This window comes from Phytoactinopolyspora mesophila, assembly GCF_010122465.1.
Taxonomy (GTDB): Bacteria; Actinomycetota; Actinomycetes; order Jiangellales; family Jiangellaceae; genus Phytoactinopolyspora; species Phytoactinopolyspora mesophila.
Genome location: NZ_WLZY01000006.1, coordinates 114,587 through 229,929, shown reverse-complemented (window position 1 = coordinate 229,929; position 115,343 = coordinate 114,587). Strand labels below are relative to the sequence as shown.

General features: G+C 66.2%; 99 protein-coding genes and 4 tRNA genes (2 of these 103 running past the window's edge). 42 read left to right on the top strand and 61 right to left on the bottom strand.

The window, feature by feature from the left end; all coding sequences use genetic code 11:
- The 7 genes in view from F7O44_RS18205 to F7O44_RS18175 are tightly spaced (at most 41 nt apart) and all read left to right on the top strand, a layout consistent with a single transcriptional unit that may run on beyond the window.
- A protein-coding gene (locus tag F7O44_RS18205; protein ID WP_162451693.1) for an ABC transporter substrate-binding protein crosses the window boundary here: on the top strand, window positions 1-1,154 show its 3' portion. Its footprint begins 166 nt before the window's first position; the window shows 1,154 of its 1,320 coding nt (coding positions 167-1,320); the start codon falls outside the window, past its left edge; it ends in the stop codon at window positions 1,152-1,154.
- 41 nt (window positions 1,155-1,195) lie between these two features.
- The gene (locus F7O44_RS18200; protein WP_222851500.1) at window positions 1,196-2,080 is read left to right on the top strand and encodes a carbohydrate ABC transporter permease; all 885 of its coding nucleotides are present in this window, start codon (window positions 1,196-1,198) and stop codon (window positions 2,078-2,080) included.
- 38 nt (window positions 2,081-2,118) lie between these two features.
- On the top strand, window positions 2,119-2,895 hold the full coding sequence (locus tag F7O44_RS18195; RefSeq protein ID WP_162451860.1) for a carbohydrate ABC transporter permease: 777 nt from the start codon (window positions 2,119-2,121) through the stop codon (window positions 2,893-2,895).
- A gap of 5 nt (window positions 2,896-2,900) precedes the next feature.
- Entirely contained in the window at window positions 2,901-4,166 is a 1,266-nt protein-coding gene (locus F7O44_RS18190; RefSeq protein ID WP_162451859.1) for a glycoside hydrolase 5 family protein, read from the top strand.
- Complete coding sequence (locus F7O44_RS18185; protein WP_162451692.1) at window positions 4,163-6,346, top strand: glycoside hydrolase family 3 N-terminal domain-containing protein; 2,184 nt, start codon at window positions 4,163-4,165, stop codon at window positions 6,344-6,346. The genes F7O44_RS18190 and F7O44_RS18185 overlap by 4 nt, the downstream gene beginning before the upstream one ends.
- Window positions 6,347-6,356: 10 nt before the next feature.
- Entirely contained in the window at window positions 6,357-8,474 is a 2,118-nt protein-coding gene (locus F7O44_RS31975; protein WP_162451691.1) for a prolyl oligopeptidase family serine peptidase, read from the top strand.
- Window positions 8,471-9,586, top strand: coding sequence for a mechanosensitive ion channel family protein (locus F7O44_RS18175; protein ID WP_162451690.1), 1,116 nt, complete (start codon window positions 8,471-8,473; stop codon window positions 9,584-9,586). Before F7O44_RS31975 ends, F7O44_RS18175 begins: the two co-directional genes overlap by 4 nt.
- A 20-nt stretch (window positions 9,587-9,606) precedes the next feature.
- On the opposite strand, the gene F7O44_RS18170 is transcribed toward F7O44_RS18175, so the two are convergent.
- Window positions 9,607-10,032, bottom strand: coding sequence for an OsmC family protein (locus F7O44_RS18170; RefSeq protein ID WP_162451689.1), 426 nt, complete (start codon window positions 10,030-10,032; stop codon window positions 9,607-9,609).
- Window positions 10,033-10,139: 107 nt separating this feature from the next.
- On the opposite strand from F7O44_RS18170, the gene F7O44_RS18165 reads away from it, so the two are divergent.
- Window positions 10,140-10,529, top strand: coding sequence for a globin domain-containing protein (locus F7O44_RS18165; RefSeq protein ID WP_162451688.1), 390 nt, complete (start codon window positions 10,140-10,142; stop codon window positions 10,527-10,529).
- A gap of 38 nt (window positions 10,530-10,567) precedes the next feature.
- Here F7O44_RS18165 and F7O44_RS18160 read toward each other — a convergent pair whose 3' ends face one another.
- Window positions 10,568-11,086 (bottom strand): mycothiol transferase, encoded by a 519-nt coding sequence (locus F7O44_RS18160; protein ID WP_162451687.1) that lies wholly within the window; start codon window positions 11,084-11,086, stop codon window positions 10,568-10,570.
- Between the two features lie 120 nt (window positions 11,087-11,206).
- Between F7O44_RS18160 and F7O44_RS18155 the strand changes: the two genes are divergently transcribed.
- On the top strand, window positions 11,207-12,850 hold the full coding sequence (locus tag F7O44_RS18155; RefSeq protein ID WP_162451686.1) for an alpha-amylase family glycosyl hydrolase: 1,644 nt from the start codon (window positions 11,207-11,209) through the stop codon (window positions 12,848-12,850).
- A 195-nt stretch (window positions 12,851-13,045) separates the two neighbouring features.
- Here F7O44_RS18155 and F7O44_RS18150 read toward each other — a convergent pair whose 3' ends face one another.
- The 6 genes from F7O44_RS18150 to F7O44_RS18125 form a co-directional block, all read right to left on the bottom strand.
- On the bottom strand, window positions 13,046-13,684 hold the full coding sequence (locus tag F7O44_RS18150) for a DUF8185 domain-containing protein (protein ID WP_162451685.1): 639 nt from the start codon (window positions 13,682-13,684) through the stop codon (window positions 13,046-13,048).
- A complete protein-coding gene (locus F7O44_RS18145; RefSeq protein ID WP_162451684.1) occupies window positions 13,681-14,559 on the bottom strand; it encodes an acyl-CoA thioesterase in 879 nt (292 codons plus the stop codon). The genes F7O44_RS18150 and F7O44_RS18145 overlap by 4 nt, the downstream gene beginning before the upstream one ends.
- A 14-nt stretch (window positions 14,560-14,573) precedes the next feature.
- The gene (ettA, locus tag F7O44_RS18140) at window positions 14,574-16,250 is read right to left on the bottom strand and encodes an energy-dependent translational throttle protein EttA (RefSeq protein ID WP_162451683.1); all 1,677 of its coding nucleotides are present in this window, start codon (window positions 16,248-16,250) and stop codon (window positions 14,574-14,576) included.
- A 201-nt stretch (window positions 16,251-16,451) separates the two neighbouring features.
- Entirely contained in the window at window positions 16,452-17,129 is a 678-nt protein-coding gene (locus F7O44_RS18135) for a single-stranded DNA-binding protein (protein ID WP_162451682.1), read from the bottom strand.
- Between the two features lie 143 nt (window positions 17,130-17,272).
- Complete coding sequence (locus F7O44_RS18130; protein WP_162451681.1) at window positions 17,273-18,775, bottom strand: GTPase; 1,503 nt, start codon at window positions 18,773-18,775, stop codon at window positions 17,273-17,275.
- Window positions 18,772-19,701, bottom strand: coding sequence for a GTPase (locus F7O44_RS18125; protein ID WP_162451680.1), 930 nt, complete (start codon window positions 19,699-19,701; stop codon window positions 18,772-18,774). The genes F7O44_RS18130 and F7O44_RS18125 overlap by 4 nt, the downstream gene beginning before the upstream one ends.
- A gap of 56 nt (window positions 19,702-19,757) precedes the next feature.
- Here F7O44_RS18125 and F7O44_RS18120 point away from each other — a divergent pair, with 56 nt between their 5' ends.
- From F7O44_RS18120 to F7O44_RS18110, 3 genes are all read left to right on the top strand, one after another.
- The gene (locus tag F7O44_RS18120; RefSeq protein ID WP_162451679.1) at window positions 19,758-20,312 is read left to right on the top strand and encodes a YbhB/YbcL family Raf kinase inhibitor-like protein; all 555 of its coding nucleotides are present in this window, start codon (window positions 19,758-19,760) and stop codon (window positions 20,310-20,312) included.
- 103 nt (window positions 20,313-20,415) lie between these two features.
- The gene (locus F7O44_RS18115; protein WP_162451678.1) at window positions 20,416-20,964 is read left to right on the top strand and encodes a YbaK/EbsC family protein; all 549 of its coding nucleotides are present in this window, start codon (window positions 20,416-20,418) and stop codon (window positions 20,962-20,964) included.
- A gap of 50 nt (window positions 20,965-21,014) precedes the next feature.
- Window positions 21,015-21,087: transfer RNA gene (locus tag F7O44_RS18110), tRNA-Arg, on the top strand.
- Between the two features lie 12 nt (window positions 21,088-21,099).
- Here the strand turns inward: F7O44_RS18110 and F7O44_RS18105 are convergent.
- Window positions 21,100-22,548: an ATP-binding protein gene (locus tag F7O44_RS18105; RefSeq protein ID WP_162451677.1), complete on the bottom strand. Its 1,449-nt coding sequence runs from the start codon at window positions 22,546-22,548 to the stop codon at window positions 21,100-21,102.
- A 271-nt stretch (window positions 22,549-22,819) separates the two neighbouring features.
- Here F7O44_RS18105 and F7O44_RS18100 point away from each other — a divergent pair, with 271 nt between their 5' ends.
- The 3 genes from F7O44_RS18100 (at window position 22,820) to F7O44_RS18090 (ending at window position 25,193) form a co-directional block, all read left to right on the top strand.
- Complete coding sequence (locus F7O44_RS18100) at window positions 22,820-23,227, top strand: YciI family protein (protein ID WP_162451676.1); 408 nt, start codon at window positions 22,820-22,822, stop codon at window positions 23,225-23,227.
- An 8-nt stretch (window positions 23,228-23,235) separates the two neighbouring features.
- Window positions 23,236-24,390, top strand: coding sequence for an RNA polymerase sigma factor (locus tag F7O44_RS18095; RefSeq protein ID WP_162451858.1), 1,155 nt, complete (start codon window positions 23,236-23,238; stop codon window positions 24,388-24,390).
- A gap of 188 nt (window positions 24,391-24,578) precedes the next feature.
- Window positions 24,579-25,193, top strand: a complete 615-nt coding sequence (locus F7O44_RS18090) for a TM7S3/TM198-like domain-containing protein (protein WP_162451675.1) — start codon at window positions 24,579-24,581, stop codon at window positions 25,191-25,193.
- Between the two features lie 16 nt (window positions 25,194-25,209).
- Here the strand turns inward: F7O44_RS18090 and F7O44_RS18085 are convergent, their stop codons facing one another.
- The gene (locus F7O44_RS18085) at window positions 25,210-26,340 is read right to left on the bottom strand and encodes a DUF4185 domain-containing protein (RefSeq protein ID WP_222851468.1); all 1,131 of its coding nucleotides are present in this window, start codon (window positions 26,338-26,340) and stop codon (window positions 25,210-25,212) included.
- A 189-nt stretch (window positions 26,341-26,529) separates the two neighbouring features.
- Here F7O44_RS18085 and F7O44_RS18080 point away from each other — a divergent pair, with 189 nt between their 5' ends.
- From F7O44_RS18080 to F7O44_RS18065, 4 genes are all read left to right on the top strand, one after another.
- Window positions 26,530-26,955, top strand: a complete 426-nt coding sequence (locus tag F7O44_RS18080) for a hypothetical protein (protein ID WP_162451674.1) — start codon at window positions 26,530-26,532, stop codon at window positions 26,953-26,955.
- Between the two features lie 34 nt (window positions 26,956-26,989).
- A complete protein-coding gene (gene orn / locus F7O44_RS18075; protein ID WP_343073891.1) occupies window positions 26,990-27,625 on the top strand; it encodes an oligoribonuclease in 636 nt (211 codons plus the stop codon).
- 58 nt (window positions 27,626-27,683) lie between these two features.
- A tRNA-His gene (locus F7O44_RS18070) sits at window positions 27,684-27,759 on the top strand.
- A 320-nt stretch (window positions 27,760-28,079) separates the two neighbouring features.
- Window positions 28,080-28,346, top strand: a complete 267-nt coding sequence (locus F7O44_RS18065; RefSeq protein WP_162451672.1) for a hypothetical protein — start codon at window positions 28,080-28,082, stop codon at window positions 28,344-28,346.
- 59 nt (window positions 28,347-28,405) lie between these two features.
- Here F7O44_RS18065 and F7O44_RS18060 read toward each other — a convergent pair whose 3' ends face one another.
- Genes F7O44_RS18060 through F7O44_RS18050 form a run of 3 tightly spaced genes read right to left on the bottom strand, consistent with a single transcriptional unit; the run spans window position 28,406 to window position 30,589 of the window.
- Window positions 28,406-29,062, bottom strand: coding sequence for an alpha/beta hydrolase (locus F7O44_RS18060; protein WP_222851467.1), 657 nt, complete (start codon window positions 29,060-29,062; stop codon window positions 28,406-28,408).
- Window positions 29,059-30,003: a ring-cleaving dioxygenase gene (locus F7O44_RS18055; RefSeq protein ID WP_162451671.1), complete on the bottom strand. Its 945-nt coding sequence runs from the start codon at window positions 30,001-30,003 to the stop codon at window positions 29,059-29,061. Before F7O44_RS18055 ends, F7O44_RS18060 begins: the two co-directional genes overlap by 4 nt.
- A gap of 34 nt (window positions 30,004-30,037) precedes the next feature.
- Window positions 30,038-30,589: a YceI family protein gene (locus tag F7O44_RS18050; RefSeq protein ID WP_162451670.1), complete on the bottom strand. Its 552-nt coding sequence runs from the start codon at window positions 30,587-30,589 to the stop codon at window positions 30,038-30,040.
- Window positions 30,590-30,687: 98 nt separating this feature from the next.
- On the opposite strand from F7O44_RS18050, the gene F7O44_RS18045 reads away from it, so the two are divergent.
- Entirely contained in the window at window positions 30,688-31,206 is a 519-nt protein-coding gene (locus tag F7O44_RS18045; protein WP_222851466.1) for a MarR family winged helix-turn-helix transcriptional regulator, read from the top strand.
- A gap of 97 nt (window positions 31,207-31,303) precedes the next feature.
- Window positions 31,304-32,626, top strand: coding sequence for an AAA family ATPase (locus tag F7O44_RS30455; protein WP_162451669.1), 1,323 nt, complete (start codon window positions 31,304-31,306; stop codon window positions 32,624-32,626).
- Between the two features lie 7 nt (window positions 32,627-32,633).
- On the opposite strand, the gene F7O44_RS18035 is transcribed toward F7O44_RS30455, so the two are convergent.
- Window positions 32,634-32,948 carry a DUF3467 domain-containing protein gene (locus F7O44_RS18035; RefSeq protein ID WP_162451668.1) on the bottom strand — a complete coding sequence of 105 codons (315 nt, stop codon included), beginning with the start codon at window positions 32,946-32,948 and terminating at the stop codon, window positions 32,634-32,636.
- A 97-nt stretch (window positions 32,949-33,045) separates the two neighbouring features.
- Between F7O44_RS18035 and F7O44_RS18030 the strand changes: the two genes are divergently transcribed.
- Together F7O44_RS18030 and F7O44_RS18025 are read left to right on the top strand one after the other, a co-directional pair.
- Window positions 33,046-33,121: transfer RNA gene (locus tag F7O44_RS18030), tRNA-Lys, on the top strand.
- Window positions 33,122-33,329: 208 nt separating this feature from the next.
- Window positions 33,330-33,641, top strand: a complete 312-nt coding sequence (locus F7O44_RS18025; RefSeq protein WP_162451667.1) for an ACT domain-containing protein — start codon at window positions 33,330-33,332, stop codon at window positions 33,639-33,641.
- Here F7O44_RS18025 and F7O44_RS18020 read toward each other — a convergent pair.
- The 4 genes from F7O44_RS18020 to F7O44_RS18005 form a co-directional block, all read right to left on the bottom strand.
- The gene (locus F7O44_RS18020) at window positions 33,638-35,332 is read right to left on the bottom strand and encodes an AMP-binding protein (RefSeq protein WP_162451666.1); all 1,695 of its coding nucleotides are present in this window, start codon (window positions 35,330-35,332) and stop codon (window positions 33,638-33,640) included. The two genes, F7O44_RS18025 and F7O44_RS18020, sit on opposite strands and share 4 nt — an antisense overlap.
- Before the next feature lie 95 nt (window positions 35,333-35,427).
- Entirely contained in the window at window positions 35,428-37,035 is a 1,608-nt protein-coding gene (locus F7O44_RS18015; RefSeq protein ID WP_162451665.1) for a PH domain-containing protein, read from the bottom strand.
- Window positions 37,032-37,523, bottom strand: a complete 492-nt coding sequence (locus F7O44_RS18010; RefSeq protein WP_246221193.1) for a PH domain-containing protein — start codon at window positions 37,521-37,523, stop codon at window positions 37,032-37,034. The genes F7O44_RS18015 and F7O44_RS18010 overlap by 4 nt, the downstream gene beginning before the upstream one ends.
- Window positions 37,524-37,528: 5 nt before the next feature.
- Entirely contained in the window at window positions 37,529-38,155 is a 627-nt protein-coding gene (locus F7O44_RS18005; protein WP_162451663.1) for a TetR/AcrR family transcriptional regulator, read from the bottom strand.
- 221 nt (window positions 38,156-38,376) lie between these two features.
- On the opposite strand from F7O44_RS18005, the gene F7O44_RS18000 reads away from it, so the two are divergent.
- Window positions 38,377-39,180, top strand: coding sequence for a hypothetical protein (locus tag F7O44_RS18000; RefSeq protein ID WP_162451662.1), 804 nt, complete (start codon window positions 38,377-38,379; stop codon window positions 39,178-39,180).
- Window positions 39,181-39,237: 57 nt separating this feature from the next.
- Here F7O44_RS18000 and F7O44_RS17995 read toward each other — a convergent pair whose 3' ends face one another.
- Both F7O44_RS17995 and F7O44_RS30450 read right to left on the bottom strand, forming a co-directional pair.
- The gene (locus F7O44_RS17995) at window positions 39,238-39,534 is read right to left on the bottom strand and encodes a GroES family chaperonin (protein ID WP_246221220.1); all 297 of its coding nucleotides are present in this window, start codon (window positions 39,532-39,534) and stop codon (window positions 39,238-39,240) included.
- An 84-nt stretch (window positions 39,535-39,618) separates the two neighbouring features.
- Window positions 39,619-39,945 carry a DUF3618 domain-containing protein gene (locus tag F7O44_RS30450; protein WP_162451660.1) on the bottom strand — a complete coding sequence of 109 codons (327 nt, stop codon included), beginning with the start codon at window positions 39,943-39,945 and terminating at the stop codon, window positions 39,619-39,621.
- 146 nt (window positions 39,946-40,091) lie between these two features.
- Here F7O44_RS30450 and bcp point away from each other — a divergent pair, with 146 nt between their 5' ends.
- The 5 genes from bcp to F7O44_RS17965 all read left to right on the top strand — a co-directional run bounded on the left by bcp (window position 40,092) and on the right by F7O44_RS17965 (window position 44,110).
- Window positions 40,092-40,568, top strand: a complete 477-nt coding sequence (gene bcp, locus F7O44_RS17985; protein WP_162451659.1) for a thioredoxin-dependent thiol peroxidase — start codon at window positions 40,092-40,094, stop codon at window positions 40,566-40,568.
- A gap of 39 nt (window positions 40,569-40,607) precedes the next feature.
- The gene (locus F7O44_RS17980; protein WP_162451658.1) at window positions 40,608-42,293 is read left to right on the top strand and encodes a DUF8094 domain-containing protein; all 1,686 of its coding nucleotides are present in this window, start codon (window positions 40,608-40,610) and stop codon (window positions 42,291-42,293) included.
- Between the two features lie 46 nt (window positions 42,294-42,339).
- Entirely contained in the window at window positions 42,340-42,981 is a 642-nt protein-coding gene (locus F7O44_RS17975; RefSeq protein WP_162451657.1) for a class I SAM-dependent methyltransferase, read from the top strand.
- Window positions 42,982-43,098: 117 nt separating this feature from the next.
- Window positions 43,099-43,184, top strand: a tRNA-Leu gene (locus F7O44_RS17970).
- A gap of 47 nt (window positions 43,185-43,231) precedes the next feature.
- On the top strand, window positions 43,232-44,110 hold the full coding sequence (locus F7O44_RS17965) for a methyltransferase domain-containing protein (protein ID WP_162451656.1): 879 nt from the start codon (window positions 43,232-43,234) through the stop codon (window positions 44,108-44,110).
- Window positions 44,111-44,154: 44 nt separating this feature from the next.
- On the opposite strand, the gene F7O44_RS17960 is transcribed toward F7O44_RS17965, so the two are convergent.
- Window positions 44,155-45,315, bottom strand: a complete 1,161-nt coding sequence (locus tag F7O44_RS17960; RefSeq protein ID WP_174255956.1) for an FAD-dependent monooxygenase — start codon at window positions 45,313-45,315, stop codon at window positions 44,155-44,157.
- Window positions 45,316-45,401: 86 nt separating this feature from the next.
- Here F7O44_RS17960 and F7O44_RS17955 point away from each other — a divergent pair, with 86 nt between their 5' ends.
- Both F7O44_RS17955 and hrpA read left to right on the top strand, forming a co-directional pair.
- Complete coding sequence (locus F7O44_RS17955; RefSeq protein ID WP_162451655.1) at window positions 45,402-46,034, top strand: TetR/AcrR family transcriptional regulator; 633 nt, start codon at window positions 45,402-45,404, stop codon at window positions 46,032-46,034.
- 28 nt (window positions 46,035-46,062) lie between these two features.
- Entirely contained in the window at window positions 46,063-50,034 is a 3,972-nt protein-coding gene (hrpA, locus tag F7O44_RS17950) for an ATP-dependent RNA helicase HrpA (protein ID WP_162451654.1), read from the top strand.
- Window positions 50,035-50,080: 46 nt separating this feature from the next.
- Here the strand turns inward: hrpA and F7O44_RS17945 are convergent, their stop codons facing one another.
- Complete coding sequence (locus F7O44_RS17945; RefSeq protein ID WP_162451653.1) at window positions 50,081-51,016, bottom strand: RpnC/YadD family protein; 936 nt, start codon at window positions 51,014-51,016, stop codon at window positions 50,081-50,083.
- Window positions 51,017-51,123: 107 nt separating this feature from the next.
- On the opposite strand from F7O44_RS17945, the gene F7O44_RS17940 reads away from it, so the two are divergent.
- The 3 genes from F7O44_RS17940 (at window position 51,124) to F7O44_RS17930 (ending at window position 52,971) form a co-directional block, all read left to right on the top strand.
- Window positions 51,124-51,660 carry a histidine phosphatase family protein gene (locus tag F7O44_RS17940; protein ID WP_162451652.1) on the top strand — a complete coding sequence of 179 codons (537 nt, stop codon included), beginning with the start codon at window positions 51,124-51,126 and terminating at the stop codon, window positions 51,658-51,660.
- A gap of 136 nt (window positions 51,661-51,796) precedes the next feature.
- The gene (locus tag F7O44_RS17935) at window positions 51,797-52,114 is read left to right on the top strand and encodes an ArsR/SmtB family transcription factor (protein WP_343073890.1); all 318 of its coding nucleotides are present in this window, start codon (window positions 51,797-51,799) and stop codon (window positions 52,112-52,114) included.
- 2 nt (window positions 52,115-52,116) lie between these two features.
- On the top strand, window positions 52,117-52,971 hold the full coding sequence (locus tag F7O44_RS17930; RefSeq protein ID WP_162451651.1) for an SRPBCC family protein: 855 nt from the start codon (window positions 52,117-52,119) through the stop codon (window positions 52,969-52,971).
- 23 nt (window positions 52,972-52,994) lie between these two features.
- Here F7O44_RS17930 and F7O44_RS17925 read toward each other — a convergent pair whose 3' ends face one another.
- From F7O44_RS17925 to F7O44_RS17910, 4 genes are all read right to left on the bottom strand, one after another.
- Window positions 52,995-53,591 (bottom strand): TetR/AcrR family transcriptional regulator, encoded by a 597-nt coding sequence (locus F7O44_RS17925; protein WP_162451650.1) that lies wholly within the window; start codon window positions 53,589-53,591, stop codon window positions 52,995-52,997.
- A gap of 129 nt (window positions 53,592-53,720) precedes the next feature.
- On the bottom strand, window positions 53,721-55,262 hold the full coding sequence (locus F7O44_RS17920; RefSeq protein ID WP_162451649.1) for an MFS transporter: 1,542 nt from the start codon (window positions 55,260-55,262) through the stop codon (window positions 53,721-53,723).
- 254 nt (window positions 55,263-55,516) lie between these two features.
- On the bottom strand, window positions 55,517-58,510 hold the full coding sequence (locus F7O44_RS17915) for a ribonuclease E/G (RefSeq protein ID WP_162451648.1): 2,994 nt from the start codon (window positions 58,508-58,510) through the stop codon (window positions 55,517-55,519).
- Between the two features lie 117 nt (window positions 58,511-58,627).
- Window positions 58,628-58,783, bottom strand: coding sequence for a hypothetical protein (locus F7O44_RS17910; protein ID WP_162451647.1), 156 nt, complete (start codon window positions 58,781-58,783; stop codon window positions 58,628-58,630).
- Between the two features lie 285 nt (window positions 58,784-59,068).
- On the opposite strand from F7O44_RS17910, the gene F7O44_RS17905 reads away from it, so the two are divergent.
- Complete coding sequence (locus F7O44_RS17905; protein WP_162451646.1) at window positions 59,069-60,016, top strand: phosphotransferase enzyme family protein; 948 nt, start codon at window positions 59,069-59,071, stop codon at window positions 60,014-60,016.
- Window positions 60,017-60,060: 44 nt separating this feature from the next.
- On the opposite strand, the gene F7O44_RS17900 is transcribed toward F7O44_RS17905, so the two are convergent.
- Window positions 60,061-61,986: a TIGR03960 family B12-binding radical SAM protein gene (locus F7O44_RS17900; RefSeq protein WP_162451645.1), complete on the bottom strand. Its 1,926-nt coding sequence runs from the start codon at window positions 61,984-61,986 to the stop codon at window positions 60,061-60,063.
- Between the two features lie 193 nt (window positions 61,987-62,179).
- On the opposite strand from F7O44_RS17900, the gene F7O44_RS17895 reads away from it, so the two are divergent.
- The 3 genes from F7O44_RS17895 to ndk all read left to right on the top strand — a co-directional run bounded on the left by F7O44_RS17895 (window position 62,180) and on the right by ndk (window position 64,372).
- Window positions 62,180-62,683 (top strand): hypothetical protein, encoded by a 504-nt coding sequence (locus tag F7O44_RS17895; protein ID WP_162451644.1) that lies wholly within the window; start codon window positions 62,180-62,182, stop codon window positions 62,681-62,683.
- Window positions 62,684-62,689: 6 nt separating this feature from the next.
- A complete protein-coding gene (locus F7O44_RS17890; protein ID WP_162451643.1) occupies window positions 62,690-63,832 on the top strand; it encodes a hypothetical protein in 1,143 nt (380 codons plus the stop codon).
- 129 nt (window positions 63,833-63,961) lie between these two features.
- Window positions 63,962-64,372 carry a nucleoside-diphosphate kinase gene (gene ndk, locus F7O44_RS17885; protein ID WP_162451642.1) on the top strand — a complete coding sequence of 137 codons (411 nt, stop codon included), beginning with the start codon at window positions 63,962-63,964 and terminating at the stop codon, window positions 64,370-64,372.
- A gap of 28 nt (window positions 64,373-64,400) precedes the next feature.
- Here ndk and F7O44_RS17880 read toward each other — a convergent pair whose 3' ends face one another.
- The 4 genes from F7O44_RS17880 to F7O44_RS17865 form a co-directional block, all read right to left on the bottom strand.
- On the bottom strand, window positions 64,401-65,669 hold the full coding sequence (locus tag F7O44_RS17880; protein WP_162451641.1) for a hypothetical protein: 1,269 nt from the start codon (window positions 65,667-65,669) through the stop codon (window positions 64,401-64,403).
- Between the two features lie 509 nt (window positions 65,670-66,178).
- Window positions 66,179-66,787, bottom strand: coding sequence for a hypothetical protein (locus F7O44_RS17875; protein ID WP_162451640.1), 609 nt, complete (start codon window positions 66,785-66,787; stop codon window positions 66,179-66,181).
- Entirely contained in the window at window positions 66,784-68,817 is a 2,034-nt protein-coding gene (locus F7O44_RS17870) for a DUF6571 family protein (protein WP_162451639.1), read from the bottom strand. The genes F7O44_RS17875 and F7O44_RS17870 overlap by 4 nt, the downstream gene beginning before the upstream one ends.
- 62 nt (window positions 68,818-68,879) lie before the next feature.
- Entirely contained in the window at window positions 68,880-69,218 is a 339-nt protein-coding gene (locus F7O44_RS17865) for a hypothetical protein (protein ID WP_162451638.1), read from the bottom strand.
- Window positions 69,219-69,390: 172 nt separating this feature from the next.
- On the opposite strand from F7O44_RS17865, the gene F7O44_RS17860 reads away from it, so the two are divergent.
- The 3 genes from F7O44_RS17860 to F7O44_RS17850 are packed head-to-tail and all read left to right on the top strand — an operon-like array spanning window position 69,391 to window position 71,413.
- Window positions 69,391-69,705 carry a hypothetical protein gene (locus F7O44_RS17860; protein ID WP_162451637.1) on the top strand — a complete coding sequence of 105 codons (315 nt, stop codon included), beginning with the start codon at window positions 69,391-69,393 and terminating at the stop codon, window positions 69,703-69,705.
- A 6-nt stretch (window positions 69,706-69,711) separates the two neighbouring features.
- On the top strand, window positions 69,712-70,815 hold the full coding sequence (locus F7O44_RS17855) for a hypothetical protein (protein WP_162451636.1): 1,104 nt from the start codon (window positions 69,712-69,714) through the stop codon (window positions 70,813-70,815).
- Between the two features lie 16 nt (window positions 70,816-70,831).
- Window positions 70,832-71,413, top strand: coding sequence for a hypothetical protein (locus tag F7O44_RS17850; protein ID WP_162451635.1), 582 nt, complete (start codon window positions 70,832-70,834; stop codon window positions 71,411-71,413).
- A gap of 5 nt (window positions 71,414-71,418) precedes the next feature.
- Here F7O44_RS17850 and F7O44_RS17845 read toward each other — a convergent pair whose 3' ends face one another.
- The 8 genes from F7O44_RS17845 to F7O44_RS17810 form a co-directional block, all read right to left on the bottom strand.
- Window positions 71,419-76,083, bottom strand: a complete 4,665-nt coding sequence (locus tag F7O44_RS17845) for an FtsK/SpoIIIE domain-containing protein (RefSeq protein ID WP_162451634.1) — start codon at window positions 76,081-76,083, stop codon at window positions 71,419-71,421.
- A gap of 95 nt (window positions 76,084-76,178) precedes the next feature.
- A complete protein-coding gene (locus F7O44_RS17840) occupies window positions 76,179-76,841 on the bottom strand; it encodes a hypothetical protein (RefSeq protein WP_162451633.1) in 663 nt (220 codons plus the stop codon).
- Window positions 76,842-76,967: 126 nt separating this feature from the next.
- Window positions 76,968-77,639, bottom strand: a complete 672-nt coding sequence (locus F7O44_RS17835) for a hypothetical protein (protein ID WP_162451632.1) — start codon at window positions 77,637-77,639, stop codon at window positions 76,968-76,970.
- A 172-nt stretch (window positions 77,640-77,811) separates the two neighbouring features.
- Window positions 77,812-80,883: an alpha-mannosidase gene (locus tag F7O44_RS17830; protein WP_162451631.1), complete on the bottom strand. Its 3,072-nt coding sequence runs from the start codon at window positions 80,881-80,883 to the stop codon at window positions 77,812-77,814.
- Between the two features lie 121 nt (window positions 80,884-81,004).
- On the bottom strand, window positions 81,005-83,206 hold the full coding sequence (locus tag F7O44_RS17825) for an endo-beta-N-acetylglucosaminidase (RefSeq protein ID WP_162451630.1): 2,202 nt from the start codon (window positions 83,204-83,206) through the stop codon (window positions 81,005-81,007).
- Window positions 83,203-84,024, bottom strand: a complete 822-nt coding sequence (locus F7O44_RS17820; protein ID WP_162451853.1) for an ABC transporter permease subunit — start codon at window positions 84,022-84,024, stop codon at window positions 83,203-83,205. The genes F7O44_RS17825 and F7O44_RS17820 overlap by 4 nt, the downstream gene beginning before the upstream one ends.
- A gap of 74 nt (window positions 84,025-84,098) precedes the next feature.
- Window positions 84,099-84,971 (bottom strand): ABC transporter permease subunit, encoded by an 873-nt coding sequence (locus F7O44_RS17815; protein ID WP_162451852.1) that lies wholly within the window; start codon window positions 84,969-84,971, stop codon window positions 84,099-84,101.
- A gap of 74 nt (window positions 84,972-85,045) precedes the next feature.
- Window positions 85,046-86,329, bottom strand: coding sequence for an ABC transporter substrate-binding protein (locus F7O44_RS17810; RefSeq protein ID WP_162451629.1), 1,284 nt, complete (start codon window positions 86,327-86,329; stop codon window positions 85,046-85,048).
- Between the two features lie 182 nt (window positions 86,330-86,511).
- Between F7O44_RS17810 and F7O44_RS17805 the strand changes: the two genes are divergently transcribed.
- Window positions 86,512-87,570 carry a LacI family DNA-binding transcriptional regulator gene (locus F7O44_RS17805; protein WP_222851463.1) on the top strand — a complete coding sequence of 353 codons (1,059 nt, stop codon included), beginning with the start codon at window positions 86,512-86,514 and terminating at the stop codon, window positions 87,568-87,570.
- A gap of 118 nt (window positions 87,571-87,688) precedes the next feature.
- Here F7O44_RS17805 and F7O44_RS17800 read toward each other — a convergent pair whose 3' ends face one another.
- The 22 genes from F7O44_RS17800 to F7O44_RS17695 form a co-directional block, all read right to left on the bottom strand.
- Window positions 87,689-87,961 (bottom strand): WXG100 family type VII secretion target, encoded by a 273-nt coding sequence (locus F7O44_RS17800; RefSeq protein WP_162451627.1) that lies wholly within the window; start codon window positions 87,959-87,961, stop codon window positions 87,689-87,691.
- 186 nt (window positions 87,962-88,147) lie between these two features.
- Window positions 88,148-91,165: an AfsR/SARP family transcriptional regulator gene (locus F7O44_RS17795; protein ID WP_162451626.1), complete on the bottom strand. Its 3,018-nt coding sequence runs from the start codon at window positions 91,163-91,165 to the stop codon at window positions 88,148-88,150.
- The gene (locus F7O44_RS17790) at window positions 91,162-91,623 is read right to left on the bottom strand and encodes a pilus assembly protein TadG-related protein (RefSeq protein WP_162451625.1); all 462 of its coding nucleotides are present in this window, start codon (window positions 91,621-91,623) and stop codon (window positions 91,162-91,164) included. Before F7O44_RS17790 ends, F7O44_RS17795 begins: the two co-directional genes overlap by 4 nt.
- The gene (locus F7O44_RS17785) at window positions 91,620-92,045 is read right to left on the bottom strand and encodes a TadE/TadG family type IV pilus assembly protein (protein WP_162451624.1); all 426 of its coding nucleotides are present in this window, start codon (window positions 92,043-92,045) and stop codon (window positions 91,620-91,622) included. Before F7O44_RS17785 ends, F7O44_RS17790 begins: the two co-directional genes overlap by 4 nt.
- Window positions 92,046-92,053: 8 nt before the next feature.
- A complete protein-coding gene (locus tag F7O44_RS17780) occupies window positions 92,054-92,449 on the bottom strand; it encodes a TadE/TadG family type IV pilus assembly protein (protein ID WP_162451623.1) in 396 nt (131 codons plus the stop codon).
- Between the two features lie 8 nt (window positions 92,450-92,457).
- A complete protein-coding gene (locus F7O44_RS17775; protein WP_222851462.1) occupies window positions 92,458-92,691 on the bottom strand; it encodes a hypothetical protein in 234 nt (77 codons plus the stop codon).
- A gap of 105 nt (window positions 92,692-92,796) precedes the next feature.
- Complete coding sequence (locus tag F7O44_RS17770) at window positions 92,797-93,720, bottom strand: type II secretion system F family protein (protein WP_162451622.1); 924 nt, start codon at window positions 93,718-93,720, stop codon at window positions 92,797-92,799.
- The gene (locus tag F7O44_RS17765) at window positions 93,717-94,598 is read right to left on the bottom strand and encodes a type II secretion system F family protein (protein WP_162451621.1); all 882 of its coding nucleotides are present in this window, start codon (window positions 94,596-94,598) and stop codon (window positions 93,717-93,719) included. The genes F7O44_RS17770 and F7O44_RS17765 overlap by 4 nt, the downstream gene beginning before the upstream one ends.
- Window positions 94,586-95,893, bottom strand: coding sequence for a TadA family conjugal transfer-associated ATPase (locus F7O44_RS17760; protein WP_162451850.1), 1,308 nt, complete (start codon window positions 95,891-95,893; stop codon window positions 94,586-94,588). Before F7O44_RS17760 ends, F7O44_RS17765 begins: the two co-directional genes overlap by 13 nt.
- Window positions 95,894-95,913: 20 nt before the next feature.
- Entirely contained in the window at window positions 95,914-96,693 is a 780-nt protein-coding gene (locus tag F7O44_RS17755; protein WP_162451620.1) for a MinD/ParA family ATP-binding protein, read from the bottom strand.
- Between the two features lie 5 nt (window positions 96,694-96,698).
- On the bottom strand, window positions 96,699-97,430 hold the full coding sequence (locus F7O44_RS17750) for an SAF domain-containing protein (protein WP_162451619.1): 732 nt from the start codon (window positions 97,428-97,430) through the stop codon (window positions 96,699-96,701).
- Between the two features lie 173 nt (window positions 97,431-97,603).
- Window positions 97,604-97,942 carry a DUF4233 domain-containing protein gene (locus F7O44_RS17745; RefSeq protein WP_162451618.1) on the bottom strand — a complete coding sequence of 113 codons (339 nt, stop codon included), beginning with the start codon at window positions 97,940-97,942 and terminating at the stop codon, window positions 97,604-97,606.
- A 7-nt stretch (window positions 97,943-97,949) separates the two neighbouring features.
- On the bottom strand, window positions 97,950-99,269 hold the full coding sequence (locus F7O44_RS17740) for a bifunctional folylpolyglutamate synthase/dihydrofolate synthase (protein WP_162451849.1): 1,320 nt from the start codon (window positions 99,267-99,269) through the stop codon (window positions 97,950-97,952).
- Window positions 99,270-99,441: 172 nt separating this feature from the next.
- Window positions 99,442-102,084: a valine--tRNA ligase gene (locus tag F7O44_RS17735; RefSeq protein ID WP_162451617.1), complete on the bottom strand. Its 2,643-nt coding sequence runs from the start codon at window positions 102,082-102,084 to the stop codon at window positions 99,442-99,444.
- A 204-nt stretch (window positions 102,085-102,288) separates the two neighbouring features.
- Window positions 102,289-104,520, bottom strand: a complete 2,232-nt coding sequence (locus F7O44_RS17730; RefSeq protein ID WP_162451616.1) for a GAP1-N2 domain-containing protein — start codon at window positions 104,518-104,520, stop codon at window positions 102,289-102,291.
- On the bottom strand, window positions 104,517-105,737 hold the full coding sequence (locus tag F7O44_RS17725) for a TRAFAC clade GTPase domain-containing protein (protein ID WP_162451615.1): 1,221 nt from the start codon (window positions 105,735-105,737) through the stop codon (window positions 104,517-104,519). Before F7O44_RS17725 ends, F7O44_RS17730 begins: the two co-directional genes overlap by 4 nt.
- 12 nt (window positions 105,738-105,749) lie before the next feature.
- On the bottom strand, window positions 105,750-106,322 hold the full coding sequence (locus F7O44_RS17720; RefSeq protein WP_162451614.1) for a hypothetical protein: 573 nt from the start codon (window positions 106,320-106,322) through the stop codon (window positions 105,750-105,752).
- Window positions 106,323-106,384: 62 nt separating this feature from the next.
- Window positions 106,385-108,358, bottom strand: a complete 1,974-nt coding sequence (locus F7O44_RS17715) for a protein kinase domain-containing protein (protein ID WP_162451613.1) — start codon at window positions 108,356-108,358, stop codon at window positions 106,385-106,387.
- Between the two features lie 137 nt (window positions 108,359-108,495).
- A complete protein-coding gene (locus F7O44_RS17710) occupies window positions 108,496-110,448 on the bottom strand; it encodes a heavy metal translocating P-type ATPase (RefSeq protein WP_222851459.1) in 1,953 nt (650 codons plus the stop codon).
- Window positions 110,449-110,868: 420 nt separating this feature from the next.
- Window positions 110,869-112,305 carry a GuaB1 family IMP dehydrogenase-related protein gene (locus F7O44_RS17705; RefSeq protein WP_162451848.1) on the bottom strand — a complete coding sequence of 479 codons (1,437 nt, stop codon included), beginning with the start codon at window positions 112,303-112,305 and terminating at the stop codon, window positions 110,869-110,871.
- A gap of 171 nt (window positions 112,306-112,476) precedes the next feature.
- Complete coding sequence (locus F7O44_RS17700) at window positions 112,477-113,982, bottom strand: HTTM domain-containing protein (protein ID WP_162451611.1); 1,506 nt, start codon at window positions 113,980-113,982, stop codon at window positions 112,477-112,479.
- A gap of 182 nt (window positions 113,983-114,164) precedes the next feature.
- Window positions 114,165-115,343, bottom strand: the 3' portion of a protein-coding gene (locus F7O44_RS17695; protein WP_162451610.1) for a PucR family transcriptional regulator. It continues 423 nt past the right edge of the window; only the last 1,179 of its 1,602 coding nucleotides appear in the window; its start codon lies beyond the right edge, outside the window; it ends in the stop codon at window positions 114,165-114,167.

Genomic DNA, 115,343 nt, shown 5'->3' with positions numbered 1-115,343 from the left:
TCCAGACCTGGAATCTTCAGGGCGGCTACGAGGACTACTTCACCGACCTGATCGCCGACTTCGAGGCAGACAACCCAGAGACGACGATCAACTGGATCGACCAGCCGGCCGAGGGATACCAGGACAAGCTCTCCGCCGACGCCGCCGCCGGCACGTTGCCCGACGTCGTGGATATCGGCCCGGAGGCCGCCTACACGCTGGCCAGCGCGGACATCCTGCTCGACATCGCACAAGCCGACCCGGGAGCGCAGGAGGCCTACCTGCCGAAGTCGTTGGAGGCCATGACCTTCGACGGGCTCGGTGGCGGCACCTACGGATATCCGTGGTACCTGAACACCGGGCCGTCGTTCTTCAACACCGAACTGTTCGAGGAGTGCGGTCTCGACTCCGAGAACCTGCCGGAAACGTTCGACGAGCTCTTCGAGCAGGCCACTGTGATGGCCGACGAGTGCGCCGACACCCCGATGATCGGGCGGATGCCCGCGATCGAGACCTTCGGCATGTACGGGGTCGAACTGATGAACGCCGAAGGAACGGAATTCACGTTCAACAACCCCGACGGCGTGGAGCTCGTCGAGCACTACAAGACGCTCTACGAGGAGGGCGGGCTGACCGAGGACAGCCTCAACGAGCAGCAGACCGGCGAGCTCGAAGGCTTCAAGGCGGGTCTGCTGGGCTGGCTGCCCGGGAGCTCGTACACACTGCAGGACCTGCGCGAGACCGCGCCTGACGTGTACGAGAACGTCGCAATCGGGCCACTGATCGCGAACGCGGCGCCGAACATGTACATCCAGTCGATCGCGGTGAACGCCCAGTCAGAGAACCAGGACCTGGCCATCGCATTCGCCAGATTCGTGACCAACGCCGACAACCAGTTCGCGTTCTCGCAGGAGGCGGCCATCTTCCCGTCCGCCCAGGGCATCCTCGACGACCCGTTCTTCACCGAAGAGGACGACACCGACGACTCCCGTGTCCGGGTGGCGGCGGCGGAACAGGTCGAAGAGGCCGTCGTCTACTGGCCGCCGGCCTTCTCCGCGCAGTCGGCCGACTACCTGCGTGAGCAGATCGCCCTCGCCATCCAGGGCAGCAAGTCCGCGCAAGAGGCGCTCGACGACGCCGCGGACTACGCCAACGAGAGGCTCACGGCAGAGTGACTCGTACCCGGGAAGCAGCCCGGACCGGCTTCAGGTCCGGGCTGCGGACCCATCAGCGCTGGTATGTGCCATGGCTGTTCCTGGCGGCCGGGCTGGCCGTGGTCGTCACGTTCATTCTCTTCCCGTTCTTCAACACCCTGACGCTCGCGTTCACCGACGCCACGCTGCTGCGAGACGGGCGGTTCATCGGCCTGGACAACTTCCGGCGGATGTTCGACGACCCGCGCTTCGGCACGGCGCTGCTGAACTCGTCGCTGTACGTGGTGTTCGTCGTTCCTTTCATGGTGCTGCTGCCCTTGATCCTCGCCACGCTGGTCGCGGGGAAAGGGCGGCTGCTCGGCTTCTTCCGGACGGCGTACTACCTACCCGTCGTCATGTCGGTTGTGATCATCGGGCTGATCTGGACGAACCTGCTCGACAGCCGGGGCCTGGTCAACTCGCTGCTGGGCTGGCTCGGCGTCATCGAACGGCCCATCCCGTTCCTCACCGACCGCTGGCTGTTGCTGATCAGCGCCATGTTCGTCACCGTCTGGTCCGGCCTCGGCTACTACATGGTGATCTATCTGGCCGCGCTCGCGAACATCGATCAGTCGCTCTACGACGCAGCGGCCGTCGACGGTGCGGGCGTCGTCCGGACGTTCTTCCACGTCACGATGCCGGGAGTGCGCACGACCATGATGCTCATCGGCATGTTCTCCTCGATCGCGGCGTTCCGCGTGTTCGGCGAGGTCTATGTGCTCACCGGCGGCACCGGCGGGGTGGGCGGGCGCAACATCACCATGACCATGCTGATCCAGAACGAGGGGACGGGCCTGCAGGCCGAGACCGGGTACGCCGGCGCGATCAGCATGGCGATGTTCGTGATCATGGGGGTCCTCCTCCTCGGCCAGCTCTGGTTCCAGCGGCGTGACCGGGAGGACGCGTGAGCTCTCGTACCGTCGTCCGCTACGCGATCCTCGTCCTGATGTTCGTGTTGCTCGCCGGCCCTCTGGTGTGGCAGCTGTCGTTGTCGCTGAAGGGCGCCGGCGACAACATCTACGCCCGGCCGCCGCAGCTGATCCCCACCGATCCGACGTTCGACCACTACGCCGCCGTCACCGACCGGCTGCCGCTGCTGCGCTACGTCTGGAACTCCACGGTGGTCGCCGCGCTGGTCGTGGGGGGCAACCTCATCGGCGCGACGCTCGCGGGCTACGCCCTCGGCCGGCTTCGCTTCCGTGGCCGCGGCGTCGCGGCGCTCGTGTTCGTCGCGGCGCTGCTCGTGCCCATCGAGACGGTGATCATCGCCCAGTTCTTGCTGGTGCGCTCCATCAACGTCAACGACACCTTGGTCGGGGTCGCGCTGCCGTCGCTCGTCGCGGCACTCAACGTGCTGCTCATGCGTAACGCCTTCATGGCGATACCGCGGGAACTAGAGGAAGCCTCCGTCATCGACGGCGCCAACGCCTGGCAGCGTTTCCTGCGGGTCTGCCTGCCACAGGTCAAGGGCATGATGAGTGTCGTCGTGATCTTCTCCTTCATGGGGGCATGGAACGACTTCCTCTGGCCGCTCATCGTCCTGTCCGACCAGCAGAACTACACGCTGACCGTCGGGCTCAACCATCTTCGGGGCACGTTCGTCGACGATCCGCGCCTCGTCGCCGCGGGGACGATCATCGCGCTCGTTCCCATCGTCATTTTCTTCGTCGCTCTCCAGCGCTTCTTCTTCCGGGGCTTGGAGAGCGGAGGTATCAAGGGGTGAGTTCTCTGCGTTTCGGTGTCAATTACACGCCGTCCACCGGCTGGTTCTACTCGTGGCTGGAGCCTTCGTGGGACGACGTCCGGCGGGACTTCGATGCGATCGCCGCGCTCGGACTGGACCATGTGCGGATTTTTCCGCTCTGGCCGCTGCTGCAACCGAACCGGGCACTCATCCGGGAACAGGCGCTCGACGACGTCCGCACCACCGTCGAACTCGCCGGCCGGGCCGGGCTGAGTTCCGCGGTGGACGTCATCCAGGGGCATCTGTCCAGCTTCGACTTCCTGCCCAGCTGGATGTCGACGTGGCACCGCCGCAGCATGTTCACCGACACCGACGCCGTGGAAGCCCAAGCCCGCCTGGTCGAGGCGCTCCACGAGGCACTGACCGGCGCTCCCGGGTTCTTCGCCTTGACCATGGGCAACGAACTCAACCAGTTCGCCGACCAGCCACACCCCTCCCCGATGGCGGCACAGCCTGAGGACGTCACGGCCTGGCTCGGGGCGCTGCTGGATGCGGTCCCACCCGGGTCTCCCGTCGCCCGGCTGCATGCCGAATACGACGCCGCCTGGTACCTGGACGGCCACCCGTTTCTCCCCACCCACGCCAGCCGCATGGGCGACATGACGGCGATCCACTCCTGGATCTTCAATGGCACCGCCCAGCACTACGGCGGCATGTCCCAGGAAAGCCTCCGGCACGCGGAATACCTGATCGAGCTGTCTCGCGCCTTCGCCGTCCAACCCGACCGGCCGATCTGGCTACAGGAGATCGGCGCTCCGCTCAACTGCCTGGAGGAACACCAGGCGGCTGATTTCTGCGAGCACACTGTCCGGCATGCCGCCGACACCGCCCATCTCTGGGGCGTGACGTGGTGGTGTTCGCACGACGTCTCCCGCAGCCTCGCCGACTTCCCCGAACTCGAGCACACCCTCGGGCTCTTCGACGAGGATGGCAAACCCAAGCCGATCGGCCACCGGTTCGCCTCGGTCGCCGCCGAGTTCGCGGCGCGGCGCGCCCCCGTCCCCGCGCGGTCGGTAGCCGTCGAGATACCCGTGGACGAAAACGACGTGCCGCTGCGGCGCGGCGACCTCGCACCGGGCGGCGGCGTCTTCACTCGATGGATGGAGCTCGCTCGCTCAGGTGACCGGCCGGCGCTGGTGACGTCGCGGCACGCCTCCGACCCGACCACGCTGGCCGGGCGCGGCGTGCTGTCGGTGGTCCAGCCCGCGCCCGGCGGTCAGAGTGTCTACGCGCCGGTGAGCGAGTCATGAGCGTCGACGACCTGCTCGCGCGGATGTCGCTGCGCGAGAAGGTCGGCCAGCTCAACCAGCGCCTGTTCGGCTGGCAGTGTGTTGAGAAGCGGAGTGGCCGGTGGCGGCTCACCGCCACGTTCCACACCGAGCTGGAACGCTGGGATGGCCTCGGTGCACTCTACGGACTGTTCCGCGCCGACCCGTGGTCGGGCCGATCCTGGGCGGACGGCATCCATCCCGACGAGCGCGCCGAGGTCGCCGAGCTCGTCGTCGGCGCGGTACGCCGGGGCAGCACACGAGGCATCGCGCCGCTGATCGTCGAGGAGGCACCACACGGGCATCAGGCGCTCGGCGGCACGATCCTGCCGGTGCCACTCAACCTAGCGGCGACATGGGACCCCGACCTGGTCGAAGAAGCCTCGGCCGCCGTCGCCGCGGAACTCGCCAGCAGCGGCGTGGACATCGCTCTCGTCTCGGCTCTGGACGTGCTCCGCGATCCGCGCTGGGGACGTTGCGAAGAGTGCCTCGGAGAATCACCACTACTGGCCGCCCGGATGGCCGAGGCGATCGTACGCGGGATGCAGGGTCCGCAGCGGGCCCGGCTGGGCGCGGACGGCGTCGGCGTCGTACTCAAACACTTCGCCGCGCAGGGTGAGGCCATCGGCGGGCGCAACGGCCAATCCGCCGCGATCGGACCGCGTGAGTTACGCGAGATCCATCTACCTCCGGCGGAGGCCGGCGTGCGGGCGGGCGCGGTCGGCATCATGGCGGCGTACAACGACATCGACGGGGTGCCGTGCTGCGCGAACCCCGGCCTGCTGCGGGACCTGCTGCGGGACGAGTGGGGGTTCGACGGACTGGTCATGGCCGACGGCCACGCGATCGATCGCCTGGAAGAAGTCGCCGGATCGGCCCGCGCGGCCGCGCGCCTCGCGCTGTTCGGTGGTGTCGACCTGTCGCTCTGGGACGAGGCCTACACCTTGCTGGATGAGATCGCCGCTGCCGACGCCGGCGTGCGCGACGCCATCGATCAGGCGTGCCGGCGAGTCCTGCATGTGAAACAGCTGCTGGGTCTCCTTCCGAGGGCCGCTGCTCCCGCCTCCGCGACACGCGGCCGGGAACGGTTGACTGCCCTTCGGGCACGGACTCGCGAATGCTCCGCCGCGCTCGCCCGGCAGTCGCTGGTCCTCCTGGACGACGCGGACGGCCTCCTGCCGATCGACCTCGCCCGGCCACGCCGCGTGCTCGTCATCGGCCCGCACGCGGGCGAGGCCACCGCGCTACTCGGTGACTACGTTCCACCGCTGCCAGCTGGTGAGGCCCGAAGCGTCGTCGATGCCCTCCGTGACCGCCTGCCGCCCACGACGCGACTCGACGCCATACCGACGCCGCGCTCCGGGCTCGCCGCCATCGCGGCGGAAGCCGACCTCGTCATCGCTGTGCTGGGCGGGACCAGCCACCGCGAGTACAGCGACGCGTTCACCAACGTCGGAGCCGCTGACTTGACCGCGGACTCGGGCCGCGCCCGGGCCACCTCGGGGGAAGGTGTGGACCTCGCGGACCTCCGACTACCCGGGGACCAGGACGAGCTGCTCGCCCAGGTGCGCGCCGCCACCACCGCGCCCATCGTCGCCGTCGTCGTCGCGGGTCGTCCGCACGTTCTGACCGGTGTGCTCGACAACGCCGATGCCACCGTCTGGGCGGGATATCCCGGTCCGTACGGCGCCGACGCAGTCATCGACGCGCTCACCGCGGAGCGTCCCATCCCTGGCCGGCTGCCGATGACGCTGCCTGCCGCGGGTGGTGCCGTCCCGGTACGCCACGACGACCGGCATCCGCCCGGCGCCGTCTATACCGACTCCCCGGATCCCGTACTGCGCCCATTCGGACACGGCGGGCGGGCCCCGGCCGCTGTCACCATCGGCACGGCCGTCACCGAGGAGGCACCGGCCGGCAACACCGGCCCGCCGGTACACCTGCGCGTGCGGCTCGAGAATGCCGGGGCCGAAGATGCGGCGGACGTGCTCCAGGTATTCGCCTACCGGCGCGATGGACTCGTCGTCCCCCGCCGGCGCGAACTCGTGGGGTTCAAGCGGGTTCGTATCCCCGCGAACACGGCGCACACCGTCGAGGTTCCGGTACCGGTCGCCGACAGGTACATACTCCGGGTAGCGGAAGCCGAGGCGTGTATCTCATAGAGTCGGGCGGGTGGATTCCGTTACCTCGAACTCATCGTCGCAGTACCCACCCGCTCCAGAGGGCCACGACGCCGACGTCCTGCACGGCGTCACGGTGCCCGATCCGTTCCGCGCCCTCGAAAACCCGGACGCCCCGGAGACCACCGTCTGGGGTGAGGCACAGGACGCGCTGTTCAACGCACATCGCGACCGTTGGACCACGCGTGACCACTTCCGGGAACGGCTGAGCGAGCTGCTGCGCTCCGGCACAGTAGGGGCGCCGGTCTGGCGGGGTGAGCGCAGCTTCCACACCCGCCGTACACCAGACCAGGAACATGCGGTGTTGCTGACCACCGATCCGGGCGGCGAAGAACGAGTGCTCATCGACCCCGTCGCCCTCGATCCGAGTGGCACCACCACCTTGGACGCCTGGCAGCCCTCCAAAGAAGGCGATCTGCTTGCGTACCAGGTCTCCGAGGGCGGCCGCGAGGAATCGGTGGTCCGGGTGCTCGACGTCGTGTCCGGAGAGGTGATCGACGGGCCGATCGACCGTGCGCGGTACTCCCCCATCGGCTGGCTGCCTGGTGGCAAGTCGTTCTACTACGTCCGGCGGCTGCCGCCGGAGTCCGTGCCCGACGGCGAGGAGCAGTACCACCGCCGGGTGTACCTCCATCAGATCGGCACCGACACCGCGAACGACGTCGAGATCTTCGGCTCCGGGATGGACAAGACCAACTACTACGGGGCCTCGGTCAGCCGCGACGGCCGCTGGCTGATCGTCTCCGCCGCGCAGGGCACCGCGCCGCGCAACGATGTCTGGATCGCCGATCTGCACGCCGGTGATCCAGCCGCACCGGACCTGCGGCCGGTCATCGTCGGCGCCGACGCCCGCACCCACCTGCACGTCGGCCGGGACGGTCGCCTGTACGTCCTGACCGATCTCGATGCGCCCCGTCGGCGGCTGGCCGTCGCCGACCCGGCCACACCTGAACCGGAACACTGGCGAGACCTCCTGCCCGAAGACGGCTCCGCGGTGCTGGACGATTACGCGATCCTCGACGGCCCGGAGCTCGAGCGGCCAGTGTTGCTGGCGTCCCGGACCCGGCACGCGATCTCCGAGGTCACGGTGCACGATCTGGCCACCGGTCACCGGGAGAGTACGCTGGAACTACCCGGGCTCGGCAGCATCGGTGGACTCAGCGAGCGGCCAGAAGGCGGCCACGAGTCGTGGTTCGGCTACACCGATCACACCACGCCGTCACTGGTGCTCCACGTCGACGCCCGCAGTGGCGACGTCACCACCTGGGCGCCCAGTCCGGGCACGATCGACATCCCGGACGTGCGCTCCGAGCAGGTGACCTACCGGTCGAAGGACGGCACCGAGGTGCGGATGGTCATCGTCTCGCCGGCGGCCGGCGACGCCTCACGCAGGCCGCGCCCCACCGTGTTGTACGGATACGGCGGTTTCAACATCGCCCTCACACCTGCCTACTCGGCCAGCATTCTGGCCTGGGTCGAGGCCGGCGGGGTCTGGGCCGTGGCGGGCTTGCGCGGCGGCTCCGAGGAGGGCGAAGCGTGGCACCGCGCCGGAATGCGCGAGCAGAAGCAGAACGTGTTCGACGACTTCCATGCCGCCGCCGGATACCTCGTCGAGCAGGGCTGGACCACCCCGCGGCAGCTGGGCATCTCCGGAGGATCCAACGGTGGTCTGCTGGTGGGTGCGGCGCTGACCCAGCACCCCGGCTCATTCCGTGCCGTGGTGTGCTCGGCACCGCTGCTGGACATGGTCCGGTATGAGCAGTTCGGGCTCGGCGCCACCTGGAACGACGAGTACGGGACCGCTGCCGACCCGGAGGAACTGAGCTGGCTGCTCGGGTACTCGCCGTACCATCACGTCGAACCCGGCACCGCCTACCCCGCTGTGCTGTTCACCGTGTTCGATGGCGATACCCGCGTCGATCCACTGCACGCCCGCAAGATGGCGGCAGCCCTCCAGCAGGCGACGACGAGCGACGTCGCCGAGCGCCCGGTGCTGCTACGCGCCGAGCGCAACGTCGGCCACGGCGCCCGGGCAGTCTCACGTACCGTTGACCTCGCCACCGATCAGCTGGGGTTTCTCGCCGCCCAGCTAGGCCTTGATCCACAATGACTGTATTCATCCAGACCCAGAACGACGACCTCGAACGCTTCACCAGCGACTGGTGGGCTGATGTGCTGCTGGACCGGCCCATACACATCGCCGCGCTCGTCCTGATCGCCCTCGTCATCCGTTACCTGCTACACAAACTCATCAGGCGGCTGGTCGACCGTTCGGTCGAGAAGGAGCCGCGTACCCGGGTTCTCGGTTCGAAGACCGCGGCCCGCGTCGTGCTCGGGGGCGCCGGCGTCTACTCGGATCGCCGGGTGCAGCGCGTACAGACGCTGGGCTCGCTGGGCAAGAGCGTCAGCACCGCGCTCGTCGCCACCGTCGCGATCGTCATGACGCTGGAGATCCTGGGCTACCCGATCGGGCCACTGCTCGCCTCCGCGGGTATCGCCGGGGTTGCTCTCGGCTTCGGCGCCCAGAACCTCGTCAAGGACTTCCTGGCCGGCATCGCGATGCTGATCGAGGACCAGTACGGCGTCGGTGACGTCATCGACATGGGCGAGGCCGCCGGCGTCGTCGAGTCGGTGAGCCTGCGGGTCACCCGTCTGCGTGCGGTGGACGGCACCGTCTGGTACGTCCGCAACGGCGAGGTGATGCGGATCGGCAATTCGAGCCAGGACTGGGCCCGGGCGGTGATCGACGTCGGTGTCGCCTACGACTCCGACACGGCCGTCGTCCGGCGCCTGCTCGAGGAGGTCAGCAACGAGATGGCGGCCGAGGAGGTCTGGAGCGATCTCATCCTCGAGGAGCCGGAGGTCTGGGGCGTCGAGGCGCTCAACACCGACAGCGTCGACATCCGGCTGGTGGTCCAGACTAGGCCACTGGAGCAGTGGAAGGTAGCCCGTGAACTGCGGGAACGGATCAAACGACGCTTCGATGCCGAAGGAATCGAGATTCCGTTCCCGCAACGCACCCTGTGGCTGCGCCAAGACGGCGGCCCGCAGGACGAGACACCCCTGACGCCCGCCCCACCAGCGTCGGGCCCGGCGGCTGCCACGACCGAGCAGCCGCCGGCGGCCGCCGGCTCAGACGGCGAGGAAGAACTCACGCCCACGGCCGATACGCCGGACGAACAACAGCAAAAGGCCGAGCGCCCCCCGGCGCCGGAGGTGTGAGCTGAACGCGGCCCCGGCTATCAGGCGAGCGCCGCGTCCACGGTGATCGTGGTGCCGGTCAGCGCCTGGCTCACCGGGCAGCCGTCCTTGGCCGCCTCGGCCGCCGCCACGAAGTCTTCAGCAGACATACCGGGAACCACGCCGCGTACGCTCAGCTTGATCCCGGTGATGCCTTCACCGGGCTGGAACGTGACGTCAGCACTCGTGTCGAGCGACGTGGCCGGGGTGCCAGCCTTCGCCAGGCCGTTGGACAACGCCATCGAGAAGCACGACGAATGCGCGGCGGCGATGAGCTCCTCAGGGGACGTCTTGCCGTCCGGCTGCTCCGCACGGGCCGGCCACGACACGTCGTACGTGCCCAGACCCGACGACTCGAGGGTCACCCGCCCCGAGCCTTCGAACAGAGTGCCTTCCCAGCGCGTGCTGGCGGTACGAGTGGTAGCCATACGAGGGTCCTTTCCAGAGTGAACATGGGGTCCATACACGATCGAACATCTCCCATCCTGCCCCTCCGTTGTGGCAGCGGCGACGGCGGGCTTGCGACAATGGTGATGTGACCACGCGTGTAGACAACTTCTACGAAGCCATCGGCGGACATGACACCTTCGTGCGGCTAGTGCGCCGCTTCTACGAAGGAGTGGCGGAGGATCCAGAGCTGCGGGCTCTCTACCCTGAGCAAGACCTCGGTCCGGCCGAAGAACGGCTGCTGATGTTCCTCGAACAGTACTGGGGCGGCCCCACCACGTATTCGGATCAGCGTGGACACCCCAGGCTGCGGATGCGCCACGCGCCGTTCAAGGTCAACCCGGCGGCTCGGGACAGGTGGCTGAAACACATGAAGGTCGCCGTGGACGAGATCGAACTACCGCCGGTGTACCACGAGATGCTGTGGGACTACCTCGAACGGGCAGCTCACTCTCTGGTCAACACCTTCGAGGAATAACACGCCGCCAGCTCGACCTGGTGCGGCGAGCGCCGACGTCAGCGCTGCTTACGCCGTTGCAAAACGCCACGGATGAACGCCGCCTGGCCGATGTGCTGGGCGCTGTCGTCCACGATGCTCACCAGCCGCACACCGAGCGACACCGGCGGCTCCCACGACTCGTCGACGATGCGATCCAGGTCACGGTCGTGAAGGCCCTCGAGGAACCGAAGCGTCCGGTCGTGGACCGCGTCGTAGTACTCCGCCAGCAGCTCACCGGACTTCACCTGCACCTGCGCGACGTCGCGGCTGCTGTGGCCGTACCCGGTGGCCGACCGGTCGAACGGCAGCTCGAACCGATCGGACCAACCCTCGGCCGTCCAGGCCTGCTCGGTGCCGGCGGCGTCAGCCACGTGGTCGTCCTGCACCCGGGTGAGATGCCAGATCAGCCAGGCGATCGAGTTGGCGCGATTATCCAGCCGGGCCGCCAGTTGGTCCGGAGTCAGGTCGGCGACGACGTCATGTGTTCCGGTTCGGATCCTGTCGAACGCGTCGCTCAGCAGCTCAACGCTTCGCATCTGATCACATCTCCCCTTCGATCATGTCCATGTGATCGTCTTACCCACGCGGGCATGTGATTCACCACACACGAGCTCCGCTTTCGCCGAAATCACCGAGCCGTCATAGGCTGGCCGCTCGTGACAGCATCTCGCACCGACTGGTGGCGCAGCGCCACCATCTATCAGGTTTACATCCGGTCGTTCGCCGACGGCAACGCAGACGGCGAGGGAGATATCGCCGGCCTGCGCCAGAAGCTGCCGTATCTGCGTGATCTCGGCATCGACGCACTCTGGATCAATCCTTGGTATCCGTCCCCGCTGAACGACGGCGGGTACGACGTCGCCGACTATCGCGACATCGATCCACTCTTCGGTGATCTCGCGCAGGCGAAAGAGCTGATCGGCGAGGCGCATGCACTGGATCTGAAGATCATCCTCGACATCGTGCCGAACCACAGCTCCTCCGAGCACGAGTGGTTCCAGGCCGCGCTCCAGGCGCCGCCGGGCTCACCCGAACGCGCGCGCTACATCTTCCGGGACGGCCTCGGCCCCGACGGCGACCAGCCGCCCAACAACTGGCGAAGCGTGTTCGGCGGCCCCGCGTGGGAACGTATCACCGAACCCGATGGTTCACCGGGCCAGTGGTACTTCCACATCTTCGACGTCAGCCAGCCGGACCTCGACTGGAGCAACCCAGAAGTACATGCCGAGTTCCTCGATGTGCTCCGATTCTGGTTCGACCTCGGAGTCGACGGATTCCGGATCGACGTCGCACATGGCATGGTGAAGGATCTGGACGCGCCTGACCTGCCGTACGACGAGTCGAATCTGCTGGACTCTCCCAAGATCGCCGATCACCCGTTCTTCGACCGGGACGGCGTCCACGAGATCTATCGTGGCTGGCGCGAGGTGGCTGACTCCTACGATCCCCCGCGCCTGTTCGTCGCCGAAGCATGGGTGGAGCCCCCCGAGCGGCTGGCCCGCTACCTCCGCGACGACGAGCTGCACAGCGCGTTCAACTTCGACTACCTCAAGGCAGCGTGGTCGGCGTCGGATCTGCGACAGTCGATCGAGCAGTCGATAACCGTGCTCGGCTCGGTCGGCGCCCCGGCGACGTGGGTGCTGGAAAACCACGACGTCGAACGCGTCGTCACCCGGTACGGCCGGATCGACACCACGGGCGGCACCGTCCGGGAACGCCCCGCCGAGCGGGTGTTCGACGAGCAACTCGGCCGGCAGCGTGCCCGGGCCGCGGCATTGCTCATGCTGGCCCTGCCCGGCGGCGCCTACATCTACCAGGGCCAGGAGCTAGGCCTGCCCGAGGTGCTCGACCTTCCCGAAGAGGCTCTGCAGGATCCGGTCTGGGAGCGGTCGGAACACACCGAGCGCGGCCGGGACGGCTGCCGGGTCCCGTTGCCGTGGAGCACGGCGGGCACGTCGTACGGCTTCGGCTCCAATGGCTCCTGGCTACCCCAGCCGAGCGGATGGGGCCAGATGTCGGTCGAGGCGCAAACCGGCGATCAGAACTCGATGCTCGAGGTCTACCGCGCGGCTCTGCGCCTGCGCCGCCAGCACGAGGCTTTCCAGTCGGCGGAGATGACGTGGGCGGATCGCGGCGCTGATGTTCTCGCTTTCAGCCGCGAGCCTGGATTCGCCTGCGTGGTCAACCTCAGCGCCGAGCCGGTCACCCTGCCGGAACACCGCGACGTGCTCCTGGCCAGCGGGCCGCTCACCGACGACGGCCGGCTACCGGCGGACACTACCGCCTGGCTAGCCGTGTAGCGCCTTAACGGCTCCGGCGGATGGAATCTCTCCTCGCCCAGCAGACTCGGTCGGGGAGAGGCTTCGCCATCGACCTCCCTCGCTGATGCCCACCACACCATGGAGAGATTCCATCCGCCGGAGCCTCGTGTTGGGGCACCTCCACGTGTGAAAGCACGGTGGGCGGCGGTTTGGGCCTTAGCTTGTCGAGCGAGCTTAGAGCGCAAACAGGGCGAGGCCGCCGCGGGCCAGCACGGTGCCGTTGGGGGCGTCCAGGCGTTGCCACGGGCCGACGGAGCGCAGCACGACGTCTCCTTGGCCGCTGAGAAAGCCGTACGACGACGACGCGTGCGCCAGCCGCAGCGGTACACCGTGGGCCAGCTCGACATCCCATACTTGGGCCGCCAGGCCTTCCAGGGCGGCGCGGCCGGCTCGCAGATCCCGGCCACCGGTTTCCTCGGGCGCGCGCCGGCGGAACTCGGCGATGCCTTCCTCGACCTTGGCGGTGACATCGGCCAGCGGCAGCCGGCCCATCTCGGTCCAGCCAGAACGCGGCGGAAGGCTACTGGCCCAGCGCAGAGCGGGCAGCGCCGGCGGCAGCTCCAGCTTCCCGCCCGCGCCGACCGCTTTCGCGGCCAGTGTCGAAGCTTCGACGACGATGTCGAACTCCGCCGGTTCGGCCAGCGCTACCGCGCGCAGCGCCAGCGCGTCGAACGGAGTCTCGGCGAAGCATCCCGCTACCGATCCGGAGGCGACGATGCGTGCCACCGCTTCCGGTTCGAACCGGGCGACCCGCTGAGCGAACGTCGCCAGGTCCGCGGTGGCTCCTGGATATGCGGGCGCCAGATACGTCATGTTCCTACCTTCAGGAATGGTTCGAGCCCGGCCTGCTCGGTCGGTGTCAGCTGACGCGAACGATGCGCGTCGAAGTCGTACGCCACGATCATCGTGGCGCAGCGGGCGAAGACCTGATGCTCGTCGGCGACCTCGTAGGCCAGATCGAACGACGACGCGCCGATCCGGCTCACCCACACGTACACCTGGAGCGGCTCGATTCGAAACGGCACCGGTGCCAGGTATTCGATGCTCTGTCCGGCCACGACCGAGCCCCCATGATTGGCCACCCCGCCCGCGAAGCTGTGCTCGACGAAGTCGATCCGCGCCTCCTGGATGTACTCCGCGAACTGCACATTGTTGACGTGACCGTACGAGTCGAGATCGTCGAATCGCACCGCACACGAGTACACATGGGTCTTGGCCACCTCGCTGCGGGCCGGACGCGCCGCCCCACCGGCCCGCGGGCGGGCGCCGTCGGCATCCACATACGTTTCCAGGACGGCCCGCTCGTCAGCCGACACCCGCCTTGGTGAGCTGGTGGCCAGGTGGTACGGGACGAGGACCGTGGTCGCCCGCGCATAGACATGACGGTGCTCACTGTCCGCGTCGAGGATCTCGTAGCCAAGCGTGAACGTGGCGTTACGCACCTCGCGCACCCAGGTCTCGACCCGCAGCGGCGCGAGCCGGAACCTCAGCGGGGCAAGGTAGTCGATCTCGTGCCGATTGACCACCACGCCCGCGGCAAGCTCCGGCGCGCCCCGCTGCGCGGCATGCACGAACAGCATGTCGACCCGCGCCTCCTGGAGGTAGCGCAGGTAGGCGGTGTTGTTGACATGCCGGTACGCGTCCATGTCGGCCCACCGCAACGGGACCTCGGTGATGTGTCGAGGCATGTCGGCGGACCGGTTCAGTCGCGGGTGAGCTTGCGGTACGTCACCCGGTGGGGACGGGCCGCTTCGGCGCCGAGCCGCTCGATCTTGTTCTTCTCGTAGGCGTCGAAGTTACCCTCGAACCAGAACCACTTGGCTGGGTCTTCGTCGTCGCCTTCCCAGGCGAGAATGTGCGTGGCGACGCGGTCGAGGAACCAGCGGTCGTGCGAGGTGATCACCGCGCAGCCAGGGAACTCCAGCAACGCGTTCTCGAGCGACTGCAGTGTCTCGACGTCGAGGTCGTTGGTGGGCTCGTCCAGCAGGATGAGGTTCCCGCCCTGTTTGAGGGTGAGCGCGAGGTTGAGCCGGTTGCGCTCACCACCGGAGAGCACGCCGGCCGGCTTCTGCTGATCCGGGCCCTTGAAGCCGAACGCCGCGATGTAGGCGCGGCTCGGCATCTCGACCTGCCCGACCTTGATGTGGTCCAGCCCGTCGGAGACGACTTCCCACACGTTCTTGTTCGGCTCGATGCCGGCCCGTGTCTGGTCGACATAGGACAGCTTCACGGTGTCACCGACCCGCAACGACCCGGAGTCCGGGGACTCGTCGCCGACGATCATCTTGAACAACGTGGTCTTACCAACACCGTTCGGTCCGATGACACCGACGATCCCGTTACGGGGCAGCGAGAACGAGAGGTCGCGGATGAGCGGCCGGTCGTCGAAGCCCTTGTTCAGCCGTTCGGTCTCGACCACTACCTGCCCGAGCCGCGGACCCGGCGGAATCTGGATCTCGTCGAAGTCGAGCTTGCGGGTCTTGTCCGCCTCGGCGGCCATCTCTTCGTAGCGGCCGAGCCGGGCACGCTGCTTGGTCTGGCGCCCCTTGGCGTTGGACCGGACCCATTCGAGCTCGTCCTTCAGCCGCCGCTGCCGCTTCGCGTCCTTCTGGCCCTCGACCTTCAACCTGGCCTGCTTGTTCTCCAGGTAGGTCGTGTAGTTCCCCTCGTAGCCGTGCACCCGGCCACGATCGACCTCGGCGATCCAGCCGGCCACGTGGTCGAGGAAGTACCGGTCGTGGGTGACCGCGACCACCGTGCCCGGGTACTTCTCCAGGTGCTGCTCCAGCCACTGCACGCTCTCAGCATCGAGGTGGTTGGTGGGCTCGTCGAGCAGCAACAGGTCAGGCTGCTCCAGCAGCAGCTTGCACAGCGCGACGCGGCGACGCTCTCCGCCGGAGAGCACACTGACATCCGCATCGGCAGGCGGACAGCGCAGTGCGTCCATGGCCTGCTCGAGCTGCGAATCGAGATCCCAGGCGTTGCGGTGGTCAAGCTGCTCCTGCAACTTGCCCATCTCGTTGAGGAGCTGGTCTGAGTAGTCGGTGGCCATCTGCTCGGCGATCTCGTTGAAGCGGTCGAGCATCGCCTTGGTCTCCGCCACGCCTTCCTCGACGTTGCCCAGAACCGTCTTGGCATCGTCGAGTTCCGGCTCTTGGGACAGGAAACCGACCGTGTAACCGGGTGTCAGATAAGCCTCGCCGTTGGAGGGCTGATCGACACCGGCCATGATCTTGAGCACGCTCGACTTACCGGCGCCGTTGGGTCCTACCACGCCGATCTTGGCACCGGGTAGGAACGCCAAAGTGACGTCGTCGAGGATGACCTTGTCGCCGTGCGCTTTACGCGCCTTACGCATCACATAGATGAATTCCGCCATAGCGCTGTCCAGCCTACGGCCTCGGCGGCGTAATCCCATCATCGGAGGTAAGAGGCCGCGCAAATAGTGCGTCACCGGGGCGCTCACATGCTGCCCACCTGCGCGGCCTCCGGACGAGCGGGTGCCGGAGAAGCGGGGCACCGCCATCGCCATCGAACGTTGGTTCCACCCCGATGATGTCCTGCCGATGGATGCGCTGCTTCAGGCTGCCAGTCCGACCCCGGCCAGCTCTCCCGATTCGTCGTCGCCGGACTCGGATTCCTCGTCCGGGCCCGACTGCGGCGCGGCGCCGGCGCCCGGCTCAGCAGAGTTCACGCCGGCTCCGAGCGTCGCGTCGTCGGCCTCAGGCGTTGCCCACCCCGCGGCGTTGCGCTCGGCCCACTCGCTGTCATCGGTACTCGCCAGCGCCGGCACCACCTCACCACTTGCCCGGTCCACTCCGTTCGCGTCCACCACATAGGTGGACAGCTTCTCCTTGACCTCTTCGGCATCCGGCGAAGACTGCGATGCACGCAGGTTCTTGTGAAACGCGGAGACACCACGGAACAGGTCGTGACCGATAGAGGTGGCGGTGATCTCGGTGGTATAGCGCTGGACGTTGTTGTCGTCGCGCCACTCCCGGACTTTGACCTTGCCGTGCACGATGACCGGATCCCCCTTCTTCAACGAGGCGTCGGCGTTCTTGGCCAATTGCGACTGCCAGCACACAACGGTGTAGAACGACGGTTCACCGTCGAGCCACGTTCCGGTCCGGCTGTCGTAGCGACGCTCGTTGCATGCGATACGGAAATGCACCCACGGCTCGCCGGTGTCTTTCTTGCGCTCCCGCGCCACCTTCGTGGCGATGTTCCCGGTGACGGTCAAGGTTGCAGCGGCCATCTGGATCCTCCTGTGCTCGTAGCCGTTCGAGATGACGGTTACGACACTTCCCGCCACGGCGCGGGCCCGGAAGGCCTCACTCAGCGAATGTGGACAACTTCGTGTCCTTCAACGGCTGGACTGTGGACAACTCGGGGGCCGACCTACTCGCTCGCCTCGGCCAGCGCTGCACGAAACGTGTGATATCGATCAATCTCGACTCGAAGCGGGCTGATCACCATCTCATCCGCTACATCGGCCACCACGTCGCGGAGTAGCCGCTCGGCTTCCTCGGTCCGTTGCCGGCGCGCCCGCCGCGCCACGCCGAACCTCGCGGCTGTCAGAACGAGCCCGACGAACCCACCGGCTACCAAAAGGATCAACGGCAACGAGCTGCCGGCGACGTCGGGGTCAGGCAAGTCGATCTCGTTTAGCCACGCGAGATCCAGCCGGGCAGCCAGCTCGAGCAGAAGTGCCCACAACCCGCCGAAGAGACCCGCGATCAGCGCGAGCCACTCGAGCACGCCGGAAAGGCGCCACCGCCCGCTCGGTGGGCGGTAGAGGTCGACGGCCATCAAGGTGTCGTGTAGCGCGGCCGGCACCTTTGTGGCCTGTTCCGCCGCGAGCGCCCGGACGGACCCGCCCCATCCGCCGGCCAGCGAGCCCATGGCCGCCCGGCCCACCTCATGAACGGCGGCCTCAACCGTAGGGCGATCCACCGGCGGCGGCTCCGGCAGCACACCAGCGCTTCCCCTGCGCAGATAAGCCTCGCCGGCCTGCTCAGCCATGACGTCGATGCCGGCGGCAGCCCCCAACGACGCGACCAGCCTCTCGGTTTCCGTCTCGCCGATCTCGCCGGGTGAGGTGGATCCGAGTGCAGATTCCATACGGGCGGCGATGCGCTGGGCGTCGGCCTCGATCCGGTTCCGAATCGCCTGTCGTTCGAGCACCGCGACCCGCAGCCGTTCCGTCAGGATGTCCAGGCCGACTCCAGTGGCCGCGGAGACCGGCAGCAACGGCGCGGAGGCAAGCCCGTCTTCGTCGAGCAACCGGCGAAGGTCGTTCAGGCATGCCTCGGCATCGGCCTCCGGCAAGCGATCGACCTGGTTGAGAAGAACCACCGTCACATCGCTGTGCGCGGACAGCGGCCGGAGATACTGCTCGTGGATCACGGCGTCGGCGTACTTCTGCGGGTCCATCACCCAGATGAAAAGGTCGACCAGCTCAACCAGCCGATCGACTGTGTCGCGGTGCATGCTCTCCGTGGAGTCGTGGTCGGGCAGATCCAGGAGCACCAAGCCGTCCAGAGCGTCGTCCTCGCCTGAGTCGAGGACGCTCTCTCTTGAGACCCGGTTAAGGGCGGGTACCTCCAGCCAGTCGAGAAGAGGGTCAACGCCCTCGGCGCCCCAGATACACGCCAACGGCAAGGACGTCGTGGGCCGGCGGACGCCTACCCGCGCGATGTCCATGCCACAGATCGCGTTGAACAGTGACGACTTTCCGCTGCCGGTGGATCCGGCGAGCGCGACCACCGTGTGCTCGAGTGAGAGTTCCAGCCGGGCGCCGGCCCGTTCCAGCACAGCCCGCGCTTCAGTGGTGGACGGATCGAAAAACCGGCCGGCTCCGGCCTCCAGCGCGCCCGAGATCGCCCCGAGACGAGTGGTCATTCGGCCTCACCCCGGGCCCGCCACCCGGCCGCGACGGCTTCAGTCAGGTCGGCACGAGCAGCGTCGTCAAACACATCCACCTCAGCTTGGGCAAGTGAACTGGACACGCGACTGAGCACGTGGCTGACGGCCCCGTCCACGGTGCGCCGGACCACGGCCGCCCGCGCGGCGTCGCCGCCGGCCAACTCGTGGAGCCAGCGAGACACATGTTCCACGACATGCGGCGGCATCATCCCGGAACTGTCCAGTGTGGCTTCTTCCAAGGCGAACAACGGTGCATCACCGAGCCCTCGTGACGCAAGCAAACCGGCCAGATGAGATCTGATTTCGTTCACCGCGCCGGGTGGCACCCGGTTCACCACCGCGGCAACCGACATCCTGCGCTCTGCGGCCCTGGCCAGAACCTGCCACGGAACCGCGTCGGCATAACGCGCCGCCGTGGTCATGAAGATCCACAGGTCGGCCGTCTCCAGCGCGGCCGGTGCCTGCGAGCGGCTTTCGTCGGCGACCGAGGCCAGCGGAGGCGTGTCCATGAGGGTGAGTCCTCGGGGAATGCCGTCGACCGGGCGCTGCTCGGACAGAACATGCTCAGCCGGGAACTCGGGTGTGTCGTCGGGGTGATGCACCAGGACGGGGATGCGTGTGGTCGGCCGCAACACCCCCGGCGAAGTGACGACATCGCCGACGATGCCGTTGACCAACGTGGACTTCCCGGCACCGGTCGAACCACCAACGGCGACCAGCAACGGCGCGTCCATCCGGCGCAGCCGAGCCAACAAATAATGATCCAGCAGTGTCCGGGCATCGTCGAGTTCGCGCCGGGTCTTGGCTGAGCTGGCCGAGTCGAACGGAAAATCGATTTCGCCCACCAACCGCCGCAAAACACTCAAAGCGTCATACATACGTTCGTCGGATGGTTGCGCCACACCGCCATGTTTGCATTAACGTCAAGAACGACGCCGACAACACTCTGGAGGATTCCATGTCGCTCGAGCGACCGGCCGCTCCGAACCCTTATGAACTGCTGCCCGCCGTCGCGGAGTTCCACGTGGAGAGCGACGACGTCAGCGACGGCCAGCAGCTCGCCAACGACTTCCTCTTCAACGACTGGGGCATGACCGGCGTGAACCTTTCGCCGCACTTGCGGTGGTCCGGAGCCCCAGAAGGCACCCAGAGTTACGTCGTGACTTGTTTCGATCCCGATGCGCCCACACCATGTGGTTTCTGGCACTGGGTCGTCGTCGACATCCCGGCCCGGATCACCGAGATGCCCCGAGGCGCCGGCGCCGCCGACGGGCTGGGCCTGCCTGACGGCGCGTTTTTTGTGCGCAACGACACCGGCGGCATGGGTTACGCCGGAGCGGCGCCGCCCCAGGGCGACGGCCCCCATCGGTATTTCTTCGTCGTCCACGCGGTTGATGTCGAGTCCTTGGCGGACCAGGGCGTCACCGAGGACGCGACACCGGCCGTGGTCTCGTTCAACCTCGCCTTCCACACCCTGGGCCGAGGCATGGTCGTCCCCACCTACTCCCACTGACCCCACCCAAATGATCATGTTTGGTGGGTTTCCTCGTCCATCGACAGGTCTGCGGCCATGGTGACGCACGAGAAGCCCTGGTGGCGTCCCGAAAGCAGATGCCATGACGACGCCTAGCATCGGGCGGCTGCCGACCGCACCCGCCACACAGCGGCCTGACCTCCTGGCCGATCCCGTCCAGTTCGCGCTGAAGCACCAGCCCGCCACCGAGGCGTTCGTCGCCGAGATCGATCCAACTCTCGCGGACACCACCGAGTTCTGCGCGGCGTATGACGTCGCACCGGAGATCTCGGCCAACTGCGTCGTGGTTGCCGGTAAACGGGCCGGTGAGCTGCGGGTTGCGGCGTGTATGGTGCTGGCGACCACCCGTGCCGACGTGAACGGCGTCGTCCGGCGCCGTCTAGACGTGCGCAAGGCATCGTTTCTACCGATGGACGACGCCGTTGCCATGACCGGGATGGAATATGGCGGAATCACCCCGCTCGGTCTGCCCGGAAGCTGGCCCGTCCTCGTGGACCCCGCCGTCGCCGCGTTACCATACGCGGTGATCGGTAGTGGCCTGCGCCGATCGAAGATCGCGGTGCCCGGATCACAGCTGGCCGCCTGGCCAGGCGCTGAGATCGTCGACGGACTCGGTGTACCGGTGCACTGACATCGACCGGTGGGTCACAATAGTGACCGCACCATGCCACGCCATGACCTGCGCCTGTAGCTCAGTGGATAGAGCAGGAGCCTTCTAAGCTCTTGGCCGGGGGTTCGAATCCCTCCAGGCGCGCTCAGCTCAACCTCAGATGTACGCGGAGATCACGTCAGCCGCATTCCAGACCACATCGGCCGAGTCACGTTCGATGTGAGAGTCGACCCCGTTCATCGACACGATGACGAGCCCGGTTCGGTCGGGTTCGAATCCCGGCACTTGTGGCGCGCGGCGGTGCAAGACGGCAAGGTCGTGGCGGTCGAACGGCGATTTCAGCCACTTGATCGACCCAGCAAACCACAGCCGTCGAGCCACCGGATACCGATCCGCGCCGACGAGATCGACCTCAGGGTTGAACTGCCGGTTCCACCAGCCTCCGACCGTCTCTACTTCGGGCCATGGTAGCGCTCCAGACGCGCCTGCCAGCTCCAAGGAATCTCTCACGAGGGGCTCGACCGCTCGTCCGCGCCAGGTCTCCCAGCGTCGTGCGAACATCTGGAATGCGGCCTCGGGACGCCCACGCCGGACGAGCTCCTGGCTCGATCGTAGTGCTGCCAGATACAGGCGGAGGTTGGAGTCGGCAATGCGATAGAGATTGGGCTTTCCCGGCCGGGTGGAAAGCGGCTGATCGACAGCCACCACATGCTTCTCCCGGACGAGCTGTTGGAGCAACGGAGATAAGGCGCCCGATGCGAGCGGTCCCTTACCGCCGCCAGCTGCGGCCGCAATCGCTCCATATGTACGGTCCCCGCTACCGACCGCCTCTAGCACGCGCCGTGCCTGGTCCGGCAACGGAAACTCAGCCAGAAGCGTCGCTTCCGGCACGCTGAACAGCGGTGCTGCCGGATCGGCGCACTCTTGCTCAACGAACGGCAACGGAGACATCCCGACTGGCCAGCTGCGCAGGATTCCGGGCAGGCCTCCAGAGATCAGGTAGGCATCGACCGCGTCCGCGGCGTCGAGTCCAACAGCCTGGCCAGTCTCAGCCGGATTGAGCGGCCCCAGGACGAGATTGTCCGCTCGCCCGTAGAAGGGCCGGTCATAGGCGGTCAGGCGCTCCATCATGTGGATGTCGCTACCCAGCATGACCAGCAGCACCGGATGCCGGGAGAGTAACCGATCCCAGGCGGTCTGCAGTGCACCGTCGAACGCCTCGTCCTGCTCCGCTAACCACGGCAACTCGTCGAACACCACGATGCTCGGAGTGTCGGGCAGCGCGGCAGCGAGGACGCGCAACGCGTCCAACCAACTTCCAGGAGCATTCTCGGGGAGCGCACCAGGATCGGACGGAAGACCGGACTCCCGAACCTCCCGCAGGAACGCGCCAATCGCTTCGACGGGCGATAATCCCTTGGTTGCAGTGAAGAACACATAGGGAACGCCTGCCGCATCACAGAACTCTTGCGTGAGCCGTGACTTTCCAACCTGGCGCCGCCCCCGTATGGCCAGCGCGGTCCCGGTCCGGGACTGGGCAACCGAATCCAGCCGTTTGCGCAGCAAGGCAAGCTCAGATGCTCTTCCGACAAATCTCCCTGCCATGTCGCGCCTCCAATGTAGCCATAATCTAGGTAAATCGTACCTACGTAAATCTGTTCTACCTAGATGGGAACCACAAGTACGTGCACCATGCCCGGCCTCGACTACTTCTTCCAGGCTCGTGTAGCAAGGACCATCCAACGTGACCAACAGGAGATCCTGTGGCTGCGCCTACTCAAAAAAGGCCGGTCGGTCATGTCGAGAACCAGGATCTGGTTCCGTTCCTGTGGTGAACGCGACCACAATGGTCGCACCAGTAACGAGGAGGGCCACCATGGCCAAATACCTGTTGCTCAAGCACTATCGAGGTGCTCCGGCGCCGGTCAACGACGTGCCGATGGAGCAGTGGACACCCGAAGAAATCTCGGCCCACGTGCAGTTCATGCACGACTTCGCCGCCCGTCTCGAAGGCACCGGCGAATACGTGGACGGTCAGGCCCTCGCGCCTGACGGAGCGTGGGTGCGCTACGACGGCGAGGGGCGCCCGCCGGTCACCGACGGGCCGTTCGCCGAGACCAAGGACCTCATCGCCGGCTGGATGGTGATCGACGTCGAAACCTACGAGCGCGCCCTCGAACTGGCCGCCGAGTTGTCCGCCGCCCCCGGCGCCGGAGGGAAGCCGCTGCACGAATGGCTCGAGGTGCGTCCCTTCCTCAGCACGCCCCCCACCATCACAGAATGAACACTGGCCTGGATGAGGTCCTGCTGCGCAGCCTCACACCACGCGTGCTCACGATCCTCGTCCGCCGCGGAGCCGACTTCGCGGCGGCCGAGGACGCCGTTCAAGACGCCCTGGTCGAAGCCCTGCGTGTCTGGCCGGATAACCCGCCGCGTGACCAGCAGGGGTGGATGGTCACGGTGGCCTGGCGCAGGTTTCTCGATGCGGCTCGCTCGGACGCTGCCCGCCGCCGCCGTGAGAGCCTCATCAGCGTTGAGCCCGAAGCGCCCGACCCCGGGCCCGCGCCCGGCTCGGACGACACGCTCCAGCTGTACTTCCTGTGCGCCCACCCATCACTGACCCCGGCGTCGGCGGTCGCGCTGACGCTACGCGCCGTCGGTGGTCTGACCACCCGCCAGATCGCGCAGGCCTATCTGGTCCCCGAGGCGACCATGGCGCAGCGCATCAGCCGGGCCAAGCGCATCGTGTCCGGCGCGCGGTTCGACCAGCCCGGCGACGTCGCCACCGTGCTGCGCGTCCTCTACCTCGTGTTCAACGAGGGCTACTCCGGCGATGTCGACCTCGCCAGCGAGGCGATCCGGCTGACCCGGCAGCTCACGACCGCCATCGACCACCCCGAAGTGGCAGGGTTGCTCGCGCTCATGCTGCTCCATCACGCCCGCCGGGCAGCCCGCACCGCGCCTGACGGGAGTCTGGTGCCGCTCGCCCAGCAGGACCGCAGCCGGTGGGACACCCGCCTGATCGCCGAAGGCGTCGACATCCTGCAGGCAGCTCTCGCACGCGATCAGCTCGGTGAGCTCCAGGCCCAAGCCGCCATCGCCGCACTGCACGCGGACGCACCGACCGCGGAGGAGACCGACTGGCCACAGATTGTCGAGTGGTACGACGAACTCGTACGACTCACCGACAGCCCCATCGTCCAGCTCAACCGCGCGGTCGCGGTCGGCGAAGCCGACGGCGCACGAGCCGGTCTCGCCGAACTCGCGCTCCTCGACACCTCGCTGCCCCGCTACACCGCGGTGGCGGCATACCTCCGCGAACGCGACGGCGACCTATCGCGGGCGGCAGAGCTCTACGCCGAGGCAGCCCAGAAGGCGCCCAACCTCGCCGAACGCGACCACCTCACCCGCCAAGCCGCCCGGCTGAACACCTACCGGAGTCGCTGACGCCGTCACGCAGACTTGATGCGCGCGGGCGCATCCGCCAAGTGGTTCGTGCTGACGTGCGGCAGAAGTGGCTGCGTCGGTGTCATCATGGGCCATAGCGTCATCGGCGCCGCGATTGGCGTCAACCGGGATTTCTGCCGGGAGTCAGGTAGAGAACGGAGGGCGAGTACGCGATGACCGAAATCGTTGTGGGCCTGCTGGCCGTCATCATCGGCGCATTCCTGTGCCTGCGTGGGCAATGGGCGATGCGCCTTCTGCTGGCGATTTGGGGCGCGTTCGTCGGTTTCGCGGTGGGGGCCGGTCTCGTCGACAACCTCACCGACCAGGGGTATCTCGACACCGCGACGGGCTGGCTGGTCGCCATCTTGCTCGCCATCGTATTTGCCGCCCTCGCCTACCTGTTCTTCGCCGTCAGCATCATCCTGGGGATGGCGTCGATGGGATTCGTGCTCGGGGGCACCCTTGCCTCGGCGCTGGGCGTCACCGAAGCATGGGGGTTGCTGCTGATCGGGGCGCTGTGCGGCGCGGCGCTCGCCCTGCTCGCCATCGTCGCGAGCCTCCCCCAATTACTCCTGATCGTCATCAGTTCCTTCGCGGGCGCCAGCGTGGTGATCGCCGGCCTGATGCTCATATTCGACGTCATCGACATCGACGCCATGTTCGATGCCGAGACGACCGCCCGCGACCAACCATGGTGGTACGCGGGCGGTATCGCCCTCGCGATCATCGGCATCATCATTCAGCTGCGTCAGGCCGGCGCCATCCGCCGTTCGGTGCGGGAGACCTGGAGCCAGCCGGCCTGACGGCCTCGCTCGGGACCTACCCCTTCGAGAGCTCGACTTCGACGAAGCGCGGTCGGTAGATCGTCACGTCGTCGTACAGTTCGGCCGAGTCCAGGCTGTTGACGTTGTACGTCACGATCAGCTTGTTGCCGCGGCGTTGTTCGGGGTGTTCGTGCGCGTTGTACGTAATGATGTTCCCGCCGGTTTCGGGTGTTTGATACAGCGTGCCCACGGGCGTGAACGGGCCCCACGGCGTGCAGCTGACATAGCCGACGATGTTGGTGCTGAACAGCTCGTTGGTGTCCTGGGTGACCAGCAGGTAGCCGTCCTTGAACGACGTGACACTGTACTCGTTCGCCACCCCCGGCATGATCGGCGCGGAGTCCGTCTCCTCGTCCGACCAGCCGTCGCCGGTCCAGTACTCCCACGGCTTCGTGAGATCGCTGCCCCTGACCCGAGCCAGATGCATGTACTTCGAGGCACCCTGATCGTCCACGCCGTAGATGTAGGTGTAACGCCCGGCTCGCTCGATCCATGACGCCCACTGCACGCCCGCCTCGGACGGCATCGGCACGACGTCGCGGACTTCGTACGTCCAAGGGTCGAAGCGAACCAGCTTGTTCGCCTGCCATTCGAAGTCCCACATGCCGGGACCGAAGGTGCCGAACTGTAGGAACATGATGTCGAACGAGCGCGGTGTTGCGATACCGGCGCCGAGCCAGTTCCATGTGTTCGGCTCGGCCGGCGGCACCAGCGAGTCCGGCTCGTCAGCTGTCCCCCCGGTCACCGTCGTCAGCGAGTCACCCTTCTGGATCACGAATGAGTTGTTGAGGAACGGCGTCTCGATCGGCCGGGTCAGATCTGGTTCTACCGGGCCGAGGAAGGTGTCGGAGAACATCCATGCGGTGCGCCCGCCGGGCAAGCGCACCGAGTAGGTGCTGTCTCCACCCGTCCACCCGGTGCCGGAGTTGCCGTAGGTGTCGAAGAGTTCGGTCCGGTGGGGCTCTACACGGGAGCTCACCTGCCAGTCCGAATCCACGACACCGCAGGTTCCGGCGGATGGGTCCTCGGAGTCGGCCGCGGCCACACCGACCGGAATGGTCACAGCTCCGGCGGTGGCAACCGCCAGCAGCATGACTGGCACACGAAGCGGACGTAACGGGCGCATCAGACCTCCACAACAATCGACGTCGATTAGTTAGCTAGTGATTAGATCACTTGATGTCTCGCCTGTCGATAGTCAAAAAGTCCGGCGCCACGCACCACGTAGACAGCGCTCGCACCGCGGATCAGCGAGGGGCACTAGACTCGCTCTCCTTCGAGACTTCGCAACGGGGGCTTTCAATCAGGAGACAGGGTGCCCGCACGTCGTCATGCCACTCGCGGCCGTCGCGCGCCGAAACGGCAGGTCCCGCCGGCAGCGACACCGTCGATGGCCGAGATCACCGTGTACGCGCTGCTCGCGGCCGGCGTCGCGACGGCTCTACTGCTCGCCGCCGACCAACCCTGGTGGGCCGCGGCCGGTGTGGTGCTGGGAACGCTGCTCACCCTCGCGCTACTTGCGGTTGCCACCGCGCGCACCCGGCGACCTCCCCCGGCCGCCACTGATCATGGCGAGGAACCAGCACGTCCAAGCCGATCCGAGCCGGGTGAGCCGAACCGCCGGGACAGCCACCGCGCGCAGGATCATCGGCCCGGCTCGGATGACGATACCGACGAGGCGCCGCCCGTCGAGCCGGGTCCGCGACGGGCCGGAGCCCGGCGACGCCGACACAAGCGATGAGACAGCCTTGCCTGAGCCACGTAAGGTGGGCGCCGTGACCAACGACCGACTCGTATGGATCGACTGCGAGATGACCGGCCTCGATCTCACCCGCGACGCCTTGATCGAGGTCGCCGTGCTCGTCACCGACGGAGAACTGAACGTGCTGGGCGACGGCGTAGACGTCGTCATCCGGCCACCGAACGAGACCATCGAGCAGATGGGCGACGTCGTCCGCGAGATGCACACCACCAGCGGGCTACTCGACCAGCTCCACAGCGGGATCTCCATGGAGGAGGCCCGCGAGCGCACGCTGGACTACGTCAAGACCTTTGTGCCGGAGCCGGTGAAGGCACCGCTGGCAGGAAACACGGTCCACATGGACCGTCTGTTTCTCGCGCGCGACCTGCCGGACTTGGAGAGCTGGCTGCACTATCGCAATGTCGACGTCTCGTCCATCAAAGAACTGGTGCGGCGCTGGTACCCGCGAGTGTATTTCGCGAGCCCGAGCAAGACCGGCAACCACCGCGCCCTCGGCGACATCCAGGACTCCATCAACGAACTACGCTACTACCGGCAGACGGTGTTCGTGCCTCTCCCGGGACCTGACACCGACACCTCCCGGGCAGCGGCAGCCGCGACTCTCGAGCACGCTGTAGGCGCCGACGACGCCAAGCCCCCCGCGGTGTGACGAGCACACCCCAGGACCCCGTATACTTGTCCAGCCGCATCCTTACGGGTGCGCCATGGTGGCCGTAGCTCAGCAGGTAGAGCACCTGGTTGTGGTCCAGGATGTCGCGGGTTCAAATCCCGTCGGTCACCCCAGTGTGATGTCTCAAGACATCGTGGACGGCCGAACCCAATAGTGGTGGGTTCGGCCGTCTTTTGGTTTCAGTGGCGGGTGGGTCCGGGCGGCCGCCCGGTGCCTCGGCAGCGCCCTGCGCTCCTCTGGCTGAATCGCCCACCTGTTCGGTCAACTGCCCCGTGCGGCCGGTATGGTGAGTAAGTACTTACCCACCAATTCGAGCGAGGTAGCAATGCCGCCCCTGGAAATCCTCCGGCTGGCTCTTCTAGTTCTTCACTTCCTTGGCCTGGCAGCCCTAATCGGGCCGAGAATGGTCCGGCCACACCTGCAAGATCGCCCCATGCTGCGGATCATGCTCACCGGCGCCGCCGTGCAAGTCTTGACCGGCAACGGGCTTATCGCAGCGAACCGCCTCCAAGGCAACCACGTCGTGGAGGCCAAGATGGTCGTCAAGCTGGCCCTCGCGATCGCCGCGCTCACACTCCTGATACTCGCCGTCCGGGGCCGACGCTCACGTCGGCCAAGTGGTACGAGTTCGCCGGCCCTGACGGACGGCGCGGCCGGTCTCGGCATTGCTGCCGTACTGGTGGCCGTCGTCTGGACATGAGCCGAGCAAGCGCCGGACTCAACAACCAGGGGCCACGAAACCCGCGACGCACCGGCCGGTCAGGCGTTCGCTTGCAGGAATTCGCGCATCGCGGGCACGTGCTCGGGCGCGAACTGGTGTCCGCCGGCGTGGGTCAGCAATGTGACGGCCGCACCGCGAGCCGTGAGCTGTTTGGCGAGCAGATCGGCCTGCTCCGGTGGAGCCATCGGATCCCGCAGCCCGTTGGAGATCAAGACGTCGTGCCCGCTCAGCGCCCGTGCCTCCTCCGCGCCAGGCGGCTCGGCGAACGGCGCCACGGCGGCGATCAAGATGGCCGCCTTGAGCAGGCCTGGATGGGTCAGCAGCAGCGCGGCCGCCATATTGGCACCGTTGGAGAAGCCCACCGCCACGAGAGAACTCGACGCGAAGCCGTAACGTCCGGCCGCCACGTCGATGAACTCGGCCAGCTCATCCGCACGGACCCGCAGGTCGGCCTCGTCGAAGACACCTTCGCGCAGCCTGCGGAAGTGCCGCGGCATAGTTCCTTCGAGCACGGTTCCGCGCGGCGAGAGAAGAGGGGAACCGGGAGCGAGATGCTCCCCCAACTCGAGAAGCCCATGCTCGTTGTCTCCCGTGCCATGCAGCAGGAGCAACGGTGGACCCGCGCGACCCGGCTGCCATACGTGGGGCCGGGCCAGCGAACTTCCTACCTGTGGCGCGCCGTCTGGCGTGGTCACGGGACGATCTCCAGCGGCGGCAACGACGCCTGAATCGCTTCCCGGCTGGGCTCCAGCCAGGGCGGCAGCTTGAGCGAGCGGCCCAGCTCCAGCAACGGTTCGTCGATGTCGAAGCCCGGGGTGTCCGTGGCGATCTCGAAGAGGACTCCTCCGGGCTCCCGGAAATAGATCGACATGAAGTACTGGCGGTCCATGATCTCGGTGACGCTCACACCGGCGTCCACCAGCTCATCCCGCCACCGTGTCATGGTCGCAAGATCTGGTGCCCGGAACGCGACATGGTGAACGGTGCCGCCTGCCTGGAGACCACGGTCGTCATCGACGGCCGCGACATCGACGAGGGCCCCGGAGCTGCCCTCCGCCATCGTGAACCGCGCCCTGGCGCCCTCCTCACCGCCGAGATGCATTCCGAGACGGGAGGTGAGCATGTCGGCCGTCGGGTCGAGCAGCCGCTGACTCATGGTCACCGCGTGCAGACCCCGGACCGCACGGTCGGCTGGGATGCTGGCCACGCCGTCCCATCCGGAGCGGGCGTCGCCGGGCGCGGCGACGAGGTCGATCACCATTCCGTCCGGATCACGGAAGGTGACGACGTCTTCGCCGTCCCGGCTGTAGGGCGCTTCGACCGGGACCTCGTGCGCTTTCAGCCGGGCATGCCACCATCCAACCGAACCCTCAGGCACGCTGAAGGCGGTGGACGTGGCCATGCCAATGCCGTTGCGCCCTGCCGGCACACCGCGCCAGGGGAAGAACGTCAGCACACTGGATGGGCGGCCTGCTTCGTCGCCGTAATACAGGTGGTACGTATCCGGAGCGTCGAAGTTCACCGTCTGCTTGACGAGCCGCAGGCCGAGGACATTCGTATAGAAATCGACGTTGCGCTGCGGCTCGCCCGCGATCGCCGTCACGTGATGCAGACCGTGCGGGGCGACAGTACTCATGACACTTCCCCCAACAGCTGAGGCGTTCGGGTTCTCAGGAGGCGTTCTTGACGGCGGAAACCTCGAACTCCAGCGTGACCTTGTCACTCACCAGAACACCACCGGCCTCAAGTGCGGCATTCCACGTGACGTTGTAGTCCTTGCGGTCGATGGTGTGGGCGCCCTCGAAGCCGATCCGGAAGTTGCCGAACGGGTCGGTGGCAGCGCCGCCGTACTCGAAGGGGATGGTGATGGACTTGGTGACGTCCTTGATGGTCAGATCACCCGTCACCTCTACGGTGCTGTCATCCACCAGCTTCACCGACGTGGAAGCGAAGGTGATCTCCGGGTACTTCTCGATGTCGAGGAAGTCGTTGGCCCGCAGGTGGCCGTCGCGCTGTTCGTTGCGAGTGTCGATGCTGCCGGTCTCGATGGCGACCTGGGCACTCGAGTTCTCCGGGTTCGCGCCGTCGACATTGATGATTCCGGTGAAAGCGTTGAACGAACCGCGCACCTTGGTAACCATCGCGTGCCGGGCCACGAAGCCGAGCCGGGAGTGTTCGGGGTCGATGGTGTACTGGCCGGTCAGAGCGGTGAAGTCAGTCATTGCTCGTTACTCCTCATGTCGCTGCGTTCAAATTGGTTGACGTGTCACACAATACTCGTTTTAGGTGACGTGTCAACCTTTCTGCTAAAGTCTCCCCTGTGAGCGATCCGAGATGGCTGGATGAGGCTGAGCAGCGGGCCTGGAGAAGCTACGTTCGCATGCAGGCCAAACTGAACGCGCAACTCAACCGGCAGCTTCAGACCGATTCGCAGCTTTCGCTGTCTGACTTCGCGGTTCTGGTGCTTCTGACCGATGTCCCGGAGGGCCAGCTCCGAGCATCTCAGCTCGCACACGGGCTGCATTGGGAGAAGAGCCGAGTCTCACACCATGTCACCCGGATGGAACGGCGCGGGCTGGTCAAAAGGGTGGAGTGTCCCGAAGACGGACGCAGCGCGTTCGTCGTCATCACCGAGTGCGGCCGGCGTGCCATCGAGGCGGCCGCCCCGCTGCACGTCGAGACCGTCCGAAGGCTGTTCATCGATGATCTGACGCCGGAGCAGCTCAAGACGCTGGAAGCCATCGCCACCCAGGTACTGGCCCGCCTGGACGCCGAAGAAGATGCAGAAAGGGCGGTCCGCGGCACACCGCACTCCCCGTCGCGTCAACTGCGCACTTGAGCAATCCGGTCACGCCTGGAGCATCAACCGGTAACGTCTCGGCATCGCACACCGGCTTCCGGCTTATCGCGATCTCCGGCCGCTAACGTCGTCTCCCGTGACGTCCAGCACTGCCCTCAGCCTCGATACCAGCCAGCAGCCACCGGCTTGGATGGCGGACCTTCCGTACGGTTCGCGAGAAACGATCCAGGCCATCGCCCGCCTGCTGGGCCATGCCTCGCGAGAGCGCGACAATCCGGCGTCGTGGGCCGGGCGGGCCCTCGGCGCTTCCAGGGACGAACTTGCCTCCGCGGACAGCCGCCCGACGAGAACACTCCTCCGGGTGGCAGGCCTGATCCTCGGCAACACCATGGCCCGACACGACGACATCACCATCGGTGGCCCCGGACATGGCGATCCGCCGATGTGGGCGCCTTTCGACGCCGGTGGCGCAGAAGCCTTGTCCGTTCCCGTCAGGATGGTCATCCACTTCCCGGCGGGAACGCTCGCATCGGTCGACGCCTGCGTCTCGATCTTCGATGACGCGTTCGACCAGCACCTGCGCGTCTACACCCTCCGCTCCGAGCAAGGCGCGGGCGTCGAGATCCTCCAAGGACTGCTCGACCGCGCCGCAGGCGAGGACAATCCGCTTCGCGGCCGGGTGTTGCAGGCGAAGCTCGCATCGAACAGCCTCACATTCACGCCTCTCCCCCTACCCGTGGACCAGCGCGAACAGCTGATCCTGCCGGAGGCGATCTGGCGCGAGCTCGACCTGTGCGTCGCCTCGATGACACACCGCCGTGCAACTCTGGACCGTCTCGGCCTCGGCACGACGCGCGGCCTCCTACTGGTAGGACAGCCCGGAGTGGGCAAGACCAACCTTGCCCGTGTGCTTGCGGCCGAGCTCGCCGGCCGCTTCACGGTGATCTTCGCCGACGCCGCCACCGTCGCAACAGATGTTCTCGCCCTCTATGACGAACTCGATCACCTGGGCCCGGCCGTCGTTGTACTCGAAGACATCGACCTCGTCGTCGGCAACCGGCAACAACACGCGCGAACGCGCACTCTGGCGGATTTCCTGGCTGCCGTCGACGGCGCCAAACGCCGTCGCGACGTACTGACGGTTGCCACCACGAACAACCCACGCGGCATCGACCCGGCGGCGCAACGGTCAGCCCGCTTCGACACGATTCTCACGCTTCCGGCACCGGACGAAGCGGGCCGAGCCGCGATTCTCGGCCGATATCTCGATTCGATCGGCCTGGACCTGGACGTCGGCCGGGTTGCGCGAGCCGTCCCCGACGTGACGGGTGCGGATCTACGCGAGATTGTCCGCCGCGCCGTACTCGAGCATGGAGACTCGTTCACCGCGGACGACCTTCACGCCGTCGCGGCCTCCGGCCGGTGGAAGACTCGGGGGAACACCGGCCAGTACCTCTAGCGTCCGCTCAGGAACCCTCAGGGGGTCGCTGCTTCTTGCCGTAGCTACGCTCCCACATCGACAACTGCTTCTCGAGCCCCTTCATGATCTCGAACACTTGGCTCGGTGGGATCCGTACTCTGGTGACCACCCGCGTGGGTACCTTGGTCACCCGGTTTCCCTCGTCGTCGACCGTGGAGCGCGGGGGCCGCTTGACCACAGCGAAGTCAAGCACGAATGCGTCGGGCGTATGCCAGATCGACGCGAAGTCGGCATAGATGCCGGACTCGACGTCAGTGGGGATGTCCAGGTCGTATTCACGTCGGCTGGGCTGATTTGCCATGTGACAACAGTGCCACAAGCCCGTCGCCGCCCGGTCGGCACCCGGTGTCCATACGATTTCCGCAACGACCACCGCCGGTGCTAAGATTTCGGCGTTTGCGCCATTAGCTCAATTGGCAGAGCAACTGACTCTTAATCAGTGGGTTCGGGGTTCGAGTCCCTGATGGCGCACCATTTCGCCTTGCGGATGTTGCTACGCGTCCAGTATGCGGTCGGCCTATCCGCCATCTTTACGTTCTGTGGCACTCTCGTGTCCAATGTTCACACCTCGGATCATTATCTAGGCGCGCCGGCCCCGCCCAACGGCCCCGGCGCGCAAACCCTTCGCATCCTGCGGAGGGTTTTTTGCGTTCTGGTGTCCTCCTTCACCCCAGGAGTTTCGATGAACCCGACGACCACCCACCCCGCGGAGTCAACCACGCTACGCCTCGAAGCTACGGCCAGTTCCGGGATGCTGGCCCGCCTGACGGCAGTGCTCAACCCACACCCGGTCATCGGATTCTCGTTCTCGGAGTCAGCAGAGGGAGTGATCAACGTCACGGTCCGGGTCGGCCGTACTGAAAGTGGCGCCGCCAACTGGCACGTTCAGCGGGTCGCCGCCAGACTCCGCCGGATCGTGGGCGTCATGACCGTCGAAGTGGAAGCGCGGAGCCCGTCCGCGGACTCCGGCGCCGGTGTGCTTGTCGGCTCCTAACGTCGGCTGTCGACGAAGTCCTCTTCCCAGTACTCGCCCGGACGACGAGCCTCACCGGGGCCTCGATCCAGCTCAGCGGTCCGCAGCTCCACTCGCCTGATCTTTCCCGAGATGGTCTTGGGCAGCTCGCCGAACTCGACTCGGCGTATCCGCTTGAACGCAGCGAGACGTTTCCGGCAAAAACTCAGAATCGCCTCGGCCGTATCCGCCGTGGCCGGATGCCCCTCGGCCAGCACCACGAATGCCTTGGGCACCGCTAGCCGCAGCGCGTCCGGCGAGGGCACTACCGCGGCTTCGGCCACGGCCTCGTGCTCGATCAGGACGCTCTCCAACTCGAACGGGCTGATCCGGTAGTCGGAGGCCTTGAAGACATCGTCCGCGCGCCCCACGTACGTCAAGTATCCGTCCGCGTCACGGGAGGCGACGTCGCCGGTCCGGTAGTACCCGCCGGCCGCCGCATCAGCAGATCCGGACTCGGCGTCCTGATAGCCGGTCATCAGGCCGAGCGGGCGTTCGGTCAGGTCGAGTGCGACCTCGCCCTCGGCTGCCGGGTTTCCGTCCGGATCCAGCAGGACGACGTCGTAGCCAGGCAGCGGCCGGCCCATCGAGCCTGGCTTGACCACCATCCCCGGGGAGTTGCCGACCAGTGCTGTTGTCTCCGTCTGACCGTATCCGTCGCGGATCGTCAGTCCCCACGACCGGCGCACCTGCTCGATGACCTCAGGATTCAACGGTTCGCCGGCGCCGATCACCTCCCGCAGCGATGTGTCCCACCGGTTGAGATCCTGCTGAATGAGCATGCGCCACACCGTGGGCGGCGCACAGAACGTCGTGACCTCGCAACGGGCCAGCACGTCGAGTAACGCGGCGGCATCGAACCTCGCGAAGTTGAAAACCAGCGCGGTGGCCTCAGCGTTCCACGGCGCGAAGAAGTTGCTCCACGCATGTTTTGCCCAGCCTGGGGAGCTGACGTTTAGGTGGATGTCCCCTGGCTGCAAGCCGATCCAGTACATGGTGGAAAGGTGCCCGACGGGGTAGCTGGCGTGGGTGTGCTCCACCAGTTTCGGCTTAGACGTTGTGCCGGAGGTGAAGTAGAGGAACAACGGGTCCGACGCCTGGGTAGGACCGGTGGGTTCGAAGACGACCGGCGCGTCGTCGGCGTGAGCCAACGTCGTCCAGCCCGCCGCCTCCGCGTCCACCACGATCCGCTGGAAGCCGGCGCTCGGCCCGCTGAACTTGTCCGTCTGGGTCACGTCGGTGATCACGTGGCGCACATCGCCCCGTTCAAGCCGGTCGGCCACGTCGTCGGTTCCGAGCAGCGTGGTGGCCGGGATGACTACGGCCCCCAGTTTGGTCAGCGCCAGCATGATCTCCCACAGCGGCGCCACGTTACCCAGCATCACCAAGACCCGGTCGCCGCGCCGTACCCCGGATTCCCGGAGGAAGTTCGCCACCTGATTGGACCGTATGGTCAGCTCCGAGAAAGTCCGTTTCGTTTCGTGGCCGTCCGTGCCGACGACCCACAAGGCCGTTTGGTCACTCCTGGAGTCGGCCACGTGATCGAACCAGTCGAGCGCCCAGTTGAACTCGCCGAGTTCGGGCCAACGGAATTGCGCCTTGGCCCGCTCATGGTCGCCGCGATGCTCGAACAGCAGGTCGCGCGCCGCCTGGAACGAATCAATGGGGCCCATCGCTCGTCTCCCCTTCTGCCTCGCGTCGACGATCGTCCAATCAACATACCGGCCGACCGTTGCAGGCGCCGTGGCTGGACGGGCGCGGCTTGCGTCTAGTCGCGCACGAGGAACGGCTCCAGCAGGCCCGGAGCTGCGTCCAGCGCGAACGGCACTGCTTCACCGGCCCGGAGGTCGGCAGCCTCGTAAATGCCCCAGCCGGCGGCCGTCATCGCCGCAACCGTCTTGAGACCGAGCCGGCGCTGCAGCACGGACTCCCGGATGGCGACGGTGCTCACGGACTTTCGCTGCAGCGCGGCAGTGGATCGGCTCAGCAGTCCGGACCGGACCACCAGGTATTCGCCGCTGATGGCATGACCCAGCGCACGATAGGCCACCCAAGCGCCCCACAGCGCGATGGGCAAGAATGCCGCGGCGAACGCCACCGACCACCAGGGAACGACGTCGGTAGCCGCCAGCCAGACCAGCACCCCAGCAACCCCGGCGACCGTCAGCGACGCCCACACCAGCCGACGGCGCAACGCGGCCCGGGGGTGCCGTTCCAGCGGTGTCTCCAGCGGGTTCGGAGTCTTGTTCAGAATGCTGGCTGCCACCACCCGGGCAACATCGACTGGGCCACGCGGCACTATGGTCGTGGCACTCGACATCACCGACCCGTCCAACCCGGTGGTGATGATGGTGGTATCCGCCATCCCCATCCACCGCCACAGCAGCGGCTCGGCGATCTCGACACCGCGCAGGCGGTTGTCGTCCCGGTTGATTTCCCGCGTCTTGAACAGCCCTTGCCTGGTGCGCAGCAGCGTGCCCTTCTCCCCCGGGACTCTCGCGAGTTCGAAGTTCCAGTTCTCGGTGAAGAACACGACCGCCATGCCGACGACACCGATGGCTCCGGTGACGGCAACTCCGATCGCGATGGTCCATCCCCACCCCAGTGCTTCCCAGTCCGCCGCCCCCTGCACGAAGTCGGCCACATCCAGCCCGAACGTCGTCGCCAGCCAGTAACCGCCCCACAGAAGACCCGCTGCCAAGAGGTAGGCCCAGATGTTGAACATGTTGAAGATGACCCAGGAAGGCCGCAATCGCGCGAAGACCTGCTCAGCAGGGTCGGGGCTGAGAATGATTTCGCTGTCGGCCGTGGGTGCGCCGGCCGGGCGGGCGACCGCCTGCGCCGGGTCGCTCTGCTGTTTGCGTCCCCACAACAGCTCGTGCCGGAGCGCCTCGGCCTCGGCCTTGGAGATGGCGTCCAAGCTGAAGGCGGACTCGTTCGCAGCGGTCTGCTGCCCGGCACCGATCTCGACCACTCTGAGCCCGGCCAGCCGGTGGCGGAGCTTCGCCGTGGAATCCACGCTGCGGATCCGGTCCCGGCGAACCGACCGGTAGCTGCGCACGAGCAACCCGGTGCGTCGTTCGACATAGTCCGGCGTCACCCGGTAGCGAGTGAACACCCACCGCACAGCATCGCCGATCGCTCCGGCAAGACCGAATACGGCCACCGCGATGACCGGCCACATGCTGCCCAGACTCGGCTCCACCCCGAACACCCATATCGCCAGCGCGGCCGGGGTCAACGACAGCACGCTCTGGATCGCGTCCACCCAGATCATCCTGACGTGCAGACGTTGCCAGCCGTCGGACCGATTCTGCGGGCTCTGCGCCGGGACCGGCGGGGCGTAGTCGTTGAACTTGGGCAACTGCTCGGTCATGTCGCATCCCCGGGTGTGATCTGCGCGATCGTGGTGAGACGCTCGGCCGCTTGTTCGGCTACGTCCTTGTCGAGCCCGCCGATGTTGATGGCGCCGCTGGACGACGCCGTGGTCACCCTGAGCGTCGACAACCCGAGCAGCTGCTCTAGTGGTCCCCGCACCGCGTCGACCGTCTGGATGCGCGACAACGGAGCGACCCGCCATTCCCGCACGACCCATCCGGTCAGAGCGTAGACGGCTTGATCAGTGTCCTCCCACCGATGCACAGCAAAGCGCCACCACGGCTCCACGACGATGCCGATGAAGGCCAGCACACCAGCGCCGATCAGGAGGATGATCAGCCACGGACGGGCGTCCTCCCAGAGGGCATACGCGATGATCAGCCCTATCAGGATCGGGCCGGCAAACAGCGCCGACTGCAGTGTCCACCACACAATGGCTCGTCGTTCGACTCGATGCTTGGGTGGACGAAGCTGTGGCGTGGGCATGTGGGTCATCCTCTTTCCGAACGGATTGCGTGGTCGATGAAATCCACGAGAGCCAGGGCATGTGTATCCAGGTCGATCGTGTCGTCGGCGATCCACTGGCCGAGCGCACCCTCGACGGCTTGACCGATGATCACCGCCACGGCCCGGGGATCGAAGTCACGGAACTCTCCATCTTGTTGTCCCTTTCGCAGGATCCGGGCCAGTTCCGCGGCCTCTTCTTCGATGGCCTGCGCAAATGGACTGCTGCCCTCTTTTGGCTGGTAGTGCGTGACGATCTCCACCATGGCGAGGAACGAGACCCGGTGCGAGCTGAAAAACGACAACTGAGAGCGGACCCACTCCCTGATCTGCGCCCCAGCGGAGGTTTCGCCGTAGACCCGCGGCTCCATGTAGGCCCAGGTCTCCTCGAAGAGCCGCGCGGCCACCTGTTCGAGTAGCTCGTCCTTGCCCTCGAAGTGGTACGAGATGACGCTCTTGCTGATCCCGGCGCGCTGGGCGATCTCGGCTAGCGAGGCCCGGGAGTAGCCGACCTCGGCCACTGTTTCCGTCGCCGCTTCGATGATCTGCGCACGGCGCGCTTGTTCGATGAACGACGACCGCTTCCGGCCACGCGGACTACTTTCAGTTCGCATGGCCTAATACTAGGCCATGCGGCCTGTTTTTGTGCCGCCCGGCCGGTTGCGACGTCGCACCATGCGGATAGCCTCGAAAAATCGGCCGATCACCCCATATTCGGCGGCAACTCGGAGTCGGTACGCTGTCGCGCGAGTAGGTTGATCATGTCGCCCGGGCACATCACACCGGAGACGATCACCGCAGGACAGGAAAGGACTCCGGTTCCATCAGCCCGCCAGTGCACGGCCACCAGAACGAGCGCCGCCCTCATTTCGGTCATGAGCCCGGCGCCCACGCCCGCGACGGTCGGCTCTCGATCGCTTTGAGCTGGTTCGCAGCCAAAGGTCGCAGACATCCCGCCGCAGTGGCCTGCGTGGTCGGCGCCGCCATCGGCATCACCCTGGGTAATCTCGTCGTGCCCAGCACCGAAGACCGCATCGCCAGCGGCACCCACTTCGTCACCACTCACGCAGCCGTTGATCCCGCCGTCGGCTCCGATCCGACGGCTACTGGAACCCCGGCCCCGCCCCACGCCTCGGACGGCTCCGAGCCGACCGGCGAGCCTACGCTGCCCCCGGCGGCCGAGGGGGGTAGTGAACAAGGCAGCGCCGACGGCGGAGACGGACAGCCGGCGCAGGGTCAGGATCCGGACGACACCACCCGCGGAGACAGTTCCAGGGGCTCGTCCGACTCCGGCCGCACCGGTGGGAACGGCTCGGGAAACTCCGGGTCGGAGAACAGTACGTCGTTCAACTCCGGGACCGACGACGGTCGCGACTCACCACCCGTTGATCCCCCTTCGGAGGACAACTCACCAGAAGAGTCCGATCCGCCTGAGGACCCACGGCCGACCGAAACCCCCAAGAGCCCCGAGCCCACGCGCACCCTCACGCCGCCAAACACCCCTTCCCCTACGCCCACCCCCACCCCCACGCCGACGGAGACGACGGACAACGAGCAGATCTGTCTCGATCTCAACCTGTCACTCATCGAGTTGCTGCTCTGCCTGGGCAAGCAAGAAGCCCAGGCAGACGGGGAATAACGTCCTGGGGTCAGGCCTGTGCGGGCGCGGACCCGATTGTGACCGGCGCGGCCCGTGTCAGAGATACAGTCCGGTCTGGCCGTCAGGCAGGCGCTCCGAGGCGACGGCATGCAAGTCACGCTCGCGCAGAAGGATGTACGTCTCGCCGCGGACTTCGACTTCGGCCTTGTCTTCAGGGTCGAACAGCACCCGGTCTCCGGCAGCGACGGTACGCACGTTGGATCCGAGCGCGACTACACGTGCCCACGACAACCGCCGTCCCATGGCCGCCGTAGCGGGAATCACGATTCCAGCGGACGACTTTCGCTCACCGGCCTCGTGATCGAGCGAGACGAGCACGCGGTCGTGCAGCATGCGGATAGGCAACTTGTCCGGGTTCTCAGTGCTCACGTCGCCACACGATACGCGCTTGGGCATCGGATCAGCACATCACCGTGTTCAGCGCCGCCGGCGGGCCCTCCAGATGACGAACGCGGCGACCACCGCAGCGCCCGCGACGGCGCCGATCACTTCAAGTCTCGGACCGCCCTGTTCGGTGGTCATCGCTGAACCGACACGCTGCACGCCGTCTCGTGCCAGCCGACCGGGCTTCATCCGGTTGACCAGATCATCGACGTTGCGCGACAGTCTCTCGCTGCGCTCCGCCATCGCCTGTTCGATCTCGTCGACCGAACGCTTGGGACGCCGATCGGACTCCTCCTGTGCCGTTTCCTGAACACGCACCGGCTGCCGCGACTTGGGCAGCACAGGTTCGGGAGTGCTCACGTCCACCTCCAGTTCAATTCTCACCGGCCTGCGCGGAATCGGGGCTCACTCAAGAGCCGGCATCCCCACCGCCGTGTTGTAGATCCACCGTATCGGCGCCGACGCGCCATCGCTGGGATTTCGGCGCGGCTCGATACCGTAGAGCCGTGAACGATACTCGACTCTCCCCAGGCGACCCCGCACCCACCTTCACACTTCCCGACACCGATGGTGAGCCGGTCGATCTCGCTTCGTACCGGGGCCAGAACGTGATCATTTACTTCTACCCGGCGGCGATGACACCCGGATGCACCAAACAGGCCTGCGATTTCCGGGACAATCTGGCCTCTTTCCAGTCCGCCGGCTATGCCGTGCTCGGCATCTCCCCTGACGAACCGGACAAACTAGCGAAGTTCCGCGACCAGGACGGTCTCACCTTCCCTCTCTTGTCCGACCCCAATCTCGACGTTCTCAAGGCCTACGGCGCATACGGTGAGAAGAAGCTCTACGGCAAGGTCGTGAACGGCGTCATCCGATCCACCTTCGTCCTCGATGCGGACGGGGTGATCAACAAGGCTATGTACAACGTCCGGGCCACCGGGCACGTGGCCAAGTTGTGGCGCGAGCTCGGCCTCGACAACTGAAACCGCCCGAGATCTCGGGCTCACCATCCTCGGAGGGTCATGCGCACGTTCTTCGGCGTCTTGCTGCTTGTACTCGGCGCCCCGCTCCTGGTAGCCGGCGGCGTGGCAGCAGCCTACGTCGGCCCGGACAACACCGTGGAGGTCATCGAAGAGCAGATCACCACTGACGCCGCGGTGGTTGCCACCACGCCGTCGGCGCTGAATGCCACTGGCCCCACCCTCCACGTGACGGCCGACGCCGGCGAGGCTCCCACGTTCATCGGGATCGCCCACCCGGTACACGTCGACTCTTATCTCGACGACGTGACCGTCGAGCAGATCACCGGCATCGGCTGGCGTGGCGGCCTCACCCACAGCGTGCTCGGCGGCGGTGAGACAACACCCCGGGCCGACCCTGCCGGTCTCGATTGGTGGCGCGACCACGCAACCGGATCCGGCGCACAGCAGATCAGTTTCGAGATGACCGACGAACCCGTACGGCTGGTGCTGGCCAGCGCGGATCTGCGCACGCCGGTGACGGTCCAGCTCTTCGTCGACGCCGAGATCGAGGGGCTTTTCGTGACCGCGTTGCTGGTCGGGGCCGGCGGAGTGATCTTCATCGTCGGCGGGATCCTGCTGTTGCGGGCCGGGCGACGGCGCCGGGCCGAAGAGCGAGCCCTGGACGCCGACATCGAGACCGACACTGACACCGATCTCGCGGCCACGCTGGGCGAATCCGATCCGTCGCCGCCGGAGCCACCGCCGGCCCCTCCCACACCGCCCCAGCGTCCAGGCACGCTTCCCCGGCTGGCCGTGATCGGCGGTGCCGGGGCACTCTTCCTCACCGGATGTGCCCAGTTGCCGGGCACGGCCGAAACCGGGCCACACTCGACGGTGCCTGCCGTGACGCCGGATGCGGCCGAGGCGTTCTTCGAGCACTACACCGAGATCAACAACGAAGCCAACAGCCAGCAGGATCCGGAACTCATCAGCACGGTAGAGACCGGCCCACTGCTCCAGACCAGCCAGATGGGTTACGAGATCCAGCAGGTACAGGGCCGGGATCCGATCGAGCCGTTCACCATCGCGCCCTCGATCGTTGCGGCGCCGGGATTCGATGCGTACCCGATGTGGTTCGTCGCGGTGAGCGATCCGGCCGACGGCGCGGGCTACTACCTGGTGACGCGTGAAGACGCGTCATCACCGTGGCTGGTGTCGCTGTCGGTGTACCCGTCGGAGGACGCACCGCTGGTCGAACCCGCCATCGACGGCGGAGTGGCCGAGCGTGCCGGCGGCGACCTGCCCGTGCGCGGCGCCGATGTCCTCGAGTCCGTCGCCGAGTTCGCCGAGACGGGCGACGAGCCGGAGGACGTTGACGTCTCGCATGCCGGAGGACTGGACTCGCTGCACGAGCACGGGCTGCACCTGCCCGAGGGCGACGACGAGTACGTCGACGTCGAGCGCACATGCTCCATGGCCGACGACGACGTGCAGTGGCTGGCGGCCGAAGGCGGCGCCTTCGCCATGACCTCGATCAGCTGCACCCAAACAGCGGTGATGACCGACGACGATTTCCACATGCGCCTCGACGAGGACGGCTTCGGCATCCTGCCCGGCGACACCGAACTACGGGAGACCGAGATCACCCATGGGGTCAGCTTCATCGTGGCCGTCAGCGACGACGGCTCGGCCACTGTCATCGGCGAGTCGATGCTCCCGTACGACATGGATTACACCGAGCCCTGAAGTGACCTCGAAGATGCCCCATGAGCCGGGCGATACGCTTGACCATATGCCGAGGGCTCATGTGCGCCATCCGGTCTTCGCCCGCATCTACGCCAAGGCCAGCCGCTCCATGGAGCGCGAGGTAGGCGAGCACCGAAGCCGGCTGTTGACCGGGCTGAGCGGAAGAATCGTCGAGGTAGGTGCCGGCAACGGCATGAACTTCACGCACTACCCGCCGGAGGTCACCTCGGTGGTGGCCGTCGAGCCCGAGCCTTACCTGAGGCGACTGGCCTGGGAGGAGGCGCTTCGGGCTGCGGTACCCGTGAAGGTCGTCGACGGCATCGCCGAGCAACTACCCCTCGACGATGCCGAATTCGATGCCGGCGTCGCCTCACTGGTGCTCTGCTCAGTCCGCCATCCAGCCATCGCGATGGCCGAGTTGTTCCGGGTCATCCGCCCTGGTGGCCAGCTCCGTTTCTATGAACACGTCCGGGCCACCAGTCCCAGGTTGAGCCGCGTACAGCGGGCCATGGACGCCACCGTCTGGCCGTCCATCAGTGGCGGGTGCCACGCCCACCGCGACACCGGAACGGCCATTGCCGAGGCCGGATTCATCATCGAGCAGATGGACTCTCTCCGCGTCCCAGACACGCGCCTGTCACCTCCGACCTCGCCACACATCATCGGCGTCGCCACCCGGCCGCGGTGAGCCGCCTCAGCGCGCCCGACTGCCGGCGCCATGCACCCGCAGTCACGTCGTGTTTTACCTGCCCAAGGCTCCGGCCACGGACCTGCCCACTCGGTGGCGTACCATAGGTCGGCGTCAGCGGGAGTGGCGTAATCAGGCAGCCGCGCACGGTTTAGGTCCGTGTGTCTTCGGACGTGTGGGTTCGAATCCCACCTCCCGCACCACGCAGGCGTGAAGTGCCCATACCTACCGCGTCTACCGGAGACGAACAGTGTCGGCAGAAGATCCATCGGTAGTGATCAACTGGGCTGACGAAGCTGCCCATATCGGCGCCGCACTCGCCAGCGACAGCGCTTGGTACGCGGCTACCGCCGAAGCGCTCGTCAGTCCGTCAGACCGGCTCGCGATCGATGTCGGCTGCGGCGGAGCGGGTATGGCCATCGCCCTAACCCGTGCACTGCCGACCGAGGCGAGCGTCGTAGGTGTGGACGGCGACGACGACATTCTCGACGCCGCACAAAGCAACATCACCGAGGCCGGCCTCGGTGATGGCCGCATCCGGCTGGTGAAGGCCGACCTCGAACGCGATCTCAGCACGCTGGCCGATGCCGCTGCGGAGGCCGACATCATCTGGGCCTCCGGTTCCGTCCACCACCTCGCCGATCAGCAGGGCGCCATCGACGCCTTGGCCGGACTTCTCGCCTCCGGCGGCAGGCTCGCGCTGGCCGAAGGCGGACTGCCCAGCCGCCATCTACCTTGGGACCTCGGCATTGGGCAGCCCGGCCTGGAGATCCGGCTCCACAGCGCCGAAGACCGGTGGTTCGCGCGGATGCGGGAGTCCCTGCCGGGTCACGTCCGGATGCCCTACGGCTGGCCGGTTGCTCTCCGGCGTGCCGGGCTCGTCGATGTCACCACTCATACCTCCACCTTCGCCAAACCGGCGCCCCTGGATGATACGAACCTCTCCAGCCTGCTCACGCAGCTCGCACATCGTGTGAAGCGAGTCACGGACAGCGGTGAGCTGGGCGAAGACGACATCCAGGTGTGGGCCCGCATTCTGGACCAGGACGACTCCGCGTGGCTGGGCGCGCGCGACGACTTGTACTCGCTGAGCGCGCGCAGCGTCTACGTCGGTCACCGACCAGCGTGACAACTCTGCCCAGGGTGCCGGGTTGGCCGACCGCGCCCCTAGCGTCAGTGGTGGCCGAGCGCGATCGCTGATTTGACGTCGTCGAGCACCGGACCCTCGACCCTTGCCGGGTCGCGCCCCTCGGCCGCCGCCTTGTGCCGCTCGCCGCTGAGCAGAGCGAGCTGCTGGTTCTGCTCCACCCACGTCCGCATCCGCGACTCATACGCCGCATAGCCCCGACGGTGGTCACCGTTGGCTCGGTTGAGCTCATCCACCAGGATGTAGGCGCCAACCATTGCCACGCTGGTGCCCTGCCCGGACAGAGGTGAACCCGCGTAGCCCGCGTCTCCCACCAGACTGATCCGGTCCGACGACCACCTGTCCATCCGGATCTGGCTCATCGAGTCGAAATGGAAGTCCTCCGCTTCCCACATGAACTCCAGCATCCGCGGCACCTCCCAGCCGGCACCTGCCATCTGGTCGGCGAGGAGCCGCTTCTGGACGCCGATGTCACGGTAGTCATAGTCCAGCTGTTCAGAGCCGAACCCCAAGTACACCCTCGCTTCGGCATTGTCGCGAGCGCTCATGATGACACCGCCGCGGTCACCCATCTGCATCCACACCTGCCAGTAGTCCAGATCCAGGAAGTTGGGCGTCGTGAACACGCCTACGTAGTTGCCGAGGTGATGGAGGAAGCTCGACTCCGGCCCGAACGCTAGCCGGCGCACCGTGGAATGCAATCCGTCGGCACCCACGACCAGGTCGACGCTGCGCGGCGGCCCCGACTCCAAGGTCACCCGGACCTCGTCAACGTTCAGCTCGATACCCGCGACGGCGTCACCGAAGATGTACTCGACGTCCGCGCGCGTGGTCGCGTAAAGCGCCTCGCAGAGATCGTCTCTCATCACCTCCACGTCCGCCCCACCTAGTGCGCCGCCGGACAGCGTCTCCTCCGTCGATCGGGACAGCTCATTGCCGGCCTGATCGACGATCGACATCCCCCGCATGGACGTGCTCGCGTCGCGCAGACCGCCCAGGACACCCATGCGCTCGGCCACGTCCAGCGCGGTTCCGCGCACGTCGATTGCGTGGCCGCCGGGACGCAAGCCAGCGAATCGCTCGACAACCGTCACCGGAAATCCGTACTGGTGGAACCAGTAGGCGGCGGTCAGCCCGGCCACACTCGCGCCCGAGATCAGGACTCGCCGGTTCATCAAATTCGTCATGGCCAGGACCCTACGGCAGATTTGTCCATTTGGACAAACCAGTTGGTTAAACCATATGGCTCACTGGTCGGGTAGGATCTCCAGTCATGGGAAACCGTGAGGCTCTGCTCGCCGGCGCCAGGCACTGTCTGATGGAGAAAGGATGGGGTCGCACCACCGTCCGCGACATCGCTGCCGCAGCCGGCGGCATCAGTCATGCGGCCATCGGATACCACTTCGGATCCAAAGACGCGCTGTTGAACGCGGCCCTGGTCGAGGCCATGGACGAGTGGGGAGACCAGATCTGGGGCACCATGTCCGGCTCCGGCGACACCGAAGACATGTGGGCCGCAGTTGTGGACTCGTTCGCTGAGAACCGTGCCCTGTTCGCCGCCAGTTTCGAACTGCTCATGCAGGCCCAGCGCTCGCCTGAGCTACAGCGTTACCTCGCGACGGCGCAGGAACAAGGGCGGCGCGGGCTCGCTGCGCGGCTCACCGGCGTCGATGAAAGCGAGGTGCCCGACGCCACCGTGCGCACCCTGGGGGCGGTACAGATGGCCCTACTCAATGGGGTACTCACACAGTGGCTTTCCGATCCCGAGACCGCCCCCTCGGGCGCTGAGGTGGCCGCGGGTCTTCGCGCTCTTGCCGAGGCGACGTCCGGTCCCGAGAACAAGCAGACGGCCCGCCACCGCCCGTATCGAGCCACAGCAGCCAATAATAAAGAAGATGAGCCATAGGCCGGGCGCACCGTAGGCTAGACCTGGTATGTCCACTCCTTCCGCTGCTGATCTGCGCTCCCGGCTGCCCGAGCTCTCCCTCCGTGACGAGCATCGGCTGCGCCGGCGACTGGAAGGCATCCGCAAGATCCGCCGCGACGATGCGAAGGCAGCTGCGCTCTCCGAGGTCGCCGCCGAGATCGAGGCGGGCGAGAAGCGCCTGGCCGCCCGGGCCGCCTTGGTGCCGGCGATCACCTATCCCGAGCTGCTTCCGGTCAGCCAGCGCAAGGACGATATCGCTGAGGCGATCCGCCAGCACCAGGTGGTGATCGTCGCCGGCGAGACAGGCTCGGGAAAGACCACTCAGTTACCCAAGATCTGTCTGGAGCTGGGCCGCGGCATCCGTGGCGTCATCGGCCACACCCAGCCGCGCCGGCTCGCCGCCCGCACCGTCGCTGAGCGCATCGCCGAAGAGACGAAGACCGAACTCGGTGACGCCGTCGGCTACCAGGTGCGTTTCACCCGCAAGGCCGGGGACGACACTCTGGTCAAGCTGATGACCGATGGCATCCTGCTGGCCGAGCTGAGCCAGGACCGGATATTGCGCCGGTACGACACTCTGATCATCGACGAAGCGCACGAACGAAGCCTCAACATCGACTTCATCCTCGGCTACCTCAAACAGCTGCTCCCCCGCAGGCCCGACCTCAAGGTCATCATCACCTCGGCCACCATCGACCCGGAACGCTTCGCCGCACATTTCGACGGCGCACCGATCGTCGAGGTGTCCGGGCGCACATATCCGGTCGAGATCCGCTACCGGCCGCTCGTGCCGGACGCCGGTGATGCCTCCGACGACGATGAGCCCCGCGATCAGGTCCAGGCGATCGTCGAAGCAGTTGACGAACTCGCTCTCGAACCACCCGGCGACGTACTCGTCTTCCTCAGCGGCGAACGCGAGATTCGCGACGCCGCTGACGCTCTGCGCAAGCGATTCGACAACACCAGGCATCGCGGCGCGGAGACCGAGATACTCCCGTTGTATGCGCGTCTTTCGGCGGCCGAACAGCACCGTGTCTTCCAGCCGCATCGTGGCCGGCGGATCGTGCTGGCCACCAATGTGGCAGAGACATCGCTGACGGTTCCCGGCATCCGCTATGTCGTTGATCCCGGCACCGCTCGGATCTCCCGCTACAGTCATCGGACCAAGGTGCAGCGGTTGCCGATCGAGGCGATCTCACAGGCCTCCGCCCGGCAGCGAGCCGGACGGTGCGGACGGGTCGCCGACGGCATCTGCATCCGGCTGTACTCCGAGGAGGACTTCGACTCCCGGCCGGCGTTCACCGATCCGGAGATCCTGCGCACCAACCTCGCCTCGGTCATTCTGCAGATGACCGCCCTGGGTTTAGGCGACGTCGCAGCTTTTCCGTTCATCGACCCGCCGGACCGCCGCAGCATCTCCGCCGGCGTAGACCTCCTGCACGAACTCGGCGCGCTCGAGCCGAAAGCCAGCGACCCGCGCAAACGCCTGACCGATGTCGGCCGGACGCTGTCCCAGCTTCCCATCGATCCGCGGCTGGGCCGGATGATCCTCGAGGCCAACCGGCACGGCTGCACCCGTGATGTGATCATCATCGCGGCCGCCTTGTCTATCCAGGATCCGCGTGAACGGCCGGCGGAGCATCAGCAGGCCGCTGACGAGAAACACGCCCGGTTCCGGGATCCGACGTCGGACTTCGCTACTTTGCTGAACCTGTGGCGCTACCTGAGCGACGAGAAACGCGCCCGGTCTTCCAACCAGTTCCGGAAGATGTGCCGGAATGAGTTCCTCAACTACCTCCGCATTCGCGAATGGCAAGATCTCGACGCTCAGCTCCGCAGCCTGGTCAAACCACTGGGTGTCACCGTGTCCGACGCCCCGGGCGGGACCAAGAAGACCGGCGCGTCCTCCGCGCCCGACGAGAACGGCCCAGCGGAAGCGATCCACCGGTCACTGCTGGCTGGCTTGCTGTCCCACATCGGAGTGAAGGAAGGGCAGGGCAACGAGTATCTCGGGGCCCGCGGCACGAAATTCGGCGTCTTTCCGGGTTCCGGACTGTTCAAGAAGCCACCCCGATGGGTGATGTCCGCCGAGCTCGTGGAGACGTCGCGCCTGTGGGCCCGGATCAACGCCCAGATCGATCCCGAATGGGCCGAGTCACTCGCCGAGCACTTGGTCAAACGCAGCTACAGCGAACCGCACTGGGAGAAGAAGGCCGGCGCGGTGATGGCGTACGAGAAGGTCACCCTGTACGGGGTCCCCATCGTGGCCTCGCGGAAGGTGCAATACGCGAAGATCGATCCCGGCCTGAGCCGCGAACTGTTCATCCGGCATGCACTCGTCGAGGGTGACTGGGAGACTCGCCACCACTTCTTCCACCACAACCGCGAACTGCTCGAGGATGTCGAAGATCTTGAGCACCGGGCACGACGCCGCGACATCCTGGTCGATGACGAGACCCTGTTCGAGTTCTACGACGGGCGGATACCTGCCGGCATCGTTTCGGGACGGCATTTCGACAGCTGGTGGAAGAAGACTCGCCAGCAAGATCCCGACCTGCTGACGTTCTCCACCGAACTTCTCATCAACGACGAAGCCGGCGACGTCAGCGCCGCCGACTATCCGGACACGTGGCGCCACAGCGAGCACGAGCTACCGCTGACATACCAGTTCGAGCCCGGTTCCCAGGCTGACGGCGTCACCGTGGACGTGCCGCTTCCGGTACTCAACCAGGTCGATGCCAGTGGATTCGACTGGCAGGTACCGGGTATGCGCGAAGAGCTGATCACGGCTTTGATCAAGTCGTTGCCCAAACAGCTCCGCCGCTCGTTCGTTCCCGCGCCCGATACCGCCCGGCAGGTGCTTGCCAGGCTAGGCCGCTCCAGCTCCGAATCGGACCTGACGGCGGCTCTCGCCCGGGAGCTGACCCGGATGCGGGCGGTTCCCGTCGCACCTGGCGACTTCGACTTCGAGCGGGTCCCCGGCCATCTCAGGGTGACGTTCCGCGTCGTCGACGAGAATGGCCGCAAGGTTGCCGAGAACAAAGACCTCGCGATCTTGAAGCGCGAGCTGCAAGCCGACATGCGCAAGACCGTCTCGGCGGCAGGGGCCAGCATCGAACGCTCCGGACTGCGGGAATGGAACTTCGGTGAGCTGCCCCGCACCTTCGAGACCGTGCGGGGCGGCCACCCTGTCACCGGTTATCCGTCGCTGGTCGACCAAGGTGACAGCGCGGCCATCCGAGTCCTGCACACCGAAGCTGAACAGCGAACCGCGCACTGGGCAGGCGTGCGCCGGCTGCTCCTGCTGAGTATCCCGTCGCCGGTCGCGTTCGTCCAGCGACACCTCACCAACCAGACGAAGCTGGTACTCAGTCAGAACCCAGACGGCAGTGTGGCTGATCTGCTCATCGACTGCACCGAGTGCGCCGCCGACGTCCTGATCGCCGACGCGGGCGGAGCGGTATGGGACGAGGCAGGGTTCAAAGGGCTTCGGGAGCGGGTCCGGGGCTCGCTGATCGAGCAGGTGTTCGCCGTCGTCGACGAGGTCGAGAACGCTCTGAGCGTCGCGCATCGCGTGCGCACACAGCTGGACCGGGTTCCGGGCACCGCCAGCCGGGACTCCGTCACCGACGCCCGGCACCACCTCGAACAGCTGGTTCATCCGGGATTCGTGACCGCGACGGGGCGCGACCGGCTCGCGCACCTGTCCCGCTACTTACGTGCATTAGAGCGCCGGGTAGCCAAGATGGCAACCAGCCCAGAACGGGACCTCGACCAGATGGACACCATCGCCCGGGTCCAGGACGCGTACAACGACCTGCTGGACTCGATTCCGCCGGACCGGATGCCCACGAAGGCACACGAGTCGGTCCGCTGGATGATCGAGGAGCTCACGGTCAGCCTGTTCGCCCAAGAACTCGGCACCGCCCATCCGGTGTCAGAAAAGCGCGTCTTGCGCGCCATCAGCGACCTGCGCTGACATGCCCCAAACCTACTGGCCTTTGGTGGGCACGGCCGATCATTGTTCACTCAGCGAATAGTTCGTCAACCGAATCTGCGGTGGCTGCACGGCGGATCCAGTCGTCAAGCTGGTCGATGTCTGTGCACTGGGTTATACGCCGGCGCGTGGCGTCGGACACCTCGAAGCCACGCGCGACAAGCAGTGTCAGCAGCGCCCTGGCTTCACCTTCCGCACGCCCTTCCGCACGCCCTTCCGCACGCCCTTCCGCACGCCCTTCCGCGAGACCCTGGGTGCGCCCTTCCGAGAGTCCTTTGTCTCGCCAGCGGCGCAGAAACTCGCTCTGAACCTCGTAAGTCTCTGTGGCCATCAAGCCCTCCACGTAACGTCGTGCCGCCGCAGGTAATGCGCCGAACACGAGATCAGAATACTGAGTGGCGTGGTCGAAGTCGACACTGTCGAACGCGTGTACCAGTGCATCGAGCACCTTTCTGTGTCGCGGCCGCGATCCATGCGCGATCGCCGACAACACCACCAGCTCCGGACACCGTCGCGCCTGTTCAGGATCCGTGACGACCGGCACCTGGCTCGGCGCAAGCACCAAGGGCTGCAGTACCCAGCCAGGGTGGCCGAGTTCTACTGGTTCTGCGCACCACTGCGCCGTAGCCGCGTCCGCGCAGACCACCAGTAGAACTGCCGGGCATGAGAGCCTGGCACGCAACGTCGCGAGATAGACGGGCCACGTCCAGCGTTTTCGCAGGTCTTTTCGCAACTGGACCTCCACGACCACAGCCAATACCGGCGCACCGGTACTCGCCGTCAGCGTCACGACACCGTCGGCGCGGTACTCGGTCGGTGTGAGGTCGGGCAGATCACCCGAGCTCAGACGGACCTGGTCGTGAGCCGGGATGGGTGTCTTCAGCGGCCCGGCCAACAGCTCCGCGACTAGAGAAGGACGAGATCGGAAGATCTCGATCAGTCCTTCGTGCAGGTTCGACGGCATACCAGTGATGCTGTCCTGACGTGCCTGTGGATTGCAGCTGGCCTTCCACAGGCACACCGTGATAACGACAGACTCGTTCCCGGTCAGGCATCGGTTATCGTACGACGATGGCGGTCGAGTTGATCTACGAGACGCACTCCACCAGCACCGACAACGAGGCCGGCGTTGCAACCGGATGGCTGCCTGGAGAGCTGTCGGCGACCGGCCGGCAGGTGGCAGCTGAACTTGGTGAACGCCGCCGGAACGACGGTCTGGCTGCTGTGTTCGTCTCCGACCTGCGGCGCGCCGTTGAAACGGCCGCCATCGCCTTCGGCGACACGGACATTCCCGTCTACCAGGACGTTCGGTTGCGCGAATGCAACTACGGAGAGCTCAACGGCATGCCCGTAGCCCGTTTGGCCGCGGAGCGCAAGCACCGGATCGAGCAGCCGTTCCCGGAAGGCGAGAGCTATCTGGACGTCGTCGACCGTACGCGCGACTTCCTGGCTGACCTGGTCCGGGCCTGGAACGGCAGCCGCGTCGTCATTATCGCCCACTCGGCCAATCGATGGGCGTTTCAGGCGCTACTTACGGGCGTCGACCTGAACGAGCTGGTTGATTCCCCCTTCACCTGGCAGCCGGGTTGGCACTTCACAGCGTCCTGAACCTACCCATGGCTCCCTCGTCGCTGGTTCTCGCCGCCACCGCCGACGCCGCTGGACCGCGGCTCAACCCCACTTGAGCCCAGATTACTGGTTACATGCCATTGACAGTATATAACTGTGATGGCATATTAGGTGGGTGCCGTTCGATGTGCTTGCCGAACCAGTCCGGCGGCAGATCCTCGATCTGTTGCTGGAACGCCCACGCCTCGTAGGGGAACTGACCGAGGAACTCAACCTGAGCCAGCCCGGCACGTCCAAACACCTACGGGTCCTACGAGACGCCGGGCTCGTGCGGGTCCGGCGCGATGCCCAGCGCCGCTGGTACGAACTCGAGCCCGAGCCACTCCGGCAGATGGACGAGTGGCTGACGCCGTACCGGTGGTTGTGGGCCTCTCGCATCGACGCCCTCGAACAGCACCTCGAGACCATGCCTGACGAACCTGAGGACACGTGATCATGACCGAAACCCTGAACAAGAACGCTGACGGCCGCACGGTGCTGCGGATCGAACGCCACCTCTCGCACCCGCCCACGAAGGTCTGGCGGGCGTTGACAGATCCGAAAGAGCTCAGCCAGTGGTTCCCCGCCACGGCCACCACGGTTGACCTGAGGGCGGGCGGCACCGTCCAGCTCGAATACGGCGACGAAATGTTGATCAACACCGTCGAACCACCACACGTGGTCGAGTTCTCCTGGCATGGCGAGCTTCTACGATGGGAACTTCGCCCGGACGAGCACGGCTGCAAGCTTATGTTCACTCACACCTTCGACGACCACGCGGGCGCGGCCAGCTTCGCCTCCGGCTGGCAGCAATGCCTCGTGGCGATGGAGCTGCTGCTCGACGGCAAGCCAGTTGAGCACGAACGGCCGTCCGCCGAGCTCCATGACGCCTTCGTGGAAACTTTCGGGCTGGATGAAGGCATCCTCGAGCAGACGGCCGACGGCTGGCGGGTCCGGTTCGAACGGCAATTGACCGCGCCTGCCGCCCAGGCATGGGCCGTCCTGGCACCACGCACACCGGAACTCGGCGATCCCGCACCCCAAGCACTCAGCACTCCCTCGGTGACAGCCGGTCCCGTGACACACGTCGAAGCACCCTCGCGACTCGAATACCAATGGCTGCTGGAGGACCGTCCCGCGGGCTCGGTGCGGTGGGAACTGTCGGACGATCGAGGGACTGGGCACGGCGCGCGCCTGGTGATCGTTCAGACGGGCAGCACAGCGGCGTCCGGCCAGCAGTCCCTGGCACTTGAGGCGTGGCAGCGACCCATTCAAGATCTCGCCGAGAAACTACGCCAGATAACGCCCTGACACTCGCTCGGGCCAGGAATGGCCTAGAGCCTGCTCGGGTCTTGGATTCCCAACGCCCGAAGCAGCACCGCCCGCACCTTGACCACGTCCGGGCGCTCCCCTTCCAGCAGGATGGCTGTGCACATGCCGTCGGCGGCAGCCACCATCGCATCAACGGCCAGCGGATCGGTGGTGTGCCGCCGTGCGATGTCCGCGACCGTCTCCCGCCAGAGCCTGGCGATCGGGCGTAGCGCTGGGCGCCGTGCCGCCAAGGTCGAGAGTTCCCGCTCCGCGAGCGCACGCCGGCGACCGGGTCCGGCCGCCGCGGCGATGACCTCGGCAAGCCCGCCGATCTCATCCCGGCCCTGCTCAATGATGGCTCCGAGCTGTCCAACATACTCCTCGGCAACGGCGGTCAACGCCGCGACGAGCAAGTCGTCCAGGGTGGCGAAGTAGTAGGTCGTCAGGCTGGTCGGCACGTCCGCCTCACGGGCGACCGTGCGGTGTGTCACTCCGGCCGCTCCGTCGCGCTCCACCACCCGGAGCGTCGCGTCGATGATCTCGGCGCGGCGGCGCTCACCGCGGGCTCGCCGCCCATCGGTGATTGCCTGGTGCTTTTGCCGCGCCGCGCGCTCCGCCACAGGGAGATTCTCCTATCCGAACGTGGGACTGCGCCACCGGCGGGCCACTTCAATACCGTGAGGTGGCGCAAAGCTCGTTCAGGAGCCCCAGAAACCACCTCACGGTATCGAAGTGGTGCCGCGCTCTTGTCAGAGGCGCACTTCGTCGTCGTCGATCTGGCCACTACCGATCGTTCCGATATGCCTCAGCATCACCGCAGCCAGGATCGCGAGCGCGGTGATGCCGATCGCGCCGACCGCGGCCACGACGTTCATCCCGGAGGCAAACGCGTCTTTCGCCTGCGCCACCAGGTCTGTAGGCAATTGGTCCGCGACCGCCAGGGCACCCGGCAAGCTGTCGCCGGCGGCGTAGGCCGCCGCCTCCGGCACGGAAACCGGGACGTTGCCATCTATCCGGCCACGATAGATCGCGGTGGCCAGGCTCCCTAGCGTGGCCACGCCGACCGCGATCCCGAGTTCCTGGACGGTTTCCGACATCGCCGCAGCGGATCCGGCTCTTTCGGGCGGTGCCGCGCCCACCACCAGATCGGTGCCGAGCGCCGCGATCGCCCCGAGCCCCAGATACACCAGCGAGAATCCGATCACCACCAGCGCGATTCCGGGTGTGCTGTCCAGCTGCGTCAGCATCAGATAGCCGATGGTCGAGAGCGCCAACGTGATGGCGACCACGTATCCGGGTCGGATCCGCCGGGCGATCAACGGCGCCGAGATCGCCGCCACGAGCATCATCAACGCCGGAGGCCCCATCCATGCGCCGGCCACCAGCGGTTCCAGCCCCTCTACCAGCTGCAGGTACTGCGTGACGAGAAGCATTACACCGCCCACCCCGACCAGCCCCACGAGCAGGACCGCGAGCGCGACACTGAAGGTGCGGCTGGCGAACAACCGCACATCCAGCAGCGGGCTCACTAGCTGCCGCTGGCGGCGGACGAAGAACACCGCCGCGCCGGCCCCGGCCGCCATCGCCAGTATCGGCTCCGGCTCCAGCCCGTTCTTCGCGAATTCTTTCAGCCCGTAGACCACGGCCAGAATCGCGAAGAGCGACAACGCGACGCTCATCAGATCGACGGGCCCTGGCTGTGGGGCCCGATACTCCGGCAGCAGCACCGGCGCCACCACCAGCAGGAGCGCGACAACGGGGACGGCGACCAAGAACACCGAACCCCACCAGAAGTGTTCGAGCAGCACGCCACCTACCAGCGGCCCGACGGCCATTCCCAGCGCGAACATCGTCGCCCAGACCCCGATGGCCAGCGCACGCTGGCGCAGGTCGGCGAACATGTTGCTGATCAGTGCCAGGGTCGAAGGCATCAGCGTCGCCCCGGCTACACCCAAAGCCGCACGTGCGAGGATCAGCATCTCCGCGCTGGTGGCGTAGGCAGCCAGCACCGAGGCGACCCCAAAGGCGACGGCGCCGATCATCAGCAACTTCCGGCGGCCGATCCGGTCACCGACCGTACCCATCGTGATGAGGAAGCCGGCAATCAGGAAGCCGTACGCGTCCATGATCCACAACGTCTGGGTACTGCTCGGCTGCAGGTCGGCGGCCAGATGCGGCAATGCCAGATACAAGACCGTGACGTCGAGCCCCAGCAGAGCGGTCGGCAGGGCTAGAACCGCAAGGCCGGCCCATTGCCTACCGGTGGCCTTCTGGACGGCCAGTGCGCTCATCGATGCTCCCCATTTCCCGGCGGTGTCTCCGTCTCGTTCAGCCGGAGACACTTAAGTTGGACGATAGTTCTATTTGTACCATCGTCCAACTAATGAGGAGGCCGGATACAACCTGTGACCTCAGCCACATCTCATGGGCACTGATCGTCGACGTGAGACGCCTGAAGCCAGAAACGTCAGCGGGGATCCGCGCTGACGTGAGCGCGGATCCCCGCTGACTATGGGTCGTACGACTGAGGAGTGTGCCTGGGCAGCTACGCCGAGGCGGTCACGTGCTCGTCGGGGCTGCCTGCTGGGCGCTGGGCACGCCTGCGACCGCGACGGGTACGCGGTTTGGTGTCGTCGGCGGACGCTTCTGGCGAACCTGGCTCCGAAGCGGGCTGCTCCGCTCCGCCGGCGCCACCAGAAACCGCCTCGTGTCGGGCATCCGTACCGTTCACAGGACCGGCCTGGCTCGAGTCGGCGGCTGGGGCAGCCCCGGACGATGCCTGGGTATCCGCGCCGGTCCGCTCGGCGGGTGCGGAGTCTCCGTTGGTCTCGCCACGGGCCGCGACGGGGATCAGGTCAGCCGGCGACGCCTCCCCCGGATCCGCCAGCGCCTCGAGTTTCGGCGACAGCGCAGCTTCGGGTTTCTCGGCCGGCTGTTCAGACTTACGCCTGCGTCCCCGCCGGTCCGAGCGGCCCGACGGCTCGTCGGCGACGCTCGGCGGTTTGGCCGGCTCGCCCGGATGTGTGTGGACGACGACCCCACGCCCCTTGCACTGCTGGCACGGCTCGCTGAACGCCTCGAGCAGACCGGTGCCGATCCGCTTCCTGGTCATCTGCACAAGACCCAACGACGTCACCTCGGCCACCTGGTGCTTGGTGCGATCGCGGCCCAGGCACTCCACCAGGCGACGCAAGACCAGGTCGCGGTTGGACTCCAGCACCATGTCGATGAAGTCGACGACGATGATGCCGCCGATGTCACGCAGCCGCAACTGGCGGACGATCTCTTCGGCCGCCTCCAGGTTGTTCTTGGTCACCGTCTCTTCGAGGTTGCCCCCAGAGCCGGTGAACTTCCCGGTGTTGACGTCGATGACCGTCATCGCTTCGGTCCGGTCGATGACCAGCGATCCACCGCTCGGCAACCAGACCTTCCGGTCGAGCGCCTTGGTGATCTGCTCGTCGATGCGCAACGCGGAGAACAGGTCGTCCTTGCCGGCCCATCTCTCCACGCGGTCGCTCAGACTGGAAGCCACGCCGTTGACGTATTCCTCGATGGCGTCCCAAGCCTGCTGGCCGGAGACCACCAACTTGGTGAAGTCTTCGTTGAACAGGTCACGGACGACCTTGATAGCCAGGTCGGGCTCGCCGTGCAGCAAAGCAGGCGCGCTGCCGGACGCCTTCTTCTGGATCGCTTCCCACTCGGCCTGAAGTCTGGCGACGTCGTTGGTGAGTTCTTCCTCGGAGGCACCTTCGGCGGCCGTGCGCACGATCACACCGGCGTCTTCCGGAACGACCTTGCGCAAGATCTTCTTCAGCCGATTGCGCTCGTTGTCCGGAAGCTTGCGGCTGATGCCGCTCATCGAGCCGCTCGGCACGTACACCACATAGCGGCCGGGCAGGCTGATCTGGCCGGTCAGCCGGGCCCCCTTGTGGCCCACCGGATCTTTGGTGACCTGCACCAGCGCTGTCTGTCCGGACTTGAGGACATCCTCGATCCGTTTGGGTCCATCGGTGTGGCCCAGCCCTGCCCAGTCGACTTCGCCGGCGTAGACGACGGCGTTACGGCCCCGGCCGACGTCGATGAAGGCGGCTTCCATCGCCGGTAGCACGTTCTGCACCCGGCCGAGGTACACGTTGCCGATCATCGATTGCTGCGACGACCTGCTCACGTAGTGCTCGACCAGCACGTTGTCCTCGAGGACCGCGATCTGGGTGAAGTCTCCGTCCTGGCGCACCGCCATGACCCGATCGACTGCCTCACGGCGAGCAAGGAACTCGGACTCGGTGAGAATGGGCGGGCGCCTCCGGCCGGCTTCCCGGCCTTCGCGGCGGCGTTGCTTCTTCGCCTCCAGCCGGGTCGACCCCTTGACCGAGGTGACCTCGTCTTCGGAGTCGCGCGCATCCCTGACCTTGACCACCGTCTTCGCGGGATCATCGGGTCGCTGGTCGTCGCCCTCCGTATCGCCCTTGCGACGACGCCGGCGGCGACGCCGGCGGCTGCTCCCCTCACCGGATTCAGCGTCACCGGACTCCGTGTCGTCAGACTCCGCGTCAGCGGTGGCGTCGTCGGACTCACCGGATTCGTCCCGTGACTGCGCGGGGCCGTCGCCGGTTTCGGTGTCCTCACCGGATTCGCCGTCGTCGATGCCGCCTTCAGCCTTCTTGCGCCGACCGCGACCACCACGCCGACGGCGCCGTCGCGGGCTCGACTCATCCTCACCCTCGCCCGAGCCGTCTTCGGTGTCCTCCTCGTCGGCGTCACTCACCGGCTGAGTCTCGACCGAGCCGGCGGCGGCGGTAGCGCTGCCATCTGCCTTGGTGGCACGGACCGGCTCCGGCTCGGCAACCGCCGGCGGTGCGAACAGCGGCGTAGCATCGAAGGCGGGCGGCTGGAACAGAACGCTGGACCCAACCTGCTCGCGTTCTTCAGGCTGCTCATCGGCTTGAGGACTGGTCTCGGCCCCGGCCACCGGCTCAGCCGCGGGCGACGCTTCTGTGCTCGCGGCTTTCTTCCGGGACCGGGTGGTCCGCTTCCTCGGCTTCTTCTCCTCGGCTTCTGGGGCTTCGCCGCCGGTGCTCCCAGGTAGGTCACCAGTGAGTAGCGCATCGACCGGCTCGGCGTCCCCCACGGTGGCGGCGGGCTGCACCGGCGCGCCGGCAGGCAGCGGCTCGGCAGAGGTGGCGTCATCGGAACCAGCTGTCGCCGCCTTCTCGGCAACGCCCTTGCCGGCGGTGCTCTTCTTGGCGGCAGTCTTCTTGGCAGCTGTCTTCTTGGCAGCTGTTTTCTTGGCGGCGGTCTTCCTCGCCGTGGCCTTCTTCGCAGCAGCCTTCTTGGCAATCGGGGCAGGCGAAACCTCCGCACCGGCAACGCCAGCGGGCGCTTCAACCGACGGCGCGCTGCCTTCGTCGGTGGAATCCGCGGGGCCGCCGTCGACAGGCGGACCAGCGGCCCGGCGGACTGTCCGTTTTCTCGACGTTCGCGGGGCAGCCTGCGCCGGTTCAACCGACTCGTCGGCCGAACCTGTGTGTTCCTCTTGCATGTACGTGTACTCCCGTCAGCCGGGGCGCCCGGCGCGACACCGACACATACGGTGCGCAGCTCCCAACGCCCAGGCTTAGTTCGTGCGCCGGCACTTAGCACCGGCGAAAGCCTGTGGTCAACGACGCCCTCCGGCGTATCGCGTCAACGGCCGTGCCTGGGTGCCGCCGCGCCCGGCTGACCTGGTCCGGTCCGCCTCGCGGCTGAACACTGGCATCAGCGCCGCCGTGCCGATCACCTCAACGTCCGGGTTGTTCGCGAACAAACTACCCACACGAAGGACGTCGGCAAGAACGTCGTCCGATCAATCAGCAATCCCTGATCGACTAAAACGAGTATCGCACACGATCGGGCAAACCCGTGGATGACGACTCCCGGTGGCCCCGCCACTCCGCCACGCGCATTCCCAGCCAGACCCTAGAGCTGCGGCAATCCCGCAGGTAGCGGAGCCGTGATCGCATGCGCCCGGCCTTTGCGCCCGCGGGCTGAATTCCGCGGCGAAACCTGTCCCGCTACGGTACGAAGGTGAAACTCGCCGCGCGATCAAGAAGGGGGCATCATGGCTTCCGAAACGGCAGCTGATCATCGGAATGTCTTCGACTATTTCCAGGCCCGCGACGTGCCCACAACCTCGGTTTATCCATATGCGCCGGTATTCCCATGCCGGGTAGACGAATACGACGCCGTGATCAAACGTACCCGCCGCTCGTCCGATGCTGCCCAGGCCATCGCCGGCTGGACTCGGCAAGCAGTCGAGCGCGGAGTTTCGGTCGTCGCGCCGCTGGAGCTGAACAAGACCAACCCAGCCCTGATCCAGGACGAACACTGGGTCGCGTATCCATTCATCGTGGGTACCGTTTACACCGCGAGCCCTGATCAGATCAGTGCCGCCGGAGAACTGCTGGGGCAGCTCCACTCGGCGACAACCGAGCTGACGCCGCCACCGTTCTCCTGGCCGGACCCGGATGCCGAGTCCGTCGCAGAAGACCAGGAAGCACTGCGCAAGATCGTAGCGCCGCACGCACCGGCCGCGGCGCGGCGGCTCGGCGACCTGGTCAACCGCTTCCCCCAGGAGATCCTGCCGGTGATCCGCGAAGCCGGCCTCCCGGAATCGGCCATCATCACCGACTACAAGGCGAACAATCTGATCTACGGTGCCGACGGTCCGGTGTTGATCGACCCGGACAACGCCGATTTTGGTCCTCGCTTGTTCGACCTGGCTTTCGCCGCGCTACAGTTCCACACCGAGCACCCCCCTGGTCCCGGCTGGTTGTTCACCACCGAGGAGTGGAGCGCCTTCGTTGCCGGCTACAGCACACACGTGAGCTTGACCGACGCCGAGCGTGATCTGTGGCCCTTGGTGGTCGAATACGTGCTCAGCGAAGAGAGCGTCTGGACCCTGATCGAGTCCGACGACTGGGAGGATCCGCACGAGCGCGCGTTCTTACTCGACCTGGCAGCCGCCGAACCCGCACGGTTCCCGCTCCCCGCGCGGGACGTCCCATGATCATTGGCACTTAGCCACCGGATTCGGTGGTCAAGTGCCGATGATCATGAGACCACCGTCAGAGGCAGAAGCTTCGCTCCGGTTGGTCCGGTCTGGATCTCGGTGCCCATCTGCGGGCAGACACCGCAGTCGTAGCACGGCGTCCAGCGGCAGTCGTCGACCTCGATCCCTTCGACGGCGTCCTGCCAGTCTTCCCACAGCCATTCCCGGTCCAGGCCGGCATCGAGGTGGTCCCAGGGCAGAACCTCGTCGCGTTCGCGTTCACGGGTCGTGTACCACGCGAGGTCGACCGGCTCATCGGCTAAGGCCGACTCCGTGCGTTCGGTCCAGTGGCTGTACGAGAAGTGCTCACTCCAGCCGTCGAATCGGCCACCGTTCTCCCACACCGAGCGGATGACCCGGCCGACTCGGCGATCGCCACGCGAGAGCAGGCCTTCGATCATGCTCGGCTTGCCCTCGTGGTAACGAAGGCCGATCGCCTTGGCGTAGCTGCGGTCCGAACGGATCGAGTCCCGCAACTTGTGCAGCCTCGCGTCCACGACCTCATGATCAGCCTGGGCCGCCCATTGAAACGGCGTGTGCGGCTTCGGCACGAAACCGCCGATCGAAACGGTACAGCGGATGTCGCGGCGGCCGGACACCTCGCGTCCCTTGTCGATGACCCGCTTCGCGAGGTCACCTATGGCCAGGACATCGTCGTCGGTCTCGGTCGGCAGACCGCACATGAAGTACAGCTTGACCTGGCGCCATCCACTGCCGTAAGCGGTGGCCACGGTCTGGATGAGATCGTCTTCGTCGACCATCTTGTTGATGACTCGCCGCATCCGGTCCGTGCCGCCTTCGGGAGCGAAGGTCAACCCGGAACGGCGGCCGTTACGCGAGAGTTCGTCGGCCAGCGTCACGTTGAAGGCGTCGACGCGGGTGGACGGCAGCGACAACGAGGTGTTGGTGCCTTCATAGCGGTCCGCGAGCCCTTTGGCGATGTCGCCGATCTCACTGTGGTCGGCGCTGGACAAAGACAGCAGGCCGACTTCCTCGAAGCCGGATCTCTCGACACCGGTCTTGACCATGTCACCCACGGTGGTGATCGAGCGCTCACGCACCGGGCGAGTGATCATGCCGGCCTGGCAGAACCGGCACCCTCGGGTACAGCCCCGGAAAATCTCCACGCTGTAGCGCTCGTGGACGGTCTCGGCCATCGGGACCAGTGGGTTCTTGGGGTACGGCCAGCTGTCGAGATCCATGACCGTGTGTTTGTGCACCCGCTCCGGCACGCCGGGACGGTTGGGAACCACCTGCTTGATCCGGCCATCGTCCAGGTAGTCCACGTCGTAGAACTTGGGCACGTACACTCCGCCACTGGCAGCCAGGCGCAACAGGAGCTCGTCCCGGCCGCCGGGGCTTCCCTCCGACTTCCATTCCCGCACCACCTCGGTGATGGCGAGCACCACTTCTTCCCCGTCGCCGAGCACAGCGGCGTCGAGGAAGTCGGCGATCGGCTCCGGGTTGAACGCGGCGTGCCCGCCGGCGATCACCACCGGATGACGTTCGTCCCGCTCCGCCGCGTCCAGCGGAATGCCGGCCAGGTCCAGCGCCGTGAGCAGGTTGGTATAGCCGAGCTCGGTGGCGAAAGATACACCGAGCAGGTCGAACGCGCCGACGGGACGATGTGAGTCGACGGTGAACTGACCGATGCCGTGCTCGCGCATCAGCGCCTCGAGGTCCGGCCAGACCGAGTACGTCCGCTCGGCCAGAACGCCCTCGCGTTCGTTCAGCACCTCATAGAGGATCTGAACACCCTGATTCGGCAATCCCACTTCGTAGGCGTCCGGATACATCAGTGCCCAGCGCACCTGGGCCTCGTCCCACGGCTTCACCACGGCGTTGAGCTCGCCCCCGACGTATTGGATCGGCTTGCTCACCAACGGCAGCAACGGCTCCAGCTTCGGAAACAACGACTCGATGGGCATGATCGTGTTACTCCAGATGACCAGGGGACGGCTATCGAGTCTACGTGAATCCGCTGGCGAGCGCCGAAGGGACTTGCCCGGGTGCGTCACTTCAGGCCCAACGCCATCGGCGGTCTCACTTGCTTGTTCCACACAGGTATGTACGCTACGGGTAGTTATACCCAGAGTCAGACCGGCATGGAGGGCCGTACGCGTGTCGGATCCCCACTCCCAGGTGCCAGAGATCGACGTCCCTGTCCCGGACAGCCCGCCCGCGTGGGATGACGGCACGCTACCCAGCCATGGCCGGATCAGTCCGCCGCAGTTCGAGATTCCCGAAAGCCGGCCGCCTGATTTCCCCGAGGTGCCGACCGACCACGTCAGCCGCGAAGAGCTCGAGATCGCGCTGGAACGGGCCCGCCTCGTCGCTGACGACTGCGCGAGCATTCTCAAACCGGCCATCCAGGCGATGCACGACGGCGCTTGGGTGAGCCGCCGGGGGGACCAGTTCTCGTTGGAGCTGGAGGATCACGCCCGCGTAGCCGCGGATTCAGCGGCCGGCACGGTGCAGGTCATCCAGAACGCGCTCGACCAGTTGATCGGCACCGAACCCGACGTTGACGAGCCAACGGACCCGTTCGTGATCGTGGACCCGGAGTTCCAGATACCGGAGCATTGCACGCCGGACCTGTCCAGCTCACCGCGGACGGAGGTTTAACTCGCGATGCCGGCCAAAGCACGCGGAGATTTCTCCGACTCGAGCGGCAAGCTGGTCGGAGGGCTGGACAAGTCCCCCGTCGACGACCTCGCCGAGGCCGCTGGATACGACCCCGGGTACACCCCCTCGTCCAGGTCGTACGGCGGCTCAGGATCCAGCGGCGGTTCCGGATCGGGTAGCGGAAGCACTGGCGATTCGAGCGGCGGTTCCGGGCGGCACCGCAATTCAATCGACGACGACGCCGCCACGGACACGACAGATTCCAGCGGCGACGCGGGCAGCGATGACGATGCGGACGACGATTCCGAGTTCAGCGGCGAAGCGGACACGGACGAGGACACCGAGGACGTCGATTCCGACGATGCCGAGGACGACCCCCAGAGTGAGGACGAACCCGGCGACGACGGCTCTGACGACACACACGGGGAACACTCGCAGCCCGAAGACGACCACCACACAGGTAACGACAACGACGACGACACCTCGCACCACGGACGCGTCTCGATCGACATCCAGGCGATGACCGCCTTGATCGCCGCCATGGAACGGGCTCGGGACCAGATCCCTGAGTTCGAGGCCGAGCTCCGGAAGATCCTCAGCGACGTCGAGTTGATCGAGTTCCGCATCCCGGAGGCACGCGGGCTGGGCGCCGTTATCGCCTGGATCGAAGAAGAACTGCCTGGCCTGCGGCGTCGTCTCGCGCTGGCGCAGGCTATCGAGAACGGGGAATTCCGGATCGAGCCAGACGCCCCGCGCCAGCCCCGCCGGCCAGTGGCGTACCCGGAAGATCGTGTCCCCGACCACCAGCCGTACGTTTCCCGTGAGCGAGGGCAGGAGTCGGCGGTGTTGTTCACAGCCCAATCGGCTGACCCGAAGGCAGAGGACCTGATCGCCAAGCTCAAGGGGAATGAGCACGACCCCTACTTCGCGCACGCCTTCACCAACGACGCTGATCCCCGTGCCGTCGCCGAAACTGTCGAGGCTGCCCGGCGATCGGACCCGGCCAAAGCTGAGGAGCTCAACAGCCTGCTGGAATCCACCGTCCAGACAGCCGGGCGAGGCACCGGGGAACTCGCACCGGAAGACGATTTCGGTGACCAGTGGTCTCAGTTCGCCGACGACGCACCGCCGGCCGCCGCGCCTGCCTAGGACGTCACCTCCAGGCGACTGACGGCACGCTGGGCCAGGACCACCATGGCTAGTGTCACGGGGCATCGTCCTACCCGGTAAGCTCTGGCCTCGTCGCCGTAAGCAGACCTACTGAGGGGGCCCGCCGCCGTGTCCGAGCGCACGCTCGTCCTGATCAAGCCCGATGCCGTCAGCCGTGGACTCGTGGGCGAGATCCTGTCCCGCTATGAGCGCAAGAACCTGACCATCGTCGCCATGGAACAGCGCACGATCGACTCGGCGCTGGCTGATGCCCACTACGCCGAGCATGTCGAGAAGCCCTTCTATCCGGGCCTGCGTGACTTCATCACCAGCGCTCCGCTGGTCGCTCTCGTCCTCGAAGGCGACCAGGCGATCGACGTTGTCCGCAAGATGAACGGCGCCACCGACAGCCGCGTCGCCGACCCGGGCACCATCCGAGGAGATCTGTCGATCTCCAAGAGCGAGAACCTGGTACACGCCTCCGACTCCACCGAGTCGGCGAAGCGCGAACTCGCTCTCTGGTTCCCCGAACTGGATTGAGGCCGTCGACGGCAAGAACCGCGCAGCGTCACGCGTCTGATGACACCGTCGCGCGGAAGGTCACGATGATCGATTCGTTGGATGCATGGTCGTAGGCCGCCACCACTGCGGTGCCGTCATCCAGCAGAGTCATGCCATCGCCAACCAACGTGGCCGTCACCACCCGCTCCTCAGGTGACACGTAAACGCCGGCGAAGTTCTCGGCTTCATCCGCGGCCGCGTCCGCGATCTGCTGCGCGCGGTCCGTTCCGCCCTGGACGGACCACAAGTAGCGCTCACGGATGTCCGGGGCGGAAGGCGGGTCGCCGAATGTGGCCGCCAGAATGCCGCCGTCACGAGCCATTGACGGGCTGACGAAATGCCGCAAGTTGGAGCGGAATTCCACCGTAGGAGCGATCAAGGAATCCGCAAGCAATCCCTCCGCCGAAAGCCTCGGCAGGCGCGGGGATCCGCTCGGGGAACCGAGTCGCACCGAAAGTTCGGAGCCCTCACCGAGTTCAAGCACGCTGCGAGTGGTCTGGAGCAACACCTCACCTCCAGGGCTGACACCCAGCAGCACCGGACCGAGCAGCGGGATGGAGGTCGCTGGTGTGTGCTCGTCCGGAAAAGCCGCGCGATGCACCTCTCCCCGAGTGGGGAGAGGAGCGTCCGGTTCAGGCGGTGTGCCGGCAACCGTATGCAGGATTCCGTCTTCGACCCGGCGCACCAAACTCACAACTTCGTAGCCGGCCCCGGCGATTTGTTCAACAAACACAAGCCGGTCTTCGTGATCGACGGCAACATCGCTGACACGTCCAAGCGGTGCTTCGTCCGCGCGCTCACCATCCGGCGTGGCTGGACGCTCAGCGGCCCCTTCGGCAGGCACACCGAAGGCGGGTTCGATCTCGCCCTCGGTAGTCAACGAGTAGACCGAGGCATCTGCGAACTGGTCTCCTGGCGCCCCACGAAGCAACAAGTAGACCTGATCGGATGCGGGAGCAATGTCCACTATCTCAATCGCGCCAGGTGGAAGTTCAGGGGACAACAACGTGATGTCACCCTCCGCTGACACATGGGTCAGCCTGTCGTCGTCGAGAACGGCCCACACCGCGCCGTCCTCACCCGGCATCAGACTGGTCAACCGACCCGGCAGGAGCGCTTCGGAGCCCGAGACGGGCTCGTCGGCTGGTGTCTCGCCACCGCCGCCGGCGAGCAGATTCACCTCGAATCGCTCGGTGTCTGGATCGGAATCCGATGTACAGGCGGTCAACCCGGCAAAGGCCAACATGAGTGCACTCACTAAGATCCGACGAGACATAAGGCAGAGTGTAGGAGTCGCGTGTGCGCAACATGCGTACCGGGAAGCTCCTTGCCGCTCGGTCAAATCACGAGCCGTCCGCAAGATCATCGTGTTGACCCATGGCTTCCCCGCAACCCCGGCAAAACGCTCAGCCGGCTCCACCCGGCAAGCGTACCTGCGTTCTATCGGCGACACCGTTCTCATCAACTTCCTGGCCTCCCCCACCAGCGACCAGGGGCACCTCGAACCGCCCCGGATCGGAGTCCCCCGCACGCCACCGGGAGAAGAAGAGATACCGGAGCGGCCACAAGGATTCGCAGACGATGACGCATGCGGAGAATCTAGGTTGGCTTAGGCTCGTAGCAGCTAACCCAGGAGACACCATGAGCGGCGACAGCCCGGTCTGGACCGGGTCCAAGGCACGCGAGATTCACGACGACTATCCGGCGCCGCACGCGGCAATTCATGCGGAACCGGCCGATCTAACCCGCAGAAGGAGCCGCACACGGCGCGACTGCTCGCGACATTCACCGACTGGGCGGATCGCCCGGCAGCGTCCACTCGTCACTGATGTTCAACGTCTGAACCACCTGTTGAGCGATCGCCGCAGCATCGGCTTCGCCGTCACGGCCCTCTACGGGCATGGTGATCCATACGTCGATCAGCCGGTCGCCCCGTACCAGCCATGCCCTGGCGGTGTCGCCGCGTGAACCGTCCGGACGATTCGCGGTCTGTTTCCACGAAAAGCCCAGCCCGTCTTCCTCCGGCAGCTGGTTGAAGTCCTCATTGCGAAGGTCTTGCTCGAAGCCGCTCATCTTGGCGCCTTGAGCCCAGTCGACCGAGACATCCAACGCGTCAGCGTCCTGTCCGTCCAGCGCAACGTGGCAAGCCGCGTACACGAGTTCGCCCTGGCCGTCCCGGGGTGCGTCCCCGCGTGTCACCTCGAAATCGTCCGTGCCGAGAGCTAGCGCCACTGTCTGCCTGGGGAGGAACTCACAGAGCCGTTCCCCCTCAGGCGGGACGGCTGGTATATCCGACAGATCCATCTCGGTTTCGCCTCCGTTGTCATCACCGCTGCATCCGGCCAGCAAGAACGCCCCGGCCGCGACCACCAGAACGGCTACGCGCCGCATCATCGTTCAGCCATCCCCAACCCGTCGTTGAGACTCTCGGTGAACGACGGGTAGATGTGTGTATTCAGGAAGTCGTCCAACGGGAACTTCGTTCGCTTCCAGTGCAGGTAGGCATCGCTGTCGAAGTCGATCTGAGGCGGATCGCTGCCGGGAACGAGGGCATCCTCAGGAGGAGCCTCATACCGTGTCCCATCCGGGCCGCCATTGGCCTCCTCGATGTACTGCTCGTCCCAGTAGCCGCTGGCGAGCATCTGATTGATGATCATCTGCTCGAGCTGTTCCTTCTCCTGACCGGACAGGTCGGCGAAGTCTCCGCTGGCAGTCTGCTCGCTGCTGCCGATCTCGTCCTTGATCTGAGACGTGATCTGATCAAAGGCGAACTTGGACCATTTGCCGGCGGGGCCGACACCGGGCACCGAAGTGAGCGCGTCGAAAACCTGGGCCTTCATCTCCGCACGTTTCTTCTCGAGCTCCTCCTCGTCCAACGCCCCGTGATACGCACCATTGATCACCCAGCCGAGTGCCGCGGCCATCTCGTTGGTGGCTGTGCTCAGCAACGGCACGTTACCGCCGGTGAGCATCGCGACCGGCGCTGGCGGCGGGGTCTTGTCGTCCAACGATTCGTCCAGTGCGACAGCCATCCGCCATTGAGATGCGCCGGATACACCCGCCAGCACGGTCTCCAGCTGTTCCTCGTTGCCGTCCTCGCCGAACGTTCCGAGAATCTGCTCGATCAGCTCGGGATCCATGACCACGCCGTACGGTGCACCGTCACCGTACAGATCGGTCTCCGGTGACACCGTCCACGAACTCCCAAAAGCCGAATCAGTTTTTTCGCTGTTGGCGACCCGCAAGAGGTCCGGAGAATAGCTGGCCAGCATGTTCGCGACGCTGTCACGCATGCCGTTCCACATCTTCCAGCCGTCGTTGGTGCGGGTTTCCTCGCCAATCAGCGCAAAGGTCTGCCCGGCAAGCGCCGCCGAGAGTGACCCGTCCATACCGTCATCACGATAGTAGGTTGTGGCCGCTTCCAAGGCTTCGCCGAAGTACCCGCCGTTGGTGTGGTCGGTGGCGTAGTCCCAGGTCCGTTCCTGCAGCATGTACTGCATCCGTTCCCGGACCCGCACGTCTTCGCCGTTGATCTCGAGCGTGACCATCGGTCCACCGTTGAAGAAGTTCTGCGAAGCGTCCGGATTCTTGCCCAACGCTGCCATGTAGGACGCCATGACGTCGATGACCGGCTGGCCATTGGTGTCAAGGATGTTGTTCATCGGTGCTTTGGGGCCCCACACGGGACTGCCGTCCGCGTCACGCTCGTACGCGTAGATCTCGTCCCCGATATGTCCGAGGAAGTCGGTGCCGTACTTGCCCTGTTGCATCAACAAGGCAAGGTACTGTGCCTGGCCTTGGGGTGCGTCGCCGCCTTCTTGCCACGATTCGTCCGTCATCGCATCAGCCCACGACTGCGCGTAGCTCTCCGGCATCGCCAGGTCGCCGGTGTTGCGGGTAGCCGTGCCGATCGTTGCGCCGATCACCTCGAAAGCGCGGTTGCGGAGGTTCAGATCAACCTCGGTGGCATCCACGAGTGCATCCTGGAAGTCCATGAACTCGGCCAACTGCTCCGGGTCGGCATTTCGGGCGAACCCGGCTGCGAAGTAGGGATCGTCCATGTTGGCTTCGATCTCGGCTACGACGTCGGGATCCAGCGGCTCGTTGCCTTCGAGAAGTGCTTCGGCTGCGTCGGCGCCATTTCGCTCGGCTTCGTCGGGCGGAACGTCGGAAATATCGGTGTCGTCCGCCAGCTCGACATACCCGGCGGGCCATTCCGGCTTGGGCTCGAGTTCGATCGCTTCGGCTAATGCCAGCCGCCGCCGGACGTCCGGGAGCTGCTCATCCGCCCAGTCGATCGCCGCCTGAACGTCCTCGCCGACCGTGTGATCGACTTCGTAGGAGTGAAGTTGATTCCCGAGCACTCGCCGGGCGTCACGCAGATCCTGCCGGCCATCGTCGAGGGCAGTCACCAGGTTCTGCATCTCGGAAATGATGATCTTAGCTTTAGCCATCCGTCATCTCGCAGTCCGACGTCGAGGAGCCATCAGTAAGGAATGTTCCCGGAGCTGGGGTAGCTGCCGCCCACGCTCCAGCGCGCCTTCGGATGGTCGTCCGGCACCTCATCCGGCTCATTGTCATGAGCGGTCTGGAAGGCATCCTCGCAATCGTCACCCGCTTCGCTCGAGTTTCGCTTGTGGTCTCGCAACTCCTCGTCGAAGACGTCGGCTGTGGTGCTGACCCAGGCCTCGTTCTCCAGGGCCGTCACGACCGCTTCCAACGCACCGTCGATGTTTCTGACCTGTTCCCGGACACGCGGCAGCACGTCGCTGAGGGCGAGCTTGTATGCGTTGTCCACCAGCTCAGTTTCGTCATCACCACTCATCGACCGCTCATCACCATCCAGAGGTCACGACCTCATACTCACGCTTCGTGCAAATCATCATCAACTAGTCCCGCAGGCAGCAACACGCTACCCGGACATCCGTATTCTGTCAGCACAAGGCGGCGTATACCGGCTACGCCTAGAATGACGGCGTTTCCCGAGAGGAGAGCCGATGTGCGGCGAGGGCGAACGTCTGGTACCCAATCCCTACGTGACCGCTCTAGAGCGGTTGAAGTCGCGGGCCGAGACGGCTGTGGCCGACACACCGAACATGGACGGGCCGGCCGAAGCGATCGGCGACGGCCCGGCATGGACCGGCTCCGCCGCACGTGACGTCCACGACGACTATCTCGCGCCCCACGCGGATCCGGTGCGCTCCGCGCTCAATCGACTCGTCGAGGACATCGAGAACCGGAAGTCCGCGTTCGAGCCTCTGGTCACGGAGGGTCTCGCCGAAGTCCTCAGGATCGAACTGGAGATGTGGTGAGCGACGTTGACTGACGACTACGCTTCGATCGACGTCGACGCGCTCGAGGCCGCGGTCGACGATCTCGACGCGACCCTGACCGGCGTGCAAACCCTGATCTCACCGCTGGAACGCGATTTCGAGCGGCTCGGCGTGGACATGTCGAACCTGCGCAAGCTCCTCGATGCCCAGGAGGATCTCGAAGAGCTGATTCCGGAACTCCGGGAACGTCACCGCCTGGCCCGGCAGTTGCTCAGCGAATACAGTTCCCATCCCGCTTTGGGCGGCGGCACCGTCGTCGGGTTCACCGGCGATCTGGTCGACGACCTCGACCTGGTTCACCGTGCCGATGTCAACGAGAGCATTGAACTGCTCCAGGACGCCGGTGTCATCGACGAATACGCCACGGTGCTGCACCGGGAGTGGATCTCATGGACACTCCAGTCGGGTCTCAGCCCCGAAGACATGGTCGAGCGGGCCATTCAGGAAGGCGTCGACCAGAACACGTTCGACATCTTGCATGACGTGACCCTCTGGCGCACGCCGGACGGGCGGCCCTACGGCCGCATCGAGAACGCCGACGACGCTGAGGCGATCGCCCGCGCGATCGAGCTGCTGAACGGCGGCGAGCCGAGCCTCAGCGACGAACGCCGCGATGCCAACAGCTGGTCGTACTCGACGATGTTCGGAATGGGTAACGGCGACGCCGGCCTCGTGCTGAACAACGGCGGCGCCCTGGTCGCCACCCCCGAGGGAATCCTGATGGCCGCTCCTGGCCCCAAGTCTCTCGATGTCATCCCCAACACCGTCGACCTCTTCTCGCTCCGCGGTGGCACCATGTGGGGCGAGATCTTCGTGCTCAACGGTTCCCACGACGATCCCGCCAGCGTGCTCGAAGACACCATCACCGATGGAGTGCCGCCGCCTGGTTCGGGCGCGCCGAGCCTCGAACGGCTCCTCCGGCACGAACGGGTTCACGCCGAGCAGTGGGCCCGGCTGGGCTATACCCGCTTCATCTGGGAGTACGTCACCAATGGGCCGAATAACCCGTGCGAACATCCCCTCGAGATCGAAGCTGGGCTTGCCGACGGCGGCTACACCTGCACCTGCGGAAACAGCTGTGTCCCCTAGGCCCCCGCGCCCCAGGGTGGCGAATCGGACCCATTGGCGGTGGGCGGCCGCCGTCGTCGTCGGTGTGCTCGCCGCAGGGTGCGACGCACCGTGGTCGGCGCCACAGGGGCCGCTGACAGCAGGCGGCGCCAGAGTCGACGACGAAGGCCGGTTCGAGTTCTGGCTCGGCGCCGAATGCGGCGGCGTCGGCCGGATCAGCGTCGAGCTGACCGAGCGCGACGGCAACCGGCGTGTACTCGACACCTGGCATCTCAGCGCCGACGACGCCGGCGGCGAACTCGAGTACATCACCTTGGGGACCACGCCGGACGGCTTCACCGAAACCACGCCACTGAACACAGACTGGACCGAGGCGGACCTCGTACGCATCAGCGTCCACCCGGCAGACCCCGAGCGGTCCGCGGACGGCGAGGGCCGGTTCTACCCGGCCGTCCCCATCCGGGCAAACATCTCCGTCGATTCTTTTCTGCGCGGTGCCGACGACAACCACGATCAGTGGTACGTGCAGGACCAGGGCTGGTACACCGAGGCCGAGTATCTGGAACTCGGCGACAGCGACGACATGATCCACCCGTACTGCGATGTGCCCGACGCCTGACCCGCCTACTTTGCCTTGACCTCAGCCACCTGGACGAGCTGCCACTGCCCAGCGGCCACGTAGATGCCGCGGCCCGGGGGCATGCCGCTGGCCAGGGATCGCGGCAACTTGATGCCGAAGTGATCGCCGTCGCTCGCGGACCCCGGCGACAACAGCACACCGGATCGTGATTTCTTCAACGCCGCGACCGGACCACGATACGAACTACCCAGGTCATCCGTAGTGCCGGAGGCCACGATTACGCTCCCGGAATCGCGGAGCTTGCCCAGATGTTTGGTGATGGCGTCCACCAGCCAGCCGTCCACGCCAATCAGCTCGATGTCGTCGATCAGCAACGCCGACGGCGGCGCGTCCTTGGCCGGGACGATGCCTTCCATCAGCTCGAGCACATCGTCCTTCTTCGACTCGAGGTCGACGACGCCCAGGACGCCCTCGTGTTCACCCAGATCACGCAGCGGGCTGCGCCGCGGCGTCACCAGGATCACCCTCCAGCCGCGCTCGAGAATGGACGTCGCCACTGTCAGCAGAGTGGCGCTGCGGCCCGCCCGGCGCGGTCCGAGGATCAGCATGCCCGGCCCGTGATCGATAGCGTCCAGGGTTCGCAACGTGAGTGTGTCGCCGCCGACTGCCACCGGGAGCTCGGTATCGGCCAGCGTCCGCTCCGCCAGACCGAGAGCGTCGTCCAGGGTGATCTTCGTCGGCAGCGGGTCGACCCGGAACGGGCGCTGCGACCGCGGCAGGTCGGCATATCTCTCGGTTGCTTCCCGGCCGATCTCTTGCAGCGCGGCTACCTGCGCGGTACCGGCGTCGTCCTCGGTGAGCAGTGCGACCTGGGTCTCCCGGATGCCGTCGGCCCGGAACGCGCGGCCCGGCTCCATGTGTTCTGGAACCTCGCGGCTGATCAGACCGATCGCCCCGAAGTCGGACGCCTCGGTCATGCGCAGCATCAGTTTGTCGTCCAGCATCGCCGCCATCCGCCCGACGAGTCCGGAGCGATCCGCCGTCATGACGACCTTGATACCCGGCCCGGCGCCTTCCTGCAGGATCTGCTGCCACAGTTCCAGGAGACGGCCGTTGTCGTAGGTTTCGAACGCCTGCTTGAACCCTTCCCATCGGTCGAAGAGCACGATGAGGTACGGCAGCCGCTTGTCTTCCGGTGCGTGCGCCCGCTGTTCTCCCACGTCGGCATATCCCTGCTCGGCCAGCAACTGCTGCCGCCGTGCGATTTCGCCCCGTAGCCGTGAGGTGAACCGGCTCAGGCGATCAGGCTGGTCGCGGGTGACCACCGCTCCGGTGTGTGGCAGCCCAACCATCGGCAGCAGGGCGTTGTTGCCGCAGTCGACCCCGTAGAGATGAACGTCGCGCGGCGATACCTCGCGTCCGATCACGCCGGCCAGCGCCCGCAGCACCGTGGACCGGCCACTTCGCGGCGCACCGATCACCGACAGGTGCGATCCGTCGGAGACATCGAAATAGGCGACCGAACGGCGCTGCTCACTGGGGATGTCCGACATGCCGAAGGGCAATCGGATCTGATCGCCGGAGCCCACCGAGGCGCCTTCCTCAGTGAACAACTGGTCGAGGGTGATGATATCGGCCAGGGGCGGCAGCCACGGCGGCGGCGGGGCTTTGATGCCCGTGCGCTCGGACGCCTCGGTCACCGCCTCTACCAGACTCGCCAGGTCGGTGGGGATGCTGACGTCTTCTTCGGCCTGAGCTCCCCCTTTGGCCTCTGGCGGACGCCCGATACTCTTCCACGACATGTGCCGCGATCCGACGGACGCGCCCGCATCAGGCGCGAGTGGCCGGCCACCGACGCGAGCGGACTGGAATTGGTACAGCGCCGAATGCCCGAGCCTGGCGTAGGCCCGGCCGGGCAGCGACTTGGGGATCTCCGCCGACTCACCGGACTCGATCACGTCCTGGCTGTCAGTGCGGTCGGTGACCCGCAACGCGATGCGCAGGTTCGTGTTCGACTTGATCTCGGCGCTGACGACACCCGCGGGCCGCTGCGTCGCCAGGATCAGATGCACTCCGAGCGACCGGCCTCTACGCGCGATGTCCACGAGACCCTTCACGAAGTCCGGGAGCTCCGCGACCAGCGCGGCGAACTCGTCGATGACGATCATCAGCCGCGGCATCGGCTCGTCGTCGGGGTCCTTGCCGGCGAGATAGTCTTCGATGTCCTTGGCGTCGGCATGCGCCAGCTGGTGCTCGCGGCGATGCAGCTCAGCGGCGAGACTCGCCAGGGCGCGCGTGGTCAGGTGACCATCGAGGTCGGTCACCATACCGACGGTGTGCGGCAGGTGGTTGCAGTCTTTGAACGCCGCACCACCTTTGTAGTCCACCAAAACGAAGGTGAACTCGTCCGGCCGGTTGGCCACCGCCAGCGCGGCGATGATGGTCTGCAGCAGCTCCGACTTACCCGAACCGGTAGTACCCGCGACCAGGCCGTGCGGCCCGTCCGCGCGGATGTCGATGGAGAACGGACCCTCGGAACCCTCGCCGATGACCACCCTGGTCGCCCGGCCCACCTGGGACCACCAGCGTTCGATCGCCTCGGGCGTCACCGGATCGAGCTTGAGCACATCGAGCAGCCGGCTCGAGGTGGGCAGCGTCGAGGACAAGTCCTCAGAGCTGACGTCCTTGATGGGAGCTAGTGCGCGGCCCAGGCGCTCACACCAGCCAGGCGGAACGATGTCCGCGCGGACACCCTCAACCGTCTTGACCTCGGTGACCCGGACGGTGGTGGAGTTGCCGGGGCCGACGTGGACCACGGCGCGGCATTCCTCCGGCAGCTGTTGCTCCTCGGTGTCGATGCAGAGAAACAGCATGCCGAGCGCCGGGCCCTCGTGCAGCAGCGTCACGAGACCCGGGATCAGCCGGATCCGGCGAGCCCCGTCGAGGACCACCAGCACCGGCGGGAAAGTGGAGTTGCCGCTCCGGCCGCCGGAGAGCGCGCCGCCTTTGCCATCCCGAGCCGCCCGGCGGGCTTCCATGATGGACATCAATTCGCCCACTCGGCGATTGGTGGTCTCTTCGTCGCTGCCCACCTGTGCGATGATCTCGGCGTCGTCGCCGCGGCGCGCATGCGGCAGCCAGCGGACCCAGTTCCACGCTTCGTCGCCCTCCGGGTCGGACAGGACAACGATCTCGAGATCGGCCGGGCTGTGCAGGGCCGCCGCTTGGGCCACCATCCATTCCGCCACCAAGGTGCGGATTCCGTCCGGGCCGGCGACACCGGTGACACCCGCGGCAGCCATGTCGACGCCGATGGGGACGTCGGGTGCGGTCCAGTGCAGCACCCGCTCGTGGTCCTCCCGCGACGGATCGGTCAGCGCGACCTCACTGGCGATATCCGCGGTGCCGATACGGACCCGCATCCAGTCGGGATCGGTGCGCCGCCGTTCCCACAGCCGTGCTCGAGGGCCGGTGGCGAACAGCAGGATGGCAGCCGGATCCGGCATGTCGCGCCGCCGTGCCCCACGCTCGGTGACCAAGGCGTCGTACGCCTGCCCGCTGATGCGCTGCATCCGCTCGACGAAGTTCTCCATCTGCGTACGATGGCTGGCCCGTTTCTGTTTCTTCGAGCCGCTGTACCTCGCGAGCAGCATGAACGGGGCGAGAAGCATGATCATCAGGCTGTACGGAGACCCATTCAGGACGAACATGGTGCCGCCCATGAGCACCGGCGAGATGGCCATCGCCCACTGCATGGGCGACTTCTCCGGCTTCCGTGGCTCGGTAGGCAGTCTGAAGTCGGTCTGCCGCGGGGGTGGGAGCAACCGCGGTGGGCGGTTGTAGTCAAGCGTGACGCCGCTCGGGCTGGGTGACAGCGAAGCATCCGGGGTGCCGGGGACGGCCAGCTCGAACATCACCTCACCGATCACCAGAGCGGTACCCGGAGTCCACGTCATCGGCCGGTCCAGCGCCACCCGGTCCATATGCGCGTAGGGACGGTCTTCCTCGGGATCGAGCGTCAAGTGCGGCTGCTTGAGCCGGTCGAGCTCCTTCATCAGCTTCTTGTACCGGCGCTTGCGGCGCTGCTTCTTCTTTTTCTTCTCCTTCTCGTCCTTCGGGACGATGATCGGTCCCTCGAGACGGTGCTCACGGGCGGGCGGGGGGACCATCTCGCCGACGACGGCCGGATCGGGGGTGATCGTGACCGTGCCGTCGAGTTGGACATCCAGTCGGAAGACAGTGGCTGGCAACGCCGGATCCAGAACCTGGATCGCGGCCGCGGGGCTGGTGCCGACGTCGTAGCTCCCAGGCGCAAGGCTGTCGACCCGCCCCGCGCCGACACCAGAGACGGTTCTCAACTCGACGACACCCGTACGCTCGGCAAAAGCCTCCGGAAGCGGTGCGCCGAGACCGACCAGCACACCGTTGTGCAACGGCGATTCCCGGACGAGAACCTTCGGATCCAGCGCCAGGTTACCCACGAATAGTTGCGGCGGCTCAACTGTCTCCGTAGCCGGGCCCAGGCCGTCGTCGACCACACCGAGGTGCCGGCCCGCGGAGTGCAAGATCTGGGGCGCCCGAGCAGGAACATCCAGGGTGGACGCCAGGTGCTGCGCGATATCGGCCACGGTCGCGTTGTCGTCACACTCCACCGCCAAGTCGACGACGTCTCCATCCGTCGCCGTCATGGCGCTCAGCAACAGCCGCACGTATCCGCTCCAGCCTCGTGTCGAGCTCGGCTCATCTGCTCAGCATGGTACCGAGCCTTCGCCCCGGCCGCTGGCACGCGGAACGGTCACACCGCTCAGTGCACCACAGTCTGCATCTCCGCCACCGGAACGCTGACCTCGGTCTCGACCCGCAACGGGACGAAGTCTCCGGAGTGCTCGACGCCACTGACGTCCATGCCGACCCACGTCGCCGACCATTCGGCGCTCGCAGTGACCGGGAAACCCTGCGGGTAGCCCAGGGATGCACGAGAGAACTGCACGGTACAGGCGTCGGTATCGGAGCCGCCCGGCTCCCACTGCCGCAATGCGCGTTCAGGTTCGCACCGGGTTTCACCCGCAGGCGAGCCCAAGGCCAGGCCCGGCGTGGTAGCCGTGACCTCCACCCAAACGTCGTACTCCGGAATCGACGCACGGACGCTGCGTTCGCCTTCGGCACCGCCCACCGAGTCAGGGTCTGTGACCCAGAACCAGGTATCGAGATTGACGAAGGTGGCGCCGCCGGCGTCCGCGGCCTTGGGGTTACGGTCAACGTCCGGTTCGGGCAGATGAAGGTATTCACGCGCGGCCATGGCCAGCTCCTCCGGGTCGATCACCACCGGTGGCGTCTCATCGTGCACCGCGTAGGTGAACGGCGACGGCAGGCACAGGTCCGGGAAGAGCATCGCGCAGTGCCGGACGTAACTGCGGGCGTATTCAGGCTCCACGCCGTCCACGCACTCGAGGTTGTACCACGTCACGGGCGTCTCGCCATCGTCCCAAGCCTCGACGGCTTCGTCCAGCGCGTCCTCATTGGGCAGGATGAGACCCCAGAGGCAGAGCCAGGGCCAGCGTGAGGAGCAACCGTAACACCCTCATCGGGTTCATCAGCTGTCCTCCTGGCACGCCTCGACGTCATCGATGTTGATCGTCTTCGCGACCTTCCACTCTCCGTCAGTGACGACCAGATCGGTATCGAACTGGATCAGTTGGGCGACCGACGTCGGATTGCCATCTGTCACTCGAAGACTCTCGCCCGTGTCGACGCACACGAACAACCTCGCTTCATCGCCGTCAACTTCCACAGACACCACATGAACGTCGACCGGCGGGCCCACGACGACCCGTTTGAGCTCGTCCCTCTCCTGTGCGGAATCATGCAAGCCGTCCAGGCGTTCGCCCGTGGCCACGGCCTCATAGTCGGCGCCGTCGAGCGGCACACCCCACACGTGCTGCTCCACGATCGCGTAATAGCGGCCGAACGCCCGAATGACATCGGCTTCGTCATCGGTGGCGCCGTCCGGCACCTCGATCGGTACCTCGTCACGCAGTTCGACGACCGATTCCTCGGGCAGGTACGGCTGAGTGAACGTCGCCACCGGCTCCGGAGACTCGGTTTCGTCGGGTTCTGGCTCTTCCGCCGGCTCAGTCGGCTCAGGCGTCGGCTCTGCGGTCGGCTCAGCCGTCGCTTCCAAACCGGCCGGCTCTTCCCCGGAGTCGCAGGCCACGAGCAGCGCCAAACACGCGACGACACCCGCCACCACCGTCCGTGCGCGCATCCCGAAAAAGAACCTCCCACGTCCCGTATCACCGCAGTACCGACACGACAGAATGTCACACTTCGGTTGACCCGTCATGTCGTGCAGGTGAGCATCATGCTCACCTGCACGACAGCACGTCCCTGCAGAGTGGCTCACCGTGAGGTCAGCGAGGTGATCGTGCGGCGTTCACTCATTCGGCACCTGTTAACTGGAAGCGCAACGTCACGATCTGGAACGGTCCCAGGTGCAGCTCAGGAGCGCTCGCGTCGCTCGTACCCCGTAGAGCCGAAGATGCCACCGGCCGCTCGAGCAGGTCAGTCTCCACCACCGACGTGACCGGAAGGCTGGTCTGCAGCTGTGTGATGGACCGCCCGCCTGACGCTTCATAGAGGCGGACGACGACGTCCCCTGAACGATCATCGGCGAGTTTGACCGCCGTCACGACACCCGTGCCGGAGTGGACCTGCACGAGTGGCTGCACCGGCTGGTCGCCGGGAACAGCACGTTCGGGCAGGTTGATGGCGGCGCCCTCGCGGACCGCGTCCTCGATGCCGGCTCCTGGAACCAGTGCGTATCGGAGCAGGTGCCGGCCCTGGTCGGTCTCCGGATCTGGGAATCGAGGAGCGCGCAGCAAGGAGAGTCGCAGCGTCGTGGTGGTACCGCCGCCGGTCCGTGCTTCGCGACGGACGTCGTGCCCATACGTGGAATCGTTGACCAGCGCGACGCCGTACCCGGGCTCTGCCACATGGACGAAGCGATGGGCGCACACTTCGAACTTCATCGCTTCCCACGACGTGTTCTCGTGCGTCGGTCGCTCATGGTGGCCGAACTGGGTCTCGTACGAAGCGTGCCGGCTGTGCACATCGAGCGGGAACGCGGCCTTGAGGAATTTCTCGCGCTCGTGCCAGTCGACATCGACGCCCAGATCAACTCTGCGCACGTCCGGCGCAAGGCTGATCAACTGCGTCACGTGTGAGTCACCGAATGTCCGCCTGACCTTGACGGTCGCTATCCCGTCCGAACCCATCGGCTGCAACATGACGTCGTCGGCCTCGGTGAGCTCGACAACGGTATTGCGATAGAACCGGTCGACGTCCCACGCATCCCACATATTCGGGAAGTCCGGATGCACCTGAAGCAGGTTCCCGGCGGCCCCGGGAGCCAGCACCTCACGGGCAGCCTCGGCGTCGTGCACGGAGGTCAACAAGCCGCGCGCGTCGATCACCACCCGCAGGCGGCCGTTGTCCAGAACGTACCCTCCGTCGCGGGCTTCGACCTTGACCGGTTCCGGTGCCGGGGGCTGCGGCAACGCCCCGAACGCAGGCACACCGGCGCGTGTGTGGGGCGCGGCGTTGAAGACCACCGTGCCGTCGCCGTCCCCGGCCAGGGCACGCTGCGCGGCGACGATAACGTCGGTGAGTTCTGTCGCGATCTGCTCGTAGGTCTCAGCGGCCTCGCGGTGCACCCAGGCAATGGAAGAGCCGGGCAGGATGTCGTGGAACTGCTGAAGCAAAACGAGCTTCCAGATCCGTTCCAACTGGTCGTACGGATACTCGATCAACCCTTGGGCAGCCGCTGTGGTGCACCAGAGCTCGGCTTCGGCCAGCAAGTGCTCACTGCGCCGGTTGCCCCGTTTGGTCTTCGCCTGCGACGTGTAGGTGCCCCGGTGCAGCTCGAGGTACAGCTCGCCTGCCCAGACCGGTGCATCGGCGTATTCTTCCTCGGCCGCGGCGAAGAACGCGGACGGCTTCTCGATTGTCACGCGTGGCGAGCCTTCCAGGTCTGCCGTCCGGCTCGCCCGGGCGATCATCTCGCGGGTGGGACCGCCACCACCGTCGCCCCATCCGAAAGGCACGAGCGACCTGGAAGCGCCACCCTTGTCGCGGAAGTTGCGCACCGCATGGGCCAGTTCCCGCCCGGACAGCTCCGAGTTGTAGGTGTCCACCGGCGGGAAGTGAGTAAACACCCTGGTGCCGTCGATCCCTTCCCACCAGAAGCTGTGATGTGGGAACGGATTGCGCTGGTTCCAGGAGATCTTCTGGGTGAGGAACCAGCGCGAACCGGAGAGCCGGACCAATTGCGGCAGGGCAGGCGAATAGCCGAACGAGTCCGGCAGCCACACTTCCTCCGTCTCGACGCCGAATTTCTCCAGGAAGTACCGCTTGCCGTAGACGAACTGACGGGCCATCGCCTCAGAACCGGGCATGTTGGTGTCCGACTCCACCCACATGCCACCGACCGGGACGAACCGTCCATCCTTGATGTGTTCGGCCACTCGCGCGAACACCTCAGGGCGATGCTGCTCGATCCATTCCAATTGCTGAGCCGAAGACATCGCGAAGACCATCTCCGGATACTCGTCGAGCAATTGCACGACGTTGGAGCTGGTCCGCGCCACCTTGCGGACGGTCTCGCGGGTCGGCCACAGCCAGGCGGAGTCGATGTGCGCGTGACCCACCGCCGAAATCCGGTGCACGCTCGCGTTCGCCGGACTCGCGAGCACATCGCGCAACTCTTCCCGGGCAGAATCGGCCGTGCCGGGAATGTCCTGCAGATCCAGCACGTCCAGGGCACGTTCCAACGCTCGTTCGATCGACCAACGTCGGGGCTCCCCTTCGGGCAGCTCCCGCATGAGCCCGTCCAGGACCTCGATGTCCTGGACGAGCTCCCACACGTCGCTCTCGAATACACAGATGTCGATCCGGTTGAGCCGATAGAGCGGCTCGCCGCCCGCAGTGGTCTTCTCCCCCAGATCCGTGGGGCTGAAAGGATCGGAATCCATGATCAGCGGGTTCGCGGCCGCCTCGACGTAAAGATCGATCTGCTCGCCGCCGGTTGCAGTGTCACCGATCGGTACCCAGCTGTTGCGTGGGTTGAGGCCCTTGACCACCGATCCGTCCGGGCGATACACCAGCCCCTCGGCCTGGAATCCTGGCGAGTGGTCCTCCCATCCCAGGTCGACGACGAGCTCCACCCGCCGACCGGCCGCATCCGCTGGCACCTCGCCTGTGAGGTGGAACCACGACGTGCCCCACGCCGGCCCCCAGCGATCACCGACGCCGGCCGGGCGGTACTCGACACCACCTTCCGCACCCGGTCCACCGGGCAGCGCGGTGGGCGGGTCGACAGGCTCACCCTGACCTCCATTGACGTGCCAAGCCGCCACGGACAGCGGCGCGACAGTGCGGTGCACGGCAGGGCGCAGCCGCTGCCGGAGGACGCGCTCGATCCGGTTCTCGATCAGCGAGCGGTCATGATGCATACGGTGTTCAGCTCCTCATTTTGGCATGTTCTTTATCGGTGATCGGGAGGGCGTTGTGGTCGCGATTTGGTGATCGTGAGGGCGTTGTGGTCGCTGAGGAGCGACCACAACGCCCTCACGATCACCGGAGGGGGACGACGGCGGGAGCCGAGCGGGCGAAGAGCTGCGATACGGCGACCACTTCGATCACCGCAGCACCTGAACCCGCAGCACCTGAACCCGCAGCACCCGAACCCGCAGCACCCGAACCCGCAGCACCCGAACCCGCAGCACCCGAACCCGCAGCACCCGAACCCGCAGCACCCGGCCCCGAAGCATCGGAACCCGCGGTGCTTGGGGCGTCGGCGTCCGAGCCGGCCGGCAGATCGGGCACGTAGTACGCGCCGGAACCGGTCGCTCCGAGGAAACGTCGGGTCCTGCCGTGGCGGACGTAGACCTCGTAGTGGTGGGTGTCGCCGGCCCGGTCCCACAAGAGCCGGACGTGCCGTGCCTCGTCGTCGCCCACCCAGGTGTGCTGGACCCGCAATCCCCTGACCCGGGACGGAGGCCGGGGCGGACGGCGGCCGAGCACGCTCAGCTGGCCGAGATGCCAGGTGCCGGCCTGCCGCGCGGAGAACCGGAGCGCGAGCACGTGCAGCTTCTCCCCGGCGACGTCGTCGAGGCCGGCCCGGGAGATCGTCCATCCCGTGGCCTGACGCACCCGCTCGACCGGCCGGAATCGGTACGACGGTTCGGCCCCGGGCGCACGTGGAACCTCGGTGGCCACGCCGATCTCCAGATCGGCGTCCCCCTGGTGGACCAGCTCCACCACGGCGCCCGGTTCGACGAAGGAGCCGAACCGGAAGAGCTCCACCACCGACGGCTCCGGGTGGGCATCGAACGCCACGGATTCCCCGCCCTGATAGGCGACATCAAAGTCGAATCGCGGCGACGCGTCGGCTCCACGCACCACCCAGCGCCGGGCCGGCTGGATGTCCTGGACGCCAAGATGGTTCCACGCCTGGTCGCTCACCTTCTCACCGTCGACCCAGTACCCGGTGCCGTGGCCGGTCCCGAAGGCGGAGGCGAACGGGAAGCCGACCGCGACCGGCCGGTCGGCGACGAACGCCGCGAGTCCCGGCCAGTCCGAGCCCGGCTGCGCCGACGCCGGATCACCGGTCGGGCCGACCCAGTACCGATCGTCGCGCTCGTGGAACTCGGCCGGCTGATGATCGCCAGGAAGCGAGCGCCATGTCCATTCCGGACGGTAGATGCCGAGCGACGTGGTGTGGTCACCATCCACCGGGAACAGTGCTTCCCAGTCCACCGGCGTGGTGTAGCCGCGCGCCTCGGTGTCGATACCGGAATACAGCTCGTACGGGGACCGCCCCAGCTCCCGGGCATGCTCGGCCGAGCCAGCGAGCATGTTCTCGTTCCACCAGAAGTTCAAGAACATAGAATCGCTGACGCGCGCGTCCCCGTCCTGCAGAAACACATCGTTGCGCTCGTTGAGTTCGTTCTGCCACTGGATCTCTCCGGTGGTGATCATCGAGTCGTACCAAGTAATCCGCAGGTTGCTGTGCTGCTGGAGGTAGGCGAGGAAGGCGCGGGTCGCATCAGCGAGCTCGCCGTCGCCGCCTTCGGTCTCGGAGTTGATGAACCATCCGTCGAAACCGAGGACGCCGGCGACCTCGATGAGTTTGTCGGCTACCGGGAACCGGCCGTCGTCGTCCTGTTGAACGAGTTCGTCATGCCATTTCAGGTCCCCGCCGTATACGACAGGCGGCAGGAACACGTTACCGAGTACCGCGACCCCGGCACGATGTGCCGCGTCCACCACCGGTGCGTTCGGCGCGAGGATGATGCCCTCCCACCAAGAACCGCCCCAGAACACCAACTCCTCGATGTACGCCCAGTGGGTAAAGGCGTAGTACGACGCCGTCGCGCTGCCCTGGGAAGGATTACCCGCCGTACCCGCGAAGGCCACCAGTGATTGCACTGCACCCTGCCCGGCGCGAGCGCTCGAGTTGGCCGGCACCGGCGTGAACCGATCCGCAACAGGCACGGTCGCGGTGTTGAACGGCACGTCGGGTTCGGCCGCCGGGTCCCAGTCCAGCAGACCCTGCCAGACGATTCCTGGATCCGGCGCCCCTTCGGGAGGCGTCTCCGGGAACCAGTAGAAGGCCTGCGGCTCGGTGGCGAGGTCGCCGCTCTGGCGCTGCCGGCGCTGGAGCGGTGTCGCGGCGATCACCTGCGCTGGTGCCCCGACCAATGCGGCCGCACCGGCCGCCGTGGTGGACAGAAGCAAGCTTCGGCGAGAGATTCTCCTGCGATTCTGGCTCATCCTTTGATCGCTCCCTCTTCGACTCCTCGGAAAAAGAACCGCTGTAACACCGCGAAGACGATCACGATCGGAATGAACGCGATCATCGTGCCCGCGGCGATGACACGTGGGTTGGCGCTGAACGCACCGTTGAGGTATTGAAGGCCCACGGTCAGGGTGTAGTTGGCCGGGTCGGTCAGCACGATCAGTGGCCACAGGAAGTCGTCCCAGGCACCGATGAACGCGAAGATCGTGATGACACTGAGCATGCCGCGGACGTTGGGCAGGCCGACATGGCGCAACCGTTGCCAGACGTTGGCGCCGTCCACCTTCGCGGCATCGTCGAGCTCCTGCGGGATGGCCCGGAAGGCGGCCCACATCAGCAAGATGTTGAGCATCCCGATGGTGCCGGGCAGCGCAACTCCGATCAGCGTGTCTGCCAGGCCCATCTCCCGGATGGTGATGTACTGCGCGATGATCGTGACCTCGCCAGGCAGGATCAGGGTGGCGAGGATCAGCGCGAAGATCAGCTTGGCGCCGCGAAATCTCAATCGTGCCAGAGCGAAGCCGGCCAGAGTGGCCCCGATTGCGTTGCCGAGCACCACGACGAAGGCGACGAACAGCGAGTTCTGGGCGAACGTCCAGATCGGGACGGTCTCGCTGACCCGCACGTAGTTGGACAGGGTCGGTTCAGCCGGGATGAAGCTGGGGGTCGCGGTGTAGATGTTCTCCGTCGCGCCCTTCAACGACGTCGAGAGCTGCCAGAGGAAGGGGCCGACGGTGATCAGCAGCACCACGAGCATCAAGACGTACCGGAGGATTTTCTCGCGGGGTGACATCGAGTTGAAGGCGTAGGCTCGCCGGCGCGACCGCGGGCGGGCGTCCACCCCTGGCGTGGCGTGATCGGTTGCGCTCACGACGACCTCCGGTTCATGCGGGCCAGTACCAGCATCGGGCCGACGGTGATGACGAAGAGCAGGATGCTCAGCGCGGACGCGTAGCCAAGATCTCCGGTGAATCCCCGGCTATACATCTGGATCAGCATCACCACGCTCATCACCCGACCGCCCGGTCCGCCCGTGCCGTTGGTGAGAATGAACAGCTCCGAGAAGACACGCAGGGCGGAGACGGTGATCAACACCATGATCAGAAGCATCGTGTTGCGCACGCCCGGCACGGTGACGGCCATGAACCGCCGGAACACACCCGCGCCGTCCACGGCCGCCGCCTCATGCAATTCCCTGCTGACGTTACCCAGCGCCGATAAGTAGATGATCATGTAGTAGCCGAGGCCCTTCCACACCGTGAGGCTGATCGCGCTGAACAACAGCAGCCAGCGGTCGGTCAGGAAGGGAAGCGGGCCGCTGAGAAAGCCGAGCGACTGGGCGATTGCATTGATCGCGCCGCGGTCGTCGAGCAGCCAGTTCCAGATCAGCGCGACCACGACCGCCGAGGCGATCACCGGCGTGTAGAAGGCGGTGCGGAAGAAGGTGATGCCCGGCAGCTTCTTCTCCACGAGCAGGGCCAGCAGCAACGGCAACACTGTCAGCAGCGGCAGGCACACCAGCATGTAGACGATGCTGTTGATCAGCGCATAGACGAGTTGGTCGTCGCTGGCCAGCCGTTCGAAGTTCGCTGTACCGATGAACGAGCCGCCGCCGAGCGGTTTGGCGTCGGTGAACGCCAGCACAACGGTGTTGATCGATGGCCAGATGTTGAACAGTGCCAGCCACACCACGGCGGGGGCCACCAGCAGCAACGGCGCGAACCACCGCTGCTGCCGGATGGCCCTGGAGGCTGCCGGGGTGGCGCGGCGCCCCGTGCGCGCCGCGCCACGCTCCGGTTTCGCGGTCAGCGTCATCAGGACGTGCCGAGGAGGTTGTTGCATCGCTCAACGGCCGTATCGAGCGCTTCCTGTGAGGTCACCTCGCCACTGATCGCAAGGGATATCTGCTGATTGATGATGTCCGACATCGCGTCGTCGACCTCATAAGGCTGCAGCACCTGCGCTTCGGCGAGCGACTCGAAGGCGATCACCTTGGCGTCGTCGTCGTTCGTACCGGTGCTGTCGGTGAAGAACGGATCTTCAGCTGACGCTGTGGTACTCGGGAAGATGCCCGGCACGATCCTGGCGAACTCGGCTTGGTTCTCAGCGTTGGTGACCCATCGCGCCAACTCGACCGCGGCGGCAAGATTGTCGCTGTCGCGGGCCACCCCGAGGCCTTGCACGTACAGCGGCGGCGTGCCGAACGCGGGAGAAGGCACCACCTTCTCCGCCAGTGAGGGGTTACTCTCGCGTATACCGTTGATGAAGTTGCCACCTCCGGTGCTCCAGGCCACCTTTTCCTCCACAAAGAGCTGGCTGTTGCCGAGGTAGGCATCGGTCAACACGTCACGCGGCAGAAGTCCCTCATCGAAGGCGTCCCGGTACTCGTCCAGGAGCGCCGCGGCCTCGGGGGTGTTGAAAACGAACTCGCTGCCGTCCTCGGACAACACAGGGATCCCGGCGTTGACGAAATCACCCAGTTCCAGCTTGCGGCTCATCAGATGCGCGCTGCCGCCGGACTCCTCGGCCATGATCCTGGCCTGGTCGACCAGTTCCTCGAAGGATGTCGGCGGAGAGTCGCCGTCCAGGCCGTATTCCTCCAGCAGTTCGGCGTTCCAGTAGTTGACGTCCGTGTTCAGATACCACGGATAACCGAAGACGCCGTCCATCCCGGCGAATTCGTACGCCGCGACGCCCCCGTCAACATATTCCTCGCGTAATGCCTCATCCACCGAGTCGACATCAATAAGCATGCCCTGCTCCGCCAGCGGAAGGGCGAAGTCCGGCGGTAGGTTGACCACGTCAGGCAGGTCTCCGCTCGCCGCCTGGCTCAGCACTTTCTCCGAATAGCCTTCACCCGGCTGGTCGAGCCACCTCACGTCGACATCGGGATACTCTGCCTCGAACCCTTCGATCACTTCTTCGACGTAGTCGGTGAAGTTCGGTTTCAGCGCCCATGTCTGCAGGGTGACAACACCTTCGATTTCACCGGTTACCTCAACCGGTTCAGCTTGGTCGTCTCCGCCACCTAGGCCACATCCTGCCAACCCGGCAGCAAGCGCTGTTGTGGCGGCTATCCAGCAGATCGTCCGTGCCATCTGCCCTCCATCCGTGCGGTTTGTCGAGTCGGCCACCTGGTGACTCGCCTGAGTCCCGAAACAGCACGACAGGGATTTGATAAACCGGTCTAGTTCCGTAACTATGGACGTGGCAGACAGGACTGTCAAGAGATCAGCGTCGGTCGCCTGGGAGAATGGCTGCACAGGGAAGGGACGCACACGTGCCTCAGCACACCGGAGATGAAACCGTGGAGCCGAATGCCCCGGCCCGGCCAACCATCAGCGACATCGCTCGCCGTGCAGGCGTGTCGAAAGGCGCGGTGTCGTTCGCGCTCAACGGGCGCCCTGGTGTCAGCGCCGACACCAGGGGCCGGATCCTGCGAATTGCCGAAGAGCTCAATTGGCGCCCGCACCGTGCCGCACGTGCCCTCAGCGGAGCGCGAACCGACTCGGTGGGACTCGTCTTTGCCCGCCCGGCGCGGACGCTGGGCGTCGAGCCCTTCTTCGCCCATCTGCTCTCCGGCCTGCAGGCCGGCTTGTCCGCTGAGGGCATCGCCTTACAACTGTTGATCGTCGAAGACACCGAGGCCGAGATCGACGTCTACCATCGCTGGGCATCCGAGCATCGGGTCGACGGACTCGTACTCGTGGACCTCAAGGTCGACGATCCACGCATCCCGGCCGTGGAACAGCTCGGTCTGCCGGCCATCATCCTGGGCGGATCCGGTCCCCACGACTCGTTGTCGAGTGTCTGGGCCGATGATCACGCGGCAATGACGTCGATCATCGACTACCTCGGGGCACTCGGCCACACCCGTCTCGCGCACATCGCGGGGGTCTCCGCGTTCGCGCACACCCAGGAGCGAGTCCGCGCCCTCCAAGAGGGGACGCAACGCTTGGCGCTGGAGCATGTGCAGACGGTGCACACCGATTTCAGCGATTCCGAGGGCGCATCCACCACCCGCCGTCTGCTGTCTGGGCGGCCCCGTCCCAGCGCGATCATCTACGACAGCGACGTCATGGCGGTCGCGGGCCTGGGCGTCGCCATGGAGATGGGCGTCTCGGTACCGGGAGAGCTGTCGATCATCTCGTTCGACGATTCAGTGCTGACCCAGCTGATGCACCCGGCACTCACCGCGCTGACCCGAGACACCTATGCCCTCGGCATTCAAGTGGCCGAGGCACTTATGTCGGTGATCTCCGATCCGCATTCCCGTTGGCACGTCCAGGCAGACACGCCAAGTCTCGTGGTCCGGGAAAGCACCGCACCAGCCGCTTGACTACTTGATAAGTGCAACTCTCGCGAGTGCGCGCCCATCACCCCACAGACGATCAGCCGGGAAGAGGGGACGAAAAACCCGCCTCCGCTGAACGGAGGCGGGTTTTTGGTACGCACACTCAGATGCGGTCGTCCTCGCCGGTTGCCTGCGCGAGGTTGTTGTGGTTGATCTTCACGTCCTCGGCTGCATCCTCAAGCGCATCACGCAGCGTGTCGAGGTTCTTCTTGTAGTCGTCCCAGGCTTCCCTGAACTTGGTCGCGTTGGCACCGTCCCACACGGCGCTGTCCAGCGAGTTGGTGACCGCAGTCTTGATGCCGTCGGCGTCGTCCGCCTTCGCGACAAAAGTACTGTGCAGGTCCCGCAGTGTTTCGAGCTCGCCACCTACGGACATGTTTAACTCCTTATATCGATATTCAGGCACGCGCCAGAATCGGCGCGTGTCAAGCCAGATCCTACCGGTACTGTCACATGCGGCAACCGGTAGCAGTTCGGTTATGGTCCCTTTGGGCCGAATCACACGTTTCCATCGGCCAGGGCCCCCATTGATGTATGCCGGGCCATGTTGACCGTGGTGCGCTCAGCTCGCCGGACGACGCCGCCGGTGAGCGGACTGGGCGCCGTTCGAGCCCGGTAACAACTCGTCCAGCAGCGCTCCGGTTTCAGGCTCGATATCGTCGACGCCCAACTCGGTCAGCGCAGCCGACATCTCGTCGGCCACGGCCGGCACCCGCGTGGCGTCACCCATACGCTGAGCTTGCAGCAGATCGCGCCACAACAGTTGCTCACCGGGACGCACCCGTAGCCCCGCCCGGGCCGCGGCCGCCGCGGTCGCGGGATCACCGCCACCTCCACAGAGCATCGACAGGCGGTGGGCGGCGTCGACCAGGACGTCGGATGCCGTGCGCTCCAGCCGTGCGCGTGCAATCCACCCGTAGCGACCCTGCGGCCGCTCGGCCAGGACCGGCCCCCGGGCCACCCGGAGGGCCTGCCGGAGCAGATCGATCTCGTCCTTCGCCGCGTGCGCGTCACGCGCCCGCCTCAGCAAGGCGCAGACGACGTCCCAGTCGAGGACGACATCCTCGCTGAGTTTGAGCTTCCCATCGGCGGTCGTCAGCAGATAAGGAGAACCATCGGGATCGACGCCGAGCCAGTCCCGCACTCTGGCGAAGCTCGCCTCGCGCACCGCGGCCGTCACCCCCCGCGGCCACAACGCTGCCGCGAGGACGGTCGGATGTACACCCTCGGGATGTAGCGCCAGATACACCACCATCTCCGTCGCCAGCGCCCGCCGCTCCGGATCGATGTCCTGCGCCGCCTGCACCTCCACCGGGCCGAGCACGAACACCCGCACCGGCGCCGTTGCGAGATGAGCCACTTCCACGAACTTCGGTGGCTCAGGTACCTGAGGACGAACCTCCGGCAACCAAGCCTCGTGCAGAACCGGCGCTCCGGGACCATCACCCCCGCCGGAGCGGTCCGGCTCCACCAAAGCCGCGATCGCCTCGATGCTTCGCCAGGACAATTGGTTAGCGCGCAGGCTCAGCCCCAGCGCCGGCACTTCGAGGGTGCCTGACGAGTCGACCGACAGCCGCCACCGGGCTCCGGTCACCTCACCCGCAAACACCACGCCCAGCGGCGAGCGACTGGATGAACTGGTCAGCTGGAGCAGCTGTGCCACCACGTCCTCGCTGGGCTGAGTTCCGAGCACCAGATATTCGGGCATCCATGCGCCGCCCCGGCCCGGACGCAGCCGGCCACTGAGTACATCCGGCCCGAATCCAGCTTGCCGGGCGGCTACTTCCGGAAGCAGACCCTCGATGTCGTCCACCAGGCGAAGCTGACCCGGATCGAAGACTGTCAGCTCGTCCGGCAGGCCTTCGGCCGTCACCCTCAGTTGATCAGACCATCGGTTTGTCGCCAGTTCGACCGCAATCGCGGTGACCACCTCGAAAGCCACCCCTGGATCGCCCGCGATACTGATCGGACCGCCGGCCGCTTCGAGATCCACCAGCACGTCGCGGTCGCCGTCGCGGCCGAGGGAGACCAAGCCCGGATAGGGTGCCAGCATGTCGACGCCCGCCGGATCCCCCGATCCCACCATTCGCTCACGGTGCAGGGTCCATCGGCGCCCGTCGTCGGAGACCGACCATGGCGCCGGGGCTTCCGGGCGCGCCGGCGCCAGCATGAGCTCGACGGCCGTATTGTCCACGAACACGGCGTAAACCGGTGGCAGCGGCACGTCGCTCTCACGGCAGGCGGCAGCCAGCGAACGCAATGCGTAGTCCAGCCATCTGGCCCGGTCCGGATCCGCGCCGACGCGCAGCGCCACCTCGGCATCGGCTTCGTCGTCGCCCGGCTGCGGTGTACGCCGGCGGCGACGAACCAGTTCGATCGCGGCCAGCACCCCGGCGCTGAGCAAACCCGCCACCGCAAGATCGCGGTAAGTGCCATCCAGGATCGAGGTGGTGTCTCCGCTCTGTCCGCCTACCACACTGCCGCGGTTCTCCCCCGACAGCTCACGGCCGCCCGATTCCACGTCGGCGGCCTCAGTGTCGCTACCCGCGTGCGCGTCGCCGGACCCGGTGGCTTCGCCCTCGGCGCCGGACGACTCACCTCCGGCACCGGACGAATCGCCCGGCGAAGAACCCGCAGCCTCCTCGGCGGCCGACTCCTCGGGCTGCTCGACGGTCACGACGTCGGCGTCGGTGGCGTCGTTGGGCAGGATCAGCAGCCAGTTCGGATAGATGAGCCTCGCCAGCGACAACTCGTGGCCGTCAGGTTGGGTCCGGCCCCTGTTCAGCTCGAATATCTCCTGGTAGCGGCGCCCGTCACCCAACGTGCGCTCGGCAATGTCCCACAGGTTGTCGTGATAGCGCCCCTCGGGTGGCTGCACGACGTAGACCTTCTGGCCAACCAGCTCGGCGCCTTCGTCCGGGTCGAGCACCATGTCGCCCAGCCGGTAGATCTCTTCACCGGTGCGCTCGTGCGACGAGGACGATTGCGGTGCCGACTCGCTCTTTTCACCGCTCGCCTGGGCCATGCCGTCCGACGCGTCGGAGAGACTCGAAACGGAGACGCCGACCGACGCCGGCGCCTCGGCCGCGGTGGCCGGCACCGCCGCGCTCGCCTGGCCCACCGCCGTCGCGGCCAGCAGAACCGACCCCACGAGCACCCGCGCCAGACGCTGAGACGCACCGCCCATCGGCACCCGGGTCGGCAGGCCGATCCCTCGCACGGCACTACGCAACTCGACGAGCACGCAGATGGTGAACTGCAGCCATGCCAGCCACACGATCCAGAGCAGGACGCCGATCAGCTGGTCGGCCCCGATGGTCGCGGTGAGGTCGTCCCTGGTCGGCAGCGAGGTGGGGATCGGCGGATGCCCGGCGAGAACCAAGAGCCCGATCGGGACCCCCGCCACCAGCACCGCCAGCGCCAGCGCAGCTGCCAGCGCCCGAGGCAGGCTGCGCTGCTGTCCCGCTGGGTCAGGCTTGTGCTGAAAGCGCTGCGGGCCGGTCTCTCGAGGAGCGACAGGCTCGCCGTTCGCCGGAACCGGCGGCGGTGGCGGCGGTGGTGGCTGTTCCAGCTGGCTCACGGCCCTCCTCCAATTCCGATCTCCGGCTGCGACGATGCTTGTCCACTCACATCAAAGCTGTTGACGAAGACCAACTGCAACATTCCGGTCGGAACGGTACGCTCCGCGGTGACCTGCACCTCGGTCTCCGAGGCCACAACTGAGATACGTGCGGGGTCGTACGACCACGACCGGGTCTGGTTCAGATCGGTCAAATACGCCCTTGCCCTCTCAATGGCCGCGGCTTCGTCGATCCGGACAATGCCCGAACTGCGGAACAGATCCATATCGATCTGGTTGGCGCCGGCCCGGGCGGCCTGCTCGACGTCGTCGAAGGTCTGCTGCCGGGCGTTGATGGCCCGTCCGCCGTCGTAGATCAGTCCGGCCACCGCGAACAGCATGACGATCAGCACGATCACCATGGCGCTGATCGAGCCGCGCTCCGCGGCCCAGCGGGCCGGCCGCTCCGTTGTCCTCACGATGTTCTCCGCCATTGATCGAGCGGGGCTGCGCTGTCTCCGCTGAGCTGGACGCTGCCGGGCAGGCCGCTGAACCCGAGTTCGGACAGGTCAGCCCGGCAGGTGACCCGCACCCGAATCATCCCGCCGGCGCTGAAGTCAGTCCCGCTCAGGTCGACCGGTGAACAGCTCAACCCGCTCGGCAGGGACTGAGTGGCCGCGTGTTGTGCCGCTGCCTGCGCCGAGCCGTAATCGCGCTCGTACGACGCAGCGCGGGCCGCTTCCCGGGCCGCCGCCTCGACGTCACCCTGCCGGTCGATGAAACGCCCCGCCCCGATCACCAGCAGCATCACAGCGACCAGAACCGGCACGAGCAAGACGAGCTCGATCGCCATCGAGCCGCGCTCTGCGCGGCCACGTAATCCTCGTCGGTAGCTGATCATGCTGTGTCCTACACGTCCGGGCGGAACTGCTCGACGGGGCCTTCAGCGCGCTGGCAGACCCGGGGCGTGACTTTCTTGATGATCTCTTTCGGCCGTCCGCATACCTCGACCCAGACGGTCGCGCCGTCGTTGCCGGCGGTGACCCGTACATCGGTCAACTGGTTGCCGCCGAGCCTGGCTGCGTGTTCCGCTGCCCTCGCTTGGGCATGGTGCAGCCCTGGGTCGGTGTCGAAGGTGGTCCGGGCGATCCGAGCGCCCTCCCTGGCTGCCGCGTGCGCCACCTGACTCCCGTGGTAGTGCATGGCGAACTGAATGATCAGGAAGATCACGAAGAACATGATCGGCGTGTACAACGCCAGCTCGATTGCGCTGGCGCCGCGTTGTGAGCGCACCCGGCGGATCATCGTCCCAATCAGAGGTCGCCGCCCGGCGTATCTGGAATGTTGATCTCGTCGGCCTTGTCGGTGACGAGGTTGTAGATGATCAGACCCACGGCGGCGGCCAGAGCTACGAGCACGGCCGTGATGATCACGAACTCCATGGCCGAGGCACCCCGCTGCGAGTGGCGCTGCGCCCGGTCAACCCGGGTCCGCAAGAAGAGCAGCAACATGCCCTGTGGCGTGGATGGTGCGAAATAAGCATTCATCAGCGTGGTCTCCTGCTCGCTTTCCTGATACTGATTCCCGACATGACCGCCATCAGGAATGTTCTCCCCATGCGGCCGAATCGAAACTACGACGTCTGATCACGCTCACGCCCCTTCCAGGACACCCATCAACGCCGGATACAAAAGAAAGATCAGGAAGCCGAGGCACAGCAACAGCTGAGCGACCAGCATCGACTGTGATCTCTCACCCGCCTTGCCTTCGACTTCGGCCAGTTCGCGCCGGCGTAGCGAACTGGCCCTCGCTGCCAGCGACTCCCGCACCTTGGCGCCGTCCTCCGCGACGAGAGCAAGCGCCGAGGCAAGGTCACGCAGCTCCTCGATCCGGACCTCCTCCCCCAACTCTCCGAGGGCCGCCCACGGCGTCACACCGTGCAAACGCGCAGTCAACAGAGTGTCACGGATGCGGGTCATTGCCCACCCGTCGCTCAGGCTCGCCGCCATCGACAACGCCTCCGGCACCCCCCGCCCGCCGGCCAGGTTCATGGCCACGAGATCCAGGAAGGAGCCCACGACATGCCGGAAGTCGCGGCGACGCTCAACAGCCCTCGAGCGTACGTTCAACGTGGGAATGACCGCACCTAGCAGGGCGAAGACGAATCCGAGCACGAACGACATCGGGAGAGAGAACCCGACGCCGAAGACGATGAGCACCACGTCGAAGACGATGGGCGCGAAGAACCCACCCAGCGCCGCCAGAACGCTGGTCGCCAGGTGACCTTCAATAGATCTTCCGAGCAACGACAGGTCGCTGCGTAGAGCACCCAGGTCGATTCCGAAGCCCTCGAGTGACGCACGCATCCGGCCGCCGAACTTCCGGAGCGACGCGGACTCCCTGACCTGGCGCGGGTCGAACGCCGCGGCGGTGATCCGTTCCTGTCGCGCACGGCCCCGCCGAATGTCGAGTTCCGCCAACGCTGCGGCGGGGTTGGACTTCGGCTGGAAGAGAATCATCCCAAGGAGCAATACCCCCAAGCCGACCATCGCGCCAGCAATGATGATCATCGTCATGTGCGAGCCTCACCGCCCTGAGCAGTGGGCGACGACGCCACGAGGAACCGGTCCGGCACCTCGACGTTGGACAACCGTTTCATCCACATGAAGCCAGCTGCGAACAACGCCGCCACCACACCGAGTACCACCTGGCCCACAGGTTCTGAGTACGGCTCGACGTAATCCCGGTTCGCCACGGACAGGCCCACCATGAATGCCAAGCTCACGCTGACGACGATCTGGACCGAACGCCTGGTGCTGGCTCGCCCGGCGAACACTCGCTGGCGCATGTCCAGCTCGGCCCGTGCGGAGTCGGCGAGGGACGTCAGCACCTGCCGCAGACCGGGCCCGCGTAGCTTGGAATTGAGGATGAGCGATGCCACCACCAAGTCGGCGCTCGGATCATCGAGGTCGTCAGCGAAGCGCTGCAACGCCTCAGGCATCGGCACCCTGATCCGCAGCCGGTCGGCCAGCAGCCGCAACTCTGGCTGGATCGACGGCGACGCCGCATAGACCGTCGCCGGAATCGCCTGCTCGAGGCCGACCGCGCCGGCGATGGTGTCTCGCAGCGACTCCGTCCACGACGCCAGTCCTTCCAGCCGGGCGATGGCATCCTTCTCGGCTTTGGCGCCTCCGAACAACATCGGCCACACCCCGACCAGGATGCCGCCGCTGATGGCCGCGACCGGCCAGCGGGTGATGGCGAGCACAGAGATGCCCGTCGCCAGCGCGAATAGGGTCTGACGTCCGAGCCGTTCCACCAATGAACCGGCCCGCACCGGGGACGGCGTGCGCGGTTCCATCCCGCGGATCGACGCGATCAGCAGGACGACCCCAGCACCGACCACGGCACCGAGCAGGGTGACGATCAGGAACGTGGGCGTCAGGCGCTCCATTCGACCGCCATTCCGGGCTGATAACCCACCGCGGCGAGCTCATCGAGGCAGGCGATCGGTGCCGCGGCAACCGCCACGCCGTCAGGCCCGCTCGCGAAGATCTCGCTCGACAAGACCCGTCCGTCGACACCGTTGATCTCGCGGACGCTGGAGACGAACCGGCGCAACCGCCCGCCACTGGCGTAGTCGTTGCGTTTCTCCACGAAAACGACGAAGTCGATAGCACCGGCGATCAGCATCATCGTGGCGTCGACCGGAAGCCGCTCCACCGATTGGATCGCGTAGGTCGAGATCCGGTTGAACACCTCGATGGAGCTGTTCGCGTGGATCGTGGACAGGGAGCCGTCGTTACCTTGACTCATGGCGTTGAGCATGGTGACGATCTCGTCGCCCAGCACCTCACCGACGATCACCCGGCTCGGATTCATCCGCAGACTGCGGCGGACGAGCTCGGCCATAGTGATGGCGCCCATCCCCTCCGAGTTCGGCAGCCGCTCCTCGAACGCCACCACGTTCGGATGTAGATCGGGAAACTCACCGAGTCCGAGTTCCAGGGCCCGTTCCACGGTGATCAGCCGCTCGGAAGGCGAGATCTCATTGGCCAGCGCACGCAGCAGGGTTGTCTTTCCCGCGTTCGTGGCGCCGGCGATCATGATGTTCTTGCGCGCGGCCACAGCCGCTGATAGGAAGGCAGCCAGCTCCTCGGTCACCGTGCCGTAGCTGAGCAACTCGTCCAGGTGGACCCGCGACAGGCGCGCTCGCCGGATAGAGATCGCCGGCCGGGCGCACACGTCCATCACCGCGGACAGCCGGCTGCCGTCCGGCAGGCGCAGATCAAGCTGTGGGTTGGCCGAATCGAACGGCCGGCTCGCCAGGCCCGAGTAGGCACCGAGAATCTGCACGAGCTCCACCAGCTCGTCGTCGCTCTCCGCTACCTGGCCGCCGATCACCTCACGGCCATCGGCGTATTGGATGAAGACGTTGTCGAAACCGTTGATGTCGATGTTCTCGACCTCGGGATCGTCGAGAAGCGGCTGCAACCGGCCCACACCGAACAAGGCGGCATGGATGCCGGACGAGATCTCCTCTTCCTCTTCCGCGCTGGGCGGTGTGCGCCCAGCGGCGATCTCCGTACGCGCATGGCTGTCGAGCACCCGGCTGATCACTGCTCGGGCGAACTGGCGCTCGTCCTCCGCCGACATCGGCGCGACGCCGTTGGCGGCGTCGTCGCGGCGCTGCCGCGCCAGCGTGTCTGCGACCTCTTCCCGGAGCCTGCGCACCAGCCCTTGGTCCATGCCGGTCTGTTCCATCGTGCTCACCGCCTCGCCGCGCTCTCGATCCGGCTCGTTCCGAGCGAACGTACGGCGTTGGCGACCTCACGCGCCGACCGCACCAGCAAGGTGCGGTCCAGGCGCCGGCTCGCCTGCCCGTACAGAGCCCGTACCGCCTTGGGGTCATCCGCGATCCGGCCCAACACCGAGACCTGCAGCCCGGCGTACTGCAGAAGCCGGTCCAGATCACGTGCCGCCGACGTGTCAGACGGTGCGGTAACGAGGATGACGCCGACAGGCGTGCTGCCGAGCTCACCGATGCGCAGCGGTTCCGACAGCCAGTGCAGCCGTTCACGCAGATGTGCATACGACTCGATCGACGGCTGAGCCACAAAGACAACGGCGTCGGCCGACGTCAGCACCGGCATCAGCGGCGTGCCCGGCGTCACCCGCCCGCAGTCGACCAGGACGTCGGCCTCCGCCGTGCGCAAGCTGTGTGTCAGCGCCGGCCACGCGGCGCCGATCCCCGCCACCTGCTCCGGCCTGGAAATGCCGGACACGATATTCAAGCCACCGTCGATGGTCTGCACGTGATAAGTCAGTTCGTTCTGAGCGACCCCCCGCCGCGCCGCGGCGGCCAACGACAGCAGGCCTCGCTCAGGGTCGAGGGGCTGCCCGCTCGGATCGCGGTGACGAAGTGCCAGGTCTCCCCCGGCAGGGTCGAAGTCAGCCACGAGAACGTCGCCCGGCCACACGTCGCCGAGGACATTGACCGTGGTGGTGACGCCAGGCGCGCCCTTCGCCGAGGCAAAAGCGATCAGCACGTTCGTCAGCCCTCCCCGCCGACGGCGCTGCCCCGTTCGATCAGCACGACAGCGAGGATGTTGCTCGCCGCTGCTCCGGCCACCGCGGCGCGGTCGTCGTTGGTCACGATGAACGTCGCGGTGACCCCGGCACCGCCGACCGGATCGTCACCCGATCCGCCGCCGCGGGCGGAACCGACGCGGACCCGCTCGGCCAGCACCTCACCCGAGCCGTCGGAGCGCACCGCGATCAGGTCGACGATATCGCCCGGCTGCAAACCACCCGCCGGGAAATAGCCAGGGGCCAGCGACGCTCCAACAGCGGCGTGCCCATCTATCAGCATGCCGGTACCGCCGACCATCGTGGTATCGACCAACTGCCCTTCGTCGATCCGCACGGTGGTGAACTGGCCCACCACTCGATCGATCTGAGACGCCGGGATCAGCAACGTTCCCTCCGACGCGACCTGGGTGGTGGTCAGGTGGTCCTCGGTGATCTGCTGTCCTGCCGCGATCGGATGCTGCATCACCAGCACCGGCACGCGCTCATCAGCGCGCATGGCCAGGATCGCAGCGACGGTCGCACCGCCGACGATCAACAACACCGCCAGCGCGGCCAGCGCCGGACGCCGTTGACGAGGCGGCGTGGGCAAGCGATCACTGGCGGTAACTGCCTTTGTCCCCTTGATGCCGCGCTGTTCGCGCGTACGCTGGCGCTCGGTAGTGGTATCGCCAGACTGAGTTGTCGGTGTCGCCATTGATACGGATACTCTGCCATTTCGGTAGGGCCGATCGACTGGAGCGAGAATAGCTGGTCAAATCCGATGTTGCACAGTTTCCGGTGAACGCGGAGAAACATACGCACAACGACCAGGGCGGACTTCGGGTCCGGGACGCTAGCGACCGCGGCGTGGCGGCCGGCCACGGCCGATCAGCCCGGCCCCTCCGCTCGTTCCTCACCTCGCCGTTCCACTTCCGGGCCGTACCGCAGCAACACAAACCACATCGCCGCGAAGATCGCGCCGAGGACAAACATCATGGACACGACGAAGCCCATTCCGACGGCGCCCACCTGCGCCGCGGAACCAAGCACGTAGCCGATCCGTCCCCGCCGGACAGTTGCCGCGCCGGCGATGCACAACAGCACGACGAGGCCGGCCGACACCAACCCCAGCATGGTATTGACACCAGCCAGGTTGAGCGCAACGGGCACCACCAGGGCGACCATCACCGCCTCGAGGACCAGGACACTCGACGCTACCCGATTCATCGCCCCATCACTCCGCTCCGAACAGCGACCGGGCATCCCCGGCCGTCACCACAGAGCCGGTCAGCACCACACCATGACCACCGATCGCGCCCTCTTGCTCCGCTAGCGACAACCCCAGCTCCACCGCGTCGGCCATCGGCACCGCCTGGTGCACGCGGTCATCGCCGAAAACGTCGACCGCCACGGGAACGACAACATCGGGCGGCAAGCATCGCGGCGACGAGTTCATCGTGACCACAACCGCCTGAACCACCGGTTCCAGCGCCGCCAGGATGCCTTCGACGTCCTTCTCACTCAGCACGGCCACCACCGCTACCAGATTGGACGCCGCGAACTCCTCGTCCAGGGCGGTCGCCAGCGCCGCAGCGCCCGCCGGGTTATGCGCCGCATCGGCCAGCACCACCGGCCCGCGCCTCAGTGCCTCCAGCCGGCCCGGCGACGATACCCGTGCGAACGCCGCGCGGACCGCCTCCGGGTCGATTCCGTCGCGCCCGCCGCCGATGAACGCCTCGACCGACGCCAGCGCCAGCGCCGCGTTGTCCGCCTGATGAGCACCGTGCAACGGCAGGAAAACGTCGTCGTACTGCCCCGTCAGCCCTTGAAGCTGCAGCATTTGTCCGCCTACGCCCATATCGCGCTGCCGGACCCCGAACTCGACACCGGCCCGGGCGACCGTCGCGCCCACCTCAGCGATCCGCGCCAACAGCACTTCAGCGGCCGACGCCGGCTGGGCGCCCAGGACGGCAAACGATCCCGGCTTGATGATCCCGGCCTTCTCTGCCGCGATGCTCTCGATCGAGTCGCCCAGGTACTCCATGTGATCCATGGCGATCGGCGTCAGCACCGCGACCTTGGCGTCGATGACATTCGTCGCGTCCCACAAACCGCCCATGCCGGTCTCGACGACAGCAGCCTCGACGGGCGCGTCGGCAAAAGCCGCGTAGGCCATCGCCACCAGCGTCTCGAAGAACGAGAGGCGCACCTCGTGCTTGCGGTCAACGATCTCGAGAAACGGCTCCACCTCCGCGTAGATCTCGGCGAAGCGTTCCTCCGTCACCGGCTCACCGTCGAGGACGATCCGCTCGGTGACCGACTGCAGATGCGGACTCGTGAACCTGCCGGTGCGCAGATTCAGTTCGCGTAACAACTCGTCCACCATCCGTGCGACGGAGGTCTTGCCGTTGGTGCCGGCGACATGGATGCTGGCGAAAACCTGCTGGGGACTGCCCAGGATGTCAACGAGGTCGCGGATACGTTCCAGGGACGGTTCGATCTTCGATTCCGGCCATCTGGTCCGCAACGCGTCCTCGACGGCGTGAAACTCCATCCCGGTCACATCACACCTTCTCTGTCTAAAGCCCGTGATCGTGTCCGGATTTCTACCCATTGGCTCGGTGATCGTGTGCAGGATCCGGTCGCTATAGCGACAGAAACCCCATCACGATCACCGAGGAGGAGGGCGGAAAGCCGCACACGATCACCCCCACACACATTCATAATCACGAGCTCAGCCGGTTCAGCTGCGCCTCGAGCCTCGCGATCTCGGCCTCGGCCGTAGTACGGCGGGCCCGGACCTTGTCCACCTCGGCTTCTGGCGCCTTGGCGAGGAACTGCTCATTGCCGAGCTTGCGCAGGGCCTGCTCCAGCGCCTTACGCTCCGCCGCCAGGTCCTTGCTCAAGCGACGATGCTCAGCCTCGACGTCCACCGCACCGGACAGGTCGAGTTCCACACTCACCTCGCCGACGGTGATCGACGCGGTCGCCTCGAACCCGTCCTCTGGGCTGTTCAGCCGGGTCAGCGAACGGATCTCGACCTCGTGGTCAGCCCGGATCCCGGTTCCACCGGTTAGCCTGGCCGCCACCCGTTGCCCCGGTTTGAGGCCCTGTTCACTGCGGAAGCGCCGGATCTCGGTCACCAGCCGTTGCAGGTCGGCGACTTCCGCCTCGGCCGCGGCGTCCGCGTGGCCGCTGTCCGCCTCCGGCCACGATGCCACGACCACCGACTCCTCGCCGGTCAGCGTGGTCCACAGCACCTCCGTCACGAAGGGCGTCACCGGATGCAGCACCCGAAGCAGAACATCGAGGACGTGCCCCAGCACCAGCTTCGTCCGCTCGGCAGCCGCACCGCCCTCGGACAGCGGCGTCTTCGCCAGCTCAACGTACCAGTCGCAGAACTCGTCCCAGGCGAAGTGGTACAGCGCCTCACAAGCTTTCGAGAACTGGAAGTCCTCATAGAGCGCGTCCACCTCGGCCAATGTCTTGTGCAGCCGGGAGAGGACCCACCGGTCGATCACCGACAACTCATCGGCCGGAGGCAACTCGCCCGGCCGCGCACCGCTCATCAGCGCGAACCGGGTCGCGTTCCAGAGCTTGTTGCAGAAGTTGCGCGACGCCTGCACCCACGATTCGCCAATCGGCACGTCGACACCGGGATTCGCCCCACGGGCCAGGGTGAAGCGCAACGCGTCCGAGCCGTAGGCGTCCATCCACTCGAGCGGGTCGACGGCGTTGCCGAACGACTTCGACATCTTCTTGCCGTGCTCGTCGCGGACCATGCCGTGCAGCGCGATGCTCTTGAATGGGACGGCCCCCTCTGGGCCGTTGTCGGCGTTGGCGTACAGGCCGAACATCATCATCCGGGCCACCCAGAAGAACAGGATGTCGTACCCGGTCACCATGACCTGGTTCGGGTAAAACTTGCCCAATGCCGGTGTGTCGTCCGGCCAGCCCAGCGTGGAGAACGGCCACAGCGCCGAGGAGAACCAGGTGTCGAGCACGTCCTCGTCCTGGCGCCATCCCTCGCCCGTGGGGGGTTCGTCGTCGGGACCGACGCACACCACTTCACCGTCAGGGCCGTACCACACCGGGATCCGGTGGCCCCACCAGAGCTGGCGCGAAATGCACCAGTCGTGCATGTCGTCGACCCAGCCGAACCAGCGCGATTCCATGCTCTTGGGGTGGATTGCCACCCGGCCGTCCCGTACGGCATCTCCCGCGGCCTTGGCCAGCGGCGCGACCCGCACCCACCACTGCAGCGAGAGCCGGGGCTCGACCACTGTGTTGCACCGCGAACAGTGCCCCACGGCATGTTTGTAGGGGCGCTTCTCGGCGACGATGCGGCCTTGTTCGCGCAGCGCGGCCACGATGGCCGGGCGCGCCTCGAACCGGTCCAGGCCCTCGAACGGGCCAGGGGCGGTGATGATGCCGTGCTCATCCATGATCGTCAGCGCCGGCAGATCGTGCCGCCGGCCGATCTCGAAGTCGTTCGGATCATGCGCCGGAGTCACCTTGACCATGCCGCTGCCGAACTCGGGATCGACATGGGCGTCGGCGACCACCGGAATCTTCCGGCCGGTCAACGGCAGTTCAACCTCGGTGCCGATGAGATGTTTGTAACGCTCGTCATCCGGATGAACCGCCACGGCGGTGTCCCCCAGCATGGTCTCCGCTCGGGTGGTCGCGACCACGACGTCGTCGCTGTAGCGGATCGAAATCAGCTCACCGTCGTCCTCACTGTGTTCGACCTCGATATCGGACAGCGCGGTGTGGCATCGGACGCACCAGTTGATGATCCGCTCGGCCTGGTAGATCAACTCGTCGTCGTACAAGCGCTTGAAGATGGTCTGCACGGCGCGCGAGAGGCCGTCGTCCATCGTGAAACGCTCCCGGCTCCAGGCGACACCGTCACCCAGGCGGCGCATCTGGCCGAGGATCATCCCGCCGGACTTCTCTTTCCAGTCCCAGACCCTCTCGATGAAAGCCTCGCGCCCGAGGTCGTGCCGGGAAACCCCCTCTTTGGCCAGTTCCCGCTCAACGACGTTCTGGGTGGCGATACCCGCGTGGTCCATACCTGGCATCCAGAGCGCCTCGAAGCCCTGCATGCGCCTACGCCGGATCAGCGCGTCGATCAGCGTGTGCTCGAAGGCATGGCCGAGATGCAGGCTGCCGGTGACGTTGGGCGGCGGGATGACGATGCAGAATGGAGGCTTGTCGCTCTCGTCGTTGGCTTCGAAGTACCCGCGCTCGATCCACCGCTCGTATACGGGTTGCTCGACCGCCGATGGGTCGAACACGGTCGGGAGGGCCTGGTCAGCCGAACTGGCGGCACCGTTGGACGGAACGGAGCGAGTGGGATCAGTCACGGCGGTAGAGTTTACGGACTCCGGGCACGTCTTTGCACAGCGCAACCCCGCACCCACTCCAAATGATCATGTTTGGTGGGTTTTCTCGCGCGTCACCACCTCTGTAGGCATGGTGAGGCGCGAGAAAACCCACCAAACATGATCATCTAGGTGACGAGGCGAGGAGGATGCGCGAGTGGTCATACGACTTCACCGAGAGCGGTACTAATCGATCAGGGCTGTCCACCACCGCGACGTCTCATCGCCCGCGCGGCGAGCCAACACAGTGGCACGTGCGAGGTCGCGGCTGTTCATGCCTCGTGCGGCGCTCACCGCCAACCGCTGCCATATAGGGTTGCGCAGCCGCCGACGGCGGTTGACAACGCTGCGCGTCAGCTCAATACGGCCGTCACCTACCATCCGGATCACCGATGCGACGTACAGCAGAGATGAACGCCCATGGCCGACTCCGCCGTCCGCCGCCAAGCGCAGCAACGTCTCCGCAAACTGATCTTCGCCGGCGCCGGACACCAGCCGGATCCACGTGCAGATCTGTTCGGAGTACTCGACTCCGGCGGCGGTCTCCGGAAGCAGGCCCAGGGTCAGGTTGGCGAGCAGCTTGCGCTGCTCCCTGTCCTTGATGTCTGCGATGGCTTCCATCGCACAACGTAGCTGGTTCTCCGACGCTACCTGCTCTTTTTGCCCAACGGCGCCGGACAGGTGGTCGATGACGCGGTGTAAGGCCGACGAACAGGGACCACCCACCGTCGTCAGCAAAGCTCTGATCTGCGACGAGATCGCTTCTGCCGGCCGGTGACGTTCAAGCGCTTCGCCTATGGCGTCCAGCACCGCAGTGGTGGCGACGACGTCCCAGCCCATGCTCTGAGGCGGCGCACGACGCAGGGCTGCTGCCAGCTCGTGCGGCCGGCTCAAGGGATTCACCTTCTCGAGCACGGCCGAGATCAGCGAGATCCGGGCGTCTTCATTGAAACCTTCGACGGTGGTCAGGACGACCTGCATCACGGTCTGGTGTGGTTGTTCCTCCAACGCCCGGATCAGCGGCATCGGCTTGTCGAGCGCCTGTGCGGTAGCTATCGCCAACCTGAAGTCATGGCAGAGCCGTTCCAAGGCTGGCGCCGGATCCGCCCTTGTCATCAGCCTCCTGGCCAGGGCGTGCCCCCGCCACGACGTCGGGAGGTCGCGGCAATCAGCGATCCGCGTCAGGTCCCCGGCATCGCGACCGTAGAGCGCGTCGACCACTTGCTGGCTGACACGCATCTGCGCGGCCGCTCGTAGCAGTTCGAGCCGGTCGCTGAGCCGGAGCCGACCGAGCCTGACAGGGCTGCAGGAAGTGAGCAGCGCGGCGTGAAACGCGTGCTGGAAAGCAGGCGGTCCGGACCGTACCTGCCGGAGCATCTCCGCCAACGAGTAGCCGTCCTGCTTCAAAGCGAGCTCGGTACCGACGGCGACCTGCGTGCCGGGCGGCAGCCAGACGAGCGCAGACCAGGCAGATTGGTCCCCGGCCACCAAGAGACGTATGACCGAGCGCACCCCGAATGGGTATTTCAACAAGGTCTCGGCTGTGTCCGGGAAGCGCAGGACGAGCGCTGTGATCGTGTCGATGGCGTCGTCGTCGCTATGCCGCCGGAACGAGGGCAAGAAGGCGGCCATCCGGTCCACCGCGCTTTCAGTGCCGTCAACAGTCGCGGCGGCCAGCAGAATCCGGGCGAGATCCTGGTCCTCGGGCTGATCGGACAGCAACATCCGGGCGCCGAGTTCGACATCGTCGGCATCGATCGCCTCTTCCGCGACGGCACCACGTGGCGGCGGGTCTGAACTGTGCATCCCCACGAGGTCGAAACCGACGGCGTGCTGTGGCGCCTCATAGGTGGAGAACTGCAGGCCATCGAGCAGACCGGGCAATCGCCGGCTGATCACCGCGACACACGCGATAGTCACAGCCGGGGGTTCACGCAGAACAGCACAAGTGGTGCCGCGCCCACGCAACACCGTGGTCAGGAAAGACTCGAGTTGCTCACCACTGACCGGCTCCAAAGTAGCGGGCGGGATGTCCGCCAGCTCTACCCGATCCCAAAGCTTCGGTATCGGACCGCCATCCCACCAATGTGACGACCCGAAGCGCCCAGCCACGGCCGTCAATGGCAACGCATCACGGTGACCGGCGAGGATATGCGCAAAAAAGTTGCCGGGGCGGCCCGTGGGGTCGTTTCCGAGATGACCCCGGCGAAATACCCAGCGAGTGGACCCGTCGGTCCACCACCCGTATGAGATCGGCGCGTGCACGCCGGCGCCGAGGTGCGCCGGCGGGTAGTAACGGCACAGCCGTAGCGCCTGGTCGGCGAGCCAGCTCCGCGGCTTACCAAGATCACCTGTAGCGGCGACCGGCCGGAACCCTCCGTCGTGCCACGTGAACAACAGCTGATCGAGTGGCTTCACGACGCGGGCTCGGTCAGGGCGGGAATCCGGAACAGGACAGTCGCCAACGGATCGATACACCGCTGCGGAGCGAGGTCGACGATCTCTCCGTTCTGCGGGTTCGTGCCCAGAGCTGCGACCGCATGGAATGAGATCAGTTCCGGATCGATCATCCGCTGAGCGTTCAGCAAATCCCATTCCGAAAGACCTTGTAGCGCCCGGATCACCGTCTGTTCAAGATCCGACAGGTCTTGGTTCCATTCGTCTGGATCTTGCCGGTTGGGGGGTTCCACGAGAAAACGGCCGATCTCCGGCAGTGCATCGGCTACTAGATCGGATTTCGAGAGTGTCACCGCGATAGGCGTGCGGCGGCCCGATTCCAGCTCTTCGATGCAGGCCCGGAACAAAGGGCCTTGGGGATAATCGAGATCATCAGCCTGCAGAACTCCGCATTCCGCCCACGAACGGCCGTCCGGGCGATCGAGGCAGACCGGATCGATCAGGAAGATGATGGCATCGGCCCGGCGGATGAATCCACCGAAACGGCGGCGCATGCTCCTGTCCATCAGCATCTCCCCGCCGATGTCGTGCAGGAACAACAGCGCAGGGTCAGCGCCTTCGTATTGAACACGGCATACGAGGGGCTTCTTGGCCACATCCTCGTCGAACTGTGTTCCTGGGAGGATCTCCCTTTTCCGGAACAGCCGCCGGTGGTATTGCTGCCGATACGTCTCGACGGACTCCTCGTCCAGGGTGAATTGCTCGAAACCGAACCGGGCGAGGCGTTGTTCTCGCCACGCCTGGTGCAGCACAACTGTCAGATAGCTCGACTTCCCGGCGGCGACGGTGCCCACAACAGGCACGATGAATATCCGTCCGGTGTCGATCTCGGCAGGCAGCGGTGTGAGGCAGGCGTCGTGGGTACAGAGCCGGGCCGGGCTGTCTTCGAACGCGGCCATCTCCGCGGGATGTGGCAACGGCATGGCGCCGCGAAACGAGTCGCGGGCCCGTCCGAGAGGGCCCCGGCTCACAGATTTCGTCGACATCATCGGTGCTTCGGCCACCACGGGCCAGTCGCCGATCCACATCAGCGGCTCCGCGCCCGAGGCCGGCCGATCCACAGGCTCCCCGGCCAGCCGGTCGCCGAAGTTCGTAGCGACGACCGGAAGCTTGCCGAGCACGATGTCGCGTCCGCAGTACGGGCACGTGCGCGTGGTGTTCATCGGTGGCTGGGGCATGTCGTACTCCTGTCACCGGGGGATGAACGGGCCATCCTGACCTCGTCGTCGAATGGTGTGCGTGCGGGGATCGGGATCGGACGTCAGTGCGAGGTACAGGATGGCCGTGACGACGAAGGCCACGTTCGGAACGATCGACGGACCCAGGGACAGCCCTTCCTCCTGAATGGTGTGGGCGTAGACGAGCATGAACTCGATGGTGGCTATGGTGCCCAGGAAGACCAGGATCCGCACCACGCGTTTCTTGTCTTTCCAGATACGTCGCCGGGTCACCAACCATCCGACTCCGCCTCCCAGAGCGGCGGCGGGGATGGCGCTGAGAACCACACCGAGTGCGCCCGCGTCCGACAAACCGTCGACGGCAGCGCCGGCCAGAGTCACACCGGACGCGTTGACCGCCAGGTCAACCATGCCGCCGACCAAGACCATCGCCGCGAGGAGATAGCGGTCCTGGAGTTCGCCGGGTTGGGTCACGAGCCGGAAGAGCAGGTATATGAAAGCGAGAACGCTGAGCACGAGCAAGGCGTGCAACAGGAAGCTCAGAGCGAAGACGACCATGGGCACCCCCGCGAGGAACGTGATCAAGGAAACTCAAGCATGCCGGGCACCAGGCGCGTTGTCCATGCTGAGTGTCGCCGGAGAAGCGGCTAAGGTGCGAGGCTCCAAGCGTGGACCGAAGCGTCGGCACAGCCGGCTACCACGGCGGGGAATCCCGCTACCTGGGTGACAGCCAGCGCCGTGATCCGGTCAGCCTGCTGCCCTATGGGCTCGCCGATTCGATTCCCGGTGGCCAGGTCCCACACTCGCACTGAACGTTCTCCGCTGGCGAGCACGGCGGGACCACCGCCCAGCTCCGCCACCGTCATCGACTCCACCGCGCGGCGCAGAGTGGCCGATTGCTGGAGTTTCACCGGCTGTTCACCGGTGACGAGATTCCATACCCGGACCGCCCACCGCCGAAGTCCCGGTGTGCGGCCATAGGTGACCACGAATGGCTGTCCGTCACGCTGGACTACCCCCATGAGCTCTACCGACCCTCCAAGCGTCCGCCGCGGGGCGGGCACGGGGTCCCCCGATGCCAGATCGAACACCCAGGCCGCGCAGCGAAGCACCGCCTCCGCACGGCACCCGGCTACTATCACCTGCCGGCCATCTAGCTCCGCGACCGCTAGCTGACTGACAATGGGCCGCGCATCCGGATCATGGTGATAAAACGGAATCGTCAGCGGCCGCCGGATCAGTTCACCGTTCGAAAGATCGAATACCTCGATGACCGTGCCGCCACCTCGGACAAGAATTGGGCGCCCGTCCGACCGGCCGACCGTCACGATCTCACCTTCGTCGTCCCACGAACGCAGACAGGCGCCGGTCGCGAGATCCCAGGTCTTCACCCGACCGGTCCAGTCGCCGGAGACGACTACCGGGTGGCCCTCGATGTCCGTCACAAGGATCGTCGATATGCGGTCGACGTGTCCGCGCATCGGCGCCCCGACCGGCTCACCGCTGACCAGGTCCCACGCCCTGATGGTCTGGCCAAGATCAGCGGAGACGACGATGGGTCTGCCCTGCGAGTCGTCAACTGCCAGGGCGGTCACCACCGCGGTATGGCCGGTGTAGGCGGCACCGACTGGCTGGCCGAACAGCGGGACGACTTCGGTCGGCCGCTGCCGCGCTACGTTGTCCGTCGGCGACGCGCGAAGCGCCGTTGCGTCGTCCCCCACGCGCTGATGGGGAGTGGCAACCGCAGGCCGGGCGCCACCTGATGTGCGCTCCGGTGACAACGGCTGGCCCCTGTGCACCTCGTCGTCAGTGAGTGCCCCCAACAACTGCTCCACGCTGGGTCGCGAATCGGGCTGCTTGACCAGAGATTCAGCCAGCAGCGAGCGGATGCGTTCAGGCACTGCTGAAAGATCCGGATCTTCGTGCAGGACCGCATGGATGACCGCCGGCAACGCGCATCCCCGGCCGAATGCCACCCGCCCGGTTGCGGCGAATACCATCGTCGCCGCCCACGCGAACACGTCCGAACCGGTACCTGCCGGCTCGTGGCGGATCTGCTCGGGTGCGATGTAGGCCGGAGTGCCGACGATGGCCGAGCCCGTAGTCACCTGGTAGCCGGCGAAGCGGGCGATACCGAAATCTATGACGACCGGCCCTTCCGGGCCCATGATCACGTTTCCGGGCTTGAAGTCTCGATGAATGATGCCGGCCCGATGGATCGCGGCCAGAGCGGTCAACGTGGTGACGGCTAGCCGGTCGAGGCTGCTTCCGGTCCGCGGCCCGTCCTCAGCGACCAGCCGCTGCAAAGAAGGCCCGGCAATGTACTCGCTGACCACGTAGGGCAGGTTGGCCTCGAACCCGACATCGAGCACCTGTGCCGTACAGAACGCCGCCACCCGCTGCGCGATCTCGGCCTCACGGATGAAACGCATCCTCGCCATGGAATCTGCCACTAGCTGGTCGTGCAGCACCTTCACGGCGACGTTCCGGTTGCCCGACGCCCGCCCCAAGTAGACCGATCCTTGGCCGCCTCTGCCGAGTACCGCGGTGAGCTGGACGCCGCCGACCTGGGCGGGGTCATTGGCCCCGAGGGCCTGTCCTGGTTGCGACGAAATGGGCACAGGCACCACATCCGGCGGGTCGGCAGTGAGATGTCAGGTTCCGGGCAACACGATATCCCCAGCGTCCTGCAATGTGAGCCCCCTGAGCCTCGGGCAGCAGGACGCAGCGTAAGGTCCTGCAACCCGAGGCTGACGCGTCAGCCGGCGGCGTGTTCGGGCGTGAGGTCGACGCGGCGCAGCAGTTGGGCGTTGGCTGCGACGACGATGGTTGACAGGCTCATCAGCACCGCTCCGAGTGCCATGGGGAGGACGAACCCTGCCCAGGCGAGCACACCGGCCGCCAGCGGGATCGCGGCGAGGTTGTACCCCGCGGCCCACCACAGGTTCTGCAGCATCTTGCGGTAGCTGGCCGCGGACAGGCGCTTCACTGCGACGACGGCGCGCGGGTCGTCAGAGGCGAGCACGATGCCGGCGGACTCCATCGCCACATCCGTGCCTGCGCCGATGGCGATCCCGACGTCGGCGCGGGCCAGCGCGGGAGCGTCGTTCACCCCATCACCCACCATGGCCACCGTGTACCCGCGACCCTGCAGATCACTGACCGCCTTGTCTTTGTCCTCCGGCAACACTTCGGCGAAGACCTCGTCGATCCCGATGTCCGCTGCGACGGCGTCGGCCACCTGTTGTGCGTCACCGGTGATCATCGCCACCTTCACGCCAAGACGGTGCAGCGCATCGATGGCCGCGCGCGACTCCTCGCGCACCTGATCCTCCAGCGCAAGCGCCCCGACGACGGCGCCGCCGCGGATCACGTTGAGCACAGCCGCCCCACGCCCCTGCCACTGCTCGATCGTCTCGCCCAGCTCATCAGGGGCGGACAACTCCAGCTGCCGCAACAACGCCGGGCCACCCACGGCCACCGTCGTGCCGTCCACCTCGGCCTGGACCCCACGTCCGGTCATCGACCGGAAATCGCTGGCCTGAGGGATCTCGAGACTACGCTCCCGCGCCGCCGCCACGATCGCCCGCGCCAGCGGGTGCTCGCTGTCCGACTCAACCGCAGCGGCCAGCGCCAGCAGCGCATCGTCGTCCCCGTCGACCGCCGCGATCCCGGTCACCGCGTGCTCGCCCTTCGTCAGCGTGCCGGTCTTGTCGAACAGCACGGCATCGACGTTGCGGGTGCGCTCCAACGCCAGCCGGTCCTTGACCAGAATGCCGTTTCGCGCGGACTTCGACGTCGAGATCGAGATCACCAGCGGGATCGCGAGGCCCAGGGCATGCGGGCAGGCAATGATCAACACCGTCACCGACTGCGTGATCGCGGTGTCCGCCCGACCGAGCAGCGCCCACACCGTCACGGTCAGCGCAGCGGCCGCCACCGCCACGTAGAACAGCAACGCGGCTGCCCGGTCCGCCAGCACCTGACTGCGCGAGCTGGACTCCTGTGCCTCGGCGACCAGTCGCTGAATCCCTGCCAGAGCGGTGTCGTCGCCGACCGCGGAAACCCGCACCCGCACCGAACCATCAGCAGCGACACTCGCCGCGATGACGTTGTCTCCCTCGCCTCGTGCCACCGGGTTCGACTCCCCGGTGATCATCGACTCGTCGAACTCAGCCGCCCCCTGCACGATCGTGCCGTCAGCAGGTACTCGCGCCCCCGGGCGGACCAGTACCACATCCCCCACCGCGAGATCGGCGATCTTGACCGTCTCGGTCTCGCCGTTCTGCGTCACCCGCTCTGCTTCGTCAGGCAACAGCTCCGCGAGAGCAGCGAGCGCACCTTGCGCCTGCCCGATCGCCCGCATCTCCATCCAATGCCCGAGAAGCATGATGACGATCAGTAGCGACAGCTCCCACCACACCTCGACGTCGAACAGCTCGAGGCTGGCCGTCCAGCTGGCCACGAACGCCACCGTGATGGCCATGCCGATCAGGAGCATCATCCCCGGTTGCCGCGCCCGGATCTCATGCCACGCACCAACGAGGAACGGCTGGCCGCCGTAGGCGAAGATCACCGTTCCCAGGACCGGCCCGACCCACTCGATGCCGGTGAAGTGCAGCGAGTAGCCGAACCACTCCATGATCATGTGGCTTGTAAGAACCACCGGGAGTGATAGGACCAACGACAGCCAGAACCGGTCCCGAAACATCGCCGGACTGTGCCCGGCATGTTTGTCGTGGTTGTCGTGACCGCCATGAGCGGATTGCCCGCCGCGTTCCGCATGTTCGCTGTGAGCGGCGTGCCCGCCGTGTTCCGCATGTTCGCTGTGGCTGTGCTTATTTGACTCAGGACTTCCACCGTGGTGGTGGCCATGGACCTTTGCTTCGCGCTCTGGCATCTCGAACCTCCGGTCGCTACCTTATACCCCCTACGGGTAGCTAGTAACAACACAGCGCGCGGTTCATTCCCCGATTCGGCGAGATTCTTGGCGGCGCGTCTGGCAGGACGGCCCGCTCGCCGGGTGATCGTCAGTGTGTTGTGGTCGTCACCCCGCAACCACGGCGTACTGTCGATCACCTCTCAGCGACCACAACGTACTGATGATCACCGAGGAATGAGTGAGACGGTGTCACCAACTGGTGGGCACGGGCATCCCTTCGGTGAATCCGGCGGCTGTCTGAACACCGACAACGGCCTGCCGGTGGTAAGCCTCGAGATGGTCGGCACCTGCATAAGTACACGCGCTGCGCACGCCGGCGACGATGTCATCGAGCAGATCCTCGACGCTGGGGCGTTCGGGATCGAGGTACATACGCGCTCGCGAGATACCCTCGCCGAAGAGACCTTTGCGGGCCCGCTCGAACGGGGTTTCGTCGACCGTGCGCGCTTGCACCGCTCGTGCCGAGGCCATGCCGAAGCTCTCCTTGTACAGCCCGCCGTTGCTGTCACGCTGTGCGTCGCCAGGTGACTCGTACGTGCCAGCGAACCAGGAACCGATCATGACGTTCGACGCACCCGCGGCAAGGGCCAGCGCCACATCGCGCGGATGCCGGACACCGCCGTCGGCCCACACGTGTTTGCCTAGTTGACGCGCCCGCTCGGCACATTCGAGTACGGACGAGAACTGCGGGCGGCCGACGCCGGTCATCATTCGCGTCGTGCACATGGCCCCGGGTCCCACTCCCACCTTGATGATGTCTGCGCCGGCCTCGACCAGGTCCGTGACGCCGTCGGCGGTGGTCACGTTGCCTGCAGCCACGGGGACACCCGGGTTGATCTCACGCACGGCCCGCAGCGCTTCGAGCATGCGTTCCTGGTGCCCGTGCGCGGTATCGATGACCAGCAGGTCGACGCCGGCATCGAGCAGAGCCTTGGCCCTGGTGGCGACGTCGCCGCTGATACCGATCGCGGCCGCTACGCGCAACCTGCCCTGGCTGTCGACAGCCGGGACGTAGAGGCTGGCGCGCAGGGCGCGCTGCCGGGTGAACACGCCCACGATCCGGCCGGCGTCGTCGACCACGGGCGCCAGCCGGTGTCCTCCGCCGTGCAGCCGGTTGAAGGCTTCCTCGGCACCGATGCCGTCCGGCAGGACCAGGAGATCGGTCGACATGACGCTGTGCACCTGCGTGAAGCGGTCCACACCCTCACAATCGCCCTCGTTGACGACCCCCACGGCACGGCCGTCCTCGACGACGACAGCCGCACCGTGCGCACGCTTGGGCAGCAAGTTCAATACCTCGCCGACGGTGCCGGTGGGCTCCATCCGCAGCGGAGTGTCGTACACGACGTGGCGTTGTTTCACCCAGGCGATGACGTCGGTGACGACGTCGACCGGGATGTCCTGCGGGATCACCGCCAGGCCACCGCAGCGCGCGATGGTCTCCGCCATGCGCCGCCCGGACACGGCCGTCATGTTGGAGGCGATGACCGGAATGGAGGTGCCGCTGCCGTCCGCTGTGCTCAGATCGACGTCCAGCCGCGACGTCACCGCCGATCGCCGCGGCACCAAGTAGACGTCGCTGTAGGTGAGGTCGTGCTCTGGAACGCGGTCATGGATGAAGCGCATACGAACCCCCTGATCGGCAGCCACCTCCCCCAGAGTACGACCGACGATCAGGCCGACCCCGGCCGAACGCGCGGGAGGGGCGGGTCCATCCGTTGATCAAGTACGAGTTGTCGGGCCTATAGCACCCATAACTCGCACTTGATCATGGCCGAAGATGTCCTGGCAGCCGGTTCAGTCCCGGCGGAGCGGTTCCTCCAACGGCAGGATCCAGTCCGCATGCCCCCACCAGACCAGCGGCACTTCGGAGAGATCGACCTCCGGATCCACCAACGGCACCCGTTCACGCCCGTTCAGCGACACCGACGTCTCGACCCGAACCTCGGCGCCGTCGTGCAGGTCGGACAGATGATGAGCGAAGCGCGCCAGCCGCTCGGGATGACCGTACATCCGGAACTCCTGCTTCCAGCTCAGATGCTCCGAGGCGTCGACCTCCCACGTCCGGCCGTCGGCCGTGAGATAAAAGGTGGCCGTGCCTTGTTTGTCGCGCAGCTTCATGTGCCAGGCGAACCGGTGGGCTTCCTCGGTCCAGTTCGGCGAGCCCGGGATCAGATAGTGCCGCAACGGCGCCACAATCTGCACCACGGCCCAGCCCACCAGGAACGCGGCCAGCAGCTTCGAGATCGGCCGCACCGTAGTGCCCGCACCGGTGCGGGGCGACGACGTACCGCCCGAGCCGGCCTGCTGAATGCCATCACCGGACTGATCACCGGATCCGGTGCGCCCAGCGGTACTGCTTTCCGATCCGGCGCTCGGGCCCCCAACGCCACCATTGACGCTGTGCGGCGCTGCCGCGACCGACGCCAGTTGCGGATCGGAAGCGTGTCCAGTGGCGACGATGCCACGACGGCGCCTGAACCAGGCCCACGCCAGCTCCGGCCAATCTGGCCGGAAGTAGATGGTGGTGGCCGCGATCATGGTCCACGGGAAGATGTAAAGCCCGAAGAGCCTGGCGTTGAGCAGATGGAAGCACGTCGCGATGATGAACGCCGGTACCCGGGTACGCCGGTAGAGAAGCAGCCAGACAATGGCGAGGTCGAAGATCAGCGAGCCGTACGTCATGATCCAGATGACCGGCTCGTGCTCGAACAGTGGCCCGATGATCTCGATATCGGTGCGCCGGTGCAGCCACATCCGCAGCGGCTCGCCCTGCAACCAGTCAGCGTTGAGTTTGGCGACACCACCGTAGAAGTAGACGATGCCGAACTGGAACCGGATGAGCCAGACCACCCATGCCGGCACGGTCTGCGAGGCGCGGGCGGGACGCCGTCGGGCATCCACCGACCATCGGCGCTCGAGCGGCATGAAGATCATGAAGAACGAAACCAGCGAGATCAGGTACTCGTGGTTCTGGAAGAACGTGGAGTCGATCAGGAACACGTAGGTGTGCAGCACGAAGAATGCCGCGATGGCGAACCGGTACCACAACCCGATGGCGATCAAGACGGCCAGCGCCGCCTTGGCCACGTATACCGCCTGGATACCGAAGCCGGGCGGGGGCTCGATGAAGGTGAACCACGCGTACGAGAAGTGGAAGGTCGTGTCGATGAAGTAGTCATGCACCAGGTACGGCAGGTACAACCAGACGTTGACGAACATCGCGATGCCGAAGGCGATCCGGAAGAATGCCGAACTCGCACCGCTGACCGGCTGCGCCGCCATGACTCGGAACCGGTTCACCGAAGACCCCCTCTGACCACCACAACTCGCGATCATATCTATTCCCGGTCCTGCGTACGCAGATGTGGTCCCGTTGTCGTTTCACCAGCTCGTGGCTGTTTTGCCGGCGCGATGAAGTGTTCCCATCGGTTCCGTTACAGAAGGGTCACGAAACTAGGCACGGGCTGTCGGCGCGACCGTGGTCACGGAGTGAGGCGCAGCTCGAGCATCGCGGCGAATCGCGCCTCGGCGTCGTCGAGATCGATCCCGCTGATCTGGCTGAGTCGTCGCAGCCGGTAGCGGAATGTGTTCGGATGTACGTGCATCACTGCCGCCGCTTTGCCGACGTCGCCGAACGCGTCGAGCCACGCCCGCAGCGTATGGACCATCTGCGCCCGGTGCCGGGCGTCATACGCGGCGAGGCGGGAGACCGGTCCGGCGAGCTGCTGCCGCTCGGCTGCCATCAGATCCCCCAGCTCGAGGAGCAGCGACGCGGTTTGCACATCCTCCGAGCGCGCCACTCGCGACGACGAGCGCCCGGTCCGGAGCACCCGAAGCGTCCGGTCGGCGTCGGCACGCGAACGCGGCAGCTCCACGGCGTCGTCGACGACCCGGCCGATACCCACAACCACGTCGCGGTGGTCACCGATCCGATCGAGGAACTCCCGGGCGATCGCCACCGCACGCTGGTCGGTGGCTGGCCCGATCCCGGACACGGGGATGACGCCGTAGATCACGCCGCCCACGAGGGCCACGGCCGAGCGCGGATGTACGGCGCCCAGATGCAGCGCGAACGCACCATTGATTCGCTGCATCTCCGCTTCCAGGCTGGACGCATCCTCGACGCCACGAAGTGCCAGCGCGAGAACACAGCTACGTGCGGTGTCGACGCCGAGCCGGGCGGCCGCATCCGGCGAGTTCGGCCCGCCTTCCAGGAGGCTGGCGACGAGTTCGGCGCGCAGCCGCCGCTCGACGTCGGCGCCCGCGCGGTGCCGCAGCATGTGCAGGGCGACCAGTTTCGCCGCGTCGGCGAACGCCTGCCGGCGCTCGCCGGACAACGGCCCCGGCACTGCCGCCCACATCGATCCGAGGATCTCGTCGCCGGCGCGTACCCGGATCGCTACCCGGGGTAAATCCACGCCGGGCATGTCCGTCACATAGACCGGATGGTCGGACCCATAGAGCTGCCGGAACACGCCACGTTGCTCCAGCTCGCGCAGGTAGCGGTCAGGAACTTGACGACCCAGCACGGTTTCCTTCCGCGGCCCGTCGGCCCTGTCCTGATTCGCCGAGAACGCCAGGACTCGCGAGTTCAGATCCTCGATGGTCACGGGTGCGTCGAGCAGTGCCGAAACCGCGCCGGCCATGGCGAACAGGTCCCC

What these genes read in the sequence shown, in the direction of transcription:
- F7O44_RS18195 (WP_162451860.1), top strand. Translation starts at nt 2,119, where the DNA reads ATGTTCGTGTTGCTCGCCGGCCCTCTGGTGTGGCAGCTGTCGTTGTCG.
- F7O44_RS18185 (WP_162451692.1), top strand. Translation starts at nt 4,163, where the DNA reads ATGAGCGTCGACGACCTGCTCGCGCGGATGTCGCTGCGCGAGAAGGTC.
- F7O44_RS18175 (WP_162451690.1), top strand. Translation starts at nt 8,471, where the DNA reads ATGACTGTATTCATCCAGACCCAGAACGACGACCTCGAACGCTTCACC.
- F7O44_RS18170 (WP_162451689.1), bottom strand. Translation starts at nt 10,032, where the DNA reads ATGGCTACCACTCGTACCGCCAGCACGCGCTGGGAAGGCACTCTGTTC.
- F7O44_RS18160 (WP_162451687.1), bottom strand. Translation starts at nt 11,086, where the DNA reads ATGCGAAGCGTTGAGCTGCTGAGCGACGCGTTCGACAGGATCCGAACC.
- F7O44_RS18150 (WP_162451685.1), bottom strand. Translation starts at nt 13,684, where the DNA reads ATGACGTATCTGGCGCCCGCATATCCAGGAGCCACCGCGGACCTGGCG.
- F7O44_RS18145 (WP_162451684.1), bottom strand. Translation starts at nt 14,559, where the DNA reads ATGCCTCGACACATCACCGAGGTCCCGTTGCGGTGGGCCGACATGGAC.
- ettA (WP_162451683.1), bottom strand. Translation starts at nt 16,250, where the DNA reads ATGGCGGAATTCATCTATGTGATGCGTAAGGCGCGTAAAGCGCACGGC.
- F7O44_RS18135 (WP_162451682.1), bottom strand. Translation starts at nt 17,129, where the DNA reads ATGGCCGCTGCAACCTTGACCGTCACCGGGAACATCGCCACGAAGGTG.
- F7O44_RS18130 (WP_162451681.1), bottom strand. Translation starts at nt 18,775, where the DNA reads ATGACCACTCGTCTCGGGGCGATCTCGGGCGCGCTGGAGGCCGGAGCC.
- F7O44_RS18120 (WP_162451679.1), top strand. Translation starts at nt 19,758, where the DNA reads ATGTCGCTCGAGCGACCGGCCGCTCCGAACCCTTATGAACTGCTGCCC.
- F7O44_RS18115 (WP_162451678.1), top strand. Translation starts at nt 20,416, where the DNA reads ATGACGACGCCTAGCATCGGGCGGCTGCCGACCGCACCCGCCACACAG.
- F7O44_RS18105 (WP_162451677.1), bottom strand. Translation starts at nt 22,548, where the DNA reads ATGGCAGGGAGATTTGTCGGAAGAGCATCTGAGCTTGCCTTGCTGCGC.
- F7O44_RS18100 (WP_162451676.1), top strand. Translation starts at nt 22,820, where the DNA reads ATGGCCAAATACCTGTTGCTCAAGCACTATCGAGGTGCTCCGGCGCCG.
- F7O44_RS18085 (WP_222851468.1), bottom strand. Translation starts at nt 26,340, where the DNA reads ATGCGCCCGTTACGTCCGCTTCGTGTGCCAGTCATGCTGCTGGCGGTT.
- F7O44_RS18065 (WP_162451672.1), top strand. Translation starts at nt 28,080, where the DNA reads ATGCTGCGGATCATGCTCACCGGCGCCGCCGTGCAAGTCTTGACCGGC.
- F7O44_RS18055 (WP_162451671.1), bottom strand. Translation starts at nt 30,003, where the DNA reads ATGAGTACTGTCGCCCCGCACGGTCTGCATCACGTGACGGCGATCGCG.
- F7O44_RS18050 (WP_162451670.1), bottom strand. Translation starts at nt 30,589, where the DNA reads ATGACTGACTTCACCGCTCTGACCGGCCAGTACACCATCGACCCCGAA.
- F7O44_RS18035 (WP_162451668.1), bottom strand. Translation starts at nt 32,948, where the DNA reads ATGGCAAATCAGCCCAGCCGACGTGAATACGACCTGGACATCCCCACT.
- F7O44_RS18025 (WP_162451667.1), top strand. Translation starts at nt 33,330, where the DNA reads ATGAACCCGACGACCACCCACCCCGCGGAGTCAACCACGCTACGCCTC.
- F7O44_RS18020 (WP_162451666.1), bottom strand. Translation starts at nt 35,332, where the DNA reads ATGGGCCCCATTGATTCGTTCCAGGCGGCGCGCGACCTGCTGTTCGAG.
- F7O44_RS18015 (WP_162451665.1), bottom strand. Translation starts at nt 37,035, where the DNA reads ATGACCGAGCAGTTGCCCAAGTTCAACGACTACGCCCCGCCGGTCCCG.
- F7O44_RS18010 (WP_246221193.1), bottom strand. Translation starts at nt 37,523, where the DNA reads ATGCCCACGCCACAGCTTCGTCCACCCAAGCATCGAGTCGAACGACGA.
- F7O44_RS18005 (WP_162451663.1), bottom strand. Translation starts at nt 38,155, where the DNA reads ATGCGAACTGAAAGTAGTCCGCGTGGCCGGAAGCGGTCGTCGTTCATC.
- F7O44_RS17995 (WP_246221220.1), bottom strand. Translation starts at nt 39,534, where the DNA reads ATGCTGCACGACCGCGTGCTCGTCTCGCTCGATCACGAGGCCGGTGAG.
- F7O44_RS17980 (WP_162451658.1), top strand. Translation starts at nt 40,608, where the DNA reads ATGCGCACGTTCTTCGGCGTCTTGCTGCTTGTACTCGGCGCCCCGCTC.
- F7O44_RS17975 (WP_162451657.1), top strand. Translation starts at nt 42,340, where the DNA reads ATGCCGAGGGCTCATGTGCGCCATCCGGTCTTCGCCCGCATCTACGCC.
- F7O44_RS17960 (WP_174255956.1), bottom strand. Translation starts at nt 45,315, where the DNA reads ATGACGAATTTGATGAACCGGCGAGTCCTGATCTCGGGCGCGAGTGTG.
- F7O44_RS17955 (WP_162451655.1), top strand. Translation starts at nt 45,402, where the DNA reads ATGGGAAACCGTGAGGCTCTGCTCGCCGGCGCCAGGCACTGTCTGATG.
- hrpA (WP_162451654.1), top strand. Translation starts at nt 46,063, where the DNA reads ATGTCCACTCCTTCCGCTGCTGATCTGCGCTCCCGGCTGCCCGAGCTC.
- F7O44_RS17945 (WP_162451653.1), bottom strand. Translation starts at nt 51,016, where the DNA reads ATGCCGTCGAACCTGCACGAAGGACTGATCGAGATCTTCCGATCTCGT.
- F7O44_RS17940 (WP_162451652.1), top strand. Translation starts at nt 51,124, where the DNA reads ATGGCGGTCGAGTTGATCTACGAGACGCACTCCACCAGCACCGACAAC.
- F7O44_RS17930 (WP_162451651.1), top strand. Translation starts at nt 52,117, where the DNA reads ATGACCGAAACCCTGAACAAGAACGCTGACGGCCGCACGGTGCTGCGG.
- F7O44_RS17920 (WP_162451649.1), bottom strand. Translation starts at nt 55,262, where the DNA reads ATGAGCGCACTGGCCGTCCAGAAGGCCACCGGTAGGCAATGGGCCGGC.
- F7O44_RS17915 (WP_162451648.1), bottom strand. Translation starts at nt 58,510, where the DNA reads ATGCAAGAGGAACACACAGGTTCGGCCGACGAGTCGGTTGAACCGGCG.
- F7O44_RS17905 (WP_162451646.1), top strand. Translation starts at nt 59,069, where the DNA reads ATGGCTTCCGAAACGGCAGCTGATCATCGGAATGTCTTCGACTATTTC.
- F7O44_RS17900 (WP_162451645.1), bottom strand. Translation starts at nt 61,986, where the DNA reads ATGCCCATCGAGTCGTTGTTTCCGAAGCTGGAGCCGTTGCTGCCGTTG.
- F7O44_RS17890 (WP_162451643.1), top strand. Translation starts at nt 62,690, where the DNA reads ATGCCGGCCAAAGCACGCGGAGATTTCTCCGACTCGAGCGGCAAGCTG.
- F7O44_RS17880 (WP_162451641.1), bottom strand. Translation starts at nt 65,669, where the DNA reads ATGTCTCGTCGGATCTTAGTGAGTGCACTCATGTTGGCCTTTGCCGGG.
- F7O44_RS17875 (WP_162451640.1), bottom strand. Translation starts at nt 66,787, where the DNA reads ATGATGCGGCGCGTAGCCGTTCTGGTGGTCGCGGCCGGGGCGTTCTTG.
- F7O44_RS17870 (WP_162451639.1), bottom strand. Translation starts at nt 68,817, where the DNA reads ATGCAGAACCTGGTGACTGCCCTCGACGATGGCCGGCAGGATCTGCGT.
- F7O44_RS17865 (WP_162451638.1), bottom strand. Translation starts at nt 69,218, where the DNA reads ATGAGTGGTGATGACGAAACTGAGCTGGTGGACAACGCATACAAGCTC.
- F7O44_RS17860 (WP_162451637.1), top strand. Translation starts at nt 69,391, where the DNA reads ATGTGCGGCGAGGGCGAACGTCTGGTACCCAATCCCTACGTGACCGCT.
- F7O44_RS17835 (WP_162451632.1), bottom strand. Translation starts at nt 77,639, where the DNA reads ATGCGCGCACGGACGGTGGTGGCGGGTGTCGTCGCGTGTTTGGCGCTG.
- F7O44_RS17830 (WP_162451631.1), bottom strand. Translation starts at nt 80,883, where the DNA reads ATGCATCATGACCGCTCGCTGATCGAGAACCGGATCGAGCGCGTCCTC.
- F7O44_RS17825 (WP_162451630.1), bottom strand. Translation starts at nt 83,206, where the DNA reads ATGAGCCAGAATCGCAGGAGAATCTCTCGCCGAAGCTTGCTTCTGTCC.
- F7O44_RS17820 (WP_162451853.1), bottom strand. Translation starts at nt 84,024, where the DNA reads ATGTCACCCCGCGAGAAAATCCTCCGGTACGTCTTGATGCTCGTGGTG.
- F7O44_RS17810 (WP_162451629.1), bottom strand. Translation starts at nt 86,329, where the DNA reads ATGGCACGGACGATCTGCTGGATAGCCGCCACAACAGCGCTTGCTGCC.
- F7O44_RS17800 (WP_162451627.1), bottom strand. Translation starts at nt 87,961, where the DNA reads ATGTCCGTAGGTGGCGAGCTCGAAACACTGCGGGACCTGCACAGTACT.
- F7O44_RS17785 (WP_162451624.1), bottom strand. Translation starts at nt 92,045, where the DNA reads ATGATCAGCTACCGACGAGGATTACGTGGCCGCGCAGAGCGCGGCTCG.
- F7O44_RS17780 (WP_162451623.1), bottom strand. Translation starts at nt 92,449, where the DNA reads ATGATCCGCCGGGTGCGCTCACAACGCGGCGCCAGCGCAATCGAGCTG.
- F7O44_RS17775 (WP_222851462.1), bottom strand. Translation starts at nt 92,691, where the DNA reads ATGAATGCTTATTTCGCACCATCCACGCCACAGGGCATGTTGCTGCTC.
- F7O44_RS17770 (WP_162451622.1), bottom strand. Translation starts at nt 93,720, where the DNA reads ATGACGATGATCATCATTGCTGGCGCGATGGTCGGCTTGGGGGTATTG.
- F7O44_RS17765 (WP_162451621.1), bottom strand. Translation starts at nt 94,598, where the DNA reads ATGGAGCGCCTGACGCCCACGTTCCTGATCGTCACCCTGCTCGGTGCC.
- F7O44_RS17760 (WP_162451850.1), bottom strand. Translation starts at nt 95,893, where the DNA reads ATGGACCAAGGGCTGGTGCGCAGGCTCCGGGAAGAGGTCGCAGACACG.
- F7O44_RS17750 (WP_162451619.1), bottom strand. Translation starts at nt 97,430, where the DNA reads ATGGCGACACCGACAACTCAGTCTGGCGATACCACTACCGAGCGCCAG.
- F7O44_RS17745 (WP_162451618.1), bottom strand. Translation starts at nt 97,942, where the DNA reads ATGAATCGGGTAGCGTCGAGTGTCCTGGTCCTCGAGGCGGTGATGGTC.
- F7O44_RS17740 (WP_162451849.1), bottom strand. Translation starts at nt 99,269, where the DNA reads ATGGAGTTTCACGCCGTCGAGGACGCGTTGCGGACCAGATGGCCGGAA.
- F7O44_RS17725 (WP_162451615.1), bottom strand. Translation starts at nt 105,737, where the DNA reads ATGCCCCAGCCACCGATGAACACCACGCGCACGTGCCCGTACTGCGGA.
- F7O44_RS17710 (WP_222851459.1), bottom strand. Translation starts at nt 110,448, where the DNA reads ATGTTTCGGGACCGGTTCTGGCTGTCGTTGGTCCTATCACTCCCGGTG.
- F7O44_RS17705 (WP_162451848.1), bottom strand. Translation starts at nt 112,305, where the DNA reads ATGCGCTTCATCCATGACCGCGTTCCAGAGCACGACCTCACCTACAGC.